At 51.4% G+C, this 115,343-nt stretch carries 107 protein-coding genes, 1 other RNA gene, 1 pseudogene and 1 other annotated feature (2 of these 110 only partly in view); of the genes and pseudogenes, 84 read left to right on the forward strand and 25 right to left on the reverse strand.

The window, feature by feature from the left end; genetic code table 11:
• Window positions 1-90 carry the 5' portion of a hypothetical protein gene (locus M3194_RS07300; RefSeq protein ID WP_251652772.1) on the reverse strand. Its footprint begins 87 nt before the window's first position, so only the first 90 of its 177 coding nucleotides appear in the window; it begins with the start codon at window positions 88-90; its stop codon lies off the left edge, out of view.
• A 111-nt stretch (window positions 91-201) separates the two neighbouring features.
• Entirely contained in the window at window positions 202-435 is a 234-nt protein-coding gene (locus M3194_RS07305; RefSeq protein WP_251652773.1) for a hypothetical protein, read from the reverse strand.
• Window positions 436-605: 170 nt separating this feature from the next.
• Here M3194_RS07305 and M3194_RS07310 point away from each other — a divergent pair, with 170 nt between their 5' ends.
• Both M3194_RS07310 and M3194_RS07315 read left to right on the forward strand, forming a co-directional pair.
• On the forward strand, window positions 606-1,310 hold the full coding sequence (locus tag M3194_RS07310) for a methyltransferase domain-containing protein (protein WP_251652774.1): 705 nt from the start codon (window positions 606-608) through the stop codon (window positions 1,308-1,310).
• 74 nt (window positions 1,311-1,384) lie between these two features.
• The gene (locus M3194_RS07315) at window positions 1,385-1,582 is read left to right on the forward strand and encodes a cold-shock protein (protein ID WP_127496577.1); all 198 of its coding nucleotides are present in this window, start codon (window positions 1,385-1,387) and stop codon (window positions 1,580-1,582) included.
• A 73-nt stretch (window positions 1,583-1,655) separates the two neighbouring features.
• Here M3194_RS07315 and M3194_RS07320 read toward each other — a convergent pair whose 3' ends face one another.
• A complete protein-coding gene (locus M3194_RS07320; RefSeq protein WP_251652775.1) occupies window positions 1,656-2,834 on the reverse strand; it encodes an MFS transporter in 1,179 nt (392 codons plus the stop codon).
• A gap of 152 nt (window positions 2,835-2,986) precedes the next feature.
• Here M3194_RS07320 and M3194_RS07325 point away from each other — a divergent pair, with 152 nt between their 5' ends.
• From M3194_RS07325 to M3194_RS07365, 9 genes are all read left to right on the forward strand, one after another.
• A complete protein-coding gene (locus M3194_RS07325; RefSeq protein WP_251652776.1) occupies window positions 2,987-3,304 on the forward strand; it encodes a hypothetical protein in 318 nt (105 codons plus the stop codon).
• Between the two features lie 33 nt (window positions 3,305-3,337).
• Window positions 3,338-4,411 (forward strand): tetraprenyl-beta-curcumene synthase family protein, encoded by a 1,074-nt coding sequence (locus tag M3194_RS07330; protein WP_251653196.1) that lies wholly within the window; start codon window positions 3,338-3,340, stop codon window positions 4,409-4,411.
• Window positions 4,412-4,434: 23 nt separating this feature from the next.
• Window positions 4,435-5,403, forward strand: coding sequence for a 6-phosphofructokinase (gene pfkA, locus M3194_RS07335; RefSeq protein WP_251652777.1), 969 nt, complete (start codon window positions 4,435-4,437; stop codon window positions 5,401-5,403).
• A gap of 133 nt (window positions 5,404-5,536) precedes the next feature.
• Entirely contained in the window at window positions 5,537-7,297 is a 1,761-nt protein-coding gene (locus M3194_RS07340) for an ABC transporter ATP-binding protein (protein ID WP_251652778.1), read from the forward strand.
• Window positions 7,298-7,314: 17 nt separating this feature from the next.
• Window positions 7,315-7,995 (forward strand): response regulator transcription factor, encoded by a 681-nt coding sequence (locus M3194_RS07345; protein WP_251652779.1) that lies wholly within the window; start codon window positions 7,315-7,317, stop codon window positions 7,993-7,995.
• On the forward strand, window positions 7,992-9,059 hold the full coding sequence (locus M3194_RS07350) for a sensor histidine kinase (RefSeq protein WP_251652780.1): 1,068 nt from the start codon (window positions 7,992-7,994) through the stop codon (window positions 9,057-9,059). The genes M3194_RS07345 and M3194_RS07350 overlap by 4 nt, the downstream gene beginning before the upstream one ends.
• A 93-nt stretch (window positions 9,060-9,152) precedes the next feature.
• Complete coding sequence (locus M3194_RS07355) at window positions 9,153-10,631, forward strand: sensor histidine kinase (RefSeq protein ID WP_251652781.1); 1,479 nt, start codon at window positions 9,153-9,155, stop codon at window positions 10,629-10,631.
• Window positions 10,609-11,298, forward strand: a complete 690-nt coding sequence (locus M3194_RS07360) for a response regulator transcription factor (RefSeq protein ID WP_251652782.1) — start codon at window positions 10,609-10,611, stop codon at window positions 11,296-11,298. Before M3194_RS07355 ends, M3194_RS07360 begins: the two co-directional genes overlap by 23 nt.
• A 24-nt stretch (window positions 11,299-11,322) precedes the next feature.
• Entirely contained in the window at window positions 11,323-14,358 is a 3,036-nt protein-coding gene (locus M3194_RS07365; protein ID WP_251652783.1) for an efflux RND transporter permease subunit, read from the forward strand.
• A 113-nt stretch (window positions 14,359-14,471) separates the two neighbouring features.
• Here the strand turns inward: M3194_RS07365 and M3194_RS07370 are convergent, their stop codons facing one another.
• From M3194_RS07370 to M3194_RS07380, 3 genes are all read right to left on the reverse strand, one after another.
• The gene (locus tag M3194_RS07370; protein ID WP_251652784.1) at window positions 14,472-15,659 is read right to left on the reverse strand and encodes a putative glycoside hydrolase; all 1,188 of its coding nucleotides are present in this window, start codon (window positions 15,657-15,659) and stop codon (window positions 14,472-14,474) included.
• 183 nt (window positions 15,660-15,842) lie between these two features.
• Window positions 15,843-16,031 carry a hypothetical protein gene (locus M3194_RS07375; RefSeq protein WP_251653197.1) on the reverse strand — a complete coding sequence of 63 codons (189 nt, stop codon included), beginning with the start codon at window positions 16,029-16,031 and terminating at the stop codon, window positions 15,843-15,845.
• A 150-nt stretch (window positions 16,032-16,181) separates the two neighbouring features.
• A complete protein-coding gene (locus M3194_RS07380) occupies window positions 16,182-17,021 on the reverse strand; it encodes a YitT family protein (RefSeq protein WP_251652785.1) in 840 nt (279 codons plus the stop codon).
• Window positions 17,022-17,179: 158 nt separating this feature from the next.
• Between M3194_RS07380 and M3194_RS07385 the strand changes: the two genes are divergently transcribed.
• The 4 genes from M3194_RS07385 (at window position 17,180) to M3194_RS07400 (ending at window position 20,432) form a co-directional block, all read left to right on the forward strand.
• Window positions 17,180-18,769, forward strand: a complete 1,590-nt coding sequence (locus M3194_RS07385; RefSeq protein WP_251652786.1) for a DEAD/DEAH box helicase — start codon at window positions 17,180-17,182, stop codon at window positions 18,767-18,769.
• Window positions 18,770-18,869: 100 nt separating this feature from the next.
• The gene (locus M3194_RS07390) at window positions 18,870-19,655 is read left to right on the forward strand and encodes a YesL family protein (RefSeq protein WP_251652787.1); all 786 of its coding nucleotides are present in this window, start codon (window positions 18,870-18,872) and stop codon (window positions 19,653-19,655) included.
• A gap of 51 nt (window positions 19,656-19,706) precedes the next feature.
• A non-coding RNA gene (ssrS, locus tag M3194_RS07395) (6S RNA) lies at window positions 19,707-19,889 on the forward strand.
• A 159-nt stretch (window positions 19,890-20,048) separates the two neighbouring features.
• The gene (locus tag M3194_RS07400; protein ID WP_127496562.1) at window positions 20,049-20,432 is read left to right on the forward strand and encodes a DUF1499 domain-containing protein; all 384 of its coding nucleotides are present in this window, start codon (window positions 20,049-20,051) and stop codon (window positions 20,430-20,432) included.
• 145 nt (window positions 20,433-20,577) lie between these two features.
• Here the strand turns inward: M3194_RS07400 and tpx are convergent, their stop codons facing one another.
• Window positions 20,578-21,096, reverse strand: a complete 519-nt coding sequence (gene tpx, locus M3194_RS07405; protein ID WP_251652788.1) for a thiol peroxidase — start codon at window positions 21,094-21,096, stop codon at window positions 20,578-20,580.
• Between the two features lie 99 nt (window positions 21,097-21,195).
• On the opposite strand from tpx, the gene M3194_RS07410 reads away from it, so the two are divergent.
• Together M3194_RS07410 and M3194_RS07415 are read left to right on the forward strand one after the other, a co-directional pair.
• Window positions 21,196-21,843 (forward strand): rhomboid family intramembrane serine protease, encoded by a 648-nt coding sequence (locus M3194_RS07410; RefSeq protein ID WP_251652789.1) that lies wholly within the window; start codon window positions 21,196-21,198, stop codon window positions 21,841-21,843.
• A 33-nt stretch (window positions 21,844-21,876) separates the two neighbouring features.
• On the forward strand, window positions 21,877-22,803 hold the full coding sequence (locus M3194_RS07415; RefSeq protein WP_251652790.1) for a LysR family transcriptional regulator: 927 nt from the start codon (window positions 21,877-21,879) through the stop codon (window positions 22,801-22,803).
• A gap of 85 nt (window positions 22,804-22,888) precedes the next feature.
• Here the strand turns inward: M3194_RS07415 and M3194_RS07420 are convergent, their stop codons facing one another.
• Both M3194_RS07420 and M3194_RS07425 read right to left on the reverse strand, forming a co-directional pair.
• A complete protein-coding gene (locus M3194_RS07420; RefSeq protein WP_251652791.1) occupies window positions 22,889-23,575 on the reverse strand; it encodes a zinc metallopeptidase in 687 nt (228 codons plus the stop codon).
• Window positions 23,576-23,627: 52 nt separating this feature from the next.
• Entirely contained in the window at window positions 23,628-24,086 is a 459-nt protein-coding gene (locus M3194_RS07425) for a MerR family transcriptional regulator (protein ID WP_285889160.1), read from the reverse strand.
• A gap of 325 nt (window positions 24,087-24,411) precedes the next feature.
• Here M3194_RS07425 and M3194_RS07430 point away from each other — a divergent pair, with 325 nt between their 5' ends.
• The 3 genes from M3194_RS07430 to M3194_RS07440 are packed head-to-tail and all read left to right on the forward strand — an operon-like array spanning window position 24,412 to window position 27,630.
• Window positions 24,412-25,770, forward strand: coding sequence for an ammonium transporter (locus M3194_RS07430; RefSeq protein ID WP_251652792.1), 1,359 nt, complete (start codon window positions 24,412-24,414; stop codon window positions 25,768-25,770).
• A 40-nt stretch (window positions 25,771-25,810) separates the two neighbouring features.
• Window positions 25,811-26,878, forward strand: a complete 1,068-nt coding sequence (locus M3194_RS07435; RefSeq protein ID WP_251652793.1) for a DUF294 nucleotidyltransferase-like domain-containing protein — start codon at window positions 25,811-25,813, stop codon at window positions 26,876-26,878.
• 17 nt (window positions 26,879-26,895) lie between these two features.
• On the forward strand, window positions 26,896-27,630 hold the full coding sequence (locus tag M3194_RS07440; RefSeq protein WP_251652794.1) for a 3'-5' exonuclease: 735 nt from the start codon (window positions 26,896-26,898) through the stop codon (window positions 27,628-27,630).
• Here the strand turns inward: M3194_RS07440 and M3194_RS07445 are convergent.
• Window positions 27,616-28,047: a M67 family metallopeptidase gene (locus tag M3194_RS07445; protein ID WP_251652795.1), complete on the reverse strand. Its 432-nt coding sequence runs from the start codon at window positions 28,045-28,047 to the stop codon at window positions 27,616-27,618. The genes M3194_RS07440 and M3194_RS07445 overlap by 15 nt on opposite strands.
• 66 nt (window positions 28,048-28,113) lie before the next feature.
• Window positions 28,114-29,319, reverse strand: a complete 1,206-nt coding sequence (locus M3194_RS07450) for an MFS transporter (RefSeq protein WP_251652796.1) — start codon at window positions 29,317-29,319, stop codon at window positions 28,114-28,116.
• Between the two features lie 131 nt (window positions 29,320-29,450).
• On the opposite strand from M3194_RS07450, the gene M3194_RS07455 reads away from it, so the two are divergent.
• The gene (locus M3194_RS07455; protein ID WP_251652797.1) at window positions 29,451-29,984 is read left to right on the forward strand and encodes a TlpA family protein disulfide reductase; all 534 of its coding nucleotides are present in this window, start codon (window positions 29,451-29,453) and stop codon (window positions 29,982-29,984) included.
• Between the two features lie 54 nt (window positions 29,985-30,038).
• On the opposite strand, the gene cimA is transcribed toward M3194_RS07455, so the two are convergent.
• Window positions 30,039-31,652 carry a citramalate synthase gene (gene cimA, locus M3194_RS07460; protein WP_251652798.1) on the reverse strand — a complete coding sequence of 538 codons (1,614 nt, stop codon included), beginning with the start codon at window positions 31,650-31,652 and terminating at the stop codon, window positions 30,039-30,041.
• Between the two features lie 171 nt (window positions 31,653-31,823).
• Here cimA and M3194_RS07465 point away from each other — a divergent pair, with 171 nt between their 5' ends.
• From M3194_RS07465 to M3194_RS07500, 8 genes are all read left to right on the forward strand, one after another.
• Window positions 31,824-33,092, forward strand: coding sequence for a DNA polymerase IV (locus M3194_RS07465; RefSeq protein ID WP_251652799.1), 1,269 nt, complete (start codon window positions 31,824-31,826; stop codon window positions 33,090-33,092).
• 140 nt (window positions 33,093-33,232) lie between these two features.
• Window positions 33,233-33,469, forward strand: a complete 237-nt coding sequence (locus M3194_RS07470) for a ferredoxin (RefSeq protein ID WP_015843751.1) — start codon at window positions 33,233-33,235, stop codon at window positions 33,467-33,469.
• 387 nt (window positions 33,470-33,856) lie between these two features.
• Entirely contained in the window at window positions 33,857-34,954 is a 1,098-nt protein-coding gene (locus tag M3194_RS07475) for a quinone-dependent dihydroorotate dehydrogenase (RefSeq protein WP_251652800.1), read from the forward strand.
• Between the two features lie 17 nt (window positions 34,955-34,971).
• Window positions 34,972-35,778: a GTP diphosphokinase gene (gene yjbM / locus M3194_RS07480; protein WP_251652801.1), complete on the forward strand. Its 807-nt coding sequence runs from the start codon at window positions 34,972-34,974 to the stop codon at window positions 35,776-35,778.
• A 142-nt stretch (window positions 35,779-35,920) separates the two neighbouring features.
• Complete coding sequence (locus tag M3194_RS07485) at window positions 35,921-36,925, forward strand: substrate-binding domain-containing protein (RefSeq protein WP_251652802.1); 1,005 nt, start codon at window positions 35,921-35,923, stop codon at window positions 36,923-36,925.
• 169 nt (window positions 36,926-37,094) lie between these two features.
• Window positions 37,095-38,318, forward strand: coding sequence for an AGE family epimerase/isomerase (locus M3194_RS07490; RefSeq protein WP_251652803.1), 1,224 nt, complete (start codon window positions 37,095-37,097; stop codon window positions 38,316-38,318).
• Between the two features lie 43 nt (window positions 38,319-38,361).
• On the forward strand, window positions 38,362-39,534 hold the full coding sequence (locus M3194_RS07495; RefSeq protein WP_397334297.1) for a glycoside hydrolase family 130 protein: 1,173 nt from the start codon (window positions 38,362-38,364) through the stop codon (window positions 39,532-39,534).
• A gap of 39 nt (window positions 39,535-39,573) precedes the next feature.
• The gene (locus M3194_RS07500; protein WP_251652805.1) at window positions 39,574-40,533 is read left to right on the forward strand and encodes an acetylxylan esterase; all 960 of its coding nucleotides are present in this window, start codon (window positions 39,574-39,576) and stop codon (window positions 40,531-40,533) included.
• A 38-nt stretch (window positions 40,534-40,571) separates the two neighbouring features.
• Here M3194_RS07500 and M3194_RS07505 read toward each other — a convergent pair whose 3' ends face one another.
• Entirely contained in the window at window positions 40,572-40,784 is a 213-nt protein-coding gene (locus M3194_RS07505) for a hypothetical protein (protein WP_251652806.1), read from the reverse strand.
• A gap of 66 nt (window positions 40,785-40,850) precedes the next feature.
• Here M3194_RS07505 and M3194_RS07510 point away from each other — a divergent pair, with 66 nt between their 5' ends.
• Entirely contained in the window at window positions 40,851-41,426 is a 576-nt protein-coding gene (locus tag M3194_RS07510) for a xanthine phosphoribosyltransferase (RefSeq protein WP_251652807.1), read from the forward strand.
• A gap of 63 nt (window positions 41,427-41,489) precedes the next feature.
• Here M3194_RS07510 and M3194_RS07515 read toward each other — a convergent pair whose 3' ends face one another.
• Window positions 41,490-42,818: an FAD-dependent oxidoreductase gene (locus tag M3194_RS07515; protein WP_251652808.1), complete on the reverse strand. Its 1,329-nt coding sequence runs from the start codon at window positions 42,816-42,818 to the stop codon at window positions 41,490-41,492.
• A gap of 347 nt (window positions 42,819-43,165) precedes the next feature.
• Here M3194_RS07515 and M3194_RS07520 point away from each other — a divergent pair, with 347 nt between their 5' ends.
• The 3 genes from M3194_RS07520 to M3194_RS07530 are packed head-to-tail and all read left to right on the forward strand — an operon-like array spanning window position 43,166 to window position 46,364.
• Window positions 43,166-44,785 carry an RsmB/NOP family class I SAM-dependent RNA methyltransferase gene (locus M3194_RS07520; protein WP_251652809.1) on the forward strand — a complete coding sequence of 540 codons (1,620 nt, stop codon included), beginning with the start codon at window positions 43,166-43,168 and terminating at the stop codon, window positions 44,783-44,785.
• A gap of 1 nt (window position 44,786) precedes the next feature.
• Window positions 44,787-45,536, forward strand: a complete 750-nt coding sequence (locus tag M3194_RS07525) for a pseudouridine synthase (protein ID WP_251652810.1) — start codon at window positions 44,787-44,789, stop codon at window positions 45,534-45,536.
• 30 nt (window positions 45,537-45,566) lie between these two features.
• Window positions 45,567-46,364 carry a Cof-type HAD-IIB family hydrolase gene (locus M3194_RS07530; protein ID WP_251652811.1) on the forward strand — a complete coding sequence of 266 codons (798 nt, stop codon included), beginning with the start codon at window positions 45,567-45,569 and terminating at the stop codon, window positions 46,362-46,364.
• Window positions 46,365-46,450: 86 nt separating this feature from the next.
• Here M3194_RS07530 and M3194_RS07535 read toward each other — a convergent pair whose 3' ends face one another.
• The 3 genes from M3194_RS07535 to M3194_RS07545 all read right to left on the reverse strand — a co-directional run bounded on the left by M3194_RS07535 (window position 46,451) and on the right by M3194_RS07545 (window position 49,925).
• On the reverse strand, window positions 46,451-46,546 hold the full coding sequence (locus M3194_RS07535) for a dihydroorotate dehydrogenase (protein ID WP_091188792.1): 96 nt from the start codon (window positions 46,544-46,546) through the stop codon (window positions 46,451-46,453).
• A 207-nt stretch (window positions 46,547-46,753) separates the two neighbouring features.
• Window positions 46,754-48,172, reverse strand: coding sequence for an RsmB/NOP family class I SAM-dependent RNA methyltransferase (locus tag M3194_RS07540; protein ID WP_285889161.1), 1,419 nt, complete (start codon window positions 48,170-48,172; stop codon window positions 46,754-46,756).
• A gap of 28 nt (window positions 48,173-48,200) precedes the next feature.
• Window positions 48,201-49,925 carry a DEAD/DEAH box helicase gene (locus M3194_RS07545; RefSeq protein ID WP_251652812.1) on the reverse strand — a complete coding sequence of 575 codons (1,725 nt, stop codon included), beginning with the start codon at window positions 49,923-49,925 and terminating at the stop codon, window positions 48,201-48,203.
• Between the two features lie 141 nt (window positions 49,926-50,066).
• Here M3194_RS07545 and M3194_RS07550 point away from each other — a divergent pair, with 141 nt between their 5' ends.
• The 6 genes and pseudogenes from M3194_RS07550 to M3194_RS07575 all read left to right on the forward strand — a co-directional run bounded on the left by M3194_RS07550 (window position 50,067) and on the right by M3194_RS07575 (window position 54,556).
• Window positions 50,067-50,264, forward strand: a complete 198-nt coding sequence (locus tag M3194_RS07550; protein WP_251652813.1) for a YwbE family protein — start codon at window positions 50,067-50,069, stop codon at window positions 50,262-50,264.
• A 19-nt stretch (window positions 50,265-50,283) separates the two neighbouring features.
• Window positions 50,284-50,586 carry a hypothetical protein gene (locus M3194_RS07555; RefSeq protein WP_251652814.1) on the forward strand — a complete coding sequence of 101 codons (303 nt, stop codon included), beginning with the start codon at window positions 50,284-50,286 and terminating at the stop codon, window positions 50,584-50,586.
• Between the two features lie 20 nt (window positions 50,587-50,606).
• Window positions 50,607-51,365 (forward strand): GNAT family N-acetyltransferase, encoded by a 759-nt coding sequence (locus tag M3194_RS07560; RefSeq protein ID WP_251652815.1) that lies wholly within the window; start codon window positions 50,607-50,609, stop codon window positions 51,363-51,365.
• A gap of 9 nt (window positions 51,366-51,374) precedes the next feature.
• Complete coding sequence (locus M3194_RS07565) at window positions 51,375-52,034, forward strand: LysE family translocator (protein ID WP_251652816.1); 660 nt, start codon at window positions 51,375-51,377, stop codon at window positions 52,032-52,034.
• A gap of 23 nt (window positions 52,035-52,057) precedes the next feature.
• Window positions 52,058-52,684, forward strand: coding sequence for a hypothetical protein (locus M3194_RS07570; protein ID WP_251652817.1), 627 nt, complete (start codon window positions 52,058-52,060; stop codon window positions 52,682-52,684).
• A 313-nt stretch (window positions 52,685-52,997) separates the two neighbouring features.
• Window positions 52,998-54,556, forward strand: a pseudogene (locus M3194_RS07575) (IS1182 family transposase).
• Between the two features lie 109 nt (window positions 54,557-54,665).
• Here the strand turns inward: M3194_RS07575 and M3194_RS07580 are convergent.
• Both M3194_RS07580 and M3194_RS07585 read right to left on the reverse strand, forming a co-directional pair.
• Entirely contained in the window at window positions 54,666-55,655 is a 990-nt protein-coding gene (locus M3194_RS07580) for a lipoate--protein ligase (RefSeq protein WP_251652818.1), read from the reverse strand.
• A gap of 87 nt (window positions 55,656-55,742) precedes the next feature.
• Entirely contained in the window at window positions 55,743-56,957 is a 1,215-nt protein-coding gene (locus tag M3194_RS07585; RefSeq protein ID WP_251652819.1) for a nitrate/nitrite transporter, read from the reverse strand.
• Between the two features lie 445 nt (window positions 56,958-57,402).
• Between M3194_RS07585 and M3194_RS07590 the strand changes: the two genes are divergently transcribed.
• From M3194_RS07590 to M3194_RS07615, 6 genes are all read left to right on the forward strand, one after another.
• Entirely contained in the window at window positions 57,403-58,707 is a 1,305-nt protein-coding gene (locus tag M3194_RS07590; RefSeq protein WP_251652820.1) for a molybdopterin molybdotransferase MoeA, read from the forward strand.
• A complete protein-coding gene (nirB, locus tag M3194_RS07595) occupies window positions 58,707-60,761 on the forward strand; it encodes a nitrite reductase large subunit NirB (protein ID WP_251653200.1) in 2,055 nt (684 codons plus the stop codon). The genes M3194_RS07590 and nirB overlap by 1 nt, the downstream gene beginning before the upstream one ends.
• Window positions 60,746-62,908 (forward strand): assimilatory nitrate reductase catalytic subunit NasC, encoded by a 2,163-nt coding sequence (nasC, locus tag M3194_RS07600; protein ID WP_251653201.1) that lies wholly within the window; start codon window positions 60,746-60,748, stop codon window positions 62,906-62,908. Before nirB ends, nasC begins: the two co-directional genes overlap by 16 nt.
• Window positions 62,905-63,555: a molybdenum cofactor guanylyltransferase gene (gene mobA / locus M3194_RS07605; protein ID WP_251652821.1), complete on the forward strand. Its 651-nt coding sequence runs from the start codon at window positions 62,905-62,907 to the stop codon at window positions 63,553-63,555. The genes nasC and mobA overlap by 4 nt, the downstream gene beginning before the upstream one ends.
• Window positions 63,556-63,557: 2 nt before the next feature.
• Entirely contained in the window at window positions 63,558-64,070 is a 513-nt protein-coding gene (mobB, locus tag M3194_RS07610; RefSeq protein ID WP_251652822.1) for a molybdopterin-guanine dinucleotide biosynthesis protein B, read from the forward strand.
• A gap of 90 nt (window positions 64,071-64,160) precedes the next feature.
• Complete coding sequence (locus tag M3194_RS07615; protein ID WP_251652823.1) at window positions 64,161-64,367, forward strand: DUF5316 family protein; 207 nt, start codon at window positions 64,161-64,163, stop codon at window positions 64,365-64,367.
• 46 nt (window positions 64,368-64,413) lie between these two features.
• On the opposite strand, the gene M3194_RS07620 is transcribed toward M3194_RS07615, so the two are convergent.
• Window positions 64,414-66,318: a sensor histidine kinase gene (locus tag M3194_RS07620; protein ID WP_251652824.1), complete on the reverse strand. Its 1,905-nt coding sequence runs from the start codon at window positions 66,316-66,318 to the stop codon at window positions 64,414-64,416.
• Between the two features lie 147 nt (window positions 66,319-66,465).
• Between M3194_RS07620 and M3194_RS07625 the strand changes: the two genes are divergently transcribed.
• Window positions 66,466-67,194: an alpha/beta fold hydrolase gene (locus M3194_RS07625; RefSeq protein WP_251652825.1), complete on the forward strand. Its 729-nt coding sequence runs from the start codon at window positions 66,466-66,468 to the stop codon at window positions 67,192-67,194.
• Between the two features lie 117 nt (window positions 67,195-67,311).
• Entirely contained in the window at window positions 67,312-68,730 is a 1,419-nt protein-coding gene (locus M3194_RS07630; protein ID WP_251652826.1) for an arsenic transporter, read from the forward strand.
• A 49-nt stretch (window positions 68,731-68,779) separates the two neighbouring features.
• On the opposite strand, the gene M3194_RS07635 is transcribed toward M3194_RS07630, so the two are convergent.
• Complete coding sequence (locus M3194_RS07635; protein WP_251652827.1) at window positions 68,780-69,232, reverse strand: RNA helicase; 453 nt, start codon at window positions 69,230-69,232, stop codon at window positions 68,780-68,782.
• Window positions 69,233-69,365: 133 nt separating this feature from the next.
• Between M3194_RS07635 and M3194_RS07640 the strand changes: the two genes are divergently transcribed.
• The 4 genes from M3194_RS07640 to leuS all read left to right on the forward strand — a co-directional run bounded on the left by M3194_RS07640 (window position 69,366) and on the right by leuS (window position 74,166).
• Complete coding sequence (locus tag M3194_RS07640) at window positions 69,366-69,692, forward strand: aminotransferase yhxA (protein ID WP_251652828.1); 327 nt, start codon at window positions 69,366-69,368, stop codon at window positions 69,690-69,692.
• A 2-nt stretch (window positions 69,693-69,694) separates the two neighbouring features.
• A complete protein-coding gene (locus M3194_RS07645) occupies window positions 69,695-70,948 on the forward strand; it encodes a glutathionylspermidine synthase family protein (protein ID WP_251652829.1) in 1,254 nt (417 codons plus the stop codon).
• Window positions 70,949-70,953: 5 nt separating this feature from the next.
• Window positions 70,954-71,397, forward strand: coding sequence for a DUF350 domain-containing protein (locus M3194_RS07650; RefSeq protein ID WP_251652830.1), 444 nt, complete (start codon window positions 70,954-70,956; stop codon window positions 71,395-71,397).
• A gap of 60 nt (window positions 71,398-71,457) precedes the next feature.
• Window positions 71,458-71,672: a binding site (T-box leader), on the forward strand.
• Between the two features lie 61 nt (window positions 71,673-71,733).
• Complete coding sequence (gene leuS, locus M3194_RS07655; RefSeq protein WP_397334288.1) at window positions 71,734-74,166, forward strand: leucine--tRNA ligase; 2,433 nt, start codon at window positions 71,734-71,736, stop codon at window positions 74,164-74,166.
• A gap of 48 nt (window positions 74,167-74,214) precedes the next feature.
• Here the strand turns inward: leuS and comER are convergent, their stop codons facing one another.
• Window positions 74,215-75,054, reverse strand: coding sequence for a late competence protein ComER (gene comER, locus M3194_RS07660; RefSeq protein ID WP_251652832.1), 840 nt, complete (start codon window positions 75,052-75,054; stop codon window positions 74,215-74,217).
• 108 nt (window positions 75,055-75,162) lie between these two features.
• Here comER and M3194_RS07665 point away from each other — a divergent pair, with 108 nt between their 5' ends.
• The 7 genes from M3194_RS07665 to holA all read left to right on the forward strand — a co-directional run bounded on the left by M3194_RS07665 (window position 75,163) and on the right by holA (window position 83,516).
• On the forward strand, window positions 75,163-75,669 hold the full coding sequence (locus tag M3194_RS07665; protein ID WP_251652833.1) for a ComEA family DNA-binding protein: 507 nt from the start codon (window positions 75,163-75,165) through the stop codon (window positions 75,667-75,669).
• A 147-nt stretch (window positions 75,670-75,816) separates the two neighbouring features.
• Window positions 75,817-77,118, forward strand: a complete 1,302-nt coding sequence (locus M3194_RS07670; protein WP_251652834.1) for a homocysteine synthase — start codon at window positions 75,817-75,819, stop codon at window positions 77,116-77,118.
• Window positions 77,119-77,222: 104 nt separating this feature from the next.
• Entirely contained in the window at window positions 77,223-77,753 is a 531-nt protein-coding gene (locus M3194_RS07675; RefSeq protein ID WP_251652835.1) for a deoxycytidylate deaminase, read from the forward strand.
• 97 nt (window positions 77,754-77,850) lie between these two features.
• Entirely contained in the window at window positions 77,851-80,439 is a 2,589-nt protein-coding gene (locus tag M3194_RS07680) for a DNA internalization-related competence protein ComEC/Rec2 (RefSeq protein ID WP_251652836.1), read from the forward strand.
• Between the two features lie 227 nt (window positions 80,440-80,666).
• Complete coding sequence (locus tag M3194_RS07685; RefSeq protein WP_091188819.1) at window positions 80,667-81,215, forward strand: RNA polymerase sigma factor; 549 nt, start codon at window positions 80,667-80,669, stop codon at window positions 81,213-81,215.
• The gene (locus M3194_RS07690) at window positions 81,212-82,225 is read left to right on the forward strand and encodes an anti-sigma factor family protein (RefSeq protein WP_251652837.1); all 1,014 of its coding nucleotides are present in this window, start codon (window positions 81,212-81,214) and stop codon (window positions 82,223-82,225) included. Before M3194_RS07685 ends, M3194_RS07690 begins: the two co-directional genes overlap by 4 nt.
• Before the next feature lie 247 nt (window positions 82,226-82,472).
• Window positions 82,473-83,516: a DNA polymerase III subunit delta gene (gene holA, locus M3194_RS07695; RefSeq protein ID WP_251652838.1), complete on the forward strand. Its 1,044-nt coding sequence runs from the start codon at window positions 82,473-82,475 to the stop codon at window positions 83,514-83,516.
• 62 nt (window positions 83,517-83,578) lie between these two features.
• On the opposite strand, the gene rpsT is transcribed toward holA, so the two are convergent.
• The gene (gene rpsT, locus M3194_RS07700) at window positions 83,579-83,851 is read right to left on the reverse strand and encodes a 30S ribosomal protein S20 (RefSeq protein WP_156281326.1); all 273 of its coding nucleotides are present in this window, start codon (window positions 83,849-83,851) and stop codon (window positions 83,579-83,581) included.
• 216 nt (window positions 83,852-84,067) lie between these two features.
• Between rpsT and gpr the strand changes: the two genes are divergently transcribed.
• From gpr to M3194_RS07785, 17 genes are all read left to right on the forward strand, one after another.
• A complete protein-coding gene (gpr, locus tag M3194_RS07705; RefSeq protein ID WP_251652839.1) occupies window positions 84,068-85,075 on the forward strand; it encodes a GPR endopeptidase in 1,008 nt (335 codons plus the stop codon).
• Between the two features lie 174 nt (window positions 85,076-85,249).
• Complete coding sequence (gene spoIIP, locus M3194_RS07710) at window positions 85,250-86,506, forward strand: stage II sporulation protein P (protein WP_251652840.1); 1,257 nt, start codon at window positions 85,250-85,252, stop codon at window positions 86,504-86,506.
• A 62-nt stretch (window positions 86,507-86,568) separates the two neighbouring features.
• Window positions 86,569-86,997: a hypothetical protein gene (locus M3194_RS07715; RefSeq protein ID WP_251652841.1), complete on the forward strand. Its 429-nt coding sequence runs from the start codon at window positions 86,569-86,571 to the stop codon at window positions 86,995-86,997.
• A gap of 98 nt (window positions 86,998-87,095) precedes the next feature.
• Window positions 87,096-88,913, forward strand: a complete 1,818-nt coding sequence (gene lepA / locus M3194_RS07720) for a translation elongation factor 4 (RefSeq protein ID WP_251652842.1) — start codon at window positions 87,096-87,098, stop codon at window positions 88,911-88,913.
• Window positions 88,914-89,184: 271 nt separating this feature from the next.
• Window positions 89,185-90,363, forward strand: a complete 1,179-nt coding sequence (gene hemW, locus M3194_RS07725) for a radical SAM family heme chaperone HemW (RefSeq protein WP_251652843.1) — start codon at window positions 89,185-89,187, stop codon at window positions 90,361-90,363.
• A gap of 90 nt (window positions 90,364-90,453) precedes the next feature.
• Window positions 90,454-90,933, forward strand: a complete 480-nt coding sequence (locus tag M3194_RS07730; protein ID WP_251652844.1) for an N-acetyltransferase — start codon at window positions 90,454-90,456, stop codon at window positions 90,931-90,933.
• Between the two features lie 189 nt (window positions 90,934-91,122).
• Window positions 91,123-92,148: a heat-inducible transcriptional repressor HrcA gene (gene hrcA / locus M3194_RS07735; protein WP_251652845.1), complete on the forward strand. Its 1,026-nt coding sequence runs from the start codon at window positions 91,123-91,125 to the stop codon at window positions 92,146-92,148.
• Between the two features lie 437 nt (window positions 92,149-92,585).
• Complete coding sequence (gene grpE, locus M3194_RS07740; RefSeq protein ID WP_251652846.1) at window positions 92,586-93,122, forward strand: nucleotide exchange factor GrpE; 537 nt, start codon at window positions 92,586-92,588, stop codon at window positions 93,120-93,122.
• A 100-nt stretch (window positions 93,123-93,222) separates the two neighbouring features.
• Window positions 93,223-95,067: a molecular chaperone DnaK gene (gene dnaK, locus M3194_RS07745; RefSeq protein ID WP_251652847.1), complete on the forward strand. Its 1,845-nt coding sequence runs from the start codon at window positions 93,223-93,225 to the stop codon at window positions 95,065-95,067.
• Window positions 95,068-95,226: 159 nt separating this feature from the next.
• Window positions 95,227-96,366 carry a molecular chaperone DnaJ gene (gene dnaJ / locus M3194_RS07750; RefSeq protein ID WP_251652848.1) on the forward strand — a complete coding sequence of 380 codons (1,140 nt, stop codon included), beginning with the start codon at window positions 95,227-95,229 and terminating at the stop codon, window positions 96,364-96,366.
• 97 nt (window positions 96,367-96,463) lie between these two features.
• Window positions 96,464-96,634 (forward strand): YfhD family protein, encoded by a 171-nt coding sequence (locus tag M3194_RS07755; RefSeq protein WP_285889163.1) that lies wholly within the window; start codon window positions 96,464-96,466, stop codon window positions 96,632-96,634.
• Entirely contained in the window at window positions 96,634-96,846 is a 213-nt protein-coding gene (locus tag M3194_RS07760) for a hypothetical protein (protein WP_251652849.1), read from the forward strand. The genes M3194_RS07755 and M3194_RS07760 overlap by 1 nt, the downstream gene beginning before the upstream one ends.
• Before the next feature lie 105 nt (window positions 96,847-96,951).
• Window positions 96,952-97,953 carry a 50S ribosomal protein L11 methyltransferase gene (prmA, locus tag M3194_RS07765; protein WP_251652850.1) on the forward strand — a complete coding sequence of 334 codons (1,002 nt, stop codon included), beginning with the start codon at window positions 96,952-96,954 and terminating at the stop codon, window positions 97,951-97,953.
• Window positions 97,950-98,621 (forward strand): site-2 protease family protein, encoded by a 672-nt coding sequence (locus tag M3194_RS07770; RefSeq protein ID WP_251652851.1) that lies wholly within the window; start codon window positions 97,950-97,952, stop codon window positions 98,619-98,621. The genes prmA and M3194_RS07770 overlap by 4 nt, the downstream gene beginning before the upstream one ends.
• Before the next feature lie 62 nt (window positions 98,622-98,683).
• Entirely contained in the window at window positions 98,684-99,460 is a 777-nt protein-coding gene (locus M3194_RS07775; protein WP_251652852.1) for an RsmE family RNA methyltransferase, read from the forward strand.
• Window positions 99,461-99,467: 7 nt separating this feature from the next.
• Window positions 99,468-100,814, forward strand: a complete 1,347-nt coding sequence (gene mtaB / locus M3194_RS07780) for a tRNA (N(6)-L-threonylcarbamoyladenosine(37)-C(2))-methylthiotransferase MtaB (protein ID WP_251652853.1) — start codon at window positions 99,468-99,470, stop codon at window positions 100,812-100,814.
• A gap of 109 nt (window positions 100,815-100,923) precedes the next feature.
• Window positions 100,924-101,355 (forward strand): NUDIX hydrolase, encoded by a 432-nt coding sequence (locus tag M3194_RS07785; protein ID WP_251652854.1) that lies wholly within the window; start codon window positions 100,924-100,926, stop codon window positions 101,353-101,355.
• Here M3194_RS07785 and M3194_RS07790 read toward each other — a convergent pair.
• Window positions 101,352-102,320, reverse strand: a complete 969-nt coding sequence (locus M3194_RS07790; RefSeq protein WP_251652855.1) for a Na/Pi cotransporter family protein — start codon at window positions 102,318-102,320, stop codon at window positions 101,352-101,354. The genes M3194_RS07785 and M3194_RS07790 overlap by 4 nt on opposite strands.
• 92 nt (window positions 102,321-102,412) lie before the next feature.
• Between M3194_RS07790 and M3194_RS07795 the strand changes: the two genes are divergently transcribed.
• Window positions 102,413-103,780 (forward strand): class I SAM-dependent rRNA methyltransferase, encoded by a 1,368-nt coding sequence (locus M3194_RS07795; protein ID WP_251652856.1) that lies wholly within the window; start codon window positions 102,413-102,415, stop codon window positions 103,778-103,780.
• A gap of 214 nt (window positions 103,781-103,994) precedes the next feature.
• On the opposite strand, the gene M3194_RS07800 is transcribed toward M3194_RS07795, so the two are convergent.
• Entirely contained in the window at window positions 103,995-104,324 is a 330-nt protein-coding gene (locus M3194_RS07800; RefSeq protein ID WP_251652857.1) for a hypothetical protein, read from the reverse strand.
• Between the two features lie 185 nt (window positions 104,325-104,509).
• On the opposite strand from M3194_RS07800, the gene addB reads away from it, so the two are divergent.
• The 8 genes from addB to M3194_RS07840 form a co-directional block, all read left to right on the forward strand.
• A complete protein-coding gene (addB, locus tag M3194_RS07805; RefSeq protein WP_251652858.1) occupies window positions 104,510-108,037 on the forward strand; it encodes a helicase-exonuclease AddAB subunit AddB in 3,528 nt (1,175 codons plus the stop codon).
• A complete protein-coding gene (gene addA / locus M3194_RS07810; RefSeq protein ID WP_251652859.1) occupies window positions 108,024-111,845 on the forward strand; it encodes a helicase-exonuclease AddAB subunit AddA in 3,822 nt (1,273 codons plus the stop codon). Before addB ends, addA begins: the two co-directional genes overlap by 14 nt.
• Window positions 111,846-111,948: 103 nt before the next feature.
• On the forward strand, window positions 111,949-112,551 hold the full coding sequence (locus M3194_RS07815; RefSeq protein ID WP_251652860.1) for a hypothetical protein: 603 nt from the start codon (window positions 111,949-111,951) through the stop codon (window positions 112,549-112,551).
• A gap of 50 nt (window positions 112,552-112,601) precedes the next feature.
• The gene (locus M3194_RS07820; protein ID WP_251652861.1) at window positions 112,602-113,009 is read left to right on the forward strand and encodes a hypothetical protein; all 408 of its coding nucleotides are present in this window, start codon (window positions 112,602-112,604) and stop codon (window positions 113,007-113,009) included.
• A 122-nt stretch (window positions 113,010-113,131) separates the two neighbouring features.
• Window positions 113,132-113,485 (forward strand): histidine triad nucleotide-binding protein, encoded by a 354-nt coding sequence (locus tag M3194_RS07825; RefSeq protein ID WP_251652862.1) that lies wholly within the window; start codon window positions 113,132-113,134, stop codon window positions 113,483-113,485.
• A gap of 101 nt (window positions 113,486-113,586) precedes the next feature.
• On the forward strand, window positions 113,587-113,760 hold the full coding sequence (rpsU, locus tag M3194_RS07830; protein WP_005547957.1) for a 30S ribosomal protein S21: 174 nt from the start codon (window positions 113,587-113,589) through the stop codon (window positions 113,758-113,760).
• Between the two features lie 15 nt (window positions 113,761-113,775).
• Window positions 113,776-114,219: a GatB/YqeY domain-containing protein gene (locus M3194_RS07835; RefSeq protein WP_251652863.1), complete on the forward strand. Its 444-nt coding sequence runs from the start codon at window positions 113,776-113,778 to the stop codon at window positions 114,217-114,219.
• A gap of 176 nt (window positions 114,220-114,395) precedes the next feature.
• Window positions 114,396-115,343 carry the 5' portion of an NfeD family protein gene (locus M3194_RS07840; RefSeq protein ID WP_251652864.1) on the forward strand. The gene runs 429 nt beyond the window's last position, so only the first 948 of its 1,377 coding nucleotides appear in the window; its start codon is at window positions 114,396-114,398; the stop codon falls past the right edge of the window.

Genomic DNA, 115,343 nt, shown 5'->3' on the forward strand with positions numbered 1-115,343 from the left:
CAGTTTTGGCGCCATGGAATCGCGCTTGAGAATAATAAGGCCGCCAAGCACGAAGGCGGAGATAATAAAGATTACGTTTGCGGAGCCCATTTGTACCTCCTGAAAGAAATGCGAAGCAATTCTGCTTCGTAAGCATCTGCTATGTCTATGCAGCGTGATGTTACGATATGTTCGCCGTACAGGTTAATATTTCCTGCCGGATTACACGTCTTTGAGTGCTTTCAAAATATTTTCCCGTTCCTCTTCGCGGCCGACGAATTGTGCGGGCTTGAAGCGGTTTTCCGCCCAATGCATCATTTCGGGGCGGCTGACGAAGGTATGGCATTCTTCGCCCCATTGATCGGAAATTTCACGTACGATCAAGGTTTTGCCTTGAACCTCCACGGTAAGCATATTGTATTTATCGGTTTTGAAAATTTCATGTTTTTTAAACATAGCTGACTTCCACCTTTCTTGCCTAGATATACTGTTCATCATAGCCAAATTCATGGGTGGAAATCAATAATAACTAATGGTAGTATTAGGTTATTCTGCCGAGGGCAGGGTTGTTGGGTAGCCGTTTGCTGCCCAAACAGAGCTGAGTTGAGACGAGGAGAGTGTTCGAGATGAGCAAGGACGTGTATCAGCAGGTCGGCGTTGCCATGACATGCCGCGGTTTTGACGAGTACTTGAGAATGTTTGATTTACCGGAGCGGGAGCTGGCCCAAGGCAAGGTTCTCGATGTTGCCGGTGGAGGATCGTCTTTTACGGCAGACGCTGTAGACAGAGGATATGACGCGATTGCGGCGGATCCCCGTTATGTGCGGGATACAAGCCAGTGGGTCGAAGAGGCGGCAGCCGAGATCGAAGCCTCAACTATGAAACTTAGCAAGCTTAGAGATTATTTCGACTGGACTTATTACGGCAGCCTGGAGCGGCACAGGGAAGGACGGATCGAATCGCTGAAGCGATTTTCCGGGCATCTGCAATCCGCAGAAGGGCGAAGCCGTTATCTGGCGGGCTCTTTACCCGAGCTGCCATTTCGGGATCATTCTTTTTCGCTAGTATTATGCAGTCATTTCTTGTTTCTATATGCCGAGCAGTTTGGCTTTGAATTTCATAAGCAATCGATCCTCGAGCTGATGCGGGTATGCATGCCGGGAGGCGAGGTAAGAGTTTATCCGCTGCATTCCTTGGGCTGGAAGCCGTTTGAGCGGATGGATGAGCTGCTTGCCATCATTACGGCGCATGGCGGCGAGCCGGAGCTGCTGCCGTCAAGACTTCCTTTTATACCGGGCTCCAGTTCATACATGCGCATCGCAATTTGTTGATTTTTCCAAATTAGGGAGATATAATGGGGTTACTCGCCGCGGCAAGCGGCGGTTATTTTAGGAGGTAGTGAAAGTTGAAGGGAACAGTTAAATGGTTTAATGCTGAGAAGGGCTACGGTTTTATCTCGGTAGAGAATGGCGAAGACGTGTTTGTCCATTATTCCTCTATTCAAGGCGACGGATTCAAGTCACTTGAAGAAGGCCAGTCCGTAGAATTTGAAATTACACAAGGCAATCGCGGTGCACAGGCGTCTAACGTCATTAAATTATAAGATCAACCCCTTATAAGCACGCAAGAGAGCAAAGAGAGATCCTTCTCGGTTACGAGAGGATCTCTTTTTATGTTTATTTTTGGCCAAATATATGCTTGCACAGGAACAATACGGCGGAGAGGAGGGCAAGTACCGCTCCGATCTGGTAAAAGCTGCTCCGGCCAAAATGCTCGAAGATATAACCGCCTGCTGTACCGCTGATGAGCCCGGCAAGCCCCGACCATACAACCGCATAGACGGCTTGTCCGGAGGAACGGTATTCATCCGGTATCAATTGAGATAAGTAACGAAGGGCGGTTGAGAAATAAATGCCAAAGCTTACGCTGTGCATGAGCTGCGTGCTGAGCACAAGACGCGGATCGTCCAGCACGGAGGCCAGCCAGAAACGAAGCATATACATGAGGCAGGCGAATGCGAGCAGCGGCAGCTCTTTGAATTTATGACCGTATTTGCCCATCAGGAACAATACCGGAATTTCACTGATGGCGGAGAACAGCCAGGCCAGTCCGACCTGGGAATCCGAAGCCCCCATATCCCGCAGGGCAACCGCGAGGAAGCTTTCGTTCATCCGGTGGCTGATCGAGACAAGCAATATAATGAAGAAAAAATATAAAACTTCCGGTTTGCGCAACAATTTGAAGAAGCCCGAAAATTCGATTTTGCGCGTACTTCCGCGGTAATCCTTCAGGAAGAACGACAGCACAATAGTAATGGAAATCGTGCATATGCCAATCGGCAAGGTCCAGTCCGAGCCATACGCCTTCAGAATCAAGCCAAACAGATATGCCGATATGGCGAAACCAAGGGAGCCAAATATGCGGATAAGCGCATACGGGGTTTTGATATGCTCGCTGGCTAGCAGGATCAGACTGTCGCTGAGAGGATTCATTGGTGTCTGGAAGAAATAAAATGCCGTCATAACCAGGCAGATAAGAGCGAAATGCTGAGCCGGGAAGAGCAGAGAGAGCATGGCAAGCTGTCCGAATAAGAGCAGCGTGAGCAGCTTCTTGATGGTCTGGAACCGGTCGCTTGCCATGCCGAGCAGCAGGTTGGCAAAGATTGAAATAAACGGGCCGGTCGAATAGATAATGCCAATCTGATGCGCCGAGAATCCTTGATCCATAAAATATAAAGGGATGTAAGAGATGAGTAGGGCCTGCGTGGCATACATGGCGAAGCTGAACCCTCTGAGTGAAAGCGTATCCCGTTTGACTGACGCCGCGGAGGGCCCCGCGCTGTCTGAGTGATCCATATGTTTCCCTCCTGAAAAGAATTAACGCGCGTTCTTCGCGATAATTCTTACTTCGTAAGAATGTACTTACGAACAACATTGTTTAACAGTATAGCATGATAGGCTGGATTATTGCTTGTTGAAATGGTACATTATTGTCTGGAGGTTCACGAATGTTGATGTATCGGTTTCAATGGAATGAGCGGCTGCTTATCGCATTGCCGGTGCTTGACGCGGACTGGGAACAGTATAGTTCCGCGGAGCAGCTAGACATTGTCGAGCAGTGGGAGCTCATTAGGGGAACAATACCGGATCGGGTTATGGAATTTGAGAGAGTCATTAACCGCATGCAGAGTGAATTGTATGACGAGGAAGATTTCGAAGAGTCCTGCCGTTTGAATGCGGAGATTGCCGAATACGCCAGCCGGATTAACGACTTGCATATCTGGTACCGTACGAATCAGGAGCTGGAATCCCGCCGGCATACTTAAGGCTGTCTTAGAAGGGGGTGCATTGTGAAAGTTATGACTTTTTCCGGCAATCGGGTACCCGAAAGCTCGTTTAAGCTCATGCACCGCGTCTATAAGTATATATTGCCTGAAGTGAATATCGAGCTTCGCAAGCTGCGCCGGTTGGCCGAGCAGATTCCGGATCCGGAACTGCGGACACAAGCCCTTCAAAGCATGGAAAGCAAGAAATTTCATTGCCAGGGCGGTGCTATTTATGCCGCGATGAACCTGGACGAGCGTTACGTACTTATTCCGCTTATTGTGGCTCTGCAGACGATTAGCGATTATCTGGATAATCTGTGCGACCGGAGCACGTCGCTGGATCCGGATGATTTCCGCCTGCTTCATCAATCGATGCTGGATGCGGTTAACCCGTCAGCACCTGTCAAGGATTACTACGCCTTGCGCCAGGAGCGGAATGACGGCGGTTATTTGCATCATTTGGTAAAATTGTGTCAACACTGTGTTTCAATGCTTCCTTCGTATGCTGCGGCACAGCCGTACGTTACGGAGCTTGTTGGCTTGTACAGCGATCTTCAGGTGTATAAGCATATCCGCAAGGACTTAAGGGAAGAGCGTCTGCTCGCCTGGTGGGACAAGTATGCCGGCAGATATCCCGGATTATATTGGAATGAATTTGCTGCCGCGACGGGCTCGACGCTGGGCATGTTTATGCTTTTTTCAGCGGCGAGCGATGAGACTTTGCGTCCCGAGGACGCGGAAGCAATTAAAAATATATATTTTCCACATGTATGCGGTCTTCATATCATGCTCGATTATTTCATCGATCAGGAAGAGGATCGTGCCGGTGGAGATTTGAATTTCTGTCATTACTATGACAGTCAGCATCAGCTTGTGGAACGGATTGTGACGATCGTGAATCGTGCCAGGGAAGATGTGAAGAAGCTTCCGGCAGCCGGCTTCCACCGGCTTGTTATCGAAGGGCTGTTAGCCTTGTATTTATCCGATCCCAAGGTTCGGTCGCAGACGGATGTGCTTGCCGCATCCCGCAAACTGATGAAGAGAAGTCCGCTTACCCGCCTGTTTTTTTTGGTCAACAGTATTTGGATTCGAAGACAGCAGGTTTAGATAAAATACTTGGAGGAATGATTATGTCATCTGTAAAATCTATTGCTGTATTAACGAGCGGAGGAGACTCGCAAGGCATGAATGCGGCTGTACGCGCCGTAGTCCGGAGTGCTTTGTATAACGGTCTCGATGTATATGGTGTTCAGCGCGGCTATCAAGGTCTGATTAATGACGATTTGTTCAAAATGGATCTCCGCAGCGTAGGCGATATTATTCAACGCGGAGGCACTATTCTTCAAACGGCTCGCTGTAAAGAATTTATGACGCCGGAAGGCCAACAGCGCGGCGCTGATGTTTTGCGCGCACGCGGAATTGACGGCCTGGTTGTTATTGGAGGCGACGGCTCCTACCAAGGCGCTAACAAATTGAGCAAGCTTGGCATCAAGACAATGGGTCTGCCGGGCACAATCGACAACGATATTCCGTTTACCGACTTTACGATCGGCTTCGATACGGCTGTCAGCATCGTAGTTGATGCGATCAACAAAATCCGCGACACGATGTCGTCGCATGAGCGTTCGTCCGTTGTTGAAGTAATGGGCCGCCACTGCGGAGATATCGCTCTGTACGCGGGTCTCGCGAGCGGCGCGGAGACGATTATCGTTCCGGAAGTGCCTATCGATATGGCACATGTGTCCGAGCGTATGGAGAGCAACTTTGCCAAAGGCAAACGCCATAGTATCGTTGTTGTAGCCGAAGGCGCAGGACGCGGCGAAGATGTTGCCCGCGAAATTACGAAGGGCTGCGGTCTCGAGCCTCGCGTTACCGTTCTTGGCCATATTCAGCGCGGCGGTACGCCAACCGCGATCGACCGGATTCTGGCAAGCCGCCTCGGCGACTTTGCCGTTCATCAACTGATGGCTGGCGAGTCCGGCAAAGCATGCGGCATTATCCGCGGCGAGCTTGTTACTACGGACATCGATACCGTTGTTCATTCGAAGAAGCCGTTTAATATGGAGATGTACAACCTGGCTCTTCGCCTTTCCCAATAAGACAAGCCTAAATAACAGATTTGATACCCGCCAGAGCAATTGTTGCTCTGGCGTTCTTTTCGTTTAAATTGGGTTTACATTGGCCTTGTATTCTACATATGGCTAGAATATGGCAAGGAGTGGAATGAAACTGATGAAGCAGGAAGAAACCAAACGCAAGGGCGGAGGAAATTGGCGTCCTTTTCTGAAGCTGATGCTTGAAACCAAGCCGTCCAAATGGATGCTGGGAATTGCTATAGGATTAAGCGTACTGTCTACGGTTGTTGGGCTTGCAGTGCCGTTATTAACGAAAAATGTGGTAGACAGCTTCTCCATTACCGATATAAGCACCATGCAAATCATCGGGTTAGCAATCGCATTCCTTGGTCAGGCGGCCGCATCCGGCGTTTCGATCTATATGCTGAACCGGATTGGGCAAAGCGTTGTCGCGAGCCTGCGTGACAGATTATGGAAGAAGCTGTTGATACTGACCGTGCCCTATTTCGATAAGCATCGGACGGGTGATACGGTTAGCCGGGTCATTAATGATACGGGTATCGTAAAAGGATTGATAACGGAGCATTTGACGGGCTTCTTTAACGGACTTATCTCCATTATTGGAGCGGTATCAATCCTCTTGTTCCTGGATTGGAAAATGACTCTCCTGATGCTGACGGCAGTACCCATTACCATGCTGGTCTTTATTCCGGTCGGCCGGCAGATGACGAAGATATCAAGAGAGCTGCAGGATGAGACGGCCTCCTTCACGACGGTGCTCGATCAGGCGTTGTCCGAAATCCGGTTAGTTAAGTCATCAAATGCAGAAGATTATGAATATAACAACGGCAAGCAGTCCATTATGAAGCTGCTTCGTCTCGGAATTCGCGAAGGAAAGCTGCAAGCCGTTATTTTCCCCATTGTCGGGCTGGTTATGATGGGAATGCTGGTGCTTATTATTGCCTATGGCGGAATGCGCGTCTCGTCCGGTGAGCTGTCGGCTGGCGATCTCGTTGCGTTTATTCTTTATCTGATTCAGATCGTGTTTCCGATTAACCAGATTTCGCAATTTTTCACTCAAATGCAGAAGGCCATTGGGGCAACGGAACGGATTATCGCTACGCTGGATGCCGATGAAGAGCCCATCCATCAGGGACGTCCGCTGCTTAACGCCAGACAGCCCATTGTAGTCGAAGATGTCACGTTTGCTTATGGCGAGCAGGACGATGTTCTTAAGAATATCGATTTCACGCTCCATCCGGGTACGGTCACTGCTATAGTAGGTCCAAGCGGAGGCGGCAAAACAACCCTCTTCTCACTGCTTGAACGATTTTATGAACCGCAGCAGGGGACAGTCCGGATTGGGCAGGATCCCATCTTTGATTTTTCCCTGCATGCCTGGCGCAGCAAGATTGGTTATGTCTCGCAGGAAAGTCCGATTATTGCCGGGACGATCCGGGATAATCTGATCTATGGCACTGGCAGAACGATTACGGATGAGGAGATCAAACAAGCGGCAAAGATGGCTTATGCCGATATCTTTATAGAGGAGCTTCCGGAAGGTTATGAGACCGAGGTTGGCGAGCGCGGCATTAAGCTGTCCGGCGGACAGCGGCAGCGGGTAGCCATAGCCAGAGCTATTCTGCGCGACCCTCAAATCTTGATGCTGGATGAAGCGACCTCAAGCCTCGACAGCAAATCGGAAATCGTAGTCCAGCAAGCGCTCGATAATCTGATGGTCGGCCGTACCACGCTCGTTATCGCGCATCGTCTCTCTACCGTGGTGGATGCCGATCAGATTTTATTTGTGGAGAAAGGGACGATTACGGGAAGAGGCACGCATGAAGAGCTGCTGCAGTCTCACGGGCTATATCGCGAGTTTGCCAATCAGCAGCTGCGTCTGGAGACCGTGAAATAGAGGAGGGGGGATTAAGGATGGCAACCATATTGGTCGTTGACGATGACGCTCATATTAGGGAGCTGGTTACCCATTATTTAAAGACGGAGGGTTTTGAAGTCCTGGAAGCAAACGACGGCGAAGAGGCTTTGGAGGTGCTGGATTCCTCCAAAGCGGATCTTGTTATTATGGATGTCATGATGCCGAACATGGATGGCTGGGAGTTATGTGCGGAGATCCGCGATCATTATGATCTCCCGCGGCTTATGCTGACGGCGAAGGGGGAAACGACCCAGAAGCTGAAAGGCTTCGACCTTGGCGCCGATGATTATCTGGTTAAGCCATTTGAGCCGCTCGAGTTAATCGCCAGAGTGAAGGCGCTGCTCAAGCGCTACCGGATCGCGTCTTCACAGACCGTTCAAGCGGGGGATCTTGTTCTTGACCGGAAGACATATGCCGTTAAGGTCAACGGGCAGAGCATGACGCTTCCCCTCAAGGAGTTCGAACTGCTGTTCAAGCTGGCCAGCTATCCGGGGCAATCGTTCTCGCGCGGGCAGCTGATTGAAGAGATATGGGGGTATGATTTCGAAGGCAACGAAAGGACGCTGGATGTTCATATCAATCGGCTGCGCGAGAGGTTCCCGGAGTCGCAGCACACGTTCCGTATTAGTACAATCAGGGGGCTTGGATACCGTCTGGAGGTACAAGTGCAATTATGAGAGATAAGCTGAAGCTTGTATTGAAGGTTCTCATAAAGCTTGGCCAAATCAGCCTCATGCTGCTGTTTATCACGGGTTGCTGGACCGTTGCTTATTATTTCAGTTACTGGTTATACAACAAAATCAATTGGACTCCCCATCATTATGTTGCTCAACTGTTGAATCTGCTGGGCGGTTTCTTTTTGATGGGGTTAGTCATCCAGTTGATTGGCTTTTTGTTTTTTCACAAACGGCAGAAGGAATTCTCGAATTCGATGAGAGACGCGCTTAGACGGATTGCGCAAGGCGACTTCAAGGTGCGTCTGAACTTCGGCAAGAAGATGGATCCCAGATACACGGAAATCCTTGACGAGATTAACCTGATGGCGGACGGACTCGAGAAGCTGGAGGTGCTTCGGCAGGAGTTCATCTCGGACGTATCGCATGAAATTCAGACACCGTTAACCTCCATTAGCGGTTTTGCCCGTGCTCTGCAGAATGAGTCGCTTGAAAGCGACACCCGAATTAAATATTTGCGTATTATCGAAGGTGAAAGCTCCAGGCTCTCGAAGCTGAGCGAGAATCTTCTCCGGCTCGCTTCCCTCGATTCGGAGAAGCATCCCTTCGAGCCCAAGCGCTACAGGCTGGACCGTCAGCTTGGAACGTTAATCCTGTCTTGTGAGCCGCAATGGACGAACAAGTCCATTGATCTGAACGCGGATCTGGATGATGTCTACGTGCATGCGGATGAAGATCTGCTCAGCCAGGTCTGGATCAACTTGATCAGCAATAGCATTAAGTTTACGCCGGAGGGCGGTCAAATCGATATTACATTAAGACAGACCAATGGTCATGCGGAATTCCGGATCAAGGACACGGGCATCGGCATTGCCGCTGAGCAGCAGGAGCAGATTTTTCAGCGCTTCTTCAAGTCTGACAAGGCGAGGAGCCGCAAAATCGGCGGAAGCGGGCTTGGTCTGTCGCTCGTGAAGAAGATCGTCGAGATGCATCACGGCAATGTCGTGGTTGAAAGCGAGCTGGGCCAAGGCTCCGTCTTTATTGTGACCTTGCCGACGGATTTGTAAGAACTTTGTAAGAAATGGTTACGAGTCCGTTTAGAATTCGGAGTTATGATTAACCATAGATTCAATAACAACTGCAGTCAGGGTGAGTAGTGTTTGTCCATTCGAGTGAAGTTGTATTTGTCGTATGTAGCCATGGTATTCCTGCCAATGGTATTGATCCTTAGCTTTGTTGTTTTTCTGCTGTATGCCGGCGGGATGCAGGATCTTCGGGAATATTTCCAAGTGGAGAAGGAGGAGAAGACGAATCAATCCTTGATCTACGGGGAGCTGAAATATGTCATTGAGAATGATACCGACAAGCTTTCGTCGCCCGGCTATTTGGATAATCTTCAGCTAAGGCTGGCTGAACAGTGGGCAGGTATCATTATTGCCAAGGACGGAATCATCTCCGATGTCCCGGTATTTCTGAAGGAGCTGTCTCCAAATGAGGATTGGCAAGGTTTGTTTAACGAATCGCCGGATTCGGTTTCCTTCAAAGCCTTCAAATTTCAGATCAATGATATCTCCTTCCAATATCCGGATGGCCACGACGGTCAAATCCTGCTGCTTAGGCGGTATGATGTGGTTCCGCCTTTGTGGCGGCCGGTGGGCGCTTTGTTTTTTAGCGCGGTTGTTGGACTCACGAGCCTGCTCCTTACCTATTTTGTCTCCCGCAGCATTATTCGGCCGATCCATGCGCTGAAGTCGGCTGCTCTGCAGATCAAGGACGGCGATTTATCTCAGCAGGTCGTCGTCAAGGGAAAAGGAGAGGTCGCCCAGCTTGCCGCCGCTTTTGATGCCATGAGGCTCCAGCTTAAGCAATCCATTGACCAGAGCCTGCAGTATGAGGATAACCGAAAGCAGCTGTTGTCTCATATTTCCCATGATTTGAAGACGCCAATCTCCGCTATTAAAGGTTATGTGGAAGGGATCATGGACGGCATAGCCAACACGGACGAGAAGCGGGAGCGGTATATCCAGACGATCTATCATAAGGCCAACGATATGGACCAACTGATTGATGAGCTGTTTTTATTCTCCAAGCTCGATTTGCACAAGGTTGCTTTTGATTTCAAGACGATTGATATGGTTAAGTACCTGGAGCACTTCTTGGAGGAGCAGCGTTTTGATCTGGAGAAATCCGGTGTGCAGCTAAGCTTCGAGGCTTATTCCAATCAGCCGCTTCTCATTGCAGCCGATCCGGACAAGCTTGGCCGGGTGCTGACGAATATTCTGAACAACTCCGAGAAATATATGGGACAGCTTCCGGCATCCGCAGACAAGAGGGTGAAGGTATCGGTTAGAGAGCAAGGCAATCATGTACGGGTCATGATCGAAGATACGGGACCGGGTATCGAGAAGGAAGATCTTCCTTATATCTTCGACAGGTTCTACCGGGCTGAGCAGTCCCGAAATTCCGAGACCGGCGGAAGCGGACTTGGTCTTGCGATCGTCAAACAAATTATTGAAGGGCATGGCGGTGCGGTTTGGGCGGAAAATGCAGAGAATGGCGGAGCCAGATTCTGCTTGCTTCTCCCCAGAACGCTGCCGGTTAGAACGGTGACAGAGCATGAAGAGCATATTAATCATTGAAGACGAGAAAGCCATTGCCGAACTGGAGCGGGATTATCTGGAAAGCCATGGTTTCTCCGCGGAGATTGAAGGCCGCGGGGATATCGGGCTGCAGAAGGCGTTAGGCGGTTCCTATGATTTGATTATTCTGGATGTCATGCTGCCCAAGCTGGACGGATTCGAAATTTGCCGGCAGATTAGGCAGGCGAAGAATATTCCGGTGCTCATGGTCACGGCCAAGAAGGAAGATATCGATAAGATCAGGGGGCTTGGGCTTGGCGCGGATGACTATATGACCAAGCCGTTTAGTCCAAGCGAGCTCGTCGCAAGGGTAAAGGCGCATCTGGCGAGATACGAACGGCTGACAGCTGACCGGGGCGAAAGCCATGAGCAGATCGGCATCCGGGGACTCTTGATTGATAAGACCTCCAGACGTGTAACGATTCATGACCGTGAGGCGATGCTGACCTCCAAGGAATATGACTTGCTTCTGCTGCTTGCCGCGCATCCCAACCGGGTATTTGAGAAAGAAGAGCTGTTCGAGCGAATTTGGGGTCTTGATTCGAATGGCGACGCAGCTACGGTAACGGTTCACATTCGGAGGCTGCGTGAGAAAATCGAACATGATCCGTCGAACCCGCAATATATCGAGACGATATGGGGAGTCGGATACCGGTTCAAAGTTTAGACAATAGAGAAGGAGTGGGAAGGTTTGAAGAGCATTATCAAGTTCTCGCTGAACAACAAATTTGCGTTATGGATTATGACGGTTATTGTCTTGTTCGCGGGCCTGTATTCGGGGCTCAACATGAAGATGGAGACACTTCCGGATATCACAATTCCGATTGTGAGCGTGTCAACGGTTCTTCCGGGCGCTGCGCCTGAAGAGGTAATGGAGAAAGTAACCAAGCCAATCGAGCAGCGGACACGGAATATGGAGGGAGTAGACAGCGTAAGCTCCACTTCCTACGAAAATGCTTCATCGATCATTATTCAATATAAATACGGAACGAATATGGAAAAGGCAGAGAGCGAAGTGAAAAGCCTGCTTGCTGATATCGCTCTGCCTGAAGGGACGCAAGATCCGAGCGTATCCCGGATCAGCCTTAACGCTTTTCCGGTAATCTCGCTCAGCATCTCTGACGATAGTCAAAGCCTGGAACAGCTCTCCGCGTTGGTGGAAGGAACGATTTTGCCGGAGCTGCAAGGCGTAAGCGGAGTAGCTGATGTGCAGGTCTCGGGTCAGAACGTGAAAGAAGGCCAACTCGAATTTGATCAGGCGAAGCTTGCTCAGTATGGCTTGACAGAAGATGCGGTTAAAGGAATAATTCAGGCTTCTGCCGTGAAAGCTCCGCTCGGGATATTTGAATTCGGGGATTCGGAGAAAACGCTTGTTGTAGACGGCAATGTCACGACGGAAGAAGATTTGAACAACCTTGTTCTTATGCCAAACGTTAAGCTTAGCGATGTGGCGAAAGTGACAGTGGAAGGCAAGGCGGAATCCGTTTCCCGCACGAACGGAAAAGATTCGATCGGGATTAACATTGTAAAATCAGCTGACGCGAATACGGTAGACGTTGTTAACAATGTGAAAGACGTTATCAAGAAAATGGAGGAGAGCAATGACAGTCTGACGATTGTCAATACTCTGGACCAAGGCAAGCCGATTGAGAAATCGGTAGAAACGATGATTACTAAAGCCGTTATCGGCGCTTTGTTTGCGGTTCTTATTATCATGATCTTCTTGCGTGACATCCGTTCCACCATTATAGCCGTCGTATCGATCCCGTTATCGATTCTGATTGCGATGCTTCTGCTCAGTCAGATGGATATTACGCTTAACATCATGACGCTCGGCGCAATGACCATCGCGATTGGCAGGGTAATTGATGACTCGATTGTCGTCATTGAAAACGTGTATCGACGAATGGCGCTTAAGGAAGAGAAGTTGAAGGGGAAAGAGCTCATTCTGGCAGCTACAAGCGAGATGTTCGTTCCCATTATGTCTTCGACTCTCGTAACGATTGCGGTATTCCTGCCAATGGCATTCGTATCCGGCATGGTTGGCGAAATCTTTACGCCGTTTGCCTTAACTGTCGTATTCGCCTTGCTGGCATCCTTGCTTGTTGCCATTACCGTTGTGCCGATGCTGGCGCATATGATGTTCAAGAAAGGCATCAAAGCCGGCAAAGCTGTCGACCACGACAAGCATGGCCGTTTGGCTACCTGGTACAAAGGCGCGTTGTCCTGGTCCCTTAATCATAAGTGGATTACATCGATCATTGCGATTGTTCTGCTTGTAGGCAGTATTTGTCTCACACCGCTTATTGGTATGAGCTTCCTGCCTGGCGATGAGCAGAAATCCATGATTGTTACTTATAACCCTGCTCCGGGCGAGACCAAAGAGCAAGTTGAAGCGATGGCTCTGAAGGCCGAAGAGGAATTGATGAAGCGTGAGGGCATTGATATCGTTCAATACGCGGTTGGCGGTTCTAATCCGTTTAGCCCTGCAGCTTCGAAGCAAGCTTTGTTCAACCTGACTTACGATGAAGACATGAAAAACTTTGCTGACGAGAAGGAAAAAGTCGTTCCTCTCCTTCAAACGCTCGGCGGCAAAGGGGAATGGAAAGAGCAAGACTTTGGCGGTGGCGGCGGTGTAGGCGGCTCAACCATCTCCATGGTTGTCTATGGTCCGGATATGGATTCGCTTGATCCAGTCGTAAATGATTTGATGGCGAAATTGAAGGAAAATAAGGATTTGGAGAAAGTCGATTCCAGCCTTGCAGAACGTTATGATCAATACCGTCTTGTAGCGGATCAGTCGAAGCTGAGCCAATACGGACTGTCAGCTGGTCAGGTAGCTATGGCGCTTAGCCCGGTTCGAGACAATCCGGTGCTGACTACAATTAAAAAAGACAATGAAGATGTGAATGTGTACGTTAAGGTTGATGCGAAGACGTACAAAGATAAATCCGATCTTGAGAATGTAACCATTAAGTCGCCTGTTACAGGTGCCGAGGTACCTCTGAAGGATGTTGTAACGATCGAGGAAGGCAAGTCGCCGAATACGATTACTCGCCTTGACGACCGTATTAATGCTGAAGTAACAGCGGATGTGGTCTCGTCCAATGTTGCTGCCGTATCGAGCGACCTGCAGAAAATGATTGATGAAATGAAACTGCCTGCTGGCGTTGATATCAAAATCGGCGGCGTAACCGAGGATATGCAAGAATCGTTTATGCAGCTTGGACTTGCAATGCTTGCTGCAATCGCCGTAGTATACCTCGTTCTTGTTATCACATTCGGCGGTGCGCTTACACCATTTGCGATCCTGTTCTCACTGCCATTCACCGTTATCGGGGCACTGGTTGGCTTGTATATCGCAGGAGAAACGATCAGTGTTACCGCTATGATCGGTATGCTGATGCTTATTGGTATCGTCGTAACGAACGCGATTGTTCTCGTCGACCGGGTTATTCATAAACAAAAAGAAGGATTGTCGGTTCGCGAAGCCTTGCTGGAAGCAGCAGGAACTCGTCTGCGCCCTATTCTGATGACTGCAATTGCTACGGTAGGCGCGCTCTTGCCGTTGGCACTCGGTTTCGAATCAGGCGGTCTGATCTCCAAAGGTATGGCGATTACCGTTATTGGCGGTTTGATCAGCTCGACGCTGCTCACGCTGATCTTTGTACCGATGGTTTACGAACTGTTCAACCGCAAGAAAAAAGCTAAGGCTATTGCTGAGTAACTCGTTAGTCAAATTAAAAGGCTTCTTCGATCCGTAATCGGTCGAAGAAGCCTTTTTTTATTCTGGTAAGCGGAGGTGGTTATTTCGAGTCGGGCGTGACTTTTGCGCGTGCATCAGTACTTAACACCCTCTGAATAATTGTTGCCGGCATTCCATAACAAGTACTCGTCTACACCTGAATCATGGAGCGCTTTGATCTGTGCTTCAACCTCGGGCGCCCCGTATTTGATGTAATGTCCTTTACCAAGCCAGCTTGCTGTAAAATCCTGAATCCATGGCCGGATAATTGGCTTTTTGTCACCGATGGGGTCGAGCTTCTTATGCGTATCCTTCATTGCCCCGGCAATAGTCGCGTACGGGCTTTTGTCAGGATCCTGCTGATCGAACCAGCCCGTGCTGTAATGGCTTGGATAGATCATGGGCGAGATGACGTGAACATCGCTGGAGATCTTAACAAAATCCTGGCCGATGCCCTCTGCGGCCGGTACAGACGCCGCATAACCGAATATATCGACGGAGACGCGGACGCCAAGCGGCTCCAGCTGCTCTCTGGCGTATTGCACGAAGCCGGCTACCGCATCAACGCGGCTTTGATCCGTTTTGGTATAGGTGAGGGAATCCGCTTTTTTCTCGAAGCCTTCCGGGAATCGAACATAGTCAAATTGGATTTCTTTAAAGCCCAGTTTAACGGCTTCCTTGGCAATCGCGACATTGTACTCCCATACTTCGGGCATGTACGGATTAACAAAGCTGTCCCCGTTGCCGTTCGCCCACAGGGAGCCGTCTGAATGACGATAGGAGAATTCCGGATGCTTCTTGGCAAGCACGGTATCCTTGAACACCACAATCCGGGCAATCGGGTAGACGTTATGCGTTTCGAGCTTGCCCATGAGCGCTTGGATATTCGAAATGTATTTCTGCGTCGTACCCAGCTTCAGAAGCTCGGGTGTCTTGGTCGGATAGGTTATGTATCCGTTATCATCTTTAATGTCAATGACCATGCTGTTGAGCTCTGTATCATCCATGAGCTTCAGCAGCGAGTTCAGACGCGATCCACCGGCGCTGTGAGCCGTTACATAGACCCCTTTGACTGCTGGGGCGTCCGGCTGCGGATCCTTCTTCATGCCGTCTTCTATCGCTTCTGGCGGCGTGGTTGTGCTTGCGGGCACTGCTTGAATGATCGTTTTACCTGCAGCTGCATTAAATAGCGAGGCGGCCAGCTGCTTGGAGGCGGCATTTTCTTCGCCGGTTCCCGTAACAAGATGATACAACAGCATCAGCGTCGAAAAAATGATATCCATATTATGCCCTCTCCCCGTTAGCGTTTTCTTCCAAATTATAAAGCAGAAGAAGGTTCGTGGCATTATTTTTTTTCAACCAGGGCAAATCTAAGCAGGCAATTGTTTCATGTTCGTCGCATACAAAAAAGCCTGCCGGACTTGTCGTCCAGGCAGGCTCATACGCTACTTTATTCACCCGATATGTCATTGCAGTAAAGCTTCTATTTGATGCTCGCAAATGCTGTGCTGTACGATTTCTCTTGCATCTTCCGGTTCCAGAACGGCTAATCCATCCCGCAGCACGATGTTAATCGCAAGCTCGCGCTTCGTAAGGAAAGAACTTAGCTCGGGCACCAGCTTTTCCACAATCTGTGACAATGTGACTGTTTCCATATCCACCTGAGCATCACCCTTTCATCATAGGTTCAGGGCAAATCATATGGCAAGAAAACAAAAATAACGGGATAACCACATTATAACAGGATGAATTGTAAAAACATAGGGATATGTATATGATTCCATGTTTGTCTATTATTCTTTGGACTAATCCTTTGGCCGACGGAAGTCGCCTATGACCCCAACGGTCTCAACGATATTTACGAAAGCGCGGTTATCAACGGTTGCGATCGTCTTCCGCAGCTCGGCCAGCTCATATCGAGTCCGGACGGTCATCAGCATATCCTGGTCGGCGGAAGTAAATGCGCCTCTGGTTTTTATTATCGTAATGCCGCGAGGGTGGCTTAGCAGCTTGGCCAGCATTTCCTCGGTCTTGGTCGTAATAATAAAGGCCGTTACTTTAATATGCCGGACGTGGATGATATCGACCACTTTTCCCGCAATATAGATGGACAGCAGGGAGTAGAGCGCCAGATTCCAATCCTTCGTGTAGAGAACGAGGGCAGCGATAACAAGGCCGTTTAAGGTGAAAATAATGGAACCGACGGGCAAGTCCCTTTTTCGTGTTATAATGGATGCGATGATGTCAAATCCCCCCGAGGAGCCTCCGTACCGAAGTGTCATGCCGGTGCCTATGCCAAGTATAATGCCGCCGAAAACAGAGCCAAGCACGATATCTTTGGCAATCGCTGCGACAGGAATGAGCTGGAGAAACAACGTTGAAGCCAGCACGGTGTACATGCTCCAAATGATAAATCGCCTTCCCACAATAAACCAGCCCCAGACTAGAACCGGAACATTTAGCACCAAATACAGCCAGCCGATATTTCCGCCCGTAATATAGCCGATCATCATGGCTACGCCGGACAGACCGCCGCTAAGCAATTGATGGGGGATAAGGAATAAATTAAATGCGCCCGCTATGAGCAAAGCGCCTATCGTCATCACGGCTGCCGTAACGGCAGGCTTGAAAGTCCATTTGTTCATTTTAGGTTAGCTCCATGACAGAATTTGGTATATTTCAGCGGTTGTTAATCTATGGTAGTATGGCTTTTTGACCATTGCTGGTATTCGTAAGTTGTTATGTGCTATAATGGTTTGGATATTTTTTAGTAGGCTGCAGATAAAAGGAGTATGAGAAGAGTTTGAAAACATTTGCTGAATTTGGCCTGGAACCTAAAGTGTTGCAGGCAATTACGGAGCTTGGATTTGAGGAATCTACCCCAATCCAAGACAAGTCGATCCCTATTGCTATGTCAGGGAGCGATATGATTGGTCAAGCACAGACGGGTACAGGCAAAACGGCTGCATTCGGAATTCCGTTGATTAACAAAATTCCGACTAGCGAAGAACGCATCGTCGCATTAATTATGACGCCGACCCGTGAGCTTGCTATCCAAGTAGCAGACGAGATCGGGAAGCTGACTAAATACAAAGGTCTTCGTTCACTGCCAATTTATGGCGGACAAGAAATCGGTCGCCAGATTCGCGCGTTGAAGAAGAAGCCGCAAATCATTATCGGTACACCGGGCCGTTTGCTGGACCATATTAACCGCAAGACTATCAAGCTTGAAGACGTTCAAACCGTTGTTCTTGACGAAGCGGACGAAATGCTGGACATGGGCTTCATGGAGGATATCCAAGCCATCCTGAAGCAAGTTCCGGAAGAGCGCCAAACTTTGCTGTTCTCGGCAACTATGCCTCCGAACATTCAGAAGCTGGCACAGCAATTCCTGAAAAACCCGGAGCATGTATCGGTTATACCGAAGCAAGTAACGGCACCGCTTATCGAACAAAACTATATTGAAGTGCATGAGCGTCAAAAGTTCGAAGCTCTGTCTCGACTGCTCGATATGGAATCTCCTGAGCTCGCAATTATTTTCGGTCGTACGAAACGTCGTGTTGATGAGCTGAGCGAAGGCTTGCAAAAGCGCGGCTACTCCGCAGACGGCCTGCATGGTGACCTGTCGCAGAACCAGCGCGATAACGTAATGCGCAAATTCCGTGACGGCAGCATCGATGTCCTTGTTGCTACAGACGTAGCGGCACGCGGACTTGACGTTTCCGGCGTAACCCATGTTATTAACTTCGACCTGCCGCAAGACCCGGAGAGCTATGTTCACCGTATCGGCCGTACTGGCCGCGCAGGCAAAGAAGGCTCGGCTTACTCGTTCGTGACGCCTCGTGAAACGGATCACCTGCACTTCATCGAGAAAGTTACGCGTCAACGTATCAACAAGAAACCATTGCCAAGCCTTGCGGAAGCAATCGAAGGCAAACAACGCCTTACGGCTGAACGCGTTCTTGAAATTGTTCAAAATGATGATTTCACAGAATACAAAGGCATCGCTATCCAATTGCTCGAGCAATACGATTCCGTGCATCTGATGGCAGCAGCCCTCAAATTGCTCACTGGCGAGAAGAAAGACGTTAACGTTGAACTGACGCCGGAAGAGCCGCTTCGCGCTAAGAAACGCAAGCCGGATATCCGTTCGAACGGACGCCGTTACTCCGGCGGATCGTTTGGCGGCGGCAACCGCGGAGGTCAAGGCGGAAGCGGCGGCGGAGGCTACCGCGGCCGTGACGACAAACGCAGCAGCGGCGGTTCCCGTGGCGGCTACGAAGGCCGTAACCGTGACAACAACGGTGGCGGACGCGGACGCAGCGGCGAAGGCCGCAGCAGCAGCGAGCCGCGCCGTCCGAAATATTCGTCTGAAGACTTCGTAAACAACTAAGTTATGTAGATCAGGGGAAGTCCGTGATGCCTAGCGGGCATCCGGGCCTTCCCTTTTTTCATAATCATGATCTTAATCTATGAGGGTAGGGGCGAATCAAATGGAACCAAAAGGCCTTGTTGGCGGTTTGTATCGGATTTCCGAATGGATAATGCGTCTGGCGGTCATTAACATCTTATGGCTGGTGTGTTCGATTCCGTTTGTATTTATCGCTTGGAGCGGACTGCTTGCAGCCCCGGCGGATACGACTGATTCAGCCATTACGAGTCAGGTGTATGCAACATTAATCATGATGGCGGTAATTGCTCCATTCACGCTATTCCCAGCTACGGCGGCCATGTTCACGATTGCGCGCAAATGGGTTATGGGTGAAGTCGATGTACCTATGTTCAAAACGTTTTTCCGCGGTTACAAAGAGAACTATTTGCAAAGTATGATCGGCGGTATTTTCTATTCGCTAGTCCTCGGCATTATGATTATTGATTTTATTGTTTATCAGGATCAGTTCAATTTGTTCTCTTACTTGTACCTGGCGATCTGCCTGTTGCTTGTAGTTTCCTTATTTAACTTCTTCTCGATGCTTGTGCATTATCATATGAAAACGTTTCAATTACTGAAAAACGCGATTCTGATTACGATCGGACGTCCAATCCGTTCGTTCTCGACGGCCGTTATGGCCGCTGCGGTGATGTACTTCAGTACGCAGTACACGTTCCTTATTCCGTTCTTCATGGGCAGCGTTATTGCCTATCTGTCGTTCTGGAATTTCCATTTGATCTACCGCAAGCTTCAGGATCAGATGGAGAATGAGAAGAAGAAGGCAGAGGAAGCGCAGGAAAACGAGCTTGCCGATCTTAAGGATTCGGAAAGAGACCGGAACCAGTAAATAGCAGCAAGCACAAGTTTACTTTTGCCGGATTAACGTCTATAATAGCAATACATCCTGCGATGTTCGTTTCGGCTTTACGTTGTTTTGAACCAATGGCTGTTTCTAGGGAGACCAACATTGAAACGCGGCTGACAAGCCCTCAAAAAGGGATTTCAAAAACGTTTCTGCGGACACCCACCTGCGAGAGCGGGTTCAGAAACATGTGAGTCGGACGGCATAGGCGGGTTTTTTTCTTGCCATTATAGAGACCGGCAGTTCCTTGGTCATCCGGTTGCGATGATCAAGGGGCTGCTTTTGTATGTTAAAACATGTTTTATGGTCTTTTTTCAAGGGTGTAAACATGCTACAATTATTTTTGACGTACATAGATGCTAGAGGGGGAGATCATCGTTGTTGAAGCGCACTCTAATCGGACTGCTTCGCAGTCACGAAGCGACGGGCGATAAAGCTAAAGACCCACTGCTCAAATCACATATCTACAAACTTTCGAAGGAAAAAGCATGGGAAGAAGTTGTGTCCACCCTGAAGAAAATGCAGGGCTACAAGCTGCTCCACGAAGTGAAGTCAGTTGGGGAGATTGTCCTGGAGAAACGTACGATGACGGGACGTACAATGGATATTACGGTTACCGTTATCAGCGTTAATCCTGTTACCTCGGCAGTTGATATTTATTCCGCTTCCAAAGGATCGCTGGGAGATCTTGGTTCCAATTACCGGGTTATTCTTGATATTTACCGGACTCTGGACAAGAAGCTCGCCGCTTTCAAGGCTTAATGAGGAATCACATAAAAAATGAAAAAAGCGAGGAAGGTTAATCCTTCACTCGCTTTAAAAAAAATTTTATTCGGCGATAATGACAACCTCTAAACGCGGTCGCACAACTTTGAACGGCCCCGGTAGAGGTTTTCTCATGCGTAAATTATACGAGCGCTTTAACCGCGTTGATCGCTTGCTCGTAATTTGGATGTTCGGTCATTTCGGACAGATATTCCACGTATTGTACTTTATCGTTTGCATCGATGACGAAGATAGCGCGCATATCAAGGCCAAATTCCTTTATGTATACACCGTAAGCTTGACCGAAGTCATGCGATTTGAAGTCCGACAGCATAACAACTTTGTCTACGCCTGCCGCACCGCACCAGCGGGATTGCGCGAAAGGTGTATCAACGCTTACTGTCAGCACGGCAACATTGTCGCCAAGCGACGCGGCTTCTTCATTGAAACGGCGGGTTTGTGCGTCGCACACGCCAGTGTCGATGGAAGGAACAACGCTGATCAGTTTTACTTTACCTGCGAAATCTTTTAAGGATACGGAGTCAACAAGCGATTTGTTGATTGTGAAATCTGGAGCTTGGTCTCCAACTTTTACTTCCGGTCCGATTAATGTAATAGGATTGCCTTTAAATGCGGCAACGCCAGTGCGTTCTTGTGACATAATGGATATGTCCTCCTTCTCACGTTTAAGGTTTGTAACAGGTTATATTATAAGCTTTATGAATCGGCATTGTCCAATGGTTGGAAGGGGAGATTCGTAATGATTTTCTTAAGATATGAAAGCTTTCGCGGATATCTGCGCGCCTATCCGGTTACTTCCGTCATCATTGCGCTTAATCTCGTTTATTTCATCGTAACGGCCGTGACAGGGGATATTAACGACGGATATCATTTGGTTCAGACAGGCGCGTTTGTCAGCTTTATGCCGGATAATCCGTATGGATTGGATGAGCCGTGGCGGCTTGTTACCTCGATGTTTATGCACTCCAGCATGCAGCATATCTTCTTTAACATGTTCTCGATCCTTGTGTTTGCACCACCCCTGGAGAAGCTGCTCAAGCCGGTAAAATACGCTGTTTTTTATCTGCTATGCGGTATTATCGCAAATCTGCTTACCGGAGCCGTGCATGGATTGTTCGGCAACGAGCAGACCATTTATTTATCTACCGGAGCTTCCGGGGCTATATACGGAGTATTCGGAGCTTTTCTATACATCGCATTATTCCGCAAAGCGTGGCTTGATCCAGGCTCGCGGAAAACAGTATATATCATTCTCGCCTTTGGTCTTGTCTACTCGCTGATTACGCCTAGCGTAAGCCTGCTAGGGCATGTAGGCGGAGGAGTCGCAGGTTTCCTGCTGTATGGTTTATTAGACCGCGCTATGACGAAGAAACGGCGCATGTATTAGAATCAGGATGTACGGGAGAGATAAGGAGACATTATGGAACTACGACAGCTTTATTATTTTGTGAAGGTTGCCAAAAAAGAACACGTGACGCAAGCGGCAGAAGAGCTGCATGTTGCGCAATCTGCAGTCAGCCGTCAAATTCATCAGCTTGAAGAGGAGCTGGGAGTTAAACTGTTCTTGCAGAAAGGGCGCAATCTGCAGCTGACGCCGGTTGGACAATTGTTTCTTAAGCGTGCGGAAGTCATTCTCGAGGATCTGGAGAAGGCCGTAGTGGAGATCCACGAGTTTATGGATCCGGAAAAAGGGGAGATTCGTCTGGGCTTCCCGCATAGCCTCGGCGTATCCGTCGTTCCTCAGGTCGTGGCATCCTTCCGCAAGCTTCATCCTAATGTCAAATTCCGCTTCCGTCAGGGCATGTACCCTTCCTTGATTCGAGACATGGTGAAGGGAGAGATTGATCTGGCCTTCATCTCGCCGTTTCCGGATGAGCATGAGCAGGTATGCGGTCAAGTGCTGCTAACGGAGGAGCTCTACGCGATACTTCCGCCTAATCACCCGCTGGCGGGTGAACAGGAGATTGATCTCAACCAGCTGCAGGACGATACTTTTGTCATGTTCAGCGAAGGCTACTCCTTGCGGCCAATTGTATGGGAAGCCTGTCAGGAGGCCGGATTTACCCCAAAGATCGGTTTTGAAGGCGAAGAGACTGAGACCATCAGAGGACTGGTTGCGGCCGGCATGGGGGTAAGTCTGCTGCCGGAGATGGCTTTGTATCATACCGGGGTGCTGCAATCGGCAAAGGTCCGCATACGGTCACCAAGGGTAACGAGAAATATCGGCATCATTCATCGTTCGAACGAAAAAATGCCGCTTGTGGCTAAAGTGTTCCACAGCTTCTTATTAAGATATTTTAACGAGCTTGAAGATAAGCAGGGAAAAACGGAAACGGTAATCACTTAGGTAATTGCCGTTTCTAAATATCGGCTAATAAAAAAGGGATGTACCAACGTCATTTAGTGACGGATGGGACATCCCTTTTGTTCATTTAATCATCATTGTTCGAGGACGTGAAGATCATAATGTATTTGACCAGCTCCAGCAAGGAGATCAGCGCTGCTGCTACATAAGTCAGGGCAGCTGCGTTCAGCACCTTCGCTACGCCGCGTTCTTCTTCGTTGGTAATAAAGCCTTCGGCAACCATCAGATCACGTGCGCGGTTACTTGCGTTAAACTCAACCGGCAAGGTGATCACTTGGAAGGCGACGGCAACCGAGAAGAAGATGATGCCGAGTCCGACCAGGTTCATTGCGTGGAACAGGAATCCGGCAATGAGCAGAAACGGTGCAATACCAGATGCGATGTTGACGACCGGGAAGATCCGGTGGCGAAGCACAAGCATCGGATAATGTACCTTGTGCTGAATGGCGTGACCAACTTCGTGACAAGCAACCGCAACCGCGGAGATCGAGCTTTCATAATAGACCTGCTCGGACAATCTTACTACGCGGTGAATCGGATCGTAGTGGTCCGACAAGGTGCCGCGCACAGGCTCGATAGGCACGTCATGCAAGTCATTGGCATCCAGCATTCGTCTTGCTGCCTGGTAACCGGTCATGCCATAGGTTGTTGGTACGCCGGCCCATTTGTTAAACGTTCCTTTCACCCGAAACTGCGCCCATATGGATAGAGCGAACGCGATCAGGATAAGGAAGTCCATAGGGTGAAAAAACATGTGATCATACCTCCATTAGAATAATCAGGGTTTGCATCGATGGGACAAATGCTTACATGAAGGGTCCCTTGTTAATAAGAAGCATTAACGCTTCGATACAAGCTGCGGTTTGGGGCATGAGGCGCGTATACAGGCGATTCGCTTGTCTCGGCTTCAGCTGCTTGATCACGGGCTCCAGCTCTTTTACTTCGCGCTCCAGCTGGCTTAAATGATGCTGCAGATCCGTAAGCTTCTGAGAAACCTGCTCCTCGGCCGTAATCTTGCTCCAGCCCTCCAAAGCTTCCCTGATTTCGTCCAGCGTATATTTTTCTTGCTTCATTTGTTCGATACGTTTGAGTCTGACTAAAGTTTCATCTTGATATAAGCGATAGTTTTTGGCGGAACGTTCCGATGGTTCTATTAGGCCCATGGAAGTGTAGTAATCAATCGTCCTGGAGCTGACATTCGCTAACTTGGCAAGCTCACCTATACGATAAAGCTTCGTATCCCCAATCTCTCCACCTTCTTTCAATAATACTGTTCCTTAATCATAATCGGAAAGTAACCGTACAGTCAAACGTGTTACATGAATGTACAAATTTCGCCTCATTATTGAAAGATAGTAAATTCTGATTCAAAAGTAATAGACTCAAAATGCGAAGAATATATAGGCAATAGAACCAATTCCCTAGCTCATTTGTGAAAAAACTTAACATTCCGTTCGTTTTTAGACACGAACGTTAGATTTTTTTTCTGATTTAGAAGATTATATATTGTCAAATTAGGTGCTTCTGACTATAATGACATTAAGTCTTTCCTAACATGTTAGTAAACATCACATTAAGGGAGTGGTCGTATTGATTAAGAAAATGGTGTTAACTTTAGCTGCATTATGTTTGGTGTTTCCGGCAATGGCGTTTGCCGATGACCCGACGGCAGGAACACTTAACATGGGAATTAACTCGCTTTGGGTAATGGTAGCCTTCGTGCTCGTATTGCTCATGCAAGGCGGCTTTATTCTATTAGAAACAGGTTCCACACGAATGAAAAACGCAGGCCACGTGGCCGGCAAAACAATCTTTACAGCAGGCCTTGCAGCATTGATTTACTGGGCCGTTGGTTATGGCTTCGCATTTGGAGCTGACAGCTCGATTAACGGATTTATCGGCTTTGGCGATTTCCTGTTTGATCCTTCTATTATAAGTGTGGATGACGGACTACCTACTACATTGTTCTTCCTGTTCCAATTGGCTTTCGCGGTTGTATCCCTGTCCATCGCATGGGGCGGCTTCGCAGAACGCGCTAAATTGTCCTCTTACTTCATCTTTACGATTGTCTTTATTGGTGTTATCTATCCTATCGTGGCTCACTGGATCTGGGGCGGCGGCTGGCTTGCAAAAGACGGCGCGCAAGACTTTGCAGGCTCGACGGTTGTTCACTTGTCCGGCGCAATTGCGGCATTCGCGGCAACGGTATTGCTGAAACCGCGGATTGGCAAATACAACAAAGACGGCTCTGCTAACGAAATTTCCGGTCACAACCAAGTGTTTACGGCACTTTCCGTATTGCTGCTGTGGGTTGGCTGGTTCGGCTTCAACGCTGGTTCTACTCTTGCAATCGGCGACGGCTTCTTTGGTTATGTAGGCTTTACTACCATGCTGGGTGCAGGCGCTGGCGCAGTTGCGGCCCTTCTGATTTCGTGGGCGGTTAACGGCAAAGCGGATATCACAACTATGCTGAACGGTACGCTCGCCGGTCTCGTTGCCATTACGGCATCTTGTGCATTCGTAGAGCCATGGGCTGCGGTAGTTATTGGTCTGGTAGCTGGCGTGCTCGTATTCTACAGCGCGAAATTCTTCGAAAAAATCAAAGTCGACGATCCGATCTACGCAATGTCCGTACACGGCGCCGCTGGTATCTGGGGTACGCTGGCTAACGGTATCTTCGCAACGGATGAGCTTGCTTCTAAAGTAGGCGTAGGTCAAGGCGGTCTGATTGATACGGGCAGCTGGCACCAACTGGGCGTTCAAGCGCTGTCGGTATTGGTGTGCGGAGCATTCGTTCTGGCTGCATCGTTCCTGGTACTGTTCATTATCAAAGCAACAATCGGCTTCCGCGTAACGGAAGAGCAAGAAATTATCGGTCTTGACCTTAGTGAGCATGGCGCTTATGGTTATCCTGAGCAACTTAAAAAAGGTCAAGGCATCCAAGGTTAATGTTAGGTTTGTTGGACTGACCTGAGGGGAGAGGCGGCGGATGGGCGATCCGGTACGTGTGCAGCTTCTGAAGCAAATCGGCAAAGCCGATAACGTGAATGTACTGCGCAGTTTGCGGGATCAAGTACACGAGCATATGAAAGGTATTCTCCAAATGAGTCCGGTCGAACAATTCAACGAACAATTAAATGAGCTGCATGATTCGGTGATATGCCGCTCTATCATACTAGCGGAAGCGGAAATGGCACGGTTGGGGATGGGTTCTCCCCCCGTGCCTTACGCGTATCTATTGTTCGGCAGCGGAGGACGTCAGGAACAGACGCTGTCGAGTGATCAGGACAGCGGCATTGTTTATGAAGACTCCGTTATGGATTCGGAGGAGGCCAGGGCTTATTTTCAGCAACTAACCTCAAACATCGTCTCGATTTTGCAACAGTCCGGCTATCCGTTATGCGAGGGCAATGTGCTGAGCAATAACCCGGAGTGGTGTATGTCGTTAACCGAATGGAAGGTCAAGCTGAATGACTGGTTTGCGGAGCCGGCCTGGGAAGCCGTTCGGTACTTGTTAATTATGGCTGACGGACGATCGGTATATGGCGATCATCGTCTGGCCTTTGAACTAAAGGATCATTATTTCAATAATGTAATCGAATATCCGAATATTACGAGGCGGATGCTCGATAATACGATGCGCCATAAGGTGCTGCTCGGATTATTCGGCCATTTGCTGAAGGAGCAATATGGATCGGATGCGGGCAGTCTTGATATTAAATACGGCGCGTATATCCCGCTTGTTAACGCGATTCGGTTATTGGCTCTTCAAGCAGGCATTCGGGATACGTCAACGTTATCGAGGATTCGGGCGCTTGCTATGCATGATCAATTGCTATCGGAAGAAGCGGCGTCGTATGAACAGGCTTTCCGGCTGTTTCTCCGTCTGCGGTTGATGACAACGGAGCAGAACGAGGACGGTCTGTACGCCAATAACGGGAAGCTCTCCAGCCGGAGCTTGTCGAGGGAAATGACCGAGGAACTGAAAAGTTCGCTGAGGACCGGGAAGAGGCTGCAGCGGAAGGTATTCAAACGTACAACGGGCAGGCTGAGGTAAGGCGGTGGTGAAGGGAAATGAAGGAACCAAAAGGCGTCGGGCGGATGTGGAACTTGTATAAAATGGGAGGTTTTACGCCTGCTCTTGCCTCTATGCTGGGCTCGCAAAATGCTCAGCAGATGGCATTTATACGTTCTATCAACAAGGAGCAGCGCAAACAGTCCATGCTGGATATGCCGCTGAAGGAACTGGATATTGTCGTTTTTGATTTGGAGACGACCGGTTTCTATCCATCGAACGGGGATGAGATCATCTCGTTTGGAGCTGTCCATATGAAAGGGCTTGAGCTTAACGAGCCTAGACAGTTCTATAGTCTCGTGAATCCGAAACGCCGAATTCCGCGGCAAATCATAGAGTTAACGGGAATAACAAACGAGATGGTGGAGGATGCGCCGGATCTGATTCAGGTTCTGCATGACTTTATGGAGTTTATCGGAAGAAGGCTCCTGATTGCGCATGCTGCCGGTCACGACAAGCAGTTTCTGAATGCTGCGTTATGGAGAACCTCCAAGATCAGCTTGAATCACAGGGTGCTCGACACGATGCTGGTTGCCAAATGGCTGGAGCCGAAGCGGGCTTCCTATGCGCTTGATGATCTGCTCGAGGACTTTGGGATTCCAATCACGGAGCGTCACCATGCGCTGCATGATTCGATCATGACGGCAAAGCTGTGGCAGCAGTTCCTCATCCGGATTTTAGACCGGAATATCACTACATTAGGGGATTTATACGCTTATTTAAGCAAGCATTAACGCAAGAGGGCGGAAGGTCCCGTTCTCCAGCAGATAAGGCTGGACGAATGGATCCGCGCTGCCCGCCATAGAGATGATCCAATAGGAGATCTGACGATCCGAAGCCGGCAGACCAAGCGTATCGCGCTTAGACGGTAAGGCGGAGGAGGTTGGATGGGAGTGGAAAAAACCGACGAGCGACTGTCGGTTTTTTTGCATGTCGTAATAAGCGGATACCCATTCGCCCGGGTGAAACCGGAAAGAACGCAGGGGATCCTCGTGAACATTCGTAATGGAGCGAATATCGGTAACCGTTGCATGGCCGGCTTCAGCGGCCTCTGTGCCCGCGAGGACTCCGCAAGCTTCCCGAGGGAGGGCAAGGCTGCACAAACGCAATAATTGCTTGTGTGCTTGGTGGGTAATGGCGATTGCTTGCATCTAGGCGAATGCTTCCTTTCGGTGCAGGATACAGTTATTGCCCATTATACAAGGGATATGAAAGCTTTAGCTAGCCGGATTAGCGGTTTTCTCCGGATGAAGCAGCCGGATCGCGAAGAGCAGGGCAGCAATTGCCAATACGGCCAATAGAATAAACAGCACCGTAACGGAACGATCGGCCAGCCAGCTGAACAGCGGTGGTCCCGCAGCAACGCCAAAGAATCTCAGGCTGCTGTAAAACGAAGTCACGATACCCCGATGAGACCGGTCTACAGAGCCGGTGATCCATGTATTCAAGCATGGGAGCAGCAAGCCTGTGCCTACGCTGCTTATTGTAATAAAGCCGATAAAGACATAAATGAGCCAATAGCTGAACAGGCAGCCGATTAAGGCGGCGCTCATGAGCGATAAGCCGATAAGGATAAAACGGCGCATTTTTTTGCCGTCTTTTTTAATGGAATGGCCAGTCAGATAAGCGGTAATCACGAGGCCAAGCAGCGGAATAGCCAGGATGCAGCCCTTCAGTACGCCGTCAATCGAATAGGGGGGCTTCTCCAGCAGATCCGACAAATAAAAGAGGACGCCAAACAGCAGGAACAATCCTAGCGCTCCCGTGCAATAAGCGGTAATGAGCCATCGGCCTTTCTCGCGGAATATTTGCCTCATATCCTTTAAGTATTGCTTGAGCTTTAAAGGCTCGGTTTTGGATTCCGGTTCTTTAATGAAGAACCACACGGCGGCGAGCGATGCCGCGCAAAAGAAAGGAAAAGCAAAAAACGGCGCATACCACACGATAAGCGCAAGCGCTGACCCGAGAATCGGACTTACGACCTTGCCTGCTCCGTTCGAGGCTTCAATTATTCCAAGGGCTTCGCTTTCCTGACCGTCCTTATACATATCTCCGACAAGAGCCATCGCAATGGGGGCTGTTCCCGCCGCGGCAAGGCCCTGCAATGCGCGAGAGGAGATAAGGAGCCAATAGGAGCCCCAGACGGCGGCAAAGCCCGCCACGATTCCTGCAGCGCCGTATACGGCCAGAGAAGGAATAATAATAGCCTTTCTGCGGAACCGGTCCGATAAGTAACCAATAGCTGGTATGAAAATAGCGGCGCTGACCGAAAATAAAGTGATAACAAGGCTGGATTGAAGCTCGGTCAGCTCCATTTTCTTGGCGAGGTCAGGTAATATCGGCACGAGCATGGAATTCCCGAGTACAAGGACAAGCGGAACCGAAGCGAATGCGATATACTGCAGCCATTTGTGTTCGGCCATGAAGAAATAGCCTCCGATCCTGAAGGTGACTTTGACTTTTTCATGGCTAATGTGCCCCTCGTCTTGAGCTTCCATTCTCCGCCGTGTTACGATAGGCATAATATAGAAATGAAGATGAAAGAAGGGACATCATGAAGCGCGCTACGATGCTGTTTATCGCAGCCTTTGTACTGGCAGGGCTGGCGGTGTATCAATATGTCGCAAAGGATGAAGCAAACGTTACGGCTGCAGCGTCAGGCTTTAAACCAAAAGCCGGCTCCGAGGCCGTGACTTTCGAATTGCCGGGTCTGGATGAGAAAAGCTATGCCATAGGCGGCAAGCAGGACAAGCTCACCTTCGTTAATTTCTGGGCATCCTGGTGCGGACCGTGCGAGCTGGAAGCGCCTGATCTGCAAAAGCTGTACGAGAAATACGGGGATAAGATAGCCTTTTACGGCGTTAATGCTACGAAGTTTGACAAGGAAAGAGCCGCAAGGCAGTTTGTGGTCGATCATGAGTTTACGTTCCCGATCCTGATGGACCGGAAAGGGGATGTGACGAATACGTACAAGGTGGATACTTTCCCGACAACCTTCCTTATTGATTCCTCCGGCGTCATTCGCGAGCGGATCAATGGCGTCATAACCCTAGACGAGTGGGAACGCCTGATTGAGCAGTACAGCTGAATCTCTTCAAATAGAAACGCCCGGCAGAGGTCTGCCGGGCGTTTTGTTGGTGGATTAATGGTTAACAACGCCGATACGCTCGGAATTGTCGGAAGGTGCTGTGTTTGACTTCTCCATATTAAGCAGGGCATAACGGATACTGTCAACGAGTGCCTCCCAGCTTGCTTCGATAACGTTGCTGGATACGCCTACCGTGCTCCATGTATTCTCTACATTGGAGGATTCCACAAGGACGCGTACCTTAGCGGCGGTTGCATCTTTCTCATCGAATACGCGAACCTTATAGTCGGAAAGATGAATTTCTTCAATCTTCGGATAGAACTGGACAAGCGCTTTGCGCAGCGCGTTATCCAGGGCATTGACCGGACCGTTGCCTTCGGCAGCCGTATAGACCTGCTGGCCGTCAACGTTCAGCTTCACAATGGCTTCCGAATTCATTTGCCCGCTTGTGCTTTCCATCAGTACTTTGAACGAATCCACCTTGAATACTTCGATTGGTTCTCCGAAAGCATTGCGGAGAAGAAGCTCAAGGGATGCATCCGCGGCTTCGAATTGATAGCCCTGATGTTCAAGCTCCTTGATGTGATCCATAATGGACTTGGTTTGCTCGTTATTGGCGTTTATATCCAATCCAAGCGATTGGGCTTTCGAAATGATGTTCGATTGGCCCGCAAGCTCGGAGACGAGGATACGCTGCTTATTGCCGACAAGCTCCGGCTCGATATGCTCGTAAGTCTTGGAATCCTTCATGATCGCCGAGACGTGAATGCCGCCTTTATGAGCGAATGCCGCGTTGCCTACGAAGGCTTGGCCGACCGGCATGTTAACGTTGGCAATCTCGCTCACGTAACGGGCCGTTCCCGTCAAGGTGCGAAGCTTCTCTTCCGGAATAACGTCATATCCCATCTTGAGCTGAAGATTCGGAATGATCGAGCACAGATTCGCGTTGCCGCAGCGCTCGCCATAGCCGTTAATTGTGCCCTGCACCTGTCGCGCGCCCGCTTGAATGGCTGCCAGGGAATTGGCTACCGCCAGCTCGCAGTCATTGTGGGTATGTATGCCGATGGGCGCGGTCAGCTCCTGACGAATGCGGCTCACAATTTCGTGAATCTCTCCCGGCAGGGTGCCGCCATTGGTATCGCAAAGAACAAGCCAGTCCGCACCCGCATCCTGGGCTTTCCGCAGTACCGCTACCGCGTATTCCGGATTGTTCTTGTAGCCGTCGAAGAAATGCTCGGAATCAAAGAGCGCTTCCATTCCTCTATGCTTCAAGTAAGCGATGGAATCGTAAACCATGGATAAATTCTCTTCGAGCGTTGTCTGCAAAGCCGTATGCACGTGGAAATCCCACGATTTGCCTACAAGCGTAGCTGCCGGTACGCCGGATTCCGCGATTCGCACGAGGGAAGAATCTTGATCAGCCTGGCTGAATTTACGGCGCGTGCTGCCAAATGCCGTAATTTTCGATTGCAGATTTAAGCTCTTAACCCGTTGGAAAAACTCAATATCTTTGCCGTTGCTTCCAGGATTCCCGCCTTCAATATAATGAACGCCGAGAGCGTCAAGTTTTTGAGCAATTTTGAGCTTATCATCTGCTGACAGGCTGATCCCTTCGCCTTGCGTACCGTCGCGCAGCGTAGTATCAAATATTTTTATTGATGTTGTCATAGCCGGGACGCCTCCTTCTTCACTGATCGCCTACAAATATAATTAACTATTATAACACTTGTTGATTAGAATGTAGAGAGGAGCACAGATTTTTTTTGCCGCATATGCTTGATTTGACGGCCCTTCCCGCTGAGCGGTATGCTGGGAGGTGTAGGAAGGTGATTACTGGCTATGGCGGACGTACACAAAGATTATCCGGCCAAAGGGCGCGTCATTCTTCATTTGGATATGAATGCCTTCTATTGCTCCGTGCACGAAGCGGAGGAACCAGAGAAATATAAAGGGAAGCCAACGGCGGTTGCCGGAAGCGTCGAACTCCGCAAAGGCATTATTGTCACTTGTTCTTATGCTGCTCGAAGTAAAGGGATTAAGACGGGCATGACCGTCAGGCAGGCGATGCGGATTTGCCCCGCATTGATTATCATTCAGCCGGATTTTGACCTCTACCGCAAGTATTCGCGCGGGTTTATGAGCATCGCAAAGGAGTATACGCCGCTGGTGGAGCCGATCTCGATCGATGAGTGTTATATGGATATAACCGGTTCCAAAATCTTCGGTTCGCCCCTTGAGATTGCCGAGGTGCTGCAGAAGCGGATCGCTGAAGAATGGACGCTTCCATGCTCGATAGGAGTTGCTCCCAACAAGCTGCTCGCCAAGATGGCTTCCGACATGAAAAAGCCGAACGGCCTCACCGTGCTAAGGCTGCGGGATGTTCCCCATGTATTGTGGGATAAACCATGTGACGTGCTGCACGGGATCGGGAAGAAAACGGCGGATAAGCTGGAGAGGCTGCGTATCCGGACAATCGGCCAGCTTGCCGCCGCGGACGAAGAGCTGCTTATCCGTCAGTTCGGCACGTATGGAACCTGGATGAAGTCGGCGGCTCATGGCATTGATCCCTCCGAGGTTCGGGCAGACCGGGAGCAGAGCAAGTCGATTGGGCACACGACCACCTTGCCGTATGATGTGACGGTCCGGGAGGATGCCCATCGCATCCTGCTCAATCTGGCAGACCAGACAGCCCGCAGACTGCGCCGGCAGAAGCTGATGGCATTAACCGTCCAGATTACGATCCGAAAGCCGGATATGGCCACTATAACGCGTTCCAGCACGCTTCGGGCACCCACTCATTCGACGGATGTCATTTATCACGAGGCCTGCCGGCTGTTTGATGAGCATTGGCCGGGGAATGAGCCTGCCCGCTTGCTTGGCGTTACCCTGCAGAATCTGACGGCGGAGGAAGAGACGGCTGTCCAGCTCGATTTATTCGATTACAAGGAGCAGCCGCGCAAGGAAGCCCTGACGAAAACGATGGATGTTTTGCGGGACAAATTCGGCGAGAACGCGGTGCTGACAGCGGGAATGCTGGGGGATGATCCGTCGGTGCTTATCCGCAATAAAAGATTGCGCGGAACTTCGCTTCAAAAGGATGATATGTAACAATTGTATAGGCATAGCTTGTTGCCAAGGTGGACGGTTTGTTATATATTGATGAGTGAAGGTTTACAAAAATTTTAGCGAACATCACGACGTTTGCAGAAGCATTTTTATGTCTATTTTTTTTGTGGGAGGGAATACCAATGGCTAAATTTACATGGGTAGAGAAAGACACCTGTATCGCATGCGGAGCTTGCGGCGCTACAGCACCAGATATTTATGATTATGACGATGAAGGTATTGCTGAAGTCATCTTCGGAAACGACGGCAACCATGGTAATACAGAAATTCCTGAAGATCTGTACGACGACTTGCAAGATGCTTGCGACGGCTGCCCGACAGATTCGATCAAGATTGCCGACGACCCGTTCAATATGTAAGTTGCAATAATAAACTCCATGCCATTTCAGCTTCCGCTGAGAGCATGGAGTTTTTTGTGCGTCGCTGGTTACTATTGATTGAGGATGAGAAGAACGGCAACGGCGGCAATGATGACAACGACGATCGAACCGATCCATGCCAGCGCCTTAATGTTTACCTCTTCTTTTGGCTTCGTTTTCATAGCGGGAGCTTTCCGTTTGGCTGTGCTCATCATCAATCAACCTTTCCGTGGGAAAAATGGTTACCATATACCCTCATTGTAATCGGTTTCTTGTGCTGCTGCAACATTTGGATAGGCCTTGCGCACGGGTGCTGCCCTTTTCTTTTTCTTATAAAAAAGATAAACTGTCAGATAGGAAAGACAACTTGAAACGGAGTGTGTAATCTTGCTTTATTCTTCTATTCTTAAACCGGTATTTTTCAAAATGGATCCTGAAAAGGCCCATCATCTCGTCATAGACGGACTGCATACAGCCGGAAGCTTTCCGGGCATGAACAGCATGCTGCATGCCATGTATGGCGTAGCTGATGCGCCTGAACTCGCCGTGGATCTGTTCGGCATTCATTTCCCGCATCCGGTAGGTCTTGCAGCCGGCCTGGACAAGAACGGCGTAGCTGCGGACGGCTTTTCCAGCATTGGCTTCGGATTTGCCGAAGTCGGCACGGTAACGCCAAAAGGACAGCCGGGCAACGAGCTGCCGCGCTTGTTCCGCCTTCCGTCCGATGAGGCGCTGATCAACCGGATGGGCTTTAATAACGAAGGCGCCGAAGCAATGGCAAGCAAGCTGTCGCAGCGCAAGATTCACCGGATTCCGATTGCCGTAAACGTCGGTAAAAATAAAGCAACGCCAAATGAACGGGCTCACGAAGATTACCGTTCGTGCATACAAGTGTTATATCCGCATGGCGATTTCTTTGTCGTAAACATCAGTTCCCCGAACACCCCCGATTTGCGCGCGCTGCAGCATGGCGATGAGCTGCGTACGCTTCTTGGCGAGGTGTTGGAGGAAATCGGACTTCAGGCGTCGAAATTAGGTAGCAAAGCAAAGCCGGTTCTGGTGAAGATTGCTCCTGATATGACGGACGAGCAGCTTGAGCTTACCGTCTCGACAATTAAAGACAGCGGCGTAGCGGGCATTATTGCTTCGAATACGACGATTTCAAGAGAAGGACTTACGCATCCGAATGCTAAGGAAACGGGCGGCTTAAGCGGAGCGCCGTTAACCGAGCGCTCAACGGAGGTTGTGAGGGCGGTGTACCGCATGACGGAAGGCAAGCTCCCGATCATTGGTTCGGGCGGAATATTCACGGCGGATGACGCTTATGATAAAATCCGCGCCGGAGCCTCGCTCGTAGAAATTTATACCGCATTGATCTATAAAGGTCCGGGAGTACTCCGCGAACTGACGAACGGCTTGAAAGAACGCTTGCGTAAAGACGGCTACCGTAATATATCGGAGGCAGTGGGCGCAGATCATCGATAGGAACAGGAGGCGGCCGGATGGATGGTAGAGATTGGAATCTTTTTTTGCAGCCTTATGAGCAAGCAGTAGAAGAGTTAAAGGTAAAGTTAAAGACGATGCGGGTTGAGCTTAAGATGCGCGAGGCGTACGCTCCGATCGAGTTCGTTACCGGTCGTGTCAAAAAAGTATCAAGCATACTGGAGAAGGCAAGGCGGCTTAGCGTTCCCGCGGATCAGCTGGAAAAAGGCATCGAGGATATCGCCGGCATTCGGATTATGTGTCAGTTCGTGGACGATATTCACCGCGTTGCCGGGTTCATCCGGACGCGGAAGGATTTGTCGCTTGTCTACGAGAAGGACTACATTACGAATTTCAAGGACAGCGGCTACCGCAGCTACCATATGATTGTGGAATATCCGGTACAGACGGCGCTTGGTCAAAAATTCGTGCTTGCCGAAATTCAGATCCGCACGCTTGCGATGAATTTCTGGGCTACGATTGAGCATTCGCTTAATTATAAATATAAGGAAAGCCTGCCGGAGGATGTGCGGGAGCGGCTGAAGAAGGCTTCCGAAGCCGCGTTTCTGCTGGATACGGAGATGTCGAGCATCCGCCACGAAATTCTGGATGCGCAGCGCGACTTCGAGGAACGGTCCAATGTCGTATCCAAGGTGCTCAGCACCATTCAGGACCTGTACTTCTATCACCGGGTGAGAGAAGCGGCGCAATTCCAAATGAAATTTAATGAGCTGTTCGAGCAGGAGGATTTGTATGGCCTCAAGCAGCTCTCCGTCGACATTGAATCGGCAATCTTGCGCGCCAAGAAAAATAACACGACTACTTAAAAGCAACCGGGAATCCCGCGTTCTGCACTTTGCAGGACACGGGATTTTTTTGCGGCGGATTTGACAAAAGCTTGTATCCGTCCTATCTTTACGTTGTAAGGTTAACGATAAACAAGAGAAGTTAACAGCCGGAGGACATGGCATGCAAAATAATATAACGATGCGGGATATTGCTAACAAGCTGGGCGTGAGCAGTGTAACCGTGTCTAAAGCTTTAAGCGATAAAGAAGGGGTAAGCGACGAGCTGAAGCAGAAGATTAAGGAGCTTGCCCAGGAAATGGGCTACCGTTACAATACGGCAGCAAGAGCGATAAAGGACGGCTATTCCTATAATATAGGCGTTGTGATTGCCGACCGTTACGCGAGCATGACCCAATCGTTCTATCTGCAGTTCTATCAATTTCTGTCCACGGCTTTGGAGGAGGAGCAGTATTCGGGCATTCTTCATATGCTGAGCGAAGAAGACGAGGAGCAGCTGATTCTGCCTAGAATTTACCATGACCGGAAAGCAGACGGGTTCATTGTGCTTGGTCAATTGAGCAATGCGTATATTTCAGCGTTTCACGAAACGGGTGTCCCTCTGGTGTTTCTGGATTTCTATACGGACAAGACGGAGCTGGACTACGTCATTACGGATAATTTCTACGGCATGTACGAGATGACGAATTATTTGATCAGCAGCGGTCACCGCGAGCTGGCATTTGTCGGCAACGTGCATTCTACAAGCAGTATCCAGGACAGATTCCTCGGCTATTACAAATCCCTTCTGGAGCATCACATACCGCTGCGCGATAATTACATCATCAAGGACCGGGATGAGAAGGGCCGGTTTATTGATTTCGTTATTCCGGATCCATTGCCGACCGTCTTCGTCTGCAACTGTGACCAGGTAGCCTATATGCTCATCCAAACCCTTCGCAAGCAGGGGATTCGGGTGCCCGAAGACTGCTCGGTAGTTGGGTTTGACAATGATATTTATGCAACGCTCGCCGAGCCCGGGCTAACGACGGTTGAAGTGGACAGGAAGGAAATGGCCAGGGCAGCGGTCGGCAAGGTCTTGAGCAAGATCAGGACCAATGCGACCAGCAGCGGCCGAGTACTTGTAAGAGGGAAAATGGTTTATCGGGAGTCTGTTAAGCTGATATAGAAAATATAATACGGATGTTTATTAACATGAAGCGACCCCGGTCGCTTCATGTTTTTTTGTTGACGGAAATACGGTATCCTTTTACAATGAGTTTGTAACTTAATCGATAACTTAATTCTTGTTTATGAAGTTAACTTAATCTATCTGACGATGACGGGAGAGCGAGAAAGTGGAGCAGCCTGATTGGAGAAGCTGGCAGCAGGAGATCGAAAGCGAATTAAAAGAAAATATACTTTCCTTCTGGATGAAGCATACGCGGGATGAGAGAAACGGAGGCTTCCTTGGCGGGATTTCGAATGAGCTGAAGGTAAACGCCGAGGCTGACAAGTCGCTGGTGCTGAATACGCGGATTTTGTGGACGTATGCTTCTGCCTACCGGAAGTATAAGGATACCGCTTATCTGGAGATGGCCGAGCGGGCCTACGAATATTTGAACTCGCATTTCCATGACAATGAGCACGGAGGGTACTATTGGCTGCTGAATTATGCTGGAGAACCGGTGCAGACGAAAAAGCAGATTTACGGTCAAGCCTTTATGATCTACGCGTTGGCTGAATATGTACGCGCTCGTCCCGATGAAGAGGCTCTGCAGGAGGCTGTCCGCTTATTCGAATTCGTCGAGCGGTACAGCTACGATGCATCGTACAAAGGTTATATTGAAGCGCTTAGCTGCGATTGGGAAGCAACGGATGATTTAAGCCTCAGCCACACGGATCTGAATGAGAAAAAATCGATGAATACCCATTTGCACGTGCTTGAGGCGTATACGAATCTGTTCCGGGTATGGCCTTCTGAGCGCTTGGAGGGCAAGCTGAAGGAACTGATCGAGACGATGCTGGATCATATCGTGGACGAAGAGACCCGTCATTTTAAGCTGTTCTTTGATGAAGCATGGCATTCGAAGTCGCATGAAATCTCTTACGGGCATGACATTGAAGGCAGCTGGCTGCTGACGGAGGCGGCAGAAGTGCTTGGTCACCAGGAGCTGATCCGCCGTACGGAGAGAATCGCGCTTGCGATGGCGCAGGCCGTCTATGAAGAAGGCGTCGATACGGACGGAGCGATCGTTAACGAAGCAGATCCAAATGGCTGGACCGATACCGATAAGATCTGGTGGCCGCAGGCGGAGGCGGTTGTTGGATTTCTGAACGCCTATCAGCTGTCGGGGCAGGCGCATTTTTTGCAGGCGGCTTATCGGACATGGGTATTCATAGATCGCTGCATGGTAGACAAAACAAACGGTGAATGGTTCTGGAAGGTGAATCAGGCCGGAGAGCCAAGCGGGGAAGAGATGAAGGTTGATCCTTGGAAATGCCCCTATCATAACGGCCGAATGGGTCTGGAAGCGCTGGAAAGAATCGAGAAGCTTGTAAAAGAGCCCGTAAACGAATAGGAGGTCTAATCCCATTATGAATTTTATGGATAAATTAACACGTATGCATGCCGAGCATCAAGAGCTTCTGGCCAGACCAAATGTAATAAAAGCCGGCGGAAACGGAATCTATGACCGGTATGAGAATCCGGTACTGACGGCTGCTCATGCACCGATCTATTGGCGCTATGATCTAAATCCGGAGACGAATCCGCATCTCATGGAACGAATCGGAGTAAATGCGGCTTTTAACCCCGGCGCAATTGAACTGGACGGGAAGATTTATCTGATCGTCCGCGTGGAAGGGAACGACCGCAAATCCTTCTTTGCTGTCGCCGAGAGCGATAATGGCATTGACGGCTTTGCATTCTGGGAATACCCCGTCGTCTTGCCGGAGACGGAGAATCCGGATGTTAACGTCTACGATATGCGGCTGACAAAGCATGAGGACGGCTGGATCTACGGCGTATTTTGCACCGAACGGAAGGATCCCGAAGCTAAAAAGGGCGATACATCCAGCGCGGTAGCCAGCGCAGGCATCGTCAGAACAAGGGATCTAAGGAATTGGGAACGGCTTGATGATCTTCGGACTCCCTCTCCGCAGCAGCGCAATGTCGTGCTTCATCCCGAATTCGTGGACGGCAAGTACGCGTTCTATACCAGGCCGCAGGACGGCTTTATAGATGCCGGATCGGGCGGAGGGATCGGTTGGGGCTTGTCAACAAGCATCGAGCATGCGACTATTGAGTTGGAAACGATTGTGGATGAGAAAATATACCATACCATCAAGGAAGTGAAGAACGGACAAGGCGCGGCGCCAATCAAGACAGATAAAGGGTGGCTGCATATTGCCCACGGCGTTCGGAATACGGCAGCGGGACTGCGTTATGTGATCTATGCGTTTATGACGGATTTGAATGACCCAAGCAAGGTGATCTATGCGCCTGGCGGTCATTTGATAGCGCCGGAAGGCGAAGAGCGGGTTGGCGATGTCTCGAATGTCGTGTTCACCAACGGATTGATTGCCAGAGATAACGGCGATGTGTACATGTATTACGCTTCCTCGGATACGCGCTGCCATGTAGCGGTCACGACGGTAGAGAAGCTGATCGATTATGTCGTACATACCCCCGCGGATCCTCTTCGTTCATATGCCTCCGTGCAGCAGCGTAACGAGTTGATCGCAAGTAATCTGAAGCTGATGGAGCGTCCGGAATTCCGCTTTCTAAGACAATAAGTCCTGATGAAGCAGGGCTAACAGAAAGGGATAAGATCTATGCCGCTAATTGATATGCCCCTGGAGCAGTTGTACAGCTATAAAGGACGTAACCCGCGTCCGGAAGATCTGGATGCCTATTGGGAACGCGCCCTCGAGGAAATGCGTGCCGTAGACCCCCAAATTGAACTATCGCCAAGCAGCTTTCAAGTGCCGTTTGCCGATTGCTTCGACCTGTTTTTCACAGGCGTACGGGGGGCACGCATCCATGCCAAATACGTCCGGCCGAAACATGCTACCGAGTCGCATCCCGCCATTATTCAATTTCATGGTTATACCGGGAACTCGGGCGATTGGTCCGACAAGCTGACCTATGCGGCATTGGGTTATTCCGTCTTTTCGATGGATTGCCGCGGACAAGGCGGACTGTCGGAGGATACGGGCGGAGTAAAAGGAACCACGCATAACGGCCATATTATCCGGGGGCTGAATGATCATCCCGACAATCTGCTTATGCGGCACATTTTCCTTGATACCGCTCAGCTTGCGGGGATTGCCATGAACATGCCGGAGGTTGACGCGGCGCGGGTGGGAGCCATTGGCGGCTCGCAAGGCGGGGCTTTGACGCTGGCCTGCGCATCGCTGGAGCCGCGAATCGCGAGGCTTGCGCCCGTCTACCCGTTCCTGTGCGACTATAAACGGGTGTGGGAGATGGATTTGGCGAAGGATGCCTATGCCGAGCTGAGAACCTTCTTCCGGCATTTTGACCCGCGGCATGAGCAGGAAGAACAAATCTTCGAGAAGCTGGGTTATATCGATCTTCAGCATTTGGCCTGCCGAATTAAAGGGGAAGTGCTGATGACCGTAGGTCTTGCGGATACGATTTGTCCGCCGTCTACCCAATTTGCCGCGTACAACAATATTACGGCACCCAAATCGGCGGATATCTATCCGGATTTCGGACACGAGCATATTCCGGAAGTATCCGACCGTACGATTCAGTTCATGCTGGGTCTGTAGAGGAGAAGAGGAGGTTGTCCATCGCGGACAGCCTCCTCTTAGTTTCTTGAGCGGATTCTCTGTTCGGCCGTTTCGTTAAACTTGAGCAGCAGGCTCCCGAAGCTCCGCACTTCTTCCTCGTTCCAATCCGCCAGCAGCTCCTTGAAGAACGCCTCTCTTGATGCGCGTGCCTCGGCAAGCAATGCCGGGGCTTCCTCCGTTAATTGCACCGGCCGGAGCACCGGCGGCGCATTAGAAAAGCTTGCGAACAAGCCCGTTTCCGGGTAGTCTCAATATAAAAGAGAAGTATGATCATGGGCAGGAGGCTGACGGAAGAAATGAAAGCATTGCAGGATAAGATTCGAAACGAAGGAATCGTGCTAAGTGAAACGGTGCTTAAGGTGGACTCCTTCCTTAATCATCAGGTGGATCCGCAGTTAATGCTGGAGATTGGGCATTACTTTGCGGCTGCGTACGAAGGAGAAGGCATAACGAAGGTATTGACGTTGGAATCATCGGGCATTGCGCCGGCCGTGATGACAGCTCTTGCGCTGCAAGTGCCTCTCGTATTTGCCCGCAAGCAAAAGTCCCTTACCCTTCGCGACGACTTGTATATCGAGGAGGTGTACTCCTTCACGAAGCAGGTGAAGAGCGAGGTTGCAATCTCGCGCAAGTTCCTGTCGGCGGGGGAGCGGGTGCTAATTATTGACGATTTCCTCGCTTACGGGGAAGCGGCCTTCGGAATGGCGAGAATTGTGGAAGGGGCAGGGGCAAGCGTGGCCGGGATCGGCATCGTGATCGAGAAGTCATTCCAGACTGGGGCTGACAGGCTGAAGGAAGCAGGCTACCGGGTAGATTCGCTCGCCCGCATCGCTGTATTGTCTCCTGACGGCATCCAGTTTGTAAAGGAATAGAGATAAAAGAAAAAACTTGCGAAAGCTCCTTAAAGGCTGCATTCGCAAGTTTTTCGTTTTGTATCACATTGCCTGCAAGCCAGCCTGATTAAGCAGGTTCCATGGCTTGTTGTAATGAGGCTGGAAGAAGAAGTCGACAAAGGTCAGTTCGTTCATTGTCATTCCGTTCTGGATGCAGACCGACATTGTATTAATCGCTTGCGTCAGATCATCCTTCGACATCACCTGGGCGCCAACGATCCGGCCGGTGTCGGCTTCGTAGACGACCTTGAGGAGCACCTTCTCATAGGTTGGCATAAATTCGGGGCGGTCATTGTCTTCGATGGTAACGGTCTTCACGTCTAACCCGGCATCAAGGGCGGCAAGCTCGGTTAATCCGGTCGAGGCGATATTTTGTTCGTAAATCTTGATGCCCGAAGTGCCTTGGGTGCCCATGTAACGGACGGTGGGTCCCAACAGGTTGCGGGCAACCAGCGTGCCCATCCGGACGGCATTGGTTGCGAGCGGAATGTATGCATGCTTGTGCGTCGGATTATAAAAGACGGCGCAGCTGTCGCCGGCAGCGAAAACATCGGGATGGCTGGTGCGCATATACTCGTCTACGACAATGGCGCCGTTAGGGAGCATGTCGATCTGTCCTCTGAGCAGATCCGTATTCGGGCGGAAGCCAATGCATAAGACAACCAGATCCGTTTCGTACTCGCCTGCAGTTGTCACGACCTTGGCGACATGGCCTTCTTCGCCATGGAAGCCGGTAACGGTCTGAGCCAGCTTAAGCTCGATGCCGCGTTGCTGCAATTCCTGCTCGGTAGCATCCGTAAATTCGCGGTCCAAATATTTGTATAGAATCCGGTCCATATTATCAATAAGCGTCACTTGCTTGCCAAGCTGTTCAAAGGCTTCGACAAGTTCGATGCCGATATACCCTGCGCCAATAACGGTAATCCGTTCAGCGTGTTTTGCTTTCTCGATTATGGTCTGGGCATGATTGTAATTCTTGCACAGCAGGATATTCTCAAGCTCCATGCCTTTCAGCTTCGGAATAATCGGCCACGAGCCGGTTGTCACAACAAGCTTGTCGTAGCTGTCGAGTTGTTCTTCGTTCGTTGCGAGATTGCGTGCCAGAATCGTTTTTGCTTCGGTGTGGACTTCCAGCACATCATGGCGCAGCTTCATCTGAACGCCCATGTCCATGAGCTGCTGAGGCGATGCGTAGAACAGCTTATTCACGTCCTGTACAACTCCGCCGACATGAAGGGCGATGCCGCACGAGAGGAACGATACGTTGTCATTGCGCTCATAGACCGTAATTTGCGCCTCGGGATAAAGCTTAGCCATCTGAGTTACAGCGGCGGTACCTGCATGCGTGCATCCAATAACAGCGATCTTCATAATAGTTTCCTCCTTGGATTTTCCTGTGAAATAATTCACATACTTTAGTGCGAAAAAAGGAAGCGGACCTTGGATAGGGGAATGGCATTTAAGTCGGCGGCGGCTTCCTTTTTTGACTCAACGGAGTTGCAGGCAAATTGTTGTGTGAATTAATTCACAATCTCTTGTTGCTCTTATCATATGCCAGATTTCTGAAATTGACAAGGGGTTGTGATTAATTTCACATATCGATCACAAATGAAAGACGCAGACGAAATGTTGGTTGGATCTTTGAATTATAGGTGCATTGGAGTATACTCGATGTTATATTTCTAACGTATATTAGCTGCTTGCAAGGGGATGACCAGATGTCCGGCTATTTGCCGATTGCTTTTACGACAAAGATGAAATCGCTGCTTGGGGAAGAGTTCGACCGGTTCATGTCCTCCTACGAGGATCCGCGGGTATATGGTATCCGGATTAACCGGCTGAAACTGGACGCCAAGGAGTGGAAGGACATATCGCCGATGGGAGAATCGGTGCGTCCGATTCCATGGGCGCCCGACGGCTTCTATTATGAAGAAGGCGCGCGTCCGGGCAAGCATCCGCATTATCATGCCGGCCTATACTATATTCAGGAACCAAGCGCAATGGCACCGGTTGAGCTGCTGGATGTCCGCCCGGGACATCGCGTGCTGGATTTATGTGCAGCTCCCGGCGGCAAATCGACTCAGATTGCAGCCAAGCTGCAGGGCAGCGGTGTACTGGTGAGCAATGACAATGCCAGAGAACGGACGAAGGCGCTTGCCAAAAACATTGAGCTGGCAGGTGTCCGCAACGCGGTCGTGCTAAACGAAGAGCCATCGGCGCTTGCGCCGGTGTTCCGGGGATGGTTCGACCGCATTCTCGTGGATGCGCCTTGCTCGGGTGAAGGAATGTTCCGCAAGGACGAGTCGATGATTGCGGAATGGGAGAAGCATTCGATCGAGCGCTGCTCGGTGATGCAGCGGCATATTTTGCGCGATGCGGCAGCCATGCTTGCTCCGGGAGGCCTGCTGGTGTATTCGACCTGTACCTTCTCGCCGGAAGAGAATGAAGCCCAAATCGCTGAGCTGCTTGCCGAATACTCGGACTTTGAGGTATTGCCGGTTGATCATCGTTATGGCTGGAAGCAAGGACAACCGCAATGGGCGGGAGAAGCGGGACAAGAGCTGACCGCAGAGCAATTGACTTCGCTTGAAGGCACGGTAAGGCTATGGCCTCACCATATTGAAGGAGAAGGCCATTATGCAGCCGTCTTGTCCCGGAAAGGTTCCGCCGCAGTTGAAGCTTCTCCCGCGGATAGTAATGATGCGGTTCAAGCTGATGAGGAGAACGTGAAGCGGAAGAAAGTAAAAGGCAATGCAGGTGCCGCGCTGCGGGCAGCCGAGAAGCGGAGCAGCCGCGAAGGGAAGGACAATGGGAGGCTGAACAGGGCAGCCGCGGATTCGAGCCGGCGTTCCGGCAGAGGACAAGCCGAGTCCGTTGATCCGGCGGGGTTATGGCATGCGTTTGCAGAACGAGAGCTGTCGGCGGCGTTTGCCGGTCTGGGATCCGTACATTGCTTTGGTTCGCGTGTATATCTGCAGCCGGACGGCTTGCCTTCCTTGGACGGCTTGCGCGTTGTGCGCGCGGGCTGGTATGTAGGCGAAGCGGGGCGGAATAAATTCGAACCTTCACAGGCGCTTGCCATGGGACTCAGGCAGCTGGAAGCTGCGCGCTCGCTGGACTTCCGTTCGGATGATCCAAATGTGATTCGTTATTTGAAGGGGGAAACGCTGTTCGTTGAACCAGCTCAAATAACGGTTCATCAGGAGGCAGTGAAGACGCCTCAGCCATTGAAAGGATTCGTTCTTGTATGTACAGACGGCTATCCGATCGGGTGGGGCAAATATTCGGGGGACGGGATGCTGAAGAACGAGCTGCCGGCCGGCTGGAGGTGGATGTAAGATGGGGAAGAAGATGCGGCTGGATAAGCTGCTTTCCCATACGGGTTACGGTACGCGAAGCGAGATCAAGAAATTGGTGAAACAGGGAAAAGTAACGGTAGCCGGCAAAGTGGCAAAAGACAGCGGCCTGCTCGTTGATCCTGAGGTGGACGAGGTTGCTTTCGACGGCGAGCGGGTCTCGTACCGTGAAGTGATTTATTTGATGATGAATAAGCCTCCCGGCGTCATCTCCGCGACGGAAGACCGGCGCGAACGGACAGTCATTGATTTGCTTGAGCCGGAGGATCAGTTAATGGAGCCATTTCCCGTCGGCAGATTGGATAAGGACACGGTTGGGCTCCTGCTGTTAACCAATGACGGTCAGCTTGCGCATGAGCTGCTGTCACCTCGCAAGCATGTGCCGAAAACCTATGAGGCGGTTGTGCAAGGGGATGTCGGCGGAGAGGATCAGGAGCAATTCAAGTCGGGCGTCACGCTGGACGACGGTTACGTGACGATGCCGGCAGATTTAAAGATTTTGCAAAGAGACAGATCCGAGGGTGGCGTAACTTCGGCTATATCGCTTACGATAATGGAAGGAAAGTTCCATCAAGTGAAGCGGATGTTCGAGGCGGTTGGCAAAAAAGTCGTGTACCTCAAGAGGGTCTCGATGGGACCGCTTGAACTGGATGCGGATCTGGAGGAAGGGACCTACCGCGAATTAACCGATGAGGAAGTTGCGCTCCTGCGCGCTCACCGGCACTCGGAATAAACAAATAGAGAACAGGATGGGGAGAATCGTATGGCATTGCAGTATGATTTGATTGCGCTTGATGTAGACGGCACGTTATTAACCGATGATCATCAATTAACAAGCAAAACGCGCGAAGCCGTGCGGGAAGCCGCCGAACGCGGGGCCGGCATTGTATTATGCACGGGCCGTGCGCCGGTAAGCGTGTTTCCGGTTCTCGAAGAACTGGGACTAAGCGGTACGATCATTACGCATAACGGCGGAGCAACGGTGGATTCGGACACGAGAAGACTCATTCATCAATATGAGATTGCACCGCATCTGCTTGAGCCGTTTGTTGAATATTGCAGGAAGAACAAAGTTCATTTTGACGTTAATACAGCTTTTGAGATGATGGTTGAATCGCTGACGCCCGAGCTGACGGAAATGTATAACAAGTTCCATGCAGCCCCTTCGATCTTGGGACCTGGCGTAAAGCTGCCGGACGGACTAGTGAAGTTTACGGTATTTGGCGACAAGGATACGATGGACCGCGTGCAGGAGGATTGGGAGAAATGGCCGCCATCCCTCCTTACCATCCGCAGCGGAGATTTCTTTATTGATGTGCATCATCCGGAGGCAAGCAAGGGCAGAGCGCTGCAGCAGTTTGCGCGCAGCCAGAGGATTGACCGCAGCCGGATCCTCGCCATCGGCAATTATTACAACGACATCTCCATGCTGGAGTTTGCCGGATGCGGCATTGCGATGGGCAACGCTCCGGATGGGGTGAAAGAAGCGGCGGATGTGGTAGGACGTTCAAACGCCGAGGATGGCGTTGCGCATGCTTTGCGCGAGTTCGCCTGGATCTGATTGGTTAAACGTAGGAAGGGGCAGCCCCCTTGGTCGCATAGACCTTGGGTGGCTGCCCCTTCTTTATTGGTTTTGGTGCCTAGTCCTTAGAACCAAACTCCTCTAACGATGATTACCAGAAGAATGAAAAGGACAAGGATGAAACCTACCGTATTGACGCCGCCTCCATACACGCCAGACATGCTAATTCCTCCTTGTGATTATATTCCGCTGGAAGGCTGCTGCCACTCGCGTACATTCGCCCTCTGTTCGGTATACAGTATTGTATTGTGAAACGCCCTGTTTCGAATGGACTCCTGTCACGATACAAACACATTTGGGTAGCTACCCAGAAGGAAAAGCTTGCAGGAGGCGGCGTTCGGCAGGATACCGGACACTCGCCGCGTCCATTAAGTGAATCGGCGAAGACCTTTCGGCAGGTGGTTCTTTAGTTGACCGCCGCTTGCTTTGGCCCAGCCGAGCGGAAGTCCGTCAACGGCTACAAGGCCCCAGCCGCTGGCATCGCCTGCTGCCGGGAGCGTCTCTCCGCGCAGATAGGCGGCAATTTCGGGCGCATCCGGAGCATAGCTCTGCACCCATGCGGCAGCATCCGAACGAACAGCAAGAGCAAGCGCATGTGCCGGCTCCAGCCGGTTCTTGCGGATATCCCCCAGATGGAGGCCGGGACGCGCGACTTTGAGTCCATCAAGATCCGCGGCGCCAAAGCTGCCGCTCGCTTGATGCGGAAGCCAGTAGAGGGCGTCGCCGAAGCGGAGCGCCTCGCCAAGGCCAAGCGTGAAGCCGGGCAGCGCCTGCTCGGCGAAGCTGCTGAACAACGCCAGCTCAGCCGTCAACGGCTTGGCGCGCCCTGCTGTGCGCTTGTCGCGTTCTCGGCGTTTGTCTTTGCCGCTTCGCAGGTGCCTCTCATCCGGTTCACTGCTGTCCGTTGCCGGGAGCCGCGATTCATCCGGGGCTTTGCGGAGCCGCGCGACAAAATGTCCCTCGCCGCGGACCTGGTGGGGCCATAACCGCTCGATCCGTTCGATCTGGAAGGAGGGATGCTTCGCCGCAAATTGCTCGATTGTCCTCTCGTTCTCTTCGCGGTTAAACGTGCAAGTGGAATAGACCAGTATGCCTCCGGGCTTGAGCATGATGGCCGCATGCTCCAAAATCTCGGAGGATCGTTCGGCGCAATAGGAGACATGAGCTTCGGACCATTCCGATACCGCATCTTCATCCTTGCGGAACATTCCTTCGCCGGAGCAAGGCGAATCCAGCATGATCCGGTCAAAGAAGGCAGGAAAACGCCTTGACAGCTCCTGTGGAGCCGCATTCGTCACTACCGCGTTGCGGATGCCTAGCCTCTCCACGTTTTCGCTAAGAATTTTTGCCCGTGCGGGGTGAATCTCGTTGGCGATCATCAAGCCCTCGCCATTCATGCCGCCGGCGATTTGGGTTGTCTTGCCGCCCGGAGCCGCTGCGAAATCAAGGATCGTTTCTCCCGGCTGGGCGTCCAGCAGCTCGGCGGCCGACATAGCCGATGGCTCCTGGATATAATACAGGCCGGCTGCATGATAAGGATGCTTGCCCGGTCTTGCTGCTTCATCGTAATAGTAACCAGTCTTGCACCAAGGTACGGGCTCCAAATGAAAAGGCTGCTCGAGAGCAGCCGCATGGTTCCCGATCGGTTGTCGACATTTCAAAGGATTAAATCTCAGCCCGTAGGCACGGGCATCATTGTAGCTGTCAAGAAACCGCTCGGCTTCTTCCCTTCCGAGAAGAGCCTGCATTTGCCGGACGTAAGCTTCCGGCAGCTGCACGTTCTTCAATGTTCCGCAACTCCTTTATGCTTATCTGTTACCGTCCGCGGCGTCCGCCCTGACTAGGGCCGCGGGAACCGCCGCCGCCGCGGGGACCATTACCTCCGCGTGGCGCATGGCCTCCGCCTCGCGGTGCGTTTCCGCCTCCGCGAGGCGCGTTGCCGCTTCCGCGCGAATCTCTGCCGCCGCGCGGGCCATTGCTGCCCGAGCTGTGCGAGTCGCTGCCGCTGTTAGGACGGCCTTCCCATCTGCCGCCGCTTGCTGCCGTGCGTGCATTGCCGCGCGAAGCGCCTTGGCCTTGGCCTTGGGAGCGCTCGCCGCGTCCGCCACGGTTAGCCCCGCGTGAATCTCTGCCTCCGCGACCGTATTCGCGCTCGCCTCTGCCTCCGCGTTCGTTGCCGGCAGCTTCCCACGGATTACCCTCGGTGTTGCCGCTGACAGCGGCATGTTCCGGCTTGCCGCGTCCGCCAGCTTGCGCACGGCCTGCACCCGCGCCGCGCTCATTGCGCTCGCCTCTGCCTCCGCGTCCGCCTTGCGCCGGTTTTGAATCGCGGCTGCCTCGACCTCTGCCTCCTCGTTCCGGCTTTTTGTCGTAGCTTTTGCTTTCGCTGCCCGCACGAGGGGTGTTGCTCTTCACAATCGTTCCGTCTGCTTCCACGGTACGGCGCTCAAGAATAGCGTTGATGCTGCGTTCGATATGAGCAACCGCCGCCCGGTCGTAAGGCGATGCTATTGTAATTGCAATGCCGCGTTGTCCGGCACGGCCCGTACGGCCGATCCGGTGAATATAAATCTCCGAGTCGGTTGGTACATCGTAGTTAAATACATGCGTAACGCCTTCTACGTCGAGACCGCGCGCAGCTACGTCCGTTGCGACTAGAATTTGCAGCTTTGCGTCGCGGAAGCGTTTCATAACCTGCTCGCGTTTGGCTTGCGTAAGATCGCCATGCAGCTCGTCGGATTCAAAGCCGTGATCTTGAAGATCCTTGTTAAGTTTTTTCGCGCGAACCTTCGTCCGGCAGAAAATAACGGCCAGGTAAGGACGCTGCGATTCGATCATGGAAATTAACGCTTTTTGGCGTCCGCGGTCAGTCGTCTCTATAACCAGCTGTTTGATATTGTCCAAAGTGACGTTTGCGCTTTGAATTTTAATATCAACGGGTACCTTCATATAATTTTCGGCAAGGCGTTTGATCTGGTCCGGCATCGTAGCCGAGAAGAGCATCGTTTGGCGGGCGCGAGGCGTCTGTTCAACGATGTTTTGCACTTCAGGCAGAAAGCCCATGTGCAGCATTTGATCCGCTTCGTCCAGAACAAGCATCTTCAGCTTGCCCAGGTTGATCGTTTCCCGTCTCATATGATCAGTCAGACGGCCGGGTGTTGCTACCACAATGTGCGGTGCGTTGTTGAGCTTGCGAATTTGCGCGTCTACGTCTTGTCCGCCGTAGGCGGCCAACACTTTGGCGCCAACGGCGGATGCAAGCTTTTTCAGCTCGCTTGTAATCTGGATGGCCAGCTCGCGCGTTGGAGTCAGGATAAGCGCCTGAACCTGCTCTTTATTGACATCGATTCGCTGCAGAATCGGCAGGGTGAAGGCGATGGTCTTGCCTGTACCCGTCTGAGCCTGGGCAATAACGTCTTGTCCGGCAAGAAGGACGGGAATCGCTTTCTTTTGCACGGGAGTTGGGCTCGTAATGCCATTGGACTGCAGAACGTCCGTTAGCTCAGGGATAATGCCCATGGATATAAATTCATTTGACATTTGTAAATTTTCCTCATTTCATCGGTCATGTTTAACGTTTAGTATAACAGTTGTGCCCTAGAAGTGCATCTTTCACCTACATATGCTATGCTGGGCCTCATAAGCTATTAAGCATACATGCAAACAAAGGAATGATCAACAATGAGTAACGGTACGGAACGCGCCTCGGTCAAGCCCGGGCTGGAAGTCGATATTGTTCTGAAGCAGGATCAGCGGACGGGGAAGCTGACGCGCGGAATCGTGAAGGATCTGCTTACGAATTCACCAACTCACCCGCATGGCATTAAGGTGCGTCTGACGGACGGCCAAGTGGGAAGAGTCAAACATATTTACTCTTGAGCAAGGAGCGGAAAGCACGATGGCATTCGGTATTTCCAGGTCTGAATTGACGGCGTGGAAGGAAGCGGTCGCCCGCGCGGAGATTGCGTTCCTGACGCATTATTGGGTTGACCGGCGGTTTCCTGATATGAAGACGGTGACCAAGGTAGGCTGCTCGGATCTTGGCAAGCTGGCACAGTGGTGCATGGATAACGGTCTGAATCCGAGATATATTCATCGGCGGGATGAATATCCTCACTTTGATCTTCTTGGGCCCAAGCAGCGCGAGATCCTTCTCAAGGAGAATTTGCTGTCACAGCTGGAGAGGTTTCAACTCTTATAAAGGAAGGGGACTGTTCGAGGATGCATGCAAATCAACAAATAGAAGAGTTAAGCTTGAACGCGTGGCCGTCGCTTCAGACCATCGTCTATGACGGCTGGCTGCTTCGGTTCGCAGACGGCTATACGAAGCGTTCGAATTGCGTTATGCCTCTTTATGAAAGCGGCAGCGAGGCTGCAGAGAAGATCCGTCACTGCGAGCAGGTGTACGCGGAACGCGGAATGGATACGATTTTCAAAATTACGCCTTTCGCAAAGCCAGCCCATCTGGATTCGCTGTTAAATGAGCGGGGCTATAAGATCGTAGATCCCGTCTATGTAAAGACGGCTTCGCTGGTAAACATTCCGGCCCCTTCCGAGGATGCGGCATATCAACTCGATGAGCTTGTGAATGAACGCTGGCTGGACGAGTTGGCTTCATTAAGCGGATTATCTGAGAAGCAGCGGGAAACAACCGTCAAGATGCTTGCCGGTTCGCCGCTCCGACAGTGCTTCATCACGCTGTACGCGGATGGGGTGCCGGCAGCTTGCGGGATAGGGGTTGTCGAGCAGGGCTATGTCGGGTTATACGATATTGTCACTTCGGAGCGGTATCGAAACAGGGGACTCGGCTATCAGCTGTTGCTTAGGCTTTTTTGGTGGGCTAAGCAAAATGGGACAGAGAAGGCTTATTTGTTAGTGGTACAAGGCAATATACCGGCAAACCGACTGTATGACAAATTTGGTTTTGAGACGCAATACGAGTATTGGTACCGGGTAAAATCTAGATTGCAGGATGAGTGAACGAACAACATGGCATTATGGCTTGCATTTGTACAAGGCTTTTTATTTTCTTTATCTCTATGTTTGGATCTTGGCATGGTGAACGTGGCGATTATTAAAACCGGGGTCGAGCGCGGCTTCAAGCCTTCGTTTATGATCGGTTTTGGTTCGTGCTTTGGGGATTTGACCTATCTCGCGCTCGCCATGATCGGATTTAGCTTCGTATTGGAAATTACGGTTGTCCGGTGGATTCTATGGATTGCGGGAACGATAGTGCTGCTCTTGCTCGCCTATAAAATGGCCAGAGAGTCGATTCACCCGAAGATGATCGATTGGAACGCGAGAGAGGGGAGCGGGGAGGTCCGGCAAAAACGAGGGCTTTCCGATTTCCTGTTTGGACTTGGAGCGGCGTTGTCCTCGCCTACGGTTATGCTGTGGTTCGTGGCTTCGGCTGGGCCAATTGTAGCCGAGGTGCACGGAGACAGCCGCTATACGATCGCTGTATTTATCGCGGGCTTTTTTACAGCGGGCCTAGTATGGTCGTTTGGCATGGCTTTCCTCAGCGGAAGGGCAGGCAAAGCGCTAGGCGCGAAATTCGTGAGAATCATCTCGCTGCTCTCCGCGCTGCTGTTTGTGTATTTTGCGATCCGGGTATTCTGGTCCGGACTGCAGTTTGTGCTTGGCCATTAATTCAGGCAATGTGAGGGATTAGGATGTCCGTAGTGAAGCTGCTGGCTTCTCAATTAAGCCGTAATGATGAAGAGCCCAATATCGAGCTGGCACGCAAGTTAGCAAGCGAAGAGAATTTTGCAAGCATACAAGAAATTATGGACAACCTGTCTAGCAAGGATAAAAAGATTCAACATGATTGCATCAAGGTTGCTTACGAGATTGGCGAGCTCCAACCAGAGCTGATTGGCCCATATGCATTAACTTTCATCGAGCTGCTGAAGAGCCGCGACAACCGTATGGTGTGGGGCGGAATGACGGCTTTGTCGACGATTGCGGATGTTGCATCGGAAACGATGATCGAACACTATCATCAACTTATCGACGCCATGAAAACGGGATCGGTCATCACAATGGATAAAGGTATTCTGACTCTTTCCAAATTAGCAGCCGTCAGCAAGGAAAATAACCGGATGATTGTTCCTTTCTTGCTCCGCCATCTGGAGAATTGCCGTTCCAAAGAAATTCCGCAGCACTCGGAAAGCGCGCTTCTTGCCGTAACGGCCGAGAATAAAGAAGATTTCTTGAAGGTGCTGCATAAGAGAGAAGAGCAGCTGACGGAGGCTCAACGAAAAAGAATCAAAAAGATTTATAGAGCATTGGATTTATAGCTGCACAGCCGAAAAAAGGGGGTGTCCCATAAGTCATTAAATTGACAATGGGACACCCCCTTTTTTTGTCTGGGCTAAACAGCAAACTGCACATTTAAATGTTCTTCCGATCGCCATTGCTCAGGGATTCCTCTGAATCAACGAGGTAAGGTGGTTGGAATCCCTTCACAAAAACGAACGCTGACGCTTCTCCAGAATCATTTAAATGCTCCGTCTGTCCTTACCCTGTTCATGAAATGCTCAAACAAAAAGAAGCCAACCCTTGTTAGAATAGAAGTACCACCAACCATTCTAAATAAAGAGAGGCTTCTTTATGTACAAAGAATATACCATGGATCAGCTGTCCTTGCCAATGGATTTGCAAGAAGATATCCCCGAAAATCATCTCGTACACGTCATCAACGACGCGGTCAATCGTTTAGATATGAATCTCTTCACGAAAGCTTATCCTGGAGGTGGCCGGGACAGCTACCACCCCAAAATGCTCATGAAAGTATCATCTATGCCTACACGCAGCGCATTTACTCTTCTCGCCAAATCGCTAAAGCGGTTCGCGAAAATATCATGTTTATGTGGCTTGCCGCTAGGCAGCGCCCAGATTTCCGCACCATTAACCGTTTCCGCTCGGAACGGATGAAAGACGTGTTGGAGACTGTCTTTACCTCCGTGCTTCAGCTTCTCATCGATGAAAACTACGTCAAGCTCGACCATTACTTCGTGGATGGAACAAAGATCGAAGCGAATGCCAATCGCTACACCTTTGTCTGGGGCAAGGCTGTCGTCAAACAGAAGGTAAAGTTGCAAGAGAAAGTACAGACCTTGTTCGCTGCCATTGAAGAGGCAGAGAAGCAGGAAGATCAAGCTTTGAATAACCTGGACCTCCCGGAGTTCGGAGAGGCTTCCGCCATCACAAGTGAAAAGCTTGAGCAGGCTGTTCAGCAGTTAGAAAACAAGCTGCAGGGAAAACCGAAGGACAAACTATTAAAGAAAGCGGTTCGCCTTGTTCGGAGAGATCTTCTGCCTCGCCTACAAAAATATGAAGGGCAGCAAGAAACACTCCGAAGCCGCAATAGCTTTAGCAAAACCGACACGGATGCAACATTTATGCGCATGAAGGAAGACCACATGCTCAATGGTCAGCTGAAACCTGGATATAACGTGCAGATTGGAACAGAGGATCAATTCATCCTCGCTTATAGTATCCACCAACGTCCAACGGATACGCGTTGTCTCCAACCACACCTGGACAAAGTGAAAGCTTCCTTCGGACAATTGCCGGGAACGATCATTGCAGACGCAGGTTATGGGAGTGAAGAAAACGATGCTTATCTGGAGTCTGAAGAACAACGGGCGCTCGTGAAATACAATACCTACCACAAAGAAAACACCAAAGCGTGGAAACAAGATATTAGCAAGTTCGAGAACTGGTTGTATGACGAAAATGAGGATGCTTGGACATGTGCAGCAGGTCAGAAACTCCTGTTCCGTCATGAGAGCAGAAGTAACACAGAGAGCGGATATGAAATCACTACTCGCGTGTATCTTAGTCTCTCTTGCGAGGGCTGCCCGCTGAAGGATAGGTGTACAAGAGCGCAAAGAGATCGAGAAATAAAGGTCAGTATGGAATATCTTCGCCTCAAACAACAAGCTCGGGAGCAATTAAAGAGCGAAGACGGACATGCCTTGTCGGTTCGACGCATGCACGAACCGGTGAGTGTGTTTGGCCAAATCAAGAATAACCGTGGATTTCGCAGATTCCTGCTTCGAGGCTTGCCGAAAGTTAGCCTCGAGGTCGGGTGGCTTTCGCTTGCCCACAATTTAATGAAAAAAGCAGTAAAGGACCAAAATCAAAAAATAGCGTTGCAGGGATAGCCCTCCGCAACGCTATTTTTATGAAATTCACTTCTTTAATTTACTGATGCGAGCCGTTTCTCTAGCGAGCGACCACCTTTTGAGACAGCCCCTTTTCGTCATAGTGAAATTACAGCATCAGAGACAGCAGCTGTTCCTTCGTGACAGGACCGAAGTAAAAGTTCACGTCGATCTCATCCAGCAGCTCGCCAAGGGATTCCGCATCATAACGCGTACCGATCAGCTTCGATGTAACCTCGCTGGTCTCGCCCCTGCCGAAGAAGTCGCCGAAGACGGCGGCGTCCACGATCTTGCCTTCTTCGACCTGCAGGCGGACATCATACGTGCCAGCGCCCTCGATACGCTTGGTCTGGCGTACATTAAAGGCAGGGGAACGGCCATAATTCCATTCCCAGCTGCGGTAACGATCGTCAGCCAGCTTCCTTACATTCGCCCAATCCTGCTCGGTCAGCTCATAGACGGGAATTTGCGGCTCGCCTTCGAAGATGGAGTCCAGCAAATACTGCTTCAATTCCTGAATCGTCATTGGCTCTTGCAGGAACTCGGTTATGTTCGCGACGCGGCTGCGGATCGATTTGGTCGCCTTCGAGACATATTTCTCTGCGTTTACCTTCAGGGCGGAGACGACATTCTCAATCTCCGAATTAAACAAGAGAGTGCCGTGGCTGAACATTTTTCCCTTTGTCGCAAACTGGGCGTTGCCGGAAATTTTGCGTTCACCAACTTGCAGGTCGTTACGTCCCGACAGCTCCGCGTCAACGCCAAGCTTGCGCAATGCGCGTACCACCGGCTCAGTGAACTTCTTGAAGTTATGGAACGACTTGCCGTCATCCTTCATGATGAAGCTGAAGCTCAGGTTGCCGAGGTCATGGTAGACCGCGCCGCCTCCCGACAGCCTGCGTACAACATGGATGCCGTTTTCCCTTACGTAATCCGCGTTGATTTCTTCGACGGTGTTCTGGTTCTTGCCGATAATGATGGAAGGCTCATTAATGTAGAAGAGCAGATATTCATCTTCCGGCAGGGACCGTAAAATATATTCTTCGAGCGCCAGATTGAGCGCCGGATCCGTGATGTTGTTATTGTCTATAAACCGCATGTGTGATTCTCCTCCGCAAGATTTCGTTACTCCCCACATTATAACCCCCACGGAAAGATTTTTCATGCGAGAGGAACAAAATAATCCCTACATGCTGCGTGCTTTGCCGCCGTCCCCAATCCAGGTTTTCTTCCAGTCCATTTGGGCAAAGGCCAGCATCACCACGCTGAGCACCGCAATCCCGCATAGAATCAGGAAGCCCGGCGTATAGGAACCCGTCGATTGATAGAGGTTGCCAAGAATGAGCGGCAGGGCATAACCGCCGATGCCTCCTGCTGCCCCAACGATGCCGGTTACCAGGCCTATTTCATCGCCAAACCGCTGCGGCACAAGCTGGAATACCGAGCCGTTGCCCGCCCCAAGGCACATCATCCCTGCGAATAACAGGGTAATGACCAGATAAAGAGGCGGAAGGCTCGAAATCGAAGCGAGCATAACAGCAGCGCCGGTGTATAGGATCATCAGAACCTTAATGCCGCCAATTTTATCGGATAAGTATCCGCCAATCGGACGGAAGAAGCTTCCCGCGATGACGCAAAGCGTTGTGAAGTCGGCTGCTTTTACGGCAGACAATCCGTACTGGGTATTGAAGAAGATCGTCAAATAGTTGGAGAGTCCTACAAATCCGCCGAACGTAACGCTGTACATAATGCAGAACAGCCAGGTATCGCGTTGTTTTAATATTTTTGCATATTGAGACAGCTTTTTTGGAGCGGGCTGATTCGGGCTGTCTTTGGCAAAGATCGTAAAGACGATAAAAGCAATCGAAATCGGAATAAGAGCAAGGCCGAAGACAACCTCCCAGCTGCCGTAATGCTGGGCAATCCGGTTAGCGAACAAGGTAGAGAAGACGGTACCGCTGTTGCCTGCTCCCGCGATTCCCATAGCGAGACCTTGATATTGCGGCGGGTACCATCGGCTGGCAAGCGGCAGTGCAGCGGCAAAGGATGCGCCTGCCACGCCAAGCAGAAGAGCAACGATATGAAGATCAGACAGGGAATCAACAAATTTCCAACCCCAGATAAGAGGGATCATCGTAAGCAGCATGCCGAGCTGCCCCGTTCTCTTTGGCCCGATATAATCGGTAAGGAAACCGAATACAAGACGAAGGATGGAGCCGCCGAGCACCGGCAGGGCGACAAGGTTCGCTTTCTCGATTGCCGTCATTTCATAATCTCCCATAATAACGACGCTAAGCGGACCGATAAGCACCCAGATCATAAAGCTGATATCGAAATACATAAACGCACTAAATAATGAAGGCTTGTGGCCGCTCTTCCAAAAAGACGTAGGGTTACTCATATCCAATTCCCTCCAATTATTTATTACCGCATAGCAGACATGCGTTCCCGGGACGAGAGTCTGCTTTCAGCCATCTCTAGTACAATAAAAAAAGGTCGCAAGCTGCCCTTGTTGGACAGATAGCGGCCTCTTTGCCGAAGGCGGTACAGCATTGTACCCACCGGATCGTACGGTCACATCATTGTGAACCCAATTCGAATTATAGGGGTATTGTCAATCTCATGTCAATAAACTTAACACCAAATTTCAAAACTTCTGTAAAATGATTTCAAAAGGCGATTTTTTGCGTTACTTATATTGACATGTAAGCAATCTTCCATTATGCTCAAAACAACTGATCAGCACAACGATGTGCTGTTAACCTTGGCAACGAAGCCCGATTCCCTGTTCGATAGGGAGCGGGCTTTTTATGTTCATTTTGGACGGTGGGGGAGGGAGAGCCTGAATGACTACCATGCAAAAGCAGCAGCTTGTTGTATCCGTAGAAGAAGCCATTCGTCATTTGTGTGAGGGAATGTCCCCTGATCGAACGGAGAAGCTGCCCTTGGAGGAATGCGTAGGCAGAGTACTGGCGGAAGATTTCTTTACACCGTTTCCGATGCCTCCGTTCCGCCGCGCGGCTATGGACGGATATGCCGTCCGCTCGCATACCATAATTGGCGCCGGTCCAGGCAGTGAGGTCATGCTCAGAGTGATCGCGGAGATCAAGGCGGGTTCATCCCGGGAGCGGGTAGAGAATTGCACCGGACACCGGCCGATAGACGACAGTGATGCCGTACGAATTTTTACGGGTGCGCCTGTGCCGCATCGTTACGATACCGTTATTATGCAGGAAGTGGTTACGCCAATTAACGGAGAAGACGGCAAGCCGTTGTGGATTGCAATAGACCGTCCTCATCCAAGCGGCAAACATATAGCGGAAGCGGGAGAGGATCTTGCGCCGGGCAAGCTGGTTCTGTCGAAAGGCACAACGATTGGGGCCAAGGAAATGGCGGTTCTTGCTTCCTATGGCCAGGCGGAAGCCATTGTTTACGCAAAACCCCGGGTTGCTGTATTGCCCGTCGGGGATGAGCTTATGGAGCCGGGTTTCCCGTTGTCCGCGAACCGTATCTATGATGCGAACGGGCTTGTTGTATATGCCTTCCTGAAGCAGCTTGGCGTAGAGGTCATCCGCCGGAAGCCGGTTCCGGATCATCCCGCTATTTTGACGAAGGAGATCGAGCTTGCGGCGGAGCTGTCGGATGTCGTTATTACGACCGGCGGCATCTCGGTTGGCGATCACGATTATGTAGAGATGGCCGCGGCTAATGCCGGCTTCGAGCCGCTGTTTACGAAGGTGCTGATGAGACCCGGAACACCGACCTCGGCCTTCAAAAAAGGAGATTGCCTGCTGTTAGGCTTGTCGGGCAATCCCTCCGCCTGCTATTCCGGTCTTGAGCTGCTGGTGAAGCCAACCGTTCAATGGTTAAAGGGGATGAAGAATTACCGTAATCAATGGCTGAAGGGAAAGCTGGAGGATTCGGTCGGCAAGCCATGTCCTTATCCGCGGTATATCCGTTCAATCGCTTCCATGGAGCTTGGGGTATGGCGAATTTCACCGCTGCCTAACGATAAATCCGGCAACATTGCGGCGTTTGCCGAGGCGAACGCGATTGCCGTTATTCCCGCAGGCGGAAGAGGCGCGGCGAAGGGCGAGATGATCTCCTTTCTATTACTAACGCATATGGCAAACGGAGGATTAACGTTGTGATGACAAGGAAACTAGCGGTAATCGGGAATGGGATGGCTGGCGTACGTTGCGTGGAGGAGATAAACCGGTTATCGCCCGAAGCCTTCGAGATCACGATCATTGGGGATGAACCTCATCCGAACTACAATCGGATCATGCTGTCGAAAGTCCTTCAGGGAGATACCTCCATTACGGATATAACCATTAATGAATTCAGCTGGTACAAGGAGCGGGGAATCCGGCTTCTGCTGGGTGAGAAGGCTGTGCGGATTGACGCGGCCGGCAAAAAGATCGTGCTTGATTCGGGGATGACCGTGCCGTATGACGAGCTGATTCTGGCTACCGGCTCTTCGGCTTTTGTTCCGTCTATTCCGGGTATTCATAAGTCCGGCGTAACAGCCTTTCGTAATATCAAAGATTGCGAGACGATGATAGAAGCGTCGGAATCGTACAGAAGGGCCGCTGTTATCGGCGGCGGTCTGTTGGGCTTGGAGGCTGCTCGCGGTTTGCTCAACCTCGGCATGGAGGTGCATGTTGTTCATAACGCTTCTTATTTAATGAACAGACAGCTCGATACCATGTCGGCCGATATGCTGAAGAGGGAGCTTATGAAGCAGGGCATGCGCTTTTGGATGGAGAAACGCACGGAGAAAATTATCGGCCGCAAACGGGCCGAGGGGCTCCAGTTCAGCGATGGCACAAAGCTAGTTGCCGATCTGATCGTGCTCGCCGTAGGCATCAGTCCGAATATTGCGGTAGCCGCAAACAGCGGAATTGCGACAAGCCGGGCTATCGTTGTTGACGATTATATGCGGACCAGCGTGCCGCATATCTACGCGGTTGGCGAATGTGCCGAGCATAACGGGACGGTGTACGGGCTGGTTGCGCCGCTCTATGAGCAAGGAAAAGTGCTTGCGCGCGTGCTGACCGGAGCGGATACGGCTCCTTATGCCGGATCGATTCCTTATTCCATGCTGAAGGTATCCGGCGTAGACGTCTTTTCGGCAGGGGATATTCAAGGCGATGTTGAGGTGGCGCTGCAGCAATACAACGGGCTTCAGGGAACCTACAAGAAAGTAACCGTCAGGAATGGCCGGATTGCCGGCGCCGTACTGTACGGCGACAGCTCGGAAGGAATAAAGCTGCTTGATTATTTGAAAAAGAAAACATCGGCCGAGGTGCTTCTCCAGAAAGCGGATGGAGCTGGAGCTGGCGGAGCTGATGCGGCTGTTCTCGCGATGGCTGATCACGAAACCGTATGCTCCTGCAACGGCGTCAGCAAAGGAGCAATCGCAAAGGCAATCGAAGAGGATAATCTGCAGACGGTTGAACAGATACGGGACAAAACCAAAGCCTCCGGTTCCTGCGGCGGCTGCAAGCAGCTTGTTGGATCGGTGCTGTCTTGCGTACGGGCTGGAGCGGGAGGATCTGCCAAGAAGGCTGTGCCGGTCTGCGGCTGTACGGCGCTAGGGCATGAGGAAGTCAAAGAAGCCGTTATGAAGCGTGCATACGCGAATCCGTCACAGGTGAGGGAGATGCTTGGCTGGAGTAAGGCTGAAGGCTGCGTGGTCTGCCGCGCGGCAATTCCTTACTATATGGGATTGGTTGACGGGAATAACGGGGATTCGGAATTGCCGAATGATAACAGGCATTGGACGATAGAAATCGTCAAAGATATTCTTTTAAATGCCAACAAGCTTCAGCTGCCGTCTCCCGTACGAACGGTAATGTCCGAGAATTACCTCACGCCTTCGGATGTCCTGGTGCGGGATTTTGGTCTCGCGGCTGCTCCTGCAGGCTGGGAGGTTTATGTAGGAGGTCATTCCGAGCATCCGGTCAAGCAAGCGCAATTGCTTGCTGTAGAGGCGGAAGAAGAGACAGCTTTGCGGCTTGCGGCAGCTTGCATCCAGTGGTACCGCGAGACCGCCTATTACGAAGAGCGTCCGTGGAAATGGCTTGAGCGAATCGGACTGCAGCCTCTCCGGGAGATGCTGCTTGATCGGGAGAATCAGGAAGAGCTTTTATACCGGTGGCAGACAGCAGAAAGGACGGAGATGGCATGGAGCGTCAAGTAGATACAATAACTTTTTCGGTGGAGCAAGCAAAGCAAGTCATGACTACGCAATGTCCTTTCTGCAGCGTCCAATGCAAGATGGAGGTTGTGGAGGACCGCTCGGGGCGGCGTCCATCTTATCAAGTGACGGCTATCCCGAACAAAGCTTCCGAAGGGCGGCTGTGCGTAAAGGGAATGAATGCCTATCAGCATGCGGTCAGCAGGGAAAGGCTGCTGCATCCGATGATTCGTAAGAATGGCAGCCTGACGCGTGTAAGCTGGGAGGAAGCGCTTGAGGCCGTCGGCAGCCGTTTTGCGCAGCTTCAAGCGGAGCATGGCGTCCATACGCTTGGTCTCTATGGCGGCGGATCGCTTACGAACGAATCCGCCTACCTGCTGGGCAAGTTTGCGCGGGTTGCTCTGCAGACCAAATATATTGATTATAACGGCAGGTTCTGCATGTCCGCGGCGGCTTCCGCAGGCGTCAAGACATTCGGAATTGACCGGGGGCTGACCAATACGATGTCGGATATTCCGCTAGCCGAGTGCATTATACTGGCCGGTACCAATATTGCGGAATGTCAGCCAACGCTTATGCCTTACTTCACGAGAGCGAAGGACAATGGAGCCGTCATTATTGTTATTGATCCAAGAGTATCCGCGACGGCTTCCATTGCCGATATCCATTTGCAGGTGAAGCCCGGAATGGACGCGGCGCTCGTTAACGGTATGCTGAAGGTTATTCTCGACGAGAAGCTGACTGACGAGAGCTTTATTGCTGCCAGAACCAAAGGCTTCTCTGCGGTGAAAGAGCATGTGGATGCCTTGAATTTGGAAGAGATTGCGGGGTATACGGGTGTAAGCGTTGAATTGATCCGCAAGGCGGCTATCAGCTTTGGCAAGGCGCGCACGGGAATGGTCTTTACGGCGCGTGGCGTAGAACAGCATGCGGATGGCCATATGGCCGTAAGGAATTTTCTTAACATGGTGCTGGCAACAGGTAAAATCGGCAAGGCGGGCTGCGGCTATGGCGCGGTCACCGGACAGGGGAACGGTCAAGGCGGACGCGAGCATGGGCAGAAGGCGGATCAGCTCCCGGGCTACCGCCTGATCGAGAATCCGGATGACCGTGCTTATATTGCCGGTGTTTGGGGGATCGAACCGGAAGAATTGCCGAGCAAGGGCGTATCCGCCTACGAAATGATGGAGCTTGTCCATAGCGGCGACATTAAAGGTCTGTTCGTTATGGGCTCCAATCCGATTGTTTCGAACCCGAATGCAACGTTGGTTGAGGAAGCGCTGGAGCGGGCGGAATTTCTCGTTGTGGCCGACATGTTCCTCTCGGAGACCGCAAAGCTTGCCGATATCGTGCTTCCGGTCAGCGCTTATCTGGAGAATGAAGGGACGATGACAAATCTGGAGGGACGTGTGCTGCTGCGTCCGGCAGGACGACCTGCTCCGGGAGAAGCTCGCCATGACTGGCAGATCTTGTGTGACCTGGCCTCCTCGCTTGGCAAGGAGAAATATTTCAGCTTCCGTCAGCCGGAGGACATCTTTAATGAGCTTCGGCTTGCAAGCCGCGGCGGCATTGCGGATTATTACGGCATTACGTACGACAGGCTCCGCAAGGAAGAGGGCATCTATTGGCCTTGTCCAGCACTTGATCATCCGGGGACGCCGCGGTTGTTTGGCGAGAGCTTTGCCCATCAGGACGGTCTGGCTGTATTCCAGACGGTGGACAGTCTGTCGCCGGCCGAACAGCCAACGGAGGAATACCCCCTCTATATGACGAATGGCCGTATGTTGTCCCATTATCTGACGGGGGTGCAAACGAGGAGAAGTCCCGTACTGACTGCCCGCGAGATAGAAAATATATTGGAAATTCATCCGTTGACGGCGCAAAAGCACCGGCTGGAGGATGGCGTGCTCGCCAGCGTGCAGTCAAGCCGTGGGACGGTTATAGTCCGCACGAAGCTTAACTCCGGTATCCGCGAAGATACCTTGTTCATCCCGATGCATTGGGGAGATGCGCAGAACGTCAATCGGGCTACAAATGCCTTGCTTGATCCCAATTGCCGGATGCCCGACTTCAAGACAAGCGCGGTGAAGGTCCAGCCGCTGGCCGAATATTTGCAAGAGCTTCGGGAGAAGGAGCTGATGACGGAATGAACGGAACAGCCGTGAAGGGTAGAGGAGGGCACCGTACAAAGACCAATCAGCTTGGCGGCGTCATATTGGCCGGAGGGCAAAGCAGGCGGATGGGCGGAATGATGAAGGCGCTTCTGCCGATCGGCGAGCAATTTATGATTGAGCATGTCCGCGATGCCATGTTACAGCTATGCGGCAGCGTAACCGCGATAGTTGCTTCCGAGGAGCAGGCGAGGCTTCTGTCTCGTTTGAAGCTGCCGTCCATGCTGGATACTTCCCCCGGGCAAGGGCCGTTAGCTGCCCTTCATACGGCGCTCGAATACAGCCGTGACTCCGCTCTGTGGGTGTCTGCCTGCGACATGCCGTTTGTCTCGGAGGAGGCTGCAGCCTGTCTGCTCGGGCAGATGGAATCAAGCTCCATGGCGGCTATACCTGAGATAAACGGACAGCTCCACCCGCTTCAAGCCATATACCGCGGGGAATGTCTGGAGCAGGTAGAGCGCTGTCTGCAAGAGGGTGATTTCAGCATGAAGGGATTACTGAAACGGATTAACTATGTCCGGGTTACGGCGGACAGGTTTGATGCTTTGGGGGTTGACCTCAGCTTTGTAGATAATATCAATACGCCCGAGCAATATCAGGAAGCGCGGATTAGAAAGGGGGTGTAGCTTTGGCGGCAGCCGTGTATCAAATTGCGGGTTACAAGAACACGGGGAAGACGACGCTGATGTGCCGGCTGATCGATTATTTGGTATCCCGGGATATCGTTGTTGCCACGATCAAGCATGACGGCCACCAGTTTGAAGCGGAGCCGGCGCACACCGACACGGCACGCCACCGTTCCTCGGGCGCCGTATGGACAGCCATAACTTCGGCAGAGCGGACGGCAATTGTGAAGGAGAAATCTTCCACGCTTCGGGAGCTTATTGCGGAGGCGCCGGCAAATGCTTTTGTTCTGGTAGAGGGCTTTAAGACGGAAGCTTTCCCGAAGCTTGTAATCGTTAGAAGAGCGGAAGACGAGCGGCTGCTTGGCGAACTGGAGGGCATAACGGCAGTAGCCGTCTGGCCGGGTTATATTCTAGACAGGCATGCCGTTCCGGCAGGGGCTAAACAATTCGGAATCGATGATGTGCAAGGGATAGGAGATTATATAGAACAGAGATGGATCAGGATGAAGTCCTAGAAACGGGGCTTCTTCCTTTTTTATTTCACAACTTTATAAGCACCCGGACGTATACAAAATAAGACAGACATGCCGGGAGGTCGCCTACAATTGAGCTGGCTCATTTATATCGGAATTGGATTTATTTTTATTTCAGGAATTGCAGTTGGAGCCTGGACGACGGCCCAGCAGCAGAGAGCTAACTTTAATACGGAACAGCCGTCTGACCGAAGAATCAAAAGCAAGATTGCAACATGGTCATTGGTGCTTGGTTTACTCAGTTTTGGTCTGGCCGCTGTTGTCCATTGGATGGGTTAGAGAAAAGAGTGCCGCGCTGGTTGAAGCAAGCGGGCACTCTTAATGATTATTGATCAATAGCCGGAAGCCGGATGACAGCTTCGGTCCCAACTCCTTTTGTGCTGCTGAAGCGGATTGTTCCTTCCATCGCTTCGATGATCCGGAAGGTGACCATCAGGCCAAGTCCGGTTCCTTTCGATTTGTTCGAGAAGTAAGGTTCTCCAAGCTTGTCCAGCTTTTCTTCATCGATACCTTCCCCGTTATCGGTTACCCGGATCAGAATATGGTCATCCTGTTTATTCGCCTGGATGGATACCGCACCGTCAACGCTCGTTATCGCTTCCAGGCTGTTCTTGATCATATTGATGATCGCCTGCTTGAATTTCTCGGCGCTTCCAAGCGCGTGCAGGTTAGGCTCTACAACGACCTCAAGCCTTGTACTCTGCATGGCTGCCAGAGGAGAGATGATGTCCTGAATCTGGTACAGCTCCTCTGAGATGTTTAAGGTCTTGATATCATCCAGCTCAGGCTTGGCGAAGGTCAGAAACTCGGTAATAATACTCGAAGCCCGGTCAAGCTCTTGTACGGCCAGATTCAGGAACTGTCTGTCCTTGTTCTCCGCTTTCTCGCCCACCAGCTGGACGAAGCCCCGTGTCACCTGCAGAGGATTCCGTATCTCATGGGCAATTGAGGCGGCCAGATGGCTGATGAGCTCCATCTTCTCCGAACGTTGAATTTCCCGGTTGAACATCTCCAGCTCGCGTGAATATTTGACCAGCTGGTCATGGTTGCGAGAGAACTGCCTTCCCATGACGGCTATGAGGGATAGAAGGAAGACCAGCAGTCCCCATTTCCAATAGATCAGATGGTAGGTCTCATCCTTGAAATAGATAATAATTTCCGAGATAAAAACACTGCAGAAGACGGAATATCCCACCGAAATCAAGATGGCGTCACGATTCCCCCTCCAGGCATAGCCAATGGCATGCACCGTCAGAATGAGAAATTGCAAAGCCGCAATAACCGTGAGCGGCACGACTTGAAGAAGGCTGAGGCTGATGGCCGGGAGGATGGTTTTGCCAAGCGCCCATAAGACGATAACGATGACGGTAACGGGCAATAGAGCAATTCTGAATTTCCTGATAATGCCGAACAGTCCGGGACCAAGCGTTTGCTCGAAGAAGACGGCGAGTGCCGGCGTGAGCAAAAACAGTGCCAAATCAAATAAGTCGAGGAACGGCTTCCCGTACGCGTAAAAATGATGATAGAGCGCCGGAGAATACGCCAGGATAATTTCTCCCAAACAAAGAATGAAGAGGCATAAGGACATCCACAGCACGATCTGCTCGCGCTTTAAGAAAAATAAACAAGTCATCATAATCAATGCTATAAACATGAAAGACCCGCCATAGACGAGTTCAATCAAGCCAAATCGCTCGTATTCAGGCAGCAACCGTTCATAATCCCCTACTACAATCTCGGGATCAAGCGATTGTCTCTCATCGGACAAATAAAGCAGAACCAACAGATGGCTGCCGCTCGCATCCTTCGTCAGAGGAAGCAGGATATAGTTCACATCATAGGGATAGGATCTTTCCATGGCGTAAAGCGGATTATCGTTCTGCTCGAGAGTTACACTTACGGCCGTGCCGTAGACACGTTTGAGCCATACGCCGCTAGTGTTCCATTCCAGGGAGGGAAGCGTGATCCGAAGAAGAAGGGCATCCGCTTGAGCGGCGCGCTTTGGCATGGGCTGATTCTCGCCCGCATGCTGCCACTTGTCTGGATCCGCATCCGCGGTCCATGTGGACTGGAAGGATTCGCCCGGCTTGTACAGCCATTGATAATCCCATTCCTTCATGACGATAGCATCTTGTTTCGGTTCGACTTCCAATGAGACATGTTGAATCTGATAGACCGAGCAAATAATTAGCACAATAATGCCCGCTATTAGAAGGATCGTTGATCGCATTGCCGTCACCTACAGTTGAAATTTCTGTCATCATTTACCATACTTGCTAATTCGACAAAAAGCAATATCTTCCAACAAAGTATATATCCTCTTCATAGATAAGGTGATATAATGAAGCCATTTTAATTTGGGCAGGAGGTTCGGACCATGGCCGTGGATGAGCATTACGCATCAAATGGGGAAGTCAGAATTCACTATTATGATTCAAGAGAAGAAGCGGATGAGAAGCTCGTTCCCATTGTGGTATGCCCGGGATTATCGGAAACGGCGGAAGAGTATCTGGATTTCATGCAAGCGGCGGCGCCAAGAAGATGTATTCTGTTATCGTTCCGCGGCAGAGGGCAAAGCGATACTCCCGAGTCCGGTTATGACCTGGCGGAGCATCTGTCGGATCTGGAAGCCGTCGTAAACGATGCCGGATTGAAAGAATTCCATTTGTTCGCCTATTCGCGCGGGGTCTCGTATGCACTCGGGTATGCTTTAAAGTCCAAGGCGGATGTGCGGTCTTTAGTCTTGGGCGATTATCCTCCGGAGCATAGGGCTATGCCCGATGGCTGGGCGGAAGATTATATTTACAACTATCTGATCCCATATAACCGCACCTCCAATATTAGAACGGCAGCCGTGTGGGGGATTCAGCGGGAATCGAAGCCGATTCCGTTAGACACCGCGCTTGATATACCGATTCTGGTGGCCAGAGGGATGCTGGAGGATTCGTTGATAACGAATGAAGAAATAGACAGATACGAACGGATGAGCGCGACTGTTGCGGTGAAGGAATACGCAAGATCCGGTCATGCCTTGAAAGGCGAGGACAAGGCACTCTTTTTTGAGGATATTATTCGTTTCGTTGATGAACGGGACGCGGAAAGATAGCACTTCTGCGAAGAAACAATATCATATTGGAAAATTTACAGATGTCATCTCAAACAAAAAACTGATATAGTACAGGTTGGCATGTTTATTGAAATGAACTAAAGCGGGGAAACACATGTGGCATTTGTAGCAGTTATTATTTTTCTACTGACATTAGCTTTTGTAATTTGGCAGCCCAAAGGTCTGGGGATTGGCTGGTCGGCTGCCGGAGGCGCCATTCTTGCGCTGCTTTTTGGCGTCGTCAGCTTTTCCGATGTAGGTACGGTAACCGGAATTGTCTGGAATGCGACGATCGCTTTTATCGCAATTATCCTGAACTCGCTTATTCTTGACGCGATTGGCTTCTTTGAATGGGCGGCTCTCCATATGGCCCGTCTTGCCAAAGGCAACGGGAAGCGGATGTTTATATACGTTATAGTGCTTGGTGCTGCGGTATCGGCCTTTTTCGCCAATGACGGGGCTGCATTAATCCTGACGCCAATTGTGCTCGCGATGGTGAGGGCGCTTAAGTTTGATTATAAAATGATTTTGCCGTTTATCATGGCTGGCGGCTTTATATCGGACACAACGTCGCTGCCGCTTATTGTGAGCAATCTCGTTAATATCGTTTCAGCCGATTACTTCGGCGCGGGGTTTGTTGAGTACGCGAGCCGGATGATTGTCCCCAACTTCTTCTCGCTTGGCGCGAGTCTTCTCGTTTTGTACCTCTTTTACCGCAAAAGCATTCCAGCGAATTATGACGTACGCGAGCTGAAAGAGCCCAAGGAAGCCATCAAGGACCATAAGCTGTTCCGGTTGTCTTGGATCCTGCTTGCGATTCTGCTTATCGCTTATCTGGCCAGCGAATTTATTCATGTGCCGGTATCCATTATTACAGGGGCCGTGTCCTTGGTCTTCTTGCTCTACGCTCGGCGCAGTCCGGCGATTCAGACCAAGAAGGTGATGAAGGAAGCGCCTTGGACCGTTGTTATTTTTTCGATTGGAATGTATGTAGTTGTCTATGGTCTCCGGAATGCGGGGCTTACGGACGCTTTAGGCAAAGTGATTCAGGTTATTGCCGATCAAGGCATGTTCGCATCAACCATGGGGATGGGGTTCCTGGCCGCCATCCTGTCGTCCGTCATGAATAATATGCCTACCGTGATGATCGATGCTTTGGCGATCAAGGGAACGGCAACGGCAGGGGCAATCCGTGAATCGCTCGTATACGCGAATGTGATTGGATGCAACCTGGGACCAAAGATGACCCCGATCGGTTCGCTCGCGACCTTGTTATGGCTGCATGTTCTGGCTAAAAAAGACGTGAAGATTTCCTGGGGTTCCTATATGAAGGCCGGGTTTGTGCTGACTGTACCCACCTTGCTTATTACCTTGGCGGGGCTGTACGTATGGCTTGAGTTTATTCATGCGTATAGCGTTGTAGCCGGCTTTGGAATCGCCGGGTTCATCCTGGCGGCTGTCGTTCTGCTGCTATTCTTCCTCCGCATGAGATCCGTAAAAAAACAAGCAGCAGTTGTAACGGCAGATGACCATTAAATTAGAAAAAGCTGCCGAAAAAATGGCAGCTTTTTTTCTTTTTTTCTTATTATTCGGGTTCATCCAACCCGCGGACGTAAATGACGTAACAGCCGCGGTCCTCATCAATTTCGGTTGATGTCGTGAACATGGGGCCATGACCGGGAACATCGACAATATCCTTAAGCAAATAGCGGATGACGTCATAATGATTGGCGCTTCCGATCTCGGTCAGCTTGCGCCCGCGTTCGTTAGGCTTTCGAAACTCAACATAAATGCCCCAGCCGCGGTAATTCGCTTCGTCCCCATAATTCTCATTGGGTCCGATTCGCTTCACGATCAGCATTTCTTCATTTTCCTGCATCTCGTTAGAGGTTAATTCGTATTGAATACCGCCCGCGATCAGATAGGTGCATAATTGCCGGGCATACATTTCATCGACCCCTATGCTAGAGGAACGATATTCCATAAGCGGCTCATATTGATTGAAACCCCGGTCGATAAAATAAGTTAATTTATTCATCTCTCTCACTCCGTAATCAAAATGATTTCACTATCATAACATCATTTTATGGAAACAATAACTTTTCTTTCTACGTCTCTCCCAAATGTGTTATAACTTTATAGGAACTATGAAGCTTGGAGGATACTAGTCTATGAATTTAACTCAAAAAGCAATGCTGGGCGTCTCCGCCGTTGCGATGGCTACCGCGCTCACAGGCTGCGGACAGTCGACCGCTTACCCCCGTACAGCGCCGCCTACGGACGCTCAGTGCAACGACTGGGATTGGGACAGCAAGAACGGCGTGTACCGCTGCGATGATTCCAGCTCTTCTTACTATCGGAATTATTATTATGGCAACAGCTATTATTCAACCCGTTCCGCTCTGCAAAAGAGCAGTTCTTATTCCGCTTATAAATCCAGCATTACAAGCAAAACGAGCTCCGGCTTTGGCAAAGGCAGCTCCATATCCGGAGGCTGACCGTGGACGATTTCGCCAAGGCCAGAAAAGCCTTCTACGCTCAGATAGAAGAATACTGGGCAGATTTGTACGGGGAAGAATATTCGCTCTATGACCTTTACGAAATAACGAAGGAAGAGATTCATAAGATTCGCGAATCGACGAATCGGATCGGCCATATTTTTTATAAAACGGCATCTCTTCTTCGGACCGTGAATGACGAGACCTTGCTGTTCCTTGGTTTCCCGCGCGAAACCTTGGCTTACATAAGGATCAACAGCTTATCGGTTGAGAGCGTCATCGCCAGATTGGATTTAATCGGGACGGGGCGGACGTACAAATGCATGGAGATTAATTCGGATACCCCAACCTTCATCAAGGAGCTTCATCATGTGAACGGCTTGATCTGCGAAGCATTTGACCGCCATAACCCCAATACGGGTTATGAGAAGCAGCTAGCTCTTGCCGTCGAGAAAGCGGTCATTGAAAGTCTGGAATACCTTGGCGGCGCTTTAGAGGCCCCGCATGTCGTGTTTACCGCCCATGGAGATAACGTGGAGGACGCCAATACGGCCGGGTATTTAAGAGGGCTTCTTCCGTTCCCGTCGAGCTTTGCGCCGCTCGATCAGCTCCAGATCATCCGCCATGTTGGTTTGTTTGACGGGGAGGGAAAGCCCATTCACGTGCTCTACCGCCAGACCTTCCCGGTGGAGAATTTCATTGAGGATGAAGATGAGGAAGGGAATCCGATCGGATTATGGCTGCTGGAGCTTGTTGAGCAGAAGAAAGTCGCGGTCGTGAATCCGCCTTCGGCGTTTCTTCTTCAGTCCAAGGCGGTTCAGGCGATTATCTGGGCGCTTCACGAAGAGGGAAATCCCTTTTTCTCGGAAGAGGAGCATCAATGGATCGAAGAGCATTTCCTCCCGACTTATCTGGAGCCGGACCGCTTCCTCGAAAGCCGCACGAAGTATGTCATGAAGCCTGCTTTTGGCCGGGAGGGAGATACGGTGAAAATTTTCGAAGGCGACGGGACGGTTGCGGCAGAAGACAGCCATAACTCCTATGCCCATTACCTTCCGGTGTACCAGAAGTATGTGGAGCTGCCAACGGCTGCGTTTCAGTCGGTAAAGGGAAAACGCCAGGGCTCGTATATGTTCGGGAGTTTCTTGATCGGGGGAAAAGCCGGCGCAGTCGGCATAAGGATCGGCAATCCGATTACGGATAATTTATCTTATTTTTTGCCGGTTGGCATAACTAAACGAGAAGTAGGGAGCTAATTGTAATGGACAATAATTTATATGTGGATTTTCTTGTTTATTCCTTAGTAGGCTTTGCGATTATGATTGTAGGTCTGCTCTTGTTTGAACTGACGACCAAGAACAAAGAGTTCGCCCTTATCTTTAAAGGAAACGCGGCAGCTGCGCTGTCTCTGGGCGGCAGGCTTGCGGGTCTTGCCATCGTGGTGCGCGCGGCGGCGGAAAACTCCGTGTCGCTCTCCGATATGCTGCTATGGGGAATGATCGGCATTGTCGCGCTTGTCGTTCTCTACTACGTGACGGAATTTATCACCTATTTGTTCGGCAGAGCGCTTAAAGTGCATGTGACCATCTTCAAGGCGATTGAGCAAAACAACATTGCCGTAGGTATTCTCATTTTGCTTATTTCCTGCAGCGTTGGCATGATCATCGCCGGCTGCCTTACGTATGACCCGGATTTGGTCGGATAGCATTCTTGACACGCGGCTGAGTTAATATTATAATCGGGGCTAACCATGTTTTTATATACTTGTATGGCGTTGAAGAGGAACAGTAATGTCGCGGGGCAAGGCTTAGAGAGCCGGCGGTTGGTGCAAGCCGGACCTGCAGCGATATGAATCTCGCCTTGGAGCCTTGCGTTAACGCGCAACGTTTAGCCTGCGTTAAAGGCAATGAGTGAGCGGAAGGCAAAGCATGCCAACCGTTAACTAGGGTGGTACCACGGGAATAATCTCTCGTCCCTAGCGATAATACGCTGGGGGCGGGAGTTTTTTTATGTCTAAGCAAGTTATTAGGAGGAAATGAGCATGAGTCAGGAATTTCACGGTTACAACCCGCTTGCGGTAGAACCGAAATGGCAGAAGTATTGGGATGAGAACAAGACGTTCGCAACAACGGAAGATCCGGGCAAGAAGAAGTTTTATGCCCTGGATATGTTCCCTTACCCATCCGGAGCAGGCTTGCATGTAGGCCATCCGGAAGGCTATACGGCTACGGACATCGTATCCCGCTACAAACGGATGCGCGGCTACAACGTCCTTCATCCCATGGGCTGGGACGCGTTTGGTCTGCCTGCGGAGCAATACGCCCTGCAAACAGGACGCCATCCGCGCGAGATTACGGTCGAGAATATCAACAACTTCCGCCGCCAGATCAAGTCGCTGGGCTTCTCGTATGACTGGGACCGCGAATTCAGCACCACGGATCCGGATTATTACAAATGGACCCAATGGATTTTCATCCAATTGTACAACAAAGGCCTCGCTTATGTAGCGGAAGTGCCGGTGAACTGGTGTCCTGCGCTGGGTACGGTACTTGCCAATGAAGAAGTTATCGACGGCCTTAGCGAACGCGGCGGCCATCCGGTTATCCGCAAGCCGATGCGTCAATGGATGCTGAAAATTACGGAATATGCGGAACGTTTGCTTGAAGATCTGGAAGAGCTGGACTGGTCGGAAAGCATTAAAGATATGCAGCGCAACTGGATCGGCAAATCGACGGGCGCGGAAGTAACCTTCGCGATCGACGGCCATGATGCTTCGCTGGTTGTATTCACGACGCGTCCGGATACGCTGTTTGGCGCGACTTATTGCGTGCTCGCTCCCGAGCATGAACTGGTTGCCCAAATTACAACTGCGGATCAAGTCGCTGCGGTCGAAGCGTACAAAGAGGCAGCCGCGCGCAAGAGCGACCTGGAGCGTACGGACCTTGCCAAGGACAAATCAGGCGTATTTACAGGCGCTTACGCCATTAATCCGGTTAACGGCGAGAAAACGCCAATCTGGATTGCCGACTATGTGCTTGCCGGTTACGGCACAGGCGCTATTATGGCGGTTCCGGGACATGATACCCGCGACTGGGAGTTCGCGAAGCAGTTCGATCTGCCAATCGTTGAAGTGGTTCAAGGCGGCGATGTGGCGAAAGAGGCTTACGCTGGCGACGGGCCTCACGTCAATTCCGATTTCTTGAACGGTCTGAGCAATGAAGATGCAATCAAGACAATGATCGAGCATCTCGAAGGTTCGGGCAAAGGACACGGGAAGGTAACTTACCGTCTGCGCGACTGGCTGTTCAGCCGTCAACGCTACTGGGGCGAGCCGATTCCGATTCTTCACCTGGAGGACGGCAGCATGAAGCCGGTGCCTGTAGATCAGCTGCCGCTTGTATTGCCTGACGTGGATGCGATCAAGCCATCCGGTACCGGCGAGTCACCGCTCGCAAACGTAACGGACTGGGTAAACACCGTTGATCCGGAAACGGGCATGAAAGCCCGACGCGAGACAAATACAATGCCGCAATGGGCGGGAAGCTGCTGGTACTACCTGCGCTTTATCGATCCAAAGAACGAGAACGAGATCTGCTCGCCGGAGAAGCAACAGGAATGGTTGCCGGTTGACCTGTACATCGGTGGCGCGGAGCATGCGGTGCTTCACCTCTTGTACGCCCGTTTCTGGCATAAAGTACTGTACGATATCGGCGTTGTGAACACGAAAGAACCGTTCCACAAGCTCGTTAACCAAGGCATGATTCTGGGCACGAACAACGAGAAAATGTCCAAATCGCGCGGCAACGTTATTAACCCGGACGATATCGTCAATGAGTTTGGCGCAGATACGCTCCGCATGTACGAGATGTTCATGGGGCCGCTCGAAGCAACGAAGCCATGGAACACAAACGGCGTAGAAGGCACGTATCGCTTCCTTAGCCGCGTATGGCGCCTGTTCGTCAGCGATGACGGCAGCGTAACCGCAAAAATCTCGGACGGCGAAACAACAAAAGCGTTCAAGCAAACCTGGCACCGTACGATTAAGAAGGTGACGGATGATTTCGAGAACCTGCGCTTTAATACGGCGATCAGCCAATTGATGATCTTCGTCAACGAAGCTTACAAGACGGATGTTCTGCCGCTCGAAGCGATGAAAAACTTCCTGCAAATGCTGTCACCGCTTGCTCCGCATATTACGGAAGAGCTGTGGGAGAAGCTTGGCGGCACCGGGTCGATCACTTACGCGGCTTGGCCAACGTATGAAGAAGCTTGGACGGTAGATGACGAAGTTGAGATCGTCGTGCAAGTGAACGGTAAAATTATCGAGCGCGTTTCCATTGCGGCTGATACAGCGGAAGCAGATATGGAAAGCCTCGCCAAAGACATCGATAAAGTGAAAGAACTGATAGAAGGCAAAACGATCCGTAAAGTGGTCGTTGTTAAGGGCAAGCTCGTAAACATCGTGGCGAACTAAACAGCAGTCAAAAAAGAAGAGGTGAGCGGTCCAGCAGCACAAGTCGTGCTACTGTCCGTTCACCTCTTTGCTGTAAAAATCGGCAGTTATCTTGGCAACGTCATCATCGAACTTTTTATGCGTGGTCCGGATGAGCCGATTAAAGGTGCCGTCAAGCTCGCGGTTCAACAGCTGCAGCGCCTGCGCGGTAATCCCTCCTGGAACGGCAACTCTCTTCTGGACATCTTCCGGGGACAAACCGCCTTCAGTCAAGAGCAGCCCGGTCCCGAGCAGCATCGTGCTTGCTACCTTTACGGCATCCTCGCGCGCGATGCCCGTCTCGCATACGGCAGCGTCAACAAACTGCTCGATTAAGTAAGCAAAGAAAGCAGGTCCGCAGCTGGACAGATCGGATACGATCCGGGTGTACGGCTCTTCGATCCGAAGCGGTTCGCTAATATAGGCAAGCAGGCCTTCGATCATGCCCTGATCCTCTTCCGTAATCCGGGAGCCGTAAATACATAAAGTAGCACCGCTCCAGACGAGGTTCGTCACGCTTGGAATCACTTTTGCTATTTTGCAGGGCACAAGCTCCTCGAGATGTTCGATCATAACCGGACTTGTAATGGATATAAGAAGCTGCTCGGGCCGCAGGACCGGCTTCAGCTCATCAATCACTTTCTTATATTCATGCGGTTTGACGCATAAGAACAATATATCGGTGGCGCTAGCGGTGCTTGCATTCGAACGCTCGGCTCTCATTCCGGGATATCGATCAGCAAGCGCCTGTGCTTTGGAATAAGTTCGGTTGCTGATAACGATATGACACGGGTCGAGTGCTCCCGATGCGACGAATGCTTCGATCAGCAGGCTTCCCATCGCGCCCGTCCCAATGAATCCGACATTCATGCTCAGCCCTCCCAACAGATTTGCTCTTTTAACCTATTCCGCAAGACTTGCCACATATGACATGAAAATGCTAAAAATCCCCTTTTTTGATTGGAAGGAGTGTTGAATTTGGCTCGTCTCCTGTCTGGACGTCGAACAAATACGAATGGAAACAGGCTGATTATTCCTTTATTGCTTATTGCCGCTGCAGCAATCTTGCTGGCAGCCGCCCTCGCACAGCCTAAGGAGAAAGCGCCGGATGACTGGGTGCAGCTGAACAGGGAGGTAGGCAACGCCCTCCATGTGCAGGCGGAGACGAAAACGGAAGACAAAGAGATCGTGGAGAGCGGGACTGCGAAGGCTGAAGTCCCATCGGCGGTCCCTCCGTCCGATAACCCGATAACGCCGGCCAGTAGCGGAGGGAAGGGGGAAGCAGAAGGGAAGCTGGACATTAACCGGGCTTCCGCTGAACAGCTGGATACGCTGAAAGGAATCGGGCCGGCTAAGGCGCAGGCAATTATCGCAGACCGTGAACAGAACGGACCGTTTCAATCGGTAGACGATCTTTTAAGAGTGAAGGGCATAGGCAGCAAGCTGCTGGCTGGAATAAAAGATAGCATTGTCGCAACGCCTTGATTATGAGAAAATGGGACAAGGAGCAGGGAGGTTTTCCCAGCCTATAGACCATATTCAGGCAATAAGACCGATTGAAATTTGACAACTAGCGACTTGCTTTTAAATGGTTGAATCATGTCTATCCCAAATTCCAAGGAGCTGTTGCACATGACGAATCAAGATCAAAACAAGCGCTCGCTCGACACGCTGGCTGTCCATGGGGGCCAGGAGATTGACCCGACTACGTTTGCCAGAGCGGTGCCGATTTACCAGACGACCTCTTATGGTTTCCGCGATACCGAGCATGCGGCGAATCTGTTCTCGCTGCAGGAGTTCGGCAATATTTATACCCGTTTGATGAATCCGACAACGGATGTATTCGAGAAGCGCGTAGCCGAGCTGGAAGGAGCGCCGGCGGCGCTTGCGGTAGCGTCCGGACAAGCGGCTATTACATACTCTATTATGAATATCGCAGGCGCGGGAGACGAGGTTGTATCGGCGACAAGCCTTTACGGCGGTACTTACAATCTGTTCTCGACAACCCTGCCGAAGCTTGGCATTCAAGTCAAGTTTGTTGATCCGTCGAATCCCGAGAACTTCCGAGCGGCAATTACGGAACGCACAAAAGCCTTGTATGCGGAAACGGTAGGCAATCCTAAAGGCGATGTGCTCGATATTGAAGCGGTAGCGGCGATTGCCCATGAGCATGGCATACCGCTCATCGTTGACAATACGTTCCCAAGTCCCTATCTGCTCCGTCCGATTGAGCATGGCGCGGATATCGTTGTTCATTCGGCTACGAAATTTATCGGCGGTCACGGCACGTCGATTGGCGGCGTTATCGTAGACGGAGGCCGTTTCGACTGGAAAGCGAGCGGCAGGTTCCCTGGCCTTACAACGCCGGATCCAAGCTATCATGGCGTGGTTTACACGGATGCGGTTGGTCCAATTGCCTATATTATTAAAGCGAGAGTACAATTATTGCGCGACATGGGTGCAGCATTGTCGCCGTTTAACTCCTTCCTGCTGCTGCAGGGGCTTGAAACCTTGCATTTGCGGATGGAGCGTCACAGCTCGAACGCTCTGAAGGTTGCGGAGTTTCTCGAGACGCATGAAGCGGTGGAATGGGTCAGCTATCCGGGTCTAGAAAGCCATCCTTCTTATCAGCTTGCTCAGAAATATTTGCCGGACGGCCAAGGCGCGATTCTGACCTTTGGCATTAAAGGCGGAGTGGATGCCGGCAAGAAAGTGATCAATTCCGTGAAGCTGTTCTCTCATCTGGCCAATGTCGGCGACTCGAAGTCGCTCATTATCCATCCGGCAAGCACGACCCATCAGCAGCTGTCGGCTGAAGAACAGGATGCGGCAGGCGTTACGGCCGGTCTGATCAGACTGTCGATCGGTACGGAAGGCATTAAAGATATTTTGGCCGATCTGGACCAAGCGCTGCGCAGCAGCCAATCGAACTAATAGATAAGTTATAATACAACTAGAAAGAGGCAGACCCGGCGAATGTCAAGAGCGGTGGCGTTCGCCGGAAGCTGTCCGGGCAAAAGGAAAAGGAGCTGGAAGTTATGTCTGAAGCACAGGATGCCTCGCGGAAAGACTGGGATACGTATTTTATGGATATTGCCTACATGGTGTCGACGCGTTCGCGTTGTTCCCGCCGCCATGTCGGATCGGTGCTCGTACAGGGCAAGAAGCTGCTTGGTACCGCGTACAACGGAGCTCCGATGGGCGTGCCGGACTGCTCGGAGGCAGGCTGCATGATTACGGAAGAGTGGGAAACAAAGCTTGGCGATGATGGGCAGGAGCAGATGGTCAAGAAACAGCGCTGTATCCGAACCATTCATGCGGAGCAAAACTTGCTGCTGTTTACGGATCGTGCCGACCGGGAAGGCTCTACCGTGTATGTTACGGATCAACCCTGCTGGACTTGCGCGAATATGCTGGCGAACAGCGGCGTGAAGGAAATTGTGTTCCACCGCAGCTATCCGAAGGACAGCGACAAAGTGAGCCAATTAATGAAACAAAAGGGCATTGTGTTCCGTTCGCTCTCCGATTATGAGCCGCCTCCTCAAGCGAGCATGAAGGTCACATCCTAATTGAATAAGCGAATGGGGAAGAACCTCTGTATGCATCTGTTTTGATGCGTCCGGAGGTTCTTTTTGGTTTGCGGATAGATGAACGGGAGGGAGTGCCGTGAATAGACGGCCTTTAGTATGGTTTGCCGTATTTTGGATTGCCGGCAGCAGCCTGGCGGCCGAGCTCAGCATGGGCGGAGTTGCGATTGCGATATGTGCCGGGGCTCTTATGCTGCTGGCGCTTGTACTGCTCAGGAAGTCGACCTGGCGGCTTGCAGCGGTTTGTTTGATTGGCTGCACGCTGGCTGCCGCAGAGAGGGACTGGGCGGATGCCCGGAACGTGACGGCACTGGAGCTGCATGGCGCTTCTTATGAAGCGGAAGTGACCGGCACGATCATGTCCGCGGCCCTGGTCGACGGCGACCGCGCGACGTTCCGCGTGACGGCCGATACCGTCCGCTTGGGTGGTGAAGCAGCGCCGCGCAAGGTCCGCGAGCGGCTGCTTGTGCAGGTGCGGCTTGCTGAGCAGCCGCACCAGGAGATCGCCGCCGCGTGGCATCGCGGCGACAAGGTGCGCCTCGCCGGCGAGCTGACGCTGCCGGCCGGCGCATCCAACAGCGGCGGCTTCGATTACCGCCGCTATCTTTACAGCAGCCAGCATATCCACTGGCTGCTCAAGGTCAAGGGCATCGGCGCCGTCCATGCGGCGCCGGGCCCGGGCTGGACCGCGGCCGCTATGCTCGGCCGCGTTGATGCCGCGCGCGACTGGCTTGGCGCGCGGGTCGATCAATTGTACCCGGCCGATCAGTCCGGGTACATGAAGGGGCTGGTCCTCGGCATACGCGAGGACCTGGACCCGGATCAGTTCCAGCAGTTTTCGCGGCTGGGACTGACCCATATTCTAGCCATATCCGGCTTGCACGTGGCTGTATTTATTTATGCGCTTGGAGCCGTCCTGCGGCTGCTGAGAATGACCCGTGAGCGGATGCTCGTCACGCTGATCGCTGCCGTGCCTTTTTATGTGCTTCTCTCCGGTTCCTCGCCTTCGGTTGTCCGGGCGGGGCTGATGACGATGCTGGCGCTGCTTGCTTCAAGAATGGACAAGCTGAAGGACGGTCTGCACCTGCTTGCCGCGGCTGCGGTAGCGATGCTGGTCTGGAATCCGTACTTCATTCAGGATGTAGGGTTCCAATTATCGTTTGCCGTAACGGCCGGTCTAATCTTGTTTGTACCGCCGGTAAGGCGGGCGATGCCGGATTGGCCTAAGGGAAAGGCGCTGCTTGATTTGCTTGTCGTGACCGTTGTTGCGCAGGCTGTCTCTTTTCCGCTGACGATCTACTACTTTAATCAGTTCCATCTGCTGTCGATCCCGGCGAACCTGATACTCGTGCCATTTATCAGCTTTATCGTGATGCCGATAGGAGCTGTTGCGCTGCTCTTTGGCCTGCTCTGGCCGCTTGGCGGCCAATTGCTTGCGGCTGTCAGCGTCTACGCGAATGACTGGACCTTCCTCTTGGTCAGCTGGCTGGGAGAGGCGGATGCCGTGCGCACGATCTGGGCAACTCCGCCTCTATGGTGGATTGCGGCGTGGTATTTGGCTTTGGCCGGTTTGTGCCGGACGCTTCCGGCAGCTCCTGCTGCCGTTGTCCGCGCGAATGCGAATGCGGATGATACACAGCCGCTGCCAGACCGGTTAGAGCCGGATACTGCCCCCATCTGGGAGCTGCAGGAAATGCAAAAGAAGCCTCTTTGGAGAAAAAGATCAACAGGAATGGTCCTGATGCTGGCCGCAGGAGCGGGATTGTTGTTATATGCCTATTTTCCGGATCTGTACAATCGTACGGCGGAAGTTGATGTGCTTGATGTCGGGCAGGGGGACTCGATCTATATTCGGACGCCGGAGGGCAAGCGGATATTGGTGGATGGCGGGGGAACGCTCAGCTTCCGGAAAGCGGGCGACGAATGGAAGGAGCGGAGCGATCCGTTTGAGGTTGGCGGCAAGGTTGTTGTTCCTTTATTAATGAAGCGCGGCGTTCATGAACTTGACCTATTGGTCATCTCCCATCTGGACAGCGACCATATCCGGGGATTGCAGGCGGTGCTGGACTCGATCCCCGTAAAAGCCATTTTATGGAATGGAAGCTTGAAGCATGCTGAAGATGCTGAAGCCATACTCCGTGCTGCCGTTCAGAAAAGAGTACCGCTTTACCGCGCAGAATTCGGGAAGCGGTGGAGGATGGACGCAAATACGGAACTAACCGTATTGTGGCCGCCGGAGGCAGACGGCAGGGCAATTCCTGATGTAGACGAACAGAATGACGACAGTGTAGTCTTATATATGAAGATATATCATTCTGCGTTTCTCTTATCGGGAGATATAAGCAGCGTGGCGGAATCTTCCATTCTATCGCGATTGCAGTCCAGCGGTGAAGCTGCCGATCCTCCTTCCATTCATCCGGTTGATGTGCTGAAAGTCGGGCATCATGGAAGCAAATATTCGACTTCGGAGGAATGGCTGCGTTATTGGCAGCCTTTGCGGGCAGCCATTTCGGTTGGAGCAACGAATACTTACGGACATCCGCATCCGGATGTGCTGAAGCGCCTTGAGGCGGCATCGGCGGCTGCGCTCCGGACCGACCGGGACGGCGAGATCCGGTACAAAGTGAATCCGACTGGAATATATGAACAAATTATCAGGAAGAATTAGGAAATAGCTCCCGGAAGTGCCGGTGTTCCTATTCTCAAATCCTGCCAAAATGCTTCTTTACGCCTAACTCACTAGGAACTACCTATATACGGGGTTCCATTTTTTTGTTATCCTTTAGGTTGGAGTTTTCTACTTTTTCAATTAAAAAATTAGAGTATTTTCATTTAGGTATGCAACATTTTATGCAACCGACTCGTCAGAGAGGTTGCAAGAGAGGGGGATCCTTCGTGGTAGAGCCTGGCCTAATTAGAGCCGCTCAGTCAGGAGATCGGGATGCTTTAATTACTCTGTTGCGAGAGATTGAAACCCATGTTTACCGGACAGCCTATTATATATTAAATAATGAACAGGATGCGATGGATGCGGCGCAAGAAGCGTTAATCCGCATTTACACAAAAATCGGCTCCTACGAAGAGAAGGCCCAGTTCAAAACGTGGATTCAACGAATTGTAACAAATATTTGTATAGATAAGTTTAGAAGAAGCAAGCCAACCGTATCGATAGACGAGCATGAGATGGTCTTCCGGGAGAAACAAAATGTCGAAGACGAGGTCTTGTCGGCTTATGCCGTACAGGACATCCGTAATGCGATAGACAAACTGCCGGAGCATCACCGGGCAGTAGTTGTACTGAGGTATCTGCAGGATTTCTCGTATAACGAAATCGCCGATTCGCTTGATCTGCCGTTAAATACGGTCAAATCCTACCTATTCCGAGCTAGGCAGCAGCTTCAAACTTTACTACATGATTATCAGAAAGGTGGTGTCCGGGGATGACTTGTCAAGAGGTGATCGAATACATGAATCGGCAGCTAGACGATGATCTGGGTGAGCATGAATATGAGATCTTGATGAAGCATACGAGACATTGTCCGGACTGTGCAGCAATGTTTGAGCGGCTGAAAAAGCTGTCCGAGGAGCTTGGGAATTTACCTCATGTCATGCCAAAGTACAGTCTGGTAGACGCCATTTTACCTCAGCTTGAACAAGTGGTGCCATTCCGGCAGCCGGAGGCAGCCAGTGTGGAAATGTCGCCGGCGGCGGCACCTGCGCCGCAGCAGGCTCGACGCGCCAAAGAACGGCATCAGCTGCGCTTCCGGGCGATTACCGGCATTATTGCGGCCAGTGTGGCGGCAGGGTTATTCCTGGTCTCGTATAATGCCGGGTTATTCCCGTCCTCGAACAGCTTCGGAGACGACAATAAGTCAAATTCCGTAGCTGCGGCTGATGTACAGTCAGATACATTTGCTGCAGCCAAGCAATTTTCCAACGACGGAAATAAAGCGGAAGTAGGGACGGAATCCATTGAGCAGGACGGATCTAACGAAACAATGCGTTCCGCTGGCAATGATGACCATGTCACTACGGAGGAGGATTTAGGCATTTCCGGAATGGAATCCGGCAATTCCGCCGGAGGCAGCGATGGTCCTGCTTCCGGAGATAATTCCGGCTCTGTCCCGGGCGAGGCTCCGTCCATTGCCGGGCCTAACCAAGGCGGCGGTGAAAGCTTCAGCGATCCGAATGAGGGGCTTGTGCCTGCGCCGCTCCAAGCCGTATCCTCCGACGGCAGCTATATAGCCAAAGCCGCGGGCTACGTTATTCATGTTTATAACGCTGGCGATAATTCCGATGTATACACCTCTAAGCGGAGAAACGGCAAAATCTCAACTCTGCTTTGGTCGGATGACAGCAAACAGCTGACTTACGAAATTCAGCTGGAATCCGGCGGGATGGAACGTTATGTCATTGACATGGCGACATTAACGGAGTCGAAGGCGGCTCATTAATAGTCGAGACATTTTTACCGCTGATATTCGCACACTTTATCATTCACTTGCGTAAGATATACAAATGAAAGTCAGCGTGAGCCTTGATCAAAAGTATGACCATCTACAGGGCGGTACCATGGACCTGCCTGCAGATGTTTATATAGATGTTCAGGGACAAAGGGATGAGGCCTAAGAAGCCCATCCCTTTGTTGCCGTTCAGCGGAAGCTCGAAAACGATTGCGGTGAGAGACGGTGAGGGGACAGCATGGAAGCGAAAGAGGCATTAAAGGAAATTAAAGCGGGGAAATTTCGTCCCGCCTACGTGTTATACGGCAAGGACCGCTATCGCATCGGACAGTTTACGGATACGCTGACCGATGCGATGTTCACGCCGGACGAGCGTGAGCTGGGAGTTGTTAAATTTGATACCTCCGAGACCTTGATTGAGGAGGCGGCATTGGAAGCGGAGACGCTGCCGTTTTTTGTTGAGCGAAAGCTTGTAATCGTCCGCGACTCGGTTGTGTTTGCTGCCGGAGGGAAGGAAGGCGGCAAGCTGGACCATAAGACGGACCGGCTGCAGCATTATCTGGATATTCCGTCGGAGACAACCGTCATGCTCTTTATTATCCATGCGGAGAAGCTGGACGAGCGCCGCAAGCTGGTGAAGATGCTGAAGGACCGTGATGCGCTTATTGCCTTTCAGGAGCTTGATGCGGCAGAGCTGAGGCGTTGGGTGGTCAAACGGGCAGAGGAGCAGAAGCGAACAATGACGGCCGATGCTGCCGATCTGCTGCTTGTGAGGACCGGAGCGAATATGCAGCAGCTGGCGCTCGAAGTGGACAAGCTTTGCCTGCATGCCGGAGCGGGCGGCGTCATTGGAGTTGAAGAGACGGAGCTGCTGACGGCCTCGACCGTGGAGGAGGATGTGTTCGCGCTGGTCGATGCGATCGCAAGCCTGCAGGTTGACCGTTCGCTCAAGCTATACCGCGCATTGCTGATCAGGCGCGAAGAGCCTATCAAAATTGCCGCGTTGATTGCCCGCCAGCTGCGGATTATGCTTCAGATCAAGGAGCTGGAGCAGCATCGGTATTCGCCTCAGCAGATGGCCGGACAAATTGGCCTGCATCCGTACGCGGTGAAGCTTGCTGCCGAGAAGAGCCAGAAGTTTAAGGTTGCCCGGCTTGGTGCTCTTCTTAATGATATAGCGGATTTGGATTATAAGATGAAAACAGGTGCCATAGACAAGACGCTTGGCCTGGAATTATTCCTTCTGTCTCTGGGCGTGCAGCGGGGTCAAAGCGGCAAATGAGACATTCGAGATAAATCAAAAACGGCTTCGCATATGCGAAGCCGTTCATTTGTTTGCGGTTATTAAGCTTGAGCCGAAAGGGCGTTCAGCTTTTTAGCAAGACGAGATTTTTTGCGGGAAGCCGCATTTTTATGAATCAGGCCTTTAGTAACCGCTTTGTCCAATTTTTTCGTCGCAGCGATCAGAGCAGCTTTAGCTGCATCTACATCAGTGCCAGCGATAGCTTGGTCAGCAGATTTAACAGCCGTACGAAGCGCGGATTTTTGGGAAGCGTTCAAAGCGCGGCGTTTTTCGCTCGTTTTAACGCGTTTGATTGCGGATTTAATGTTTGGCATCGAGTTTCACCTCCTACAAAGATTGCGCAGCAAACAAAAAGCTTACGCTATAAGTCTAGGTAACACAACTTAAAATATATTACCATGTGCTGTTCCGAAAAGCAATAGCGAGCCTGTCCTGCCATTTTTGCGCATGTCGGCCAAAGTATGAAATTGTCTCCCTTGCAAACAATAAGCTGGAGAGAATGGCATGGCTTTGAAGGGAGAATGGAATACATGACCGAACTTGATATGCAGCAATATAACATCCGCACCGATCTTGCGCTTGAAGCCAAGGAAATGGCGGAGCAGCTTGGCGGGGGCGGCCCGATACCAGGCATTCAATCGGAGACATCCGAGGACAACGGCATAACGATTACTCATCTTCATGTGCAGAACGAGCAAGGCTCGAATGCGATAGGCAAGGTTCCCGGACGTTACGTCACCATAGAAGTTCCGGCCCTCCGCAATCAGGATACGGAGCTGCAGGACCGAGTAGCCACCCAATTTGCGAAGCATTTCGAATCGTTCCTCGAGCGGATTGGCGTAGGCAAGACGGCTAAAGTACTTATTGTTGGACTGGGCAACTGGAACGTTACGCCGGATGCGCTGGGGCCACTCGTGGTCGAGAATGTTATGGTGACGCGCCACTTCTTCGAGTTGATGCCGGATCAGGTTGCCCCCGGTTATCGGGCGGTGAGCGCGGTTGCTCCGGGCGTGCTGGGCATTACCGGGATCGAGTCAAGCGAGATCGTGCAGGGCATCGCGGAGAAAACCCATCCTGATGTTATTATTGCGATTGACGCCTTGGCTTCCAAATCGCTTGACCGGGTCAATACAACGATTCAGATTGCCGACATCGGCATCCACCCCGGCTCTGGCATCGGCAATAAGCGCAAAGGGCTCACGAAGGAGATACTCGGAATTCCCGTAATTGCGATTGGCGTGCCAACCGTTGTCTATGCATCCACCATCGTTAACCATACGATTGAGCTGATGAGAAACCATATGGCGGCCAATAACGGCAACAACGATCAGATTTTTGGTCTGATGAACCAGATGGGCGAGACGGAGCGCCTCCAGCTCGTAAAGGAAGCCCTGACCCCGGTTGGCCATGATCTGCTTGTGACGCCAAAGGAAATTGACGAGTTTATCGAAGACATCGCCAATATCATCGCCAGCGGCTTGAATGCTGCTCTCCACGATGCCGTTAACTCCGATAACGTCGCGGCATATACGCATTAAGCTCTTTTCAAAGTCCTTGGGGCATGACAGCCTCAAGGACTTTTTTTGTATCCTACTCTCTTAATCTAGCAAATTCCCTCCAAATCTATTAATTCAAATCCGGTTCTATTAAAGCTTCTTGTCTCATAGATTAATAGCAGATGAGCAACGAAGAAGCGGGAGGTAGAACTCGAAATGAAAAGAACCATTATGTTGTTTGATCTGACGCGCGGGAGCAAACGCCTGCGCCAGCTGCTCGTAACGGGGAAAACCTTTATGGTGTTGTCGATCAGCTCCATGCTGTTTTTTGTTGCGATAGGCATTGCCGGTATGGCGCATCAGCATTCGCTCTCCGCGCCGGTTTCTTCCATGACGGGTTTTGCGGCTTCTGTTTCAAGCGGGTTTTTTGGGGATATGCTAGAAATGGAAATGCCGCAATTTCATAGCAGCAAATCTGGCGAGGAATTATCCGGAACCCAGATCAGCAGTTTCATTCTCCGGTTAATGACCAACGTGAATCCAAGTGATCCGAGAAGCTTGATTGCAGGCGAAATTCCGGGCATGAACGCAGACTCATCCTTCCTGATCGCCGGAGGTGTGGGGACGGATCCGAATGTGTGGCCGGAAGATAATATTCCGATCCCTGGGGATGCGGGCTCTAGCAATGGCGATGATCATGGACCGGGCGTGACGGAAGGAGATAATCAACCGTCTGACACTCCCGAACCGCCGGCGTCAACTCCAACTCCAACGGAGAAGCCGGATCCTACTCCAGCGCCGGATGATTCCGGCGCCGGGCACACTACCGGAAAAGACAAGGTGGTTTTCATCTATCACTCCCACAGCCGGGAGTCCTGGTATCCGGAAGTTTCGGATAAGAAAGGAGATGCCAATTCGGCATCTAAGAATATTACGCTCGTTGGAGAACGGCTGGCCGAGAAGCTTGAGGATCTTGGCGTTGGCACAACGCATTCCGATGAGGATTACCCGACAACGGTGCCGGGATACGATTGGAACTACTCTTACAAGTACTCGAAGAAAACGGTACAGGAAGCAATCGCAAGCAACAAGAAACTGAAATTTTTCTTCGACATACATCGCGACTCCCAGAAACGCAAATATACAACTGTGGATATTAACGGTAAAAGCTATGCTCAGGTGTATTTCATTATCGGCCATAAAAATCCGGATTGGAAAAAGAACGCCGAGTTCGCGACTCAAATTCACGACGCGCTGGAGAAGCAATATCCCGGTCTTTCAAGAGGGATTTTGGGCAAGACGACCGCAACGGGCAATGGTGAATACAACCAGTCGCTAGCGCAAGACAGCGTGTTGATCGAAATCGGCGGCGTTGACAACACATTGACGGAGAGTTACCGGACAGCGGACGTACTGGCCAAAATTATTGCGGATATTTACTGGGATGCGGAAAGAGTGTCTGCTTCAAAATAAAATCGAACATGACAGGCAAGGCTGCCGCGGCAGCCTTGCCTGACGGAAGGAGCTGGGGAGAGATGAAGGGCGCATTGAAGTGGGTACTGCTTGGAGGCGTGCTTGTCTTTATTATTTTGTATGGAGTGGAGATGTCCTCGGCAGGTATTGAGCGAATCTATGGCCCGATCGACGGCGAAGGCTCTTCCGCGATCATGTCCAACGAGAATAAATACAGTCTGACCTCGTCAGAGAGCGATTCGTCGGAGCTGGAAGGCTCCGGACTGTCCAGCAGCGCGGAACGGAAGATCGCGGAGCTTGAGAAGGAGCTCAAGGAAGTGAGGAAGATCGCGGAGGAATCCGCACGCCATGAGAGGCTGCCGGGCATATCGTCTGACTCCGGCGAACCTGCGGTCAATAAGGTGGCGGATGGAACAGCGGGCCTCCTGCAGTCTGTCTCGAGCGGCGGAATCCGTTTTATTGCTTCCTTGTTCAATTCGGTAACGGGATAGGCGCCAGCGCATCTTGATGTTACTGCATTGCTGGTATACCATATAGCTGATATAATGGAAAGAATGATTAGCTATATTGGATTGTGTGGGGGTTAGGCATGACAGACGTTCGTGACCGGCAAAAGAAAATTAGGAATTTCTCGATTATTGCACATATTGACCACGGGAAGTCGACGCTCGCTGACCGTATTCTTGAATTTACAGGAGCGTTATCGTCGCGCGAAATGCAGGATCAGGTGCTCGACCAGATGGATCTGGAGCGGGAGCGCGGCATCACCATTAAACTGCAGGCTGTACGGCTTACATACAAAGCCGATGACGGCGAAGAGTATTTGCTTAACCTGATTGATACGCCGGGACATGTCGATTTCACGTACGAGGTATCCCGCAGTATGGCGGCGTGCGAAGGCGCACTGCTGGTCGTAGACGCTGCACAGGGTATTGAAGCGCAGACGCTTGCGAACGTTTACCTGGCACTCGACAACAACCTGGAGATTCTCCCGGTTATTAATAAAATCGATCTGCCTAGCGCGGAGCCGGAACGCGTTAAGCAAGAGATCGAAGATGTTATCGGTCTTGATGCGAGCGACGCCGTTTTGGCTTCGGCAAAAGCAGGCATCGGCATCAAGGAAATTCTGGAGCAGGTGGTACAGAAGGTGCCGGCTCCGACAGGCAATCCGGAAGATCCGCTTAAAGCGCTTATTTTCGACTCGCATTATGACCCGTACAAAGGGGTTATCGTTTACGTGCGCGTTATTGACGGAAGCATTCAGGCCGGTAAAAAAATCCGCTTTATGGCAACGGGCGCGGAATTCGAGGTTATCGAGGTTGGCGCGTTCAAGCCGCGGATGGGAATCGTGGACGAGCTTGCCGTCGGTGACGTTGGGTTTGTTGTTGCAGGTATCAAGAACGTAAAAGATACGCGTGTCGGCGATACCGTTACGGAAGCGAAACGTCCAGCTCCGGAAGCTTTGCCTGGTTACCGGAAAATCAACCCGATGGTGTTCTGCGGTCTGTATCCGATTGAAACGCAGGATTACAACGATCTGCGCGAAGCCCTGGAGAAGCTGGAGCTTAACGACGCATCCCTGCGATATGAGCCGGAGACATCCACGGCGCTGGGCTTTGGCTTCCGTTGCGGCTTCCTTGGTCTCCTGCACATGGAGATCATCCAGGAACGGATCGAGCGCGAGTTCAATATTCCGCTCATTACGACGGCGCCAAGCGTAATTTACCGTGTAACGCTGACGAATGGCGATGTCATCGATATTGATAACCCGTCCAACTATCCGGAAGCAGGCAAGCTTGATTACGTGGAAGAGCCTTATGTAAAAGCGTCCATTATCGTGCCTAATGATTTTGTAGGGGCAATTATGGAGCTTTGCCAAGGCAAGCGCGGCGAGTTCGTAAACATGGAGTACCTCGATACGAACCGCGTTACGCTGACGTACGAAATTCCGCTGTCCGAGATTGTCTATGACTTCTTCGATCAGCTGAAATCGAGCACCAAAGGTTACGCGTCGTTTGATTATGAACTGTCCGGCTACCGCAGATCGAACCTTGTGAAGATGGATATCATGCTGAACAGCGAGCAGGTTGACGCCTTGTCCGTTATCGTTCACCGCGACCGTGCCTACCACCGCGGCCGGATTATCTGTCAGAAGATGAAAGAGCTTATTCCGCGCCAAATGTTCGAGGTGCCCGTACAGGCTTCGATCGGCACGAAAGTAATTGCTCGCGAAACGGTAAAAGCGATGCGCAAAAACGTCCTTGCCAAATGTTACGGGGGCGACATCAGCCGTAAACGGAAGCTCCTCGACAAGCAGAAGGAAGGCAAGAAGCGGATGAAGCAGGTCGGCAGCGTAGAGGTTCCTCAAGAGGCCTTCATGGCGGTGCTGAAAATCGACGAGGACTAAGGGCGAGCTGCTCCTTAGTCACTGTCGCGTAGTCGTAAGTAGGGCGGAAGGGGACAGGGTATATCGTTACGGCCGCTGTTGCGGATTTTTTTCCTTGAACAATTTGATTCAGTTGAAAAAATGCAGCAAATGCGGGCGCTTCGCTCCTCCACGAGATACCCTTTACCCCATCGCCGAAACTTACGGTCAACGAAAGACAGGACTAAGGAGCTTGCTCTCCTTGGTCCTGTCGATTTTTTATTAGGGGAGTAAGAAAGAAGGAAGTGATGAAATGATTAATTACGCGCCTAGAGCGCTTTATATTCATATCCCGTTTTGTACGAATAAGTGTCATTATTGCGATTTCACTTCGTATGTATTAAAAGGACAGCCCGTTGACGAGTATCTCGACGCGCTCGAAAGAGAGATGGCCTTAACCGTGGCTCAGCTGCCGCCGGAGAGAATCGATACGGTATTCGTAGGCGGAGGCACGCCAACGGTATTGACGCCGCCTCAAATGGAGCGGTTCCTTGCGTCGGTGAAGAAATATTTTCCGCTTGCGGATGATGTGGAATTTACGATGGAAGCCAATCCCGGCACAACCGATCCGGAGAAGCTGGCCGCGATGTTTGCCGGCGGCGTGAACCGGATCAGCTTTGGCGTACAGTCGTTTGACAATGGCTTGCTGGAGCGTATCGGACGTATTCATAATGTCGACGATGTATACAAAAGTCTCGAGAATGCCCGAGCTGCGGGCTTTACGAATCTGTCGATCGATCTGATGTTTGGACTGCCGAAGCAGACGGTGGAGCTGCTCGAGGACAGCGTGAACAAGGCGCTGGCACTTGATTTGCCTCACTATTCGCTTTATAGCTTAAAGGTTGAGGAGAATACGCTTTTCCACAAGCTGTATCAGCGCGACGAGCTGCCTTTGCCTCCCGAGGATGAAGAATTTAATATGTATACGCTGCTGATGGACCGGCTGAAGCAGGCAGGATATGCTCATTATGAGATCAGTAACTTTGCCAAGCCGGGCTTTGAAAGCAGACATAACTCGACGTACTGGCGCAATGAGCCCTATTACGGCCTTGGTGCCGGCGCTCACGGCTATGCGCGCGGTCTGCGTCATGTGAACGTGAAAGGCGTTCAGCCTTTTATTGATTATACGAAGACGAAGCTGCCGCGTCTGGAGCAGAACGTTGTTCCTGAATACGAAGCCATGGAAGACTTTATGATGGTAGGACTACGCTTGCTGAAGGGTGTCCGCGCTTCCGATTATGCGGCCCAATTCGAGGGGCGCAAGCTGGAGGATAAATTCGGTCCAATCCTGGAGAAGCTTCGGAAAGACGGGCTGCTAGAAATGGTTGAGGAAGATGGAGACACCGTCTACAAATTAACCGATAAAGGCGTTCTTTTTGGCAATGATGTTTTTGGTTCGTTTATCGGTTTAGAGGAAGAAGCGGCTGGCTAAAATTCGGAAAATTAGTTCTTGAGAAAACATACGACATGCTGTATATTTATTCAATAGAACTTATTTGCACCGGGTGGAGGCGATTGCAGCGTGGAGGCGACAGAACAGTTAACGGTAGTTTGCAGAAAAGCGGCACCGGAAGATGTGGAAACTTTGTATGAACTCATTAAAGGCTATGCAGAACAGGGAATCATGCTGCCCCGCACCCGGGAAACGTTATTGCGCCAGATTGATACGTTTGTCGTAGCGGAGATCGGGGATAAGGTCGTTGGCTGCGGCTCCTTGCTGAGGCTTGGACAGGATCTCGTGGAGATTCGTTCCCTCGGCATGAACCAGGAATATAGAGGCCTGAAGATTGGAAATAAATTGGTAGATTTTCTGGTCGAGCAGGCAAGGGAACAGCAAATTCCAAAGATTATGGCGCTCACGTACGCGGTTAATTTCTTTTTGCGCAACGGTTTTACGGTGGTGGAAAAAGAGATCTTCCCCGAGAAAGTATGGAAAGACTGCATAAACTGTCCGAAGCAAAACGCATGCGACGAGATCGCCGTATTGAAAATGTTAGGCTGATAAAGGCTAGGCGGCTGCCGGGCGGGCTGCCTGGCCTTTTTTTTGATTTTTATCGGTGGGATAAAGACCTGAAAATACCGAACCGACTTGACAATGCTTAAGCTGGTTTGGTATTTTTGTATTAATGATTAGCACTCGGGTCTAATGAGTGCTAACGAGAAGATCCGATAAACTTTTGGAGGGATGCGAATGTTGACTGAACGGCAGAGAATGATACTGAACGCAATTGTAGACGATTATATCCGTTCGGCTGAGCCTGTTGGTTCCAGGAGCATATCGAAGCGCGGCGATGTCGCTTTCAGTCCTGCAACGATCCGTAATGAAATGGCCGACTTGGAGGAGCTTGGTTTCCTCGAGCAGCCTCATACATCGGCGGGGCGCATTCCATCAACTAAAGGTTATCGCTATTATGTAGATCATCTCGTAAAGCTTAACGAAATTAATGAAGCAGATCTGAAGCAGGCCCATTCCTTCTTCTCCGAGAAGATGATTCAGATGGAGCAGGTTATCCAGCATGCCGCAATGATATTGTCCAATTTGACCAATTATACGTCCATTCTGCTCGGGCCGGAGATGTTCAGCAATTCGCTGAAGCATTTTAACCTGGTGCCTTTGGACGAGAAGACGGCTGTTGCGATTATTGTAACGAATACCGGCCATGTGGAGAACCGGACCATCACGATTCCTCCGGGCATCAACATGGATGAGATGGAGAAGATCGTAAATATCCTGAATGCGAAGCTGATCGGCATTCCGCTGGTACGTCTGAAGTCGAAGCTGTATGCAGAGGTTGGCCAGGAGCTGGAGCGTTACGTTGATCATTGTGAAGAGGTGCTTGGTATTCTGGACAGCGCGCTGTCCAGCGATTCGGAGCAGCGGATCTTCCTGAGCGGAACAACCAACATGCTCACGCAGCCGGAATTCAAAGACGTTGATAAAGTGAAGACGATATTGGATCTGCTGGATGAAACGCCTGCTGTGATGAAAATGATTTCCGCCGCACCATCGGGTATACAAGTGCGGATTGGAACAGAAAATGACCATGAAGCAATTGCGAATTGCAGCTTGATTACGGCTACGTACCAGTTAGACGGAAAATCGCTCGGAACAATCGGGATTCTTGGACCAACCCGCATGGAATATGGGAAAGTCATTACGCTGCTTGATGTGATATCGAAGGATTTGGCTTTGATGATGGGGCGCTTTTATAAATAGTTTGGGTTGCTGTTGCTCTGTGAGGGGATGGTGCTGTGGGGCGGGCTTGGCGCGTACGAGCGGTATGTTGCCTTCCGTCGCTGTTGAAAACGGGAATGTGGATTAGGATTCCTCGCGGAATATTCCCGTTTTCAAAGGCGAGCGCTGCGCTCTTCAGGCAACACCCCGCTCTCCCGCGCTTTGCGCGCACAGCACCGCCCCGTGGGGCAGTGCAAAGGCAAGCGCGAACTATTATTCGCGCTGGAGCGCTTGACAACTGGCGCTGAACCGTCAGTTGGAAAAGACTGATGTAAATAAGCAATTCTAAGCAGATGCTTACGAAGTAAGAATTGCTTCGCAATTCTAAGTAGATGCTTACGAAGTAAGAATTGCTTCGCAATTCTAAGTAGATGCTTACGAAGTAAGAATTGCTTCGCAATTCTTTTAAGGAGGTGAATATGGTGAGTAATGACCAACATAACGACACAATCGATGAAGTTATAGAAGAGCAAACGGAACAGCAGCAAGAAGTTGAAGCACAAGAAGATTCGCGCGTCAACGAGCTTGAAAAGCTGGCTGAAGAGAATCAACAACGATACTTACGCGCACAAGCGGACTTCGATAACTTCCGCCGTCGCACGCAAAAGGAAAAGGAAGATCTCGCGCAATATGCATCGATGAAGCTGATCGGACAACTGCTTCCGGTTGTCGATAACTTCGAGCGTGCTGTTTCCGCTGCTTCCGCGAATCAAGATTTCGATGCTCTTGCCAAAGGCGTAGACATGATTTTCCGTCAGCTGGAACAGACTTTGCAGCAAGAAGGTCTGAAAGCAATGGAAGCTGTTGGCGAGCCGTTCAACCCTGAATTCCACCAAGCGATCATGACTGTGGAATCGGATGAGCATGAAGAAGGCATCATCGTAGAGGAAGTACAAAAGGGCTATATCCTGAAGGATCGCGTCCTGCGGCCTGCTATGGTTAAAGTAAGCGGCTAATTATTCCATTACATGGAATTTAAAATAAGATTCACACCTTTCAAGTTAATGCTTACGAAGTGAAAAATGCTTCACATTTTTCTTTAGGAGGAAACTTACGATGAGTAAAGTTATCGGTATTGACCTTGGTACTACAAACTCTTGCGTTGCGGTAATGGAAGGCGGCGAAGCCGTCGTTATCCCGAATCCGGAAGGCAACCGCACTACGCCGTCCGTTGTAGGCTTCAAAAAAGACGGAGAGCGTATCGTTGGCGAAACAGCGAAACGCCAAGCGATCACAAATCCTGACCGCACGGTAATGTCGATCAAACGTCACATGGGTACAAACCATAAAGAAGTAATTGACGGAAAAGAATATACGGCTCAAGAAATTTCGGCTATTATCCTTCAAAAGCTGAAATCCGACGCTGAAGCATATCTTGGCCAATCCGTAACGCAAGCCGTAATCACGGTTCCTGCTTACTTTAACGACAGCCAGCGCCAAGCAACAAAAGATGCCGGTAAAATCGCAGGTCTTGAAGTTCTTCGTATCGTGAACGAGCCAACAGCTGCGGCACTGGCATACGGTCTTGAGAAAACGGAAGACCAAACGATCCTCGTTTATGACCTTGGCGGCGGTACCTTCGACGTCTCGATCCTTGAACTTGGCGACGGCTTCTTCGAAGTAAAAGCAACTAGCGGCGACAACAAGCTGGGCGGCGACGACTTTGACCAAGTGATCATCGACTACCTCGTAGCTGAATTCAAAAAAGAGCAAGGCGTTGATCTTTCCAAAGATAAAGCGGCTGTTCAACGTTTGAAAGACGCTGCAGAGAAAGCGAAAAAAGATCTGTCCGGCGTAATGTCGACAACGATTTCCTTGCCGTTTATTACGATGGCTGATGGCGTTCCACAGCATTTGGAGCTTAACCTGACTCGCGCGAAATTCGAAGAATTGTCCGCACACCTGGTTGAACGTTCCCTTGCTCCTACGCGTCAAGCCCTGAACGATTCCGGTCTCTCCGTGAGCCAAATCGATAAAGTCGTTCTTGTTGGCGGTTCGACTCGTATCCCTGCCGTACAAGAAGCGGTTAAGAAATTGATCGGCAAAGAGCCCCACAAAGGCGTTAACCCGGATGAAGTGGTTGCCCTTGGCGCAGCGGTTCAAGCCGGCGTATTGACTGGCGATGTAAAAGACGTGGTATTGCTTGACGTTACTCCGCTGTCCCTTGGCATCGAGACTGCAGGCGGCGTCTTCACGAAGATGATTGACCGCAATACAACGATCCCGACTAGCAAATCCCAAGTGTTCTCCACTTACGCGGATAACCAACCGGGCGTTGAAATCCACGTTCTGCAAGGCGAGCGTCAAATGGCTGCCGGCAACAAAACGCTGGGCCGCTTTACGCTGAACGATATCCCTCTTGCTCCGCGCGGCGTACCGCAAATCGAAGTTACTTTCGACATCGATGCGAACGGTATCGTTAACGTTTCGGCGCTGGATAAAGGAACTGGCAAAAGCCAAAAGATCACGATCACTTCCTCGGGCGGTCTGAGCGAGGCTGAAATCGAGCAAATGATGAAGGATGCTGAACTGAACGCGGAGGAAGATCGCAAACGCCGCGAGCTTGTTGAAGCGAAAAACAGCGCAGACCAACTCGTATACTCGGTTGATAAAACGTTGAAGGATCTTGGCGATAAAGTAGACGCTTCCGAGATCGAGAAAGCTAACGCCGCGAAAGAGAAAGTAACAAGCGCGGTAGCAACGGATGATCTCGAGCAAATTACGAAAGCAACGGAAGAGCTGACCGAAATCGTTCAACAGCTTTCCGTAAAACTTTATGAGCAGGCTCAAGCGGCTCAGGGCGGTGCTCCTGAAGGTGCGGAAGCAGCTGATGCCGGGGCTCGCGGCAAAGACAATGTCGTTGACGCCGACTACGAAGTAGTTGACGAAAACAAGAAATAAGACTTAACTTGTAATGGGAGAGGTCAAAGACAGGGTCTTCCTGTCTTTGGCCTTCCTGAATTTTTAATGAAACGGCTCCGCTGCCTTAGGGCGGCGAAGCCGTTTCACCTTGTCTGTTTAGACTGAATTTGCAGCAAACATGGGTGGAGGTGAGATGAGTTGGCAGATAAACGCGATTATTATGAGGTGCTTGGCGTAGGCAAGAGCGCTTCCGGCGACGAGATTAAGAAGGCCTACCGTCAGATGGCGCGCAAGTACCATCCTGACGTTAACAAAGAAGCGGACGCGGAAACGAAGTTCAAAGAAGTAAAGGAAGCTTATGATGTCCTGAGCGATGATGGACAACGCGCGAGATACGACCAGTATGGTCATGTTGATCCGAATCAAGGTATGGGCGGAGCTGGCGGATTCTCCGGAAATGGTGATTTTGGCGGCTTTGGCGATATTTTCGATATGTTCTTCGGAGGTGGCGGCGGACGCCGTGATCCAAATGCACCGCAGCGAGGCAATGACCTGCAATATTCGATGACGATCGAATTCAAGGAAGCCGTGTTTGGCAAAGAGACGGAAATTACGATTCCGCGTACGGAATCTTGTGATACTTGTGCAGGCTCCGGTGCTAAACCGGGTACCAAACCGGAAACCTGTTCGGTCTGCCATGGCTCCGGTCAACAAGAGGTTGTACAAAATACGCCGTTTGGCCGTATGGTCAACCGCCGGGCGTGTTCGCATTGCGGCGGCACAGGCAAAGTGATCAAAGAGAAATGCGGAACCTGTCATGGCGCGGGCAAAGTGAAAAAGCAGCGTAAAATCAATGTCCGTATCCCAGCTGGCGTGGATGACGGCGCACAAATTCGTCTCTCCGGCGAAGGAGAAGGCGGCTTGCGCGGAGGTCCTCCGGGCGATCTGTATATCGTGATCCGCGTGAAGGCGCATGACTTCTTCGAGCGCGAGAACGATGATATTTACTGTGAAGTGCCATTGACCTTCGTACAGGCGGCTTTGGGCGATGAGATCGAGATCCCGACCCTGACCGAGAAGGTAAAGCTGAAGATTCCTGCAGGCACGCAGACGGGCACGTATTTCCGCCTCAAAGGAAAAGGCGTTCCGAAGCTGCGCGGTTACGGGCAAGGCGACCAGCACGTTAAAGTGACGGTCGTAACGCCAACCAAGCTGTCGGATGATCAAAAGGATCTGCTTCGCCAGTTTGGCGGCATTGGCGGCGAGTCCCCGGCAGAGAACCATGAGCATCACGAATCGATTTTCGATAAAATGAAGAAAGCGTTCCGCGGCGAGTAGCCCGGAACGTTTTTTTTTGCGAGAGCGAATAGTTCGTCTTTCTATGCTACATGCTACTTAAGTAATTGACATTATGACCTAAGGAGCTGGAATAGCAATGTCGAATGAGAAAAAAGGCTACATGGAGAAAGTAAACTTTGGCGATTTGCCCGTCGGGAAAAACGAGGATGTCGAGTTCTCCGAGGAGCTGGCGGACGAGGCAGACAAGCAAGCGTCCCAGCGTGCAGCCGCAGCGGATGCACGGGCTGAGAATGAGCAGGGCTTCTAATGTCTTCGCAAATTGAGATCAGAGCGAATTTCGGGGAGCCCGGTGCTGCTCAGGAGGCGGTTCGCAAGCTTCAGGCGCTACGCGCTTTTGAAGTGAACGGATTATTTGAAAGCGGCTTGCTCACGGCTACAATCGATGAAGACGTGGTAGAGCGGGCGGTCCATATGATCGAACAAATCGGCGGAAGCTCGGAGACCGGTTCCGTTAACTGACCGAAAAGGATCGGCGGCAAACTTTTGTTTGCCGCTTTTTTGTGCATAAATGATGAATAGTGTACAATAGATGGTAGTTTTCACTTTTGGAGGGTTATAGTACATATGAAATGGCATGAAATTACGATCTCGACAACGGAGCAAGCGATCGAGATGATCTCGAACTTTCTGCATGAAATGGATGCGGGCGGCGTATCCATTGAAGAATCGGGCACTTTGAACAAAGAACGGGATACATCGCTCGGACAATGGTACGAGACGCCGCTTAATGATATTCCGGAAGGCCAGGCGGTTATTCAAGGCTATTTCACGGAAAGCGTAGACATGAAAGACCTGAAGGCGAAGCTTGTGCCGCGCATTGAAGAGCTGAAGGAGTTTGGCATTGATCCCGGCAGCTATGAAATCACGTTCAGGCTTGTAGACGAAGAGGACTGGGCGACTGCCTGGAAGCAATATTTCAAGCCAATCAGGGTATCGGAGAAGCTGACGATCAAGCCGACATGGGAAGAATACGAGCCGGCGGTTGGCGAGAATATTATTGAGCTTGATCCTGGTATGGCATTTGGTACGGGCACGCATCCAACAACGGCGCTTTGCCTGCAAACGCTGGAATCGGTTATTACGGGCGATGAGGAAGTAATTGACGTTGGCACGGGTTCCGGGATTCTGGCGATTGGCGCTATGAAGCTTGGCGCTCGCCGGGTACTGGCATTGGATCTTGATCCGGTGGCGGTATCGAGCGCAACGGAGAATGTGAGACTGAACGGTCTGCAGGATGATGTGGAAGTACTGGAAAGCGATCTGCTTGGCGTGCTTGGCGGCAAGGTTGTTCATGCCGCTAACGAGCGGGATGCGCTCACAACGTCGGTTACGCTGCCGGTTGACCTGGTAGTAGCGAACATTTTGGCAGAGATTATTTTGCTCTTTATTGATGACGTGTTCGCGGCCCTGAAGCCGAATGGCATTTATATTGCCTCTGGTATTTACAAGAACAAAGAAACCGATGTGGAGGAAGGTTTGATCCGCTCGGGCTTTGTAATCGTTGATAAACGCCGCGACGAGGACTGGATTGCATTCGTGGCGAGAAAGCCGCAGGTGAATGAATGAACTGGGACAGTTTCTTAGCTTACCCGCTTGAGGACTTGCCGTTTGTTGCGCTTGTGCTCATCATTTCCTTTACGGTGCATGAGTTCGCGCATGCGTACAGCGCCTACAAGTTTGGCGACAACACGCCAAAGGATATGGGACGGGTTACACTGAATCCTCGCGTCCATATTGACATACTTGGCGCGATTCTCATCCTGATTGCAGGCTTCGGTTGGGCGAAGCCTGTTCTCGTCAATTCCAGCCGCTTTAAGAACCCGCGCCTGATGGGAATCATCGTCTCGGCCGTTGGACCGTTAAGCAATTTGCTTCTTGGCGTCTTAGGTATTCTTATTTTGTTAACACTGGATTCTACGGGCGCGATGTATGCGGGCTCCAATGGCGTGAATCTTGCGATTGAGCGGTTCTTAAGCTATTTTATCTATCTTAATTTTCTCTTGTTTATCTTTAACCTGATTCCGCTGCCGCCGCTTGACGGTTACCGGATTATTCAGGATCTGCTGCCGCTAGAGGCGCGAGTCAAGATGGATCAGAATGTGCAGTGGGGCGTTTATATTTTCCTCCTGCTGGTGTTTATTCCGCCGCTTCGCCGGGTAACGCTGGACCCGATTCTCGGTTGGTGGGTTCCGCTCAGCCACTTTTTTGCGAATTTATTCCAACCGCTGTTTTAGGCCGCTTTCATAGATTTTTGAAGCGGAAACATGCTATGATGAAGGATGGTTAGACTGACGCAATGCAGCGATATTTTATAGCAGCGGAGCAGTTTGACGGCTCCAGCGTGCGTTTAATAGGAGAAGATGCTTTTCATGCCGTCCGCGTTATGCGGATGAAGCCGGAAGAGAAGTTTATCGCCAGCGACGGTATTTCCCGAGTTGTGCTAGCCGCTGTGCGGGAAGCGGACTCATCGGAGGTTGTGGCTGACATTGTGGAGGAGCTGCCGATGGACAGCGAGCCCAGTTGGTCGGTTACCATTGCGCAAAGCCTGCCAAAGGGCGATAAGATGGAGTTGGTCATTCAGAAGGGGACGGAGATTGGCGCGTACGCGTTTGCGCCGTTCCAGTCGGAGCGGATGATCGTTCAATATGACGGTAAGAAGGAAGCCAAGCGTCTGGAGCGTTGGAGCAAGATCGCGAAGGAAGCGGCGGAGCAGTCACATCGCTGCCGCGTTCCGACGATTGAGCCCGTTCGCAGCTGGCGTGAGCTGAAGGAATTGATTCAAACGTTTGATTTGGCGTTATTTTGTTATGAACGGGAAGGCGATGCGGCAGACAGCAGAGGCATCCGAGATGCCGTGCTGGACTGGAAGCGGGCGGGCAAGCAATCCGCCGAGCCGAAAGTCCTGCTGATCGTTGGTCCTGAAGGCGGCTTTACAGAACGGGAAGCAGATGAGGCAGAGGCGGCGGGAGCGTTTATCGTTGGCCTTGGCAGACGGATTCTGCGGACGGAAACGGCGGGTATTGTTGGATTGACCTGCTTACTGTACGAGGCCGGAGAAATGGGAGGAGCGTAAGGAATTTATGCCATCGGTTGCATTTTACACCTTGGGATGCAAAGTTAACTTTTACGACACAGAAGCGATTTGGCAGCTGTTCAAAAACGAAGGATACGAGCAGGTTGACTTTGAGTCGACCGCTGACGTGTACCTGATTAATACATGCACGGTTACGAATACTGGCGACAAGAAGAGCCGTCAGATTATTCGGCGTGCCGTTCGCCGTAATCCGGATGCGGTTATTGCGGTAACGGGCTGTTATGCCCAGACGTCTCCCGCGGAGATTATGGCCATTCCGGGCGTTGATCTTGTCATTGGCACGCAGGACCGCGAGAAGATCATGACCTTTGTTAATCAAATTCATGATGACCGCCAGCCGGTTAACGCGGTTCGCAACATTATGAAGACACGCGACTTCGAAGAGCTTGATGTACCGGATTTCAACGAGCGTACGCGTGCGTTTCTGAAGATCCAGGAGGGCTGCAACAACTTCTGCACCTTCTGTATAATTCCGTGGTCCCGGGGGCTGTCGCGCAGCCGCGATCCGAAGAGCGTGCTGGAGCAGGCTAAACAGCTGGTAGCTTCCGGTTACAAGGAAGTGGTTCTGACGGGCATTCATACAGGCGGCTACGGCGACGATATGGAAAATTACCGTTTGACCGATTTGCTGTGGGATCTGGACAAAATCGACGGTCTTGAGCGTATCCGGATCAGTTCGATTGAAGCCAGCCAAATTGATGATGCGATGATCGACGTTCTGAAGCGTTCGTCCAAAATGTGCCGCCATCTGCATATTCCGCTGCAAGCGGGCGATACTTCGGTATTAAAGCGGATGCGCCGCAAATATACGACGGAAGAATTCGCAGCCAAGCTGAAGCGTATCCGCGAAGCCATGCCTGGCGTAGCGATTACGACTGACGTTATCGTTGGCTTCCCTGGCGAAACCGAAGAAATGTTCGAGAACGGCTACAAGTTTATGGAAGAGGTCGGCTTCTCCGAAATGCATGTCTTCCCTTATTCGAAACGTACGGGTACGCCTGCCGCGCGGATGGAAGATCAAATTGACGAAGAAGTGAAGAACGAACGCGTTCATAAGCTGATTGACCTGTCGGAAAAAATGCAGCTCGCTTATGCGAAGGAGCATGTAGGAGCTGTGCTGGACGTCATTCCGGAGCGTGATTACAAGGGCGCGCCTGGTACAGGTCTAGTTATGGGCTACTCCGACAACTATATTCAGATTGTATTTGAAGGAACGGAAGCGCTTGTTGGCAAGCTGTGCCGTGTCAAAATTACGGAAGCAGGCGTTAACGAATGCCGCGCCCAGCTTGTGCGCGTACTTGACGATGTACCGGCAGAGGCAATGAGAGCTTAGGAAATAGATATATCGCACGAGGATTTCTCGCTCATTTCTGCAGTTTCGAAATTAGCGGGAAATCCTCGTTGTTGCATGCAAATGTCAAGCAGGCAAGGGGGAAACGGAAATGGTTGAAATTTCGGCAGGAGGAGTAGTCTATCGCCGGAACGAGGCCGGGCTTTTGCAAATCCAGCTGATTCAGGACCGTTACGGCAAAGTGTCGCTCCCGAAAGGCAAGATGGAGTCCGGGGAAACGGTCGAACAAACGGCGCTAAGAGAAATCGCCGAGGAAACCGGCATGATTGGGGTTATTGTCAAACCGATTGATCAGATCAAGTATCAATATCATGATGCGAATAAGGGAACCGTCAATAAAGAGGTTCATTATTATTTGGTCGAAGCGGTTGGCGGCTCGCTTCAGGCCCAGGTAGAAGAAATCCGAGGGGTCGAATGGTTTGATCCGCTGGAAGCCTGGAGACGCCAGAAGCAGTCGGGCTATGAGAATAATAACAGGATTGTAGCGGGAGCCCTCAGCTTGCTTGGCGTGAAGTACGATTAGACCGGCGTCTTCCGGAAAGCCGGTAAATAGCAGAACGGCAAAGCAATAAGCGAGCTTAGTATGTTGAAGATGGTTTGAGCGTGAGCGATTTGGCTGGCAGGGGAATGGGCCAGCCAGCCCGAGGCAGCTGCAAGCTCGCCAAGGAACGGCATAAAGAGAAGCGCACCGCCCGCATTTAGCACGGTATGGGACCAGGCTACATATTGCCCGGATTTCGAACCGCTGAAGGAAGCGAGCAAGGCGGTGGCACAAGTACCGATATTAGCTCCCAGCACAACGGCGACGCCAAGTTCCAGCGGCATTGCTCCAATGGACGCAAAGCCCATGATGATGCCAATAACAGCAGCGCTGCTGTGGACGATAGCCGTCAGTACCGCACCGGCCGCTAGTCCCCACCAGAGGCTGCTTGTTGATTTGTCCAGGAACCAGTTGAATAAAGAGCTTTCCTGAACGGCAGGCCCGATCGCCTGCATCATGGCCATTCCGAAGAGCAGAAGACTGAAGCCTCCCAAGGCCACGGCAGAGGAGCGGATTGTCTCGAGCAGCTTGATGGAGCGGACCTTCGGCCATGCTCCCATTTCATTCAGCAGAACGGTCATCAGCCAGCCGGCAAGGGACAACAGCAGCAAAGGGACGGCTAGTTTATTTAAGTTCAAGCCTATCAGCTCCGTAGTTAGGCAAGTCCCGATGTTGCTTCCGAGAATAATGCCAAGCGTCCGGGGAAAGGTCAAAAGACCGGCGTTGACTAGACCGATTGCAATTACCGTAACGGCAGTACTGCTCTGCAGAAAAGCCGTTGTTGCCGTGCCGATGGCGAGACCATGCACGGGCGTAGCCGTTGAACGGTGTAAAATATGCTGAAGATAGGGACCTGCCAGCCGGTGAAGCGCAAGCTCCATCAGCTTCATTCCGAAGATAAATATGGTGAAGCCGATGGCCATTGGCAGAAGAATGGAATGGAGCATAGAAGGTTCTCCTTTATCGTCGTTATCGTTGATACATATGCGTACCGTCAGACAAGCATGACAAGCCAGGACCAGAGAGGGAGATTAACGAAGTGAGCAAAGCGAAAGTTTGGCTGCAGAAGGGCCGCAAGAAGCGTCTTGAAGCTGGCCACCCGTGGATATATTCAAATGAGATTGAAAAGCTGGAAGGGGAAGCGGAGCCTGGAGAGCTGGTTGATGTCGTTGGCCATAACGGCAAATATTTGGCAACCGGCTATTATAATCCCAAATCGCAGATAACCGTACGCGTTGTATCCTATCAGCCTCTGGAAAAGATGGATGCAGCATTTTTCAAGGAACGGTTCCGTTCCTGTGAAGCTCACCGCAGCCGGTTCGTACCGGACCGGGATTGCAGATTGGTGTATGGAGAGGCTGATTTTCTTCCGGGTCTTGTCGTAGACCGTTTCGCGGATGTTCTGGTCGTTCAGATTGTGACCTTAGGAATGGATATCCGCCGGGATGAGATTGTCGAGGCTCTGGTTGACGTATTCCAGCCGAAAGGAATCTACGAGCGCAGCGACGTTGGCGTTAGACAGCTGGAGGGACTCGAGCTTCTCACAGGCGTCCTGTACGGGGACTGTCCGCGTATTCTCGAGATCGAAGAGAATGGCCTGAAGCTGGAGGTTGACATTGTAGAGGGGCAGAAGACGGGCTATTTCTATGATCAGCGCGAGAACCGGGCATCCATTGAGCCCTTGATGAAGGGCTGGGGGGCAAGGAGCGGTATTCGGCTGGAACGCCGTCCGGCTGACACAGACACAGAAAACACGACGCTTGTTCCGGTGAATTCCAACGGGAAAGAAGTGACCTTCCCCTATTGGGACGGCGCAACCGTGCTTGAATGCTTTGCCCATACAGGAAGCTTCACCCTTCATGCCTGCAAATACGGCGCGAAAAAAGTAACCTGTCTGGATGTATCCGAGCATGCCATCGACACCGCGCGCCGGAACGTGGAGCGCAATGGCTTTACGGACCGCGTCGAATTTGTTGTGGCGGATGCTTTTGATTATTTGCGCACGCAAGTGAAAGGCGTTGAAGAAAGAGAAGAGCGCAGCCGTGCCGGCACGGATACTTCAAAGCCGATCAGCGGCAACGGACGCACCTGGGATGTGGTCATCCTCGATCCTCCTGCTTTCGCAAAGACCAAAAGCGCTGTAGCCGGAGCATGCCGAGGTTACAAGGACATTAATCTGCACGGGTTGAAGCTGGTGAATGAGGGCGGTTATTTGGTTACAGCCAGCTGTTCCTATCACATGAGACCGGATTTGTTCCTCGAGACGATACAGGAAGCTGCTTCGGATGCGGGCAAGCTGCTGCGACTTGTCGAGTGGCGGGCAGCGGGTAAAGATCATCCCCAGCTGCTAGGCGTCCCGGAAGGTCATTATTTGAAATTTGCCGTCTTCGAAGTACGCAGCAAATAATCAAAGAAGCCGTGTGGATTGTTGCAATCCATACGGCTTCTGTTCAAAAAATAGACATATCCATACCTTCAATTGATGTGTATAATAGAATAGTAACGCTGACAGGCAGTCGACTGCACGCAGCGGGATCCATAGCAGACAGAGCAGATATCTGCATGTTTGACCAACCCATAATCCGGCAGAGCGGAAATCCGCATGCGGGATTTTTTTGTTTTTACAAGGATTCCTTGAATTGTCTGCTCAGCTCAACGCGTTCAAGTCTCAGCATCCATACTTCTTCTCGTAACGTTTTCAGCTCGGCGGAGTCATCCGAGAGCCTAAGCTGTTGATAAAGGTCAAGCATCTTTTGGTTGATCATGTCATATTGTCTCCAAAGCTCGGCAGCTTTGACGGACATGGCCAGCTGACTTATATGTTCTCTCCAATCAGCGAGTGTACGGATAATCTCATCCTGCCACTCGCGATCTCCGATTTGCTTGGCGTAGTTATGTAAGTCGAGATAGTCATTAATCCATTGCGGAGTGATTGTATAGTCTGAAATCATTGCCGTTCCTCCAGTCCAAATGGCGTTATTACCTAGTATTATACTTGGAATTCAAGGAATTGCAATGTTTTTCGATATAAGACAGTAATTTTTCCAGAACATACGTTTGTTAATCGGGTGAAAAAGGACCTGCGATATGATAGTATAGTAGATTATGAGATTGAATCGGAAAGGAAGATCAGAAGATGGGGCTTCGATTTGTGCTTGGCCGTTCGGGAACGGGGAAAACGACCTACTGTCTGGATGCTATCCGCGCCAAGCTGCAAGGTGAGCCGGATGGAGCGCCGCTTATCATGCTTGTTCCGGAGCAGGCTACTTTTCAGACGGAATATGCCCTGTTGAAAGGCACGGCGCTGAACGGGACGATTCGCGCGCAAGCGTTAAGCTTCCGCCGTCTGGCCTTCCGCGTGATGCAGGAGACGGGCGGTACCGCACTGATTCCGATCAGCGATAACGGCAAGCATATGATGCTGTTTAAGATTATTCACCGCTTAGGAAAGCAGCTGGAGCTGTTTCAGAGCGGAGCGGAGCAGCCAGGCTTCATTGAGCGGCTGGGAGAGCTGCTGACAGAATGGAAACGCTACGGCATTGATGCCAATCTGCTGAAGGAAAAAACGGCTTCCGTCGAGGATGCTTCGCTTCTGAACCGGAAGCTGCATGATCTGCGTCTGGTCTATGACAGATTGGAGCGGGAATTAAGCGGACTTTATATAGATTCCGAAGATTATTTGACGCAATTGATAGACGGATACGCGTCCGCGACGGCTATGCACGGAGCCCAGCTGTGGATCGACGGCTTTCACGGCTTTACGCCAAAAGAGTATGAGGCGCTTGGCGCGCTTATTGCTTCAACCGCCGAAGTAACGGTGGCGCTCACGCTGGACCGTCCGTATGATAACGGCGAAATGCCGCATGAGCTTGAGCTGTTTCATCCTACAGCTGAAACCTATGCCAATCTGGCAGCCTTGGCTGCGCAGGCTGGCGTGCCTGTGCATGAAACGGTCGTGCTTGGCGAAGGCGCTGCTTCGCGTTTCAAGAGAAGTCCGATGCTGGCTCACCTGGAGAGGCATTACGGCGGAAGGACGCCCATGCTCTTGCCGGATAAGAAGATGCTTGCGGTGGACAGTCCGTCATGCGGGGTATCCCTGCATGCCTCCGCGAACAGAAGAGCTGAAGTGGAAGCTGCTGCAAGGGATATGGTGAGACGGGCCCGCGAAGAGGGGCTCCGTTGGCGTGACATGGCGGTAATGGTGCGTAATGCAGCCAATTATACGGACTATATTCAAACGATATTTGATGATTATGAAATTCCTTATTTCCTGGACCAGAAGAACAATACGGTCCATCATCCGCTTGTTGAATTTATCCGTTCTGCACTTGAGACGGTGCTTCATGGGTGGCATTACGAAGCGGTATTCCGCTGCATCAAGACGGAGCTGTTGTTCCCGATTGACGGGAGTATGTCTCGCGAGCTGTTCGACCGGCTGGAAAATTATGTGCTGGCGGCGGGAGTGGACGGCTGGAAGTGGCTTGACCGTTCCAGATGGCATCCTCTGATGCCGCAATCGCTGGAGGATGGTCCGGAGGCCGCTTCGGAGCCATCGGCGAAAGCCAAGCGGGAATTCCAGGCTGTAATGGCCGCGCGAGAGGCGATTGTGCCTCCGCTCAGACGGTTTGAGCAATCCTTGAAAAAAGCAACAAACGTGAAGGCAATGTGTGAAGCTCTGTATAAGCTGCTGGACCATGCGGATGCGGCCGACCGCCTGGAGCGATGGAGCCGTGAAGACAGTGCCGCCGGAAGCACGCAGCGCGCCAGATCTCATCGTCAGCTCTGGGACGGTGTTATGCAGATGCTTGACCAACTCGTGGAGATGGTCGGAGACGAAGATATGCCTCCGGAGTTGTTCGCCGGTATGGTGGAGACGGGGCTTGAGAGCCTGAAGCTTGCGGCTGTGCCGCCGGCACTTGATCAGGCTCTGATCGGAAGCATGGACCGGACGCGTTCCGGCGACGTGAAGATTTGTTACGTGCTTGGCGCCAACGACGGCGTTATGCCGATGCGCATACAAGAGGACGGAGTGCTTACCGAGCAGGAGCGGGAGCGGCTCGCCGAGGAAGGTCTTGTCATGGCGCCAGGCGTAAGGCGCAGACTGCTGGACGAGCGATTCCTTATTTATAACGCTTTGACGACGGCCAGCCATCATTTGTGGATCAGCTGGGCACAGGCCGACGAGGAAGGGAAAAGTCTGCTCCCTTCGGAAGTCATCCGGCAGGTGAAGCAGCTGTTCCCGGGTATCCCGGTCTATCAAGCGGCAGGGGAACCTACGCCAAGCATGGAGACCGGCGAGCAGCGCTCCTATATCGAACATCCTCAGCGGACGCTGGGGTATTTAATAACGGAGCTTCGTGCCTGGCGGCAGGGGGAAGACATTGCTTCTTTCTGGTGGGATATTTACAATTGGTACGCGATTCGGCCGGAATGGCAGGATAAGCTGCAGCTTATGAACGCCTCGTTAAGCTACTCCAATCAGGAGAATGAGCTGACGACAACAACGGCACAACAGCTGTATGGCACCAATCTAAAAGCAAGCGTATCGCGAATGGAAAGGTTTGTGTCCTGTCCGTTCCAGCATTTCGCTATTCACGGCCTAAAGCTGCGCGAGCGCCAGATGTACAGGCTTGAAGCACCGGATGTCGGACAGCTGTTCCATGCGGCGCTCAGCCGCCTGGCAGGAAGTGTCGGGCAGCGCTGGGGCTCCATGCCGGAAGGCCAGATCCGGGAAGCGGCAGCAAAGACAGTTGATGAGCTTGCCCCGAGACTGCAATCGCAAATTCTGCTCAGCAGCGGAAGATTTCAATACATTGCCCGCAAGCTGAAGGAAATTGTCGCGCAAGCGGCCGTCATATTAAGCGAGCATTCACGCAGGGCCCAGTTCCAGCCGGTAGGGCTGGAGGTTGATTTTGGCCCGGACGGAACGCTCCCCTCCCTTGTCATTCCGCTTGAAAACGGCAGCACAATGGAGATTATCGGGCGGATTGACCGCGTGGACGCGGCGGAGACGGAGGACGGATTGCTGCTGCGCGTGTTGGACTACAAATCAAGCGCGACGCAGCTCAGGCTGGAAGAAGTGGCGTTTGGTCTGTCCCTGCAGATGTTGACTTACCTGGATGTGCTCGTTACTCATGCATCCGAATGGCTAGGAAAGCCCGCGTCGCCTGCCGGCGTGCTGTACTTCCATGTGCATAATCCGATGCTTGCGGTAGCTAACGGTTTATCCGGTGCCGAGGTGAATGCGAGACTGCTTAAGAAGTTCAAAACAAAAGGGCTTATCACGGCCGAAGCAGAGACGGCAAAGCTGATGGACGGCGAGCTGGAATCCGGTTATTCGGAGATTCTTCCTGTTGCATTGAAGCGTGACGGAAGCTTTTACAGCAGTTCCTCGGTTGTAACGAATGATCAATGGGATGTGCTTCGCAGCTCGGTCAGACGGACAATCGGGAAAATAGGCACGGAAATCGGCTGCGGGAAAATAACGATCGAGCCTTACCGCCTCGGAACGAAATCTCCATGCCAATATTGCGATTATAAGCCGGTATGCCAATTCGATCCGTTATTTGACGGCAATGAATATATGAAGCTGAGCAAGCTCTCGGATGATGAGATTTGGGAGCAGCTAAATGGAGAGGAGGAGACGACGAATGGAGACGCCTAACATGCCGGAAAAGCCTGAGAACAGCACCTGGACGGATGACCAGTGGCGCGCGATTGTGACGGAAGGCTCGGATGTCCTTGTGGCGGCGGCGGCGGGCTCCGGGAAAACGGCGGTACTGGTTGAACGGATTATCAGGAAGATCTCCTCTTTCTCCGATGTCGACAGGCTGCTTGTCGCAACCTTTACTAAAGCAGCGGCAGCCGAAATGAAGGACCGGATCCGGATTGCGCTGGAGAAAGAGCTGGAGCGGCAGCCGAATTCGGAGCATTTGCGCAGACAGCTGGCGCTTATGAACCGTGCCTCGATAACGACGCTGCACTCCTTCTGTCTGGATGTTATTCGCAGGTATTATCCATTAATTGGCCTTGATCCTGGCTTCCGGATTGCCAATGAAACGGAAAGCGAATTGTTGCGTATTGACGTGCTGGATCAGTTGTTTGAAGAAAAGTATGAAGGTGCCGGCGATAACGGGGCTTTCCTGCGTCTGGCCGACCGTTATGGCGGCGAACGCGGCGACGAGCCTTTGTACAGGCTCGTGCAGCAGCTCTATGACTTCGCGCAAAGCCATCCTTGGCCGGAACATTGGCTTCGTCAGACTGCAGCAAGCTTTATGGTTGATAGCGTGGAGGGACTTCGCAACAGTCCGTGGGTGGCAAGCCTGAAGGCCGACGTCGAGCTGGCATTGTCGGGAGCGGCTTCCCTGCTCAATCAGGCGATGCAGCTGACAAAAGAGCCGGCTGGTCCAGCGCCTTATGCCGCCACGTTTGAAGAAGATCTCGCGCTTGTGAACGCTTTGACCGAGACGGTTCGTTTGCATCCTTGGGAGCTGTGGTTCGAATCTTTCCAAGCGGTTCAATTCGGCAAGCTGAAGGCCATGCGAGGCGATGATTATGACAAATCGATGCAGGAGCAGGCGAAGGAGCTTCGCGATCAGGCGAAAAAGCTGATCAGCTCGCTTGCCGATGAGCTGTTCGGGCGTTCCGCCGAGGAATTCGCTTGGGAGCTGCGCGAGCTTGCTCCTTTAATGGCTGCTCTAGCCGAGCTTGTTGTGGAATTCGGAGAGCGGTATGAAGCGGCAAAACGGGCAAAAGGTCTGCTGGATTTTGGCGACCTTGAGCATTATTGCTTGCGGATCTTAAGAGCGCCGGAATCGACGCCGGAGCGTACGTCTCCATCATCGGCTGCCCTTGAATACCAGCGGCAGTTTGACGAAATCTTGCTCGATGAATATCAGGATACAAACATGGTTCAGGAAGCTATCGTGTCCTTAATCGCTAATCCGGAGGCGGGCAACCGGTTCATGGTCGGCGATGTGAAGCAGAGTATCTACCGGTTCCGTCTTGCCGAGCCGAATTTGTTCATGTCCAAGTATAAAAATTACGGCGCGCCCGGCGGTGACGGTCTGCGGATTGATCTGGCCCGCAATTTCCGAAGCCGTCTGGAAGTGGTAGACGGAGTAAACGACGTGTTCCGCGCGATTATGCGCGAATCGGTAGCGGAGATGGATTATGACAAACGAGCTGAGCTGGTATGCGGGGCCTCCTATCCGGAGCCGGACCAGGCAGGTCTATTTGCGGTAGAGCTTGCGGTTATTGATAAAGCTGGTTCATCGGATTCGGAGGACGAGGCAGCTTCGGCTGCAACAGATTCCGAGGAGGAACCGGAGCGGGGGGCAGGCGCAGCAGCCGAATCAGCGGAGGAGCTGCAAACCGCGCAGCTGGAAGCCCGGCTTATTGCCCGGCAAATCCGGACGCTGCTCGATGAAGGCTTCCGCGTGTACGACGGCAAGAAGCGGGAAAGCCGACCTATGGAATGGCGCGATATCGTTATTCTGCTGAGGGCAACGCAGGCTTGGGCTCCCGTAATCATTGAGGAGCTGCAGGCAGCCGGCATACCTGCTTATGCGGAGCTCAGCAGCGGGTATTTTGACGCCACGGAAGTAGAGACGATTCTTTCTTTGCTTCGGGTTATCGACAATCCGTATCAAGATATTCCGCTTGCCGGCACGCTCCGTTCGCCTATCTTTGGACTAAATGCCGAAGAACTGGCCCTTATTCGGATTGGAGCCATGCACGACACCTACTATGATGCGGTTCTTCAGGCAGCAGGCGATCTGCTGCTTCCGGATGAGCTGAGACGCAAGCTGTCCTTATTTCTGGACAGGCTGGACCGCTGGCGCAATGACGCGAGACAGGGCTCATTGGCCGACCTGATCTGGAGCGTATACCGGGAGACCGGCTATTATGACTTTGCCGGCGGCCTCCCCGGCGGCGTTCAGCGGCAAGCCAATCTGAGGGCTCTGCACGACCGTGCCCGCCAATACGAGGCGACCTCCTTCCGCGGCTTGTTCCGCTTCCTGCGGTTCGTTGAGCGGATGCGTGACAGCGGCGGAGACCTTGGCACGGCCAGGGCACTAGGCGAACAGGAGAACGTCGTACGGATTATGTCCATTCATAAGAGTAAGGGTCTTGAGTTTCCTGTCGTTTTTGTGGCAGGCTTAGGCAAGAACTTCAATCAACAGGATTTGCGGAGCGCTTTTCTGAAGCACAAGCAGCTTGGATTTGGTCCCAAGTTTATTGATCCGGAGAAACGCGTCAGCTACCCGAGTCTGCCGTTCCTCTCGATTAGGCGCCGCATGCGCATGGAAATGCTGGCCGAAGAAATGCGCATTCTTTATGTGGCCTTAACCCGTCCGAAGGAGAAAATGTATCTGATCGGCACGGTGTCGGATGCGGCCGCCAAGCAGCGTCGCTGGCAGTCCGCGGCTGATGCAAACGGGTTTATCCCGGACTTCCGGTTAAGCTCGGCGTCTACGTTCCTGGACTGGCTTGGTCCGCTTGCCGCTGCTGCGTTCAACCCGCTGCCGGAAGAAGCTCTGCCTGGAGACGTTGACTCTCGCCTTTTGCAGTGGAGAGCTGGCGTTGTAGATGCTGCCATGCTTGGACTTGAAGCTGCTGCAGGCCTGGAGGAGCAGACGGAGGAAGATCGGGAAAGGGAAGACCGTCTTCAAGGCGTCCTCTCGTTAGCCCAGCTTGATCTGGTGGAGGAGGATGAGGAGCTCCGGACAAGGCTTGAATGGCGCTATGGCTATCTTGCCTCTACCCTCGTTGCTGCCAAAACCTCGGTGACCGAGATGAAGCGACTCCATGCCGAAGCGGTAGAACCGCTGGATGACAGCCAGCCGTTAGCTGCGGTTGACTATGACAGAGAGCAAGAGGGAAGCAAGAAGAGCATGGGCGGAAGCTACACGTTCCGCTTAAGACGGCCGAAGTTCATGGAGGAAGCCTCCTTGACGGCAGCCGAGAAAGGAACCGTGAGCCATCTTCTTATGCAGCATCTTCCGCTTACTGGCGATGTTAATGCTGCTAACCTTGAGACCATTCTCGGCGATATGGTCTCGCGCAGACTGTTGACGGCAAGACAGGCCGAATCAATCGATCTGCCTTCCGTCGCTTCTTTCTTTGATACCGAGATAGGCAAGCGGCTCGTTAACGCCAAGTGGGTTAGACGCGAGGTGCCGTTCAGCTGCATGTTTCCGGCTAGGCGGGTGTATCCGGGCCTGGCATCTGAGACGGACGAATCGGTATTGATTCAAGGGGTAATAGACTGTCTGTTTGAAGATGAGGACGGCATTGTCCTGCTGGATTATAAGACGGACCGAATATACATGAAAGAGTGGGAGAAGGCCGCTGAGCGGCACAGATTCCAATTGGAGCTGTATGCGGAGGCAATACAATCGGTTATCGGCCGTCCAATTGATGAAAGCCATGTCTTCTTCTTTGACGGCGGACAAGCGGTTAAATTATAAAGCTTAGGAAGAACAACAGCAGGATTGCTAAACTTTTCTGCGGATATTTCGTGAATATTCCGCAGAAAGTTATTTCTGTAGAGGATAGGAAGGATGGACAAGGATGGAACAGGATAAGGAGCCACAATCGAAAAAACGGTCTTACGCGCTGCCCATAACTTTATTGCTGCTTGTATTCAGCCTTACCGGCAACGTGTTCTTATACTCGCAGTCGCTTCAGGGCGACCAGGACGATAAGTTTGCGAAAGGCTCTGAGATTATTGAAGCAGCAACAAAGGCCGTATCTTATTATCAGACCGTATTGGACGATACAAATGCGATCCTGGAAGGCAAAGCGCTGGAGACCGGCACCATTCTCCGCGATGCTTCCGGAGTGACAGAGTTCTTGCAACAGGCGAGCAGCTTCGGCGAGAGCAGTGCGTTTGATCCCGGTCAAATATACAGCTTTGTCATCGATGTCGATAATTCGCTCGCATACATAAAAGAACAAGATGGAACACTGACTGAGCAGGAGTCCGTTTATTTGGAATCGGTTCAGGATATTTACTCCAAGCAGCTCGCCATCATGAAAGAGTTCAACCTTGACTCGGGCAAAACCCGCAGCGGGGCCATTCAGATCGGGGCGGGAATTGGCTGGCTTGATATTGCCAAGCAGCTTGATTCGTCCATACAGGAGCAGTCCGGCATGAAATTGCCCGCCCAGTAGCCAAATGCCCAGTTCTGCATACGATGGTAGCAGACGGGAGGCTGACAAGGATGGAGAAAGGCAAGAAGCAAAAAGGAAAGGCAACGGAAGTCAAACCGGCTGCATCCAAGCCGGCATCGATTGCTCCTGCGCAGGCCGAGAACCAGACGTTGGAGGTGCAGACGTCACTTGCGGAGCCGCAGATGAAATCGCTGAAGGATCACTGCTCCTCGCACATGCACCGGTATGTGCTCGCGCAAACGCATGACGGCTGGTGTGTTGACGGTATCGTGGAGTATGTGAACGACCAATATATATGCCTGGCTGTCCCATGCGGAGGGTCGCAAGGCTGGGATAACAGAGCGTTTGTGCCGTACCCCGGCTTGTATCCGTATCCGTACTATCCAAGAGGACGGTTCTATCGTCAGGTCCTGCCGCTTGCAGGCCTCTTGGCGCTTTCGCTGCTGCCATTTTATTAAGATTTGATGAAGAACCCGGTTCATGAATGCTTGAGCGTTCTGTCCGGCGTCCCGCGATTGGACGAGCATCCCTTTTATCGGTTATAATAATTGGCATAGTATGGATGAAGGGAGGGGCATATTTGGACTGTATTTTTTGCAAAATCATCGAAGGCTCCATTCCTTCGACGAAGGTATACGAATCCGAGAACGTTATTGCGTTTAAAGATATTCAGCCCGCGGCTCCTGTACATATATTGATTATTCCAAAAAAACATATTCCAACGATGAACGATGTATCCGATGAGGATGGACCGGTTATCGCGGAAGTGTTGGCGGCTGCGCGAGAAATCGCGAAGCAGCAAGGAATTGCCGAGTCTGGATACCGGCTGATTAATAACGTGAACAGCGACGGCGGTCAGGTTGTATACCATCTGCACTTCCATTTACTGGGTGGAGAGAAGTTAGGTTCTCTAGTAGGAAATAGTGTAAGTTGACACTTCATTTTGTTTTGTCTTATAATGAAGTTTGAAGTTTGATAAAACCGTGTTTAATGTTTAATGCTCTGGACGGTCTGTTTCGGAGGGAGGGAAAACTGGTGTCTGAAACTAAAGTTCGCAAAAACGAAACTATTGATGCTGCGCTTCGCCGCTTTAAACGTTCCATCGCTAAAGATGGCGTTTTGGCTGAGGTGAAAAAACGCAAGCATTATGAAAAGCCAAGTGTAAAGCGCAAGAAGAAGTCCGAGGCTGCGCGTAAGAGAAAGTTTTAGGAGGATCCTTCCATAATGAACCTGAGCGATAGATTGAACGACGATATGAAGCAAGCCATGAAGAATCAGGACAAGTTCAAGCTGACCACGATTCGCATGATTCGTGCGGCTGCTAAAAATTTGGAGATTGATTTGAAGCGTCCTCTCGAGGATGCTGAAGTGGTAGATATACTTAGTCGTGAAATCAAACAACGTAAAGATTCCCTCCAAGAATTTAGCAAAGCCGGCCGAGATGATCTGGTCACAGATCTTTCAGCAGAAATTGAAATTATTAGTCAATACCTTCCCGCACAGCTGACCGAAGAAGAGATAAAAGCGATTGTAACGCAGACCATCCAGGAACTCGGTGCTTCTTCCAAAGCCGAGATGGGAAAAGTCATGGGTGCGCTTTTGCCAAAAACAAAAGGGCGCGCTGATGGTAAACTAGTAAATCAATATGTACAACAATTTCTGCAATAACTATATGTTCGGACGAAGACACCCCTTTCGAGGGGTGTTTTTGCTTTTTTAGCAAAAGAAAATAAAGGCTTTCTCTATACGGGGTTTATCCGTTTACGCTTATATGTGACAAAATTGAAACATAATGTTCATATATGCGTATTAACGGTTACTGATTGAAAAGGAGGAGCGACACTTTGCAAACGAATCGATGGCGCTTTGCTGCTGTCATTTTGCCACTTCTGATGCTGGTTTCGATGATGCTGGTTGCCACAGGCGGACTGCTTGGCGGCAGTAAATCCGTACACGGAGCAGAAGCATCGGAAATCGGTCCCGCGGTGTACGTCGTACCGGTCAAGCAAACGGTGGAATCCGGGCTTAAATCGTTTTTGGAGAGGGCTTACAAAGAGGCGGCCGAAGCGAAGGCGGAAAGAGTTGTGATCGTGATCAATACGTTTGGCGGAGAAGTAACAAGCGCCGAGGAAATCGGTGAGCTGATCCGCAAGAGCAGTATTCCTACTACGGCTTACGTAGAGGGAAAGGCCGTATCGGCAGGCACTTATATTGCTCTTAACGCGCAAAACATTGTAATGGAGCCGGGAAGCACAATTGGCGCTGCCGCTGTAGTTAACGGCTCTGGAGACCTTATTGACAATCCAAAGGTTATCTCGTTCTGGGTGAAGACGATGAGAGAGGCAGCCGAGTTAAACGGCCGCAATCCGGATATCGCTGCTGCCATGGTGGATCCCGGCGTGACGGTGCCGCTGCCAGATCTGAAGCAGGTCAAGCAATCCGGCCAGATTCTGACGTTAACGGCTGATGAAGCCATTAAAGTCGGGTATGCAGAGTACAAGGCGGAATCCGTGGAGGATGCGATTAAGTGGCTTGGGCTCGAGAGCCGTGAGCAGATTAGTCTCAAGCCTACAATTTCCGAGAAGATTTCCTCATGGCTTGTTAATCCGGTAGTGATGACAGTGCTGTTCGTCCTGGGGATTGCCGGTATTGCCATTGAACTCTTTATCCCGGGCTTTGGCTTCCCGGGAATTATCGGGATTCTGTCGTTTGGCTTGTATTTCTTTGGTCATTATATTGCGGGATTTGCGGGGATGGAGTCAGTGGTGCTCTTCATTGTTGGAATAGCGCTG

Origin of the sequence: Paenibacillus glycanilyticus (assembly GCF_023715145.1) — a bacterium.
GTDB classification, from domain to species: domain Bacteria; phylum Bacillota; class Bacilli; order Paenibacillales; family Paenibacillaceae; genus Pristimantibacillus; species Pristimantibacillus glycanilyticus_A.

Coding starts and splice junctions, on each gene's coding strand:
- M3194_RS07305 (WP_251652773.1), bottom strand. CDS start 435: ATGTTTAAAAAACATGAAATTTTCAAAACCGATAAATACAATATGCTT.
- M3194_RS07310 (WP_251652774.1), top strand. CDS start 606: ATGAGCAAGGACGTGTATCAGCAGGTCGGCGTTGCCATGACATGCCGC.
- M3194_RS07320 (WP_251652775.1), bottom strand. CDS start 2,834: ATGGATCACTCAGACAGCGCGGGGCCCTCCGCGGCGTCAGTCAAACGG.
- M3194_RS07325 (WP_251652776.1), top strand. CDS start 2,987: ATGTTGATGTATCGGTTTCAATGGAATGAGCGGCTGCTTATCGCATTG.
- M3194_RS07330 (WP_251653196.1), top strand. CDS start 3,338: ATGACTTTTTCCGGCAATCGGGTACCCGAAAGCTCGTTTAAGCTCATG.
- pfkA (WP_251652777.1), top strand. CDS start 4,435: ATGTCATCTGTAAAATCTATTGCTGTATTAACGAGCGGAGGAGACTCG.
- M3194_RS07340 (WP_251652778.1), top strand. CDS start 5,537: ATGAAGCAGGAAGAAACCAAACGCAAGGGCGGAGGAAATTGGCGTCCT.
- M3194_RS07345 (WP_251652779.1), top strand. CDS start 7,315: ATGGCAACCATATTGGTCGTTGACGATGACGCTCATATTAGGGAGCTG.
- M3194_RS07350 (WP_251652780.1), top strand. CDS start 7,992: ATGAGAGATAAGCTGAAGCTTGTATTGAAGGTTCTCATAAAGCTTGGC.
- M3194_RS07360 (WP_251652782.1), top strand. CDS start 10,609: ATGAAGAGCATATTAATCATTGAAGACGAGAAAGCCATTGCCGAACTG.
- M3194_RS07370 (WP_251652784.1), bottom strand. CDS start 15,659: ATGGATATCATTTTTTCGACGCTGATGCTGTTGTATCATCTTGTTACG.
- M3194_RS07375 (WP_251653197.1), bottom strand. CDS start 16,031: ATGGAAACAGTCACATTGTCACAGATTGTGGAAAAGCTGGTGCCCGAG.
- M3194_RS07380 (WP_251652785.1), bottom strand. CDS start 17,021: ATGAACAAATGGACTTTCAAGCCTGCCGTTACGGCAGCCGTGATGACG.
- M3194_RS07390 (WP_251652787.1), top strand. CDS start 18,870: ATGGAACCAAAAGGCCTTGTTGGCGGTTTGTATCGGATTTCCGAATGG.
- tpx (WP_251652788.1), bottom strand. CDS start 21,096: ATGTCACAAGAACGCACTGGCGTTGCCGCATTTAAAGGCAATCCTATT.
- M3194_RS07410 (WP_251652789.1), top strand. CDS start 21,196: ATGATTTTCTTAAGATATGAAAGCTTTCGCGGATATCTGCGCGCCTAT.
- M3194_RS07415 (WP_251652790.1), top strand. CDS start 21,877: ATGGAACTACGACAGCTTTATTATTTTGTGAAGGTTGCCAAAAAAGAA.
- M3194_RS07420 (WP_251652791.1), bottom strand. CDS start 23,575: ATGTTTTTTCACCCTATGGACTTCCTTATCCTGATCGCGTTCGCTCTA.
- M3194_RS07435 (WP_251652793.1), top strand. CDS start 25,811: ATGGGCGATCCGGTACGTGTGCAGCTTCTGAAGCAAATCGGCAAAGCC.
- M3194_RS07440 (WP_251652794.1), top strand. CDS start 26,896: ATGAAGGAACCAAAAGGCGTCGGGCGGATGTGGAACTTGTATAAAATG.
- M3194_RS07445 (WP_251652795.1), bottom strand. CDS start 28,047: ATGCAAGCAATCGCCATTACCCACCAAGCACACAAGCAATTATTGCGT.
- M3194_RS07450 (WP_251652796.1), bottom strand. CDS start 29,319: ATGGCCGAACACAAATGGCTGCAGTATATCGCATTCGCTTCGGTTCCG.
- M3194_RS07455 (WP_251652797.1), top strand. CDS start 29,451: ATGAAGCGCGCTACGATGCTGTTTATCGCAGCCTTTGTACTGGCAGGG.
- cimA (WP_251652798.1), bottom strand. CDS start 31,652: ATGACAACATCAATAAAAATATTTGATACTACGCTGCGCGACGGTACG.
- M3194_RS07465 (WP_251652799.1), top strand. CDS start 31,824: ATGGCGGACGTACACAAAGATTATCCGGCCAAAGGGCGCGTCATTCTT.
- M3194_RS07470 (WP_015843751.1), top strand. CDS start 33,233: ATGGCTAAATTTACATGGGTAGAGAAAGACACCTGTATCGCATGCGGA.
- yjbM (WP_251652801.1), top strand. CDS start 34,972: ATGGATGGTAGAGATTGGAATCTTTTTTTGCAGCCTTATGAGCAAGCA.
- M3194_RS07485 (WP_251652802.1), top strand. CDS start 35,921: ATGCAAAATAATATAACGATGCGGGATATTGCTAACAAGCTGGGCGTG.
- M3194_RS07495 (WP_397334297.1), top strand. CDS start 38,362: ATGCATGCCGAGCATCAAGAGCTTCTGGCCAGACCAAATGTAATAAAA.
- M3194_RS07500 (WP_251652805.1), top strand. CDS start 39,574: ATGCCGCTAATTGATATGCCCCTGGAGCAGTTGTACAGCTATAAAGGA.
- M3194_RS07510 (WP_251652807.1), top strand. CDS start 40,851: ATGAAAGCATTGCAGGATAAGATTCGAAACGAAGGAATCGTGCTAAGT.
- M3194_RS07515 (WP_251652808.1), bottom strand. CDS start 42,818: ATGAAGATCGCTGTTATTGGATGCACGCATGCAGGTACCGCCGCTGTA.
- M3194_RS07520 (WP_251652809.1), top strand. CDS start 43,166: ATGTCCGGCTATTTGCCGATTGCTTTTACGACAAAGATGAAATCGCTG.
- M3194_RS07525 (WP_251652810.1), top strand. CDS start 44,787: ATGGGGAAGAAGATGCGGCTGGATAAGCTGCTTTCCCATACGGGTTAC.
- M3194_RS07530 (WP_251652811.1), top strand. CDS start 45,567: ATGGCATTGCAGTATGATTTGATTGCGCTTGATGTAGACGGCACGTTA.
- M3194_RS07535 (WP_091188792.1), bottom strand. CDS start 46,546: ATGTCTGGCGTGTATGGAGGCGGCGTCAATACGGTAGGTTTCATCCTT.
- M3194_RS07545 (WP_251652812.1), bottom strand. CDS start 49,925: ATGTCAAATGAATTTATATCCATGGGCATTATCCCTGAGCTAACGGAC.
- M3194_RS07550 (WP_251652813.1), top strand. CDS start 50,067: ATGAGTAACGGTACGGAACGCGCCTCGGTCAAGCCCGGGCTGGAAGTC.
- M3194_RS07555 (WP_251652814.1), top strand. CDS start 50,284: ATGGCATTCGGTATTTCCAGGTCTGAATTGACGGCGTGGAAGGAAGCG.
- M3194_RS07560 (WP_251652815.1), top strand. CDS start 50,607: ATGCATGCAAATCAACAAATAGAAGAGTTAAGCTTGAACGCGTGGCCG.
- M3194_RS07565 (WP_251652816.1), top strand. CDS start 51,375: ATGGCATTATGGCTTGCATTTGTACAAGGCTTTTTATTTTCTTTATCT.
- M3194_RS07570 (WP_251652817.1), top strand. CDS start 52,058: ATGTCCGTAGTGAAGCTGCTGGCTTCTCAATTAAGCCGTAATGATGAA.
- M3194_RS07580 (WP_251652818.1), bottom strand. CDS start 55,655: ATGCGGTTTATAGACAATAACAACATCACGGATCCGGCGCTCAATCTG.
- M3194_RS07585 (WP_251652819.1), bottom strand. CDS start 56,957: ATGAGTAACCCTACGTCTTTTTGGAAGAGCGGCCACAAGCCTTCATTA.
- M3194_RS07590 (WP_251652820.1), top strand. CDS start 57,403: ATGACTACCATGCAAAAGCAGCAGCTTGTTGTATCCGTAGAAGAAGCC.
- nirB (WP_251653200.1), top strand. CDS start 58,707: ATGACAAGGAAACTAGCGGTAATCGGGAATGGGATGGCTGGCGTACGT.
- nasC (WP_251653201.1), top strand. CDS start 60,746: ATGGAGCGTCAAGTAGATACAATAACTTTTTCGGTGGAGCAAGCAAAG.
- mobA (WP_251652821.1), top strand. CDS start 62,905: ATGAACGGAACAGCCGTGAAGGGTAGAGGAGGGCACCGTACAAAGACC.
- M3194_RS07620 (WP_251652824.1), bottom strand. CDS start 66,318: ATGCGATCAACGATCCTTCTAATAGCGGGCATTATTGTGCTAATTATT.
- M3194_RS07625 (WP_251652825.1), top strand. CDS start 66,466: ATGGCCGTGGATGAGCATTACGCATCAAATGGGGAAGTCAGAATTCAC.
- M3194_RS07635 (WP_251652827.1), bottom strand. CDS start 69,232: ATGAATAAATTAACTTATTTTATCGACCGGGGTTTCAATCAATATGAG.
- M3194_RS07640 (WP_251652828.1), top strand. CDS start 69,366: ATGAATTTAACTCAAAAAGCAATGCTGGGCGTCTCCGCCGTTGCGATG.
- M3194_RS07650 (WP_251652830.1), top strand. CDS start 70,954: ATGGACAATAATTTATATGTGGATTTTCTTGTTTATTCCTTAGTAGGC.
- leuS (WP_397334288.1), top strand. CDS start 71,734: ATGAGTCAGGAATTTCACGGTTACAACCCGCTTGCGGTAGAACCGAAA.
- comER (WP_251652832.1), bottom strand. CDS start 75,054: ATGAATGTCGGATTCATTGGGACGGGCGCGATGGGAAGCCTGCTGATC.
- M3194_RS07670 (WP_251652834.1), top strand. CDS start 75,817: ATGACGAATCAAGATCAAAACAAGCGCTCGCTCGACACGCTGGCTGTC.
- M3194_RS07675 (WP_251652835.1), top strand. CDS start 77,223: ATGTCTGAAGCACAGGATGCCTCGCGGAAAGACTGGGATACGTATTTT.
- M3194_RS07690 (WP_251652837.1), top strand. CDS start 81,212: ATGACTTGTCAAGAGGTGATCGAATACATGAATCGGCAGCTAGACGAT.
- holA (WP_251652838.1), top strand. CDS start 82,473: ATGGAAGCGAAAGAGGCATTAAAGGAAATTAAAGCGGGGAAATTTCGT.
- rpsT (WP_156281326.1), bottom strand. CDS start 83,851: ATGCCAAACATTAAATCCGCAATCAAACGCGTTAAAACGAGCGAAAAA.
- gpr (WP_251652839.1), top strand. CDS start 84,068: ATGACCGAACTTGATATGCAGCAATATAACATCCGCACCGATCTTGCG.
- spoIIP (WP_251652840.1), top strand. CDS start 85,250: ATGAAAAGAACCATTATGTTGTTTGATCTGACGCGCGGGAGCAAACGC.
- M3194_RS07715 (WP_251652841.1), top strand. CDS start 86,569: ATGAAGGGCGCATTGAAGTGGGTACTGCTTGGAGGCGTGCTTGTCTTT.
- lepA (WP_251652842.1), top strand. CDS start 87,096: ATGACAGACGTTCGTGACCGGCAAAAGAAAATTAGGAATTTCTCGATT.
- hemW (WP_251652843.1), top strand. CDS start 89,185: ATGATTAATTACGCGCCTAGAGCGCTTTATATTCATATCCCGTTTTGT.
- hrcA (WP_251652845.1), top strand. CDS start 91,123: ATGTTGACTGAACGGCAGAGAATGATACTGAACGCAATTGTAGACGAT.
- grpE (WP_251652846.1), top strand. CDS start 92,586: ATGGTGAGTAATGACCAACATAACGACACAATCGATGAAGTTATAGAA.
- dnaK (WP_251652847.1), top strand. CDS start 93,223: ATGAGTAAAGTTATCGGTATTGACCTTGGTACTACAAACTCTTGCGTT.
- M3194_RS07755 (WP_285889163.1), top strand. CDS start 96,464: ATGTCGAATGAGAAAAAAGGCTACATGGAGAAAGTAAACTTTGGCGAT.
- M3194_RS07760 (WP_251652849.1), top strand. CDS start 96,634: ATGTCTTCGCAAATTGAGATCAGAGCGAATTTCGGGGAGCCCGGTGCT.
- prmA (WP_251652850.1), top strand. CDS start 96,952: ATGAAATGGCATGAAATTACGATCTCGACAACGGAGCAAGCGATCGAG.
- M3194_RS07770 (WP_251652851.1), top strand. CDS start 97,950: ATGAACTGGGACAGTTTCTTAGCTTACCCGCTTGAGGACTTGCCGTTT.
- M3194_RS07775 (WP_251652852.1), top strand. CDS start 98,684: ATGCAGCGATATTTTATAGCAGCGGAGCAGTTTGACGGCTCCAGCGTG.
- mtaB (WP_251652853.1), top strand. CDS start 99,468: ATGCCATCGGTTGCATTTTACACCTTGGGATGCAAAGTTAACTTTTAC.
- M3194_RS07785 (WP_251652854.1), top strand. CDS start 100,924: ATGGTTGAAATTTCGGCAGGAGGAGTAGTCTATCGCCGGAACGAGGCC.
- M3194_RS07790 (WP_251652855.1), bottom strand. CDS start 102,320: ATGCTCCATTCCATTCTTCTGCCAATGGCCATCGGCTTCACCATATTT.
- M3194_RS07800 (WP_251652857.1), bottom strand. CDS start 104,324: ATGATTTCAGACTATACAATCACTCCGCAATGGATTAATGACTATCTC.
- addB (WP_251652858.1), top strand. CDS start 104,510: ATGGGGCTTCGATTTGTGCTTGGCCGTTCGGGAACGGGGAAAACGACC.
- addA (WP_251652859.1), top strand. CDS start 108,024: ATGGAGACGCCTAACATGCCGGAAAAGCCTGAGAACAGCACCTGGACG.
- M3194_RS07815 (WP_251652860.1), top strand. CDS start 111,949: ATGGAACAGGATAAGGAGCCACAATCGAAAAAACGGTCTTACGCGCTG.
- M3194_RS07820 (WP_251652861.1), top strand. CDS start 112,602: ATGGAGAAAGGCAAGAAGCAAAAAGGAAAGGCAACGGAAGTCAAACCG.
- M3194_RS07835 (WP_251652863.1), top strand. CDS start 113,776: ATGAACCTGAGCGATAGATTGAACGACGATATGAAGCAAGCCATGAAG.